General features: G+C 58.5%; 91 protein-coding genes, 2 tRNA genes and 2 pseudogenes (2 of these 95 cut by a window edge). 35 read left to right on the forward strand and 60 right to left on the reverse strand.

What is annotated here, in order from left to right; all coding sequences use genetic code 11:
• Both AC2I9W_RS02325 and AC2I9W_RS02330 read left to right on the forward strand, forming a co-directional pair.
• Positions 1–855, forward strand: the 3' end of a protein-coding gene (locus AC2I9W_RS02325) for an ABC-F family ATP-binding cassette domain-containing protein (RefSeq protein WP_486408433.1). It extends 1230 nt beyond the left edge of the window; only the last 855 of its 2085 coding nucleotides appear in the window; the start codon falls outside the window, past its left edge; its stop codon occupies positions 853–855.
• Positions 856–1066: 211 nt separating this feature from the next.
• Positions 1067–1189, forward strand: a complete 123-nt coding sequence (locus AC2I9W_RS02330) for a hypothetical protein (protein ID WP_486408434.1) — start codon at positions 1067–1069, stop codon at positions 1187–1189.
• A 397-nt stretch (positions 1190–1586) separates the two neighbouring features.
• Here AC2I9W_RS02330 and AC2I9W_RS02335 read toward each other — a convergent pair whose 3' ends face one another.
• From AC2I9W_RS02335 to AC2I9W_RS02350, 4 genes are all read right to left on the reverse strand, one after another.
• Complete coding sequence (locus tag AC2I9W_RS02335) at positions 1587–2705, reverse strand: YbdK family carboxylate-amine ligase (RefSeq protein WP_486408435.1); 1119 nt, start codon at positions 2703–2705, stop codon at positions 1587–1589.
• A complete protein-coding gene (locus tag AC2I9W_RS02340) occupies positions 2695–3963 on the reverse strand; it encodes a cation:proton antiporter domain-containing protein (RefSeq protein ID WP_486408436.1) in 1269 nt (422 codons plus the stop codon). The genes AC2I9W_RS02335 and AC2I9W_RS02340 overlap by 11 nt, the downstream gene beginning before the upstream one ends.
• A gap of 344 nt (positions 3964–4307) precedes the next feature.
• Positions 4308–5279: a TIGR03915 family putative DNA repair protein gene (locus AC2I9W_RS02345; protein WP_486408437.1), complete on the reverse strand. Its 972-nt coding sequence runs from the start codon at positions 5277–5279 to the stop codon at positions 4308–4310.
• A gap of 3 nt (positions 5280–5282) precedes the next feature.
• On the reverse strand, positions 5283–6635 hold the full coding sequence (locus AC2I9W_RS02350) for a putative DNA modification/repair radical SAM protein (protein WP_486408438.1): 1353 nt from the start codon (positions 6633–6635) through the stop codon (positions 5283–5285).
• Positions 6636–6851: 216 nt separating this feature from the next.
• On the opposite strand from AC2I9W_RS02350, the gene AC2I9W_RS02355 reads away from it, so the two are divergent.
• The 4 genes from AC2I9W_RS02355 to AC2I9W_RS02370 all read left to right on the forward strand — a co-directional run bounded on the left by AC2I9W_RS02355 (position 6852) and on the right by AC2I9W_RS02370 (position 11128).
• A complete protein-coding gene (locus AC2I9W_RS02355; protein WP_486408439.1) occupies positions 6852–7493 on the forward strand; it encodes a DUF2621 family protein in 642 nt (213 codons plus the stop codon).
• A 279-nt stretch (positions 7494–7772) separates the two neighbouring features.
• Positions 7773–8129 (forward strand): zinc ribbon domain-containing protein YjdM, encoded by a 357-nt coding sequence (locus AC2I9W_RS02360; RefSeq protein ID WP_486408440.1) that lies wholly within the window; start codon positions 7773–7775, stop codon positions 8127–8129.
• 565 nt (positions 8130–8694) lie between these two features.
• Positions 8695–9423 (forward strand): phospholipase D family protein, encoded by a 729-nt coding sequence (locus AC2I9W_RS02365; protein ID WP_486408441.1) that lies wholly within the window; start codon positions 8695–8697, stop codon positions 9421–9423.
• A 139-nt stretch (positions 9424–9562) separates the two neighbouring features.
• Positions 9563–11128: a TIGR04141 family sporadically distributed protein gene (locus tag AC2I9W_RS02370; RefSeq protein WP_486408702.1), complete on the forward strand. Its 1566-nt coding sequence runs from the start codon at positions 9563–9565 to the stop codon at positions 11126–11128.
• Between the two features lie 137 nt (positions 11129–11265).
• Here AC2I9W_RS02370 and lpdA read toward each other — a convergent pair whose 3' ends face one another.
• From lpdA to aceE, 4 genes are all read right to left on the reverse strand, one after another.
• Entirely contained in the window at positions 11266–13167 is a 1902-nt protein-coding gene (gene lpdA, locus AC2I9W_RS02375; protein WP_486408442.1) for a dihydrolipoyl dehydrogenase, read from the reverse strand.
• Positions 13168–13258: 91 nt separating this feature from the next.
• Positions 13259–14134, reverse strand: coding sequence for a hypothetical protein (locus AC2I9W_RS02380; protein WP_486408443.1), 876 nt, complete (start codon positions 14132–14134; stop codon positions 13259–13261).
• Positions 14135–14267: 133 nt separating this feature from the next.
• The gene (gene aceF / locus AC2I9W_RS02385) at positions 14268–15995 is read right to left on the reverse strand and encodes a dihydrolipoyllysine-residue acetyltransferase (RefSeq protein ID WP_486408444.1); all 1728 of its coding nucleotides are present in this window, start codon (positions 15993–15995) and stop codon (positions 14268–14270) included.
• Between the two features lie 18 nt (positions 15996–16013).
• Positions 16014–18728, reverse strand: a complete 2715-nt coding sequence (aceE, locus tag AC2I9W_RS02390) for a pyruvate dehydrogenase (acetyl-transferring), homodimeric type (protein ID WP_486408445.1) — start codon at positions 18726–18728, stop codon at positions 16014–16016.
• 311 nt (positions 18729–19039) lie between these two features.
• Here aceE and AC2I9W_RS02395 point away from each other — a divergent pair, with 311 nt between their 5' ends.
• From AC2I9W_RS02395 to AC2I9W_RS02420, 6 genes are all read left to right on the forward strand, one after another.
• On the forward strand, positions 19040–21607 hold the full coding sequence (locus AC2I9W_RS02395; RefSeq protein WP_486408446.1) for a PAS domain-containing sensor histidine kinase: 2568 nt from the start codon (positions 19040–19042) through the stop codon (positions 21605–21607).
• A complete protein-coding gene (locus tag AC2I9W_RS02400) occupies positions 21604–22257 on the forward strand; it encodes a response regulator transcription factor (protein ID WP_486408447.1) in 654 nt (217 codons plus the stop codon). Before AC2I9W_RS02395 ends, AC2I9W_RS02400 begins: the two co-directional genes overlap by 4 nt.
• Positions 22258–22402: 145 nt before the next feature.
• Positions 22403–23257, forward strand: coding sequence for a bifunctional methylenetetrahydrofolate dehydrogenase/methenyltetrahydrofolate cyclohydrolase FolD (folD, locus tag AC2I9W_RS02405; RefSeq protein ID WP_486408448.1), 855 nt, complete (start codon positions 22403–22405; stop codon positions 23255–23257).
• A gap of 205 nt (positions 23258–23462) precedes the next feature.
• Positions 23463–25514, forward strand: a complete 2052-nt coding sequence (locus AC2I9W_RS02410) for a M3 family metallopeptidase (protein ID WP_486408449.1) — start codon at positions 23463–23465, stop codon at positions 25512–25514.
• 218 nt (positions 25515–25732) lie between these two features.
• Positions 25733–26332: a glutaredoxin domain-containing protein gene (locus AC2I9W_RS02415; RefSeq protein ID WP_486408450.1), complete on the forward strand. Its 600-nt coding sequence runs from the start codon at positions 25733–25735 to the stop codon at positions 26330–26332.
• Positions 26333–26348: 16 nt separating this feature from the next.
• A complete protein-coding gene (locus tag AC2I9W_RS02420) occupies positions 26349–26654 on the forward strand; it encodes a hypothetical protein (protein WP_486408451.1) in 306 nt (101 codons plus the stop codon).
• A 108-nt stretch (positions 26655–26762) separates the two neighbouring features.
• Here AC2I9W_RS02420 and rpiA read toward each other — a convergent pair whose 3' ends face one another.
• Positions 26763–27461, reverse strand: coding sequence for a ribose-5-phosphate isomerase RpiA (rpiA, locus tag AC2I9W_RS02425; RefSeq protein ID WP_486408452.1), 699 nt, complete (start codon positions 27459–27461; stop codon positions 26763–26765).
• A 34-nt stretch (positions 27462–27495) separates the two neighbouring features.
• Between rpiA and AC2I9W_RS02430 the strand changes: the two genes are divergently transcribed.
• The gene (locus AC2I9W_RS02430; protein WP_486408453.1) at positions 27496–28542 is read left to right on the forward strand and encodes a quinone-dependent dihydroorotate dehydrogenase; all 1047 of its coding nucleotides are present in this window, start codon (positions 27496–27498) and stop codon (positions 28540–28542) included.
• Between the two features lie 96 nt (positions 28543–28638).
• Here the strand turns inward: AC2I9W_RS02430 and AC2I9W_RS02435 are convergent, their stop codons facing one another.
• The 3 genes from AC2I9W_RS02435 to AC2I9W_RS02445 are packed head-to-tail and all read right to left on the reverse strand — an operon-like array spanning position 28639 to position 29754.
• Positions 28639–29013 (reverse strand): hypothetical protein, encoded by a 375-nt coding sequence (locus tag AC2I9W_RS02435; RefSeq protein WP_486408454.1) that lies wholly within the window; start codon positions 29011–29013, stop codon positions 28639–28641.
• A 1-nt stretch (position 29014) separates the two neighbouring features.
• Positions 29015–29416, reverse strand: coding sequence for a phage holin family protein (locus AC2I9W_RS02440; protein ID WP_486408455.1), 402 nt, complete (start codon positions 29414–29416; stop codon positions 29015–29017).
• A 26-nt stretch (positions 29417–29442) separates the two neighbouring features.
• Positions 29443–29754, reverse strand: a complete 312-nt coding sequence (locus AC2I9W_RS02445) for a glycine zipper domain-containing protein (RefSeq protein WP_486408456.1) — start codon at positions 29752–29754, stop codon at positions 29443–29445.
• Positions 29755–30317: 563 nt separating this feature from the next.
• On the opposite strand from AC2I9W_RS02445, the gene dsrO reads away from it, so the two are divergent.
• From dsrO to AC2I9W_RS02465, 4 genes are all read left to right on the forward strand, one after another.
• Positions 30318–31175, forward strand: a complete 858-nt coding sequence (gene dsrO / locus AC2I9W_RS02450) for a sulfate reduction electron transfer complex DsrMKJOP subunit DsrO (protein WP_486408457.1) — start codon at positions 30318–30320, stop codon at positions 31173–31175.
• A 12-nt stretch (positions 31176–31187) separates the two neighbouring features.
• Positions 31188–32228 carry an NrfD/PsrC family molybdoenzyme membrane anchor subunit gene (gene nrfD / locus AC2I9W_RS02455; RefSeq protein WP_486408458.1) on the forward strand — a complete coding sequence of 347 codons (1041 nt, stop codon included), beginning with the start codon at positions 31188–31190 and terminating at the stop codon, positions 32226–32228.
• A gap of 107 nt (positions 32229–32335) precedes the next feature.
• Positions 32336–35515 (forward strand): molybdopterin dinucleotide binding domain-containing protein, encoded by a 3180-nt coding sequence (locus AC2I9W_RS02460; RefSeq protein WP_486408459.1) that lies wholly within the window; start codon positions 32336–32338, stop codon positions 35513–35515.
• 1914 nt (positions 35516–37429) lie between these two features.
• On the forward strand, positions 37430–38503 hold the full coding sequence (locus AC2I9W_RS02465) for a linear amide C-N hydrolase (RefSeq protein ID WP_486408460.1): 1074 nt from the start codon (positions 37430–37432) through the stop codon (positions 38501–38503).
• 76 nt (positions 38504–38579) lie between these two features.
• Here the strand turns inward: AC2I9W_RS02465 and AC2I9W_RS02470 are convergent, their stop codons facing one another.
• Complete coding sequence (locus tag AC2I9W_RS02470; RefSeq protein WP_486408461.1) at positions 38580–38861, reverse strand: YkvA family protein; 282 nt, start codon at positions 38859–38861, stop codon at positions 38580–38582.
• 231 nt (positions 38862–39092) lie between these two features.
• Here AC2I9W_RS02470 and AC2I9W_RS02475 point away from each other — a divergent pair, with 231 nt between their 5' ends.
• Positions 39093–39443: a DsrE family protein gene (locus AC2I9W_RS02475; RefSeq protein ID WP_486408462.1), complete on the forward strand. Its 351-nt coding sequence runs from the start codon at positions 39093–39095 to the stop codon at positions 39441–39443.
• Between the two features lie 57 nt (positions 39444–39500).
• Here AC2I9W_RS02475 and AC2I9W_RS02480 read toward each other — a convergent pair whose 3' ends face one another.
• The 6 genes from AC2I9W_RS02480 to AC2I9W_RS02505 all read right to left on the reverse strand — a co-directional run bounded on the left by AC2I9W_RS02480 (position 39501) and on the right by AC2I9W_RS02505 (position 51713).
• Entirely contained in the window at positions 39501–40550 is a 1050-nt protein-coding gene (locus AC2I9W_RS02480) for a patatin family protein (protein WP_486408463.1), read from the reverse strand.
• A gap of 65 nt (positions 40551–40615) precedes the next feature.
• On the reverse strand, positions 40616–42745 hold the full coding sequence (gene ligA / locus AC2I9W_RS02485) for an NAD-dependent DNA ligase LigA (protein WP_486408464.1): 2130 nt from the start codon (positions 42743–42745) through the stop codon (positions 40616–40618).
• Positions 42746–42937: 192 nt separating this feature from the next.
• Positions 42938–44299 carry a cell division protein FtsZ gene (locus AC2I9W_RS02490; protein ID WP_486408465.1) on the reverse strand — a complete coding sequence of 454 codons (1362 nt, stop codon included), beginning with the start codon at positions 44297–44299 and terminating at the stop codon, positions 42938–42940.
• A 38-nt stretch (positions 44300–44337) separates the two neighbouring features.
• Positions 44338–47865, reverse strand: a complete 3528-nt coding sequence (gene smc / locus AC2I9W_RS02495) for a chromosome segregation protein SMC (RefSeq protein WP_486408466.1) — start codon at positions 47863–47865, stop codon at positions 44338–44340.
• Between the two features lie 248 nt (positions 47866–48113).
• A complete protein-coding gene (locus AC2I9W_RS02500) occupies positions 48114–48449 on the reverse strand; it encodes a YnfA family protein (RefSeq protein ID WP_486408467.1) in 336 nt (111 codons plus the stop codon).
• A gap of 39 nt (positions 48450–48488) precedes the next feature.
• Positions 48489–51713, reverse strand: a complete 3225-nt coding sequence (locus AC2I9W_RS02505) for a bifunctional diguanylate cyclase/phosphodiesterase (protein WP_486408468.1) — start codon at positions 51711–51713, stop codon at positions 48489–48491.
• Between the two features lie 410 nt (positions 51714–52123).
• Between AC2I9W_RS02505 and AC2I9W_RS02510 the strand changes: the two genes are divergently transcribed.
• Complete coding sequence (locus AC2I9W_RS02510) at positions 52124–52624, forward strand: flavodoxin family protein (RefSeq protein WP_486408469.1); 501 nt, start codon at positions 52124–52126, stop codon at positions 52622–52624.
• 239 nt (positions 52625–52863) lie between these two features.
• Positions 52864–53502, forward strand: coding sequence for a TetR/AcrR family transcriptional regulator (locus tag AC2I9W_RS02515; RefSeq protein WP_486408470.1), 639 nt, complete (start codon positions 52864–52866; stop codon positions 53500–53502).
• A gap of 125 nt (positions 53503–53627) precedes the next feature.
• On the opposite strand, the gene AC2I9W_RS02520 is transcribed toward AC2I9W_RS02515, so the two are convergent.
• The 5 genes from AC2I9W_RS02520 to AC2I9W_RS02540 form a co-directional block, all read right to left on the reverse strand.
• The gene (locus tag AC2I9W_RS02520) at positions 53628–55070 is read right to left on the reverse strand and encodes an efflux transporter outer membrane subunit (protein ID WP_486408471.1); all 1443 of its coding nucleotides are present in this window, start codon (positions 55068–55070) and stop codon (positions 53628–53630) included.
• Positions 55067–58252, reverse strand: coding sequence for an efflux RND transporter permease subunit (locus tag AC2I9W_RS02525; protein WP_486408472.1), 3186 nt, complete (start codon positions 58250–58252; stop codon positions 55067–55069). Before AC2I9W_RS02525 ends, AC2I9W_RS02520 begins: the two co-directional genes overlap by 4 nt.
• A 14-nt stretch (positions 58253–58266) precedes the next feature.
• Positions 58267–59577 carry an efflux RND transporter periplasmic adaptor subunit gene (locus AC2I9W_RS02530; RefSeq protein WP_486408473.1) on the reverse strand — a complete coding sequence of 437 codons (1311 nt, stop codon included), beginning with the start codon at positions 59575–59577 and terminating at the stop codon, positions 58267–58269.
• 311 nt (positions 59578–59888) lie between these two features.
• Positions 59889–61319 carry an MFS transporter gene (locus AC2I9W_RS02535; protein ID WP_486408474.1) on the reverse strand — a complete coding sequence of 477 codons (1431 nt, stop codon included), beginning with the start codon at positions 61317–61319 and terminating at the stop codon, positions 59889–59891.
• The gene (locus AC2I9W_RS02540; protein WP_486408475.1) at positions 61312–62520 is read right to left on the reverse strand and encodes a multidrug effflux MFS transporter; all 1209 of its coding nucleotides are present in this window, start codon (positions 62518–62520) and stop codon (positions 61312–61314) included. Before AC2I9W_RS02540 ends, AC2I9W_RS02535 begins: the two co-directional genes overlap by 8 nt.
• A gap of 185 nt (positions 62521–62705) precedes the next feature.
• On the opposite strand from AC2I9W_RS02540, the gene AC2I9W_RS02545 reads away from it, so the two are divergent.
• Positions 62706–63371: an Lcl C-terminal domain-containing protein gene (locus AC2I9W_RS02545; protein WP_486408476.1), complete on the forward strand. Its 666-nt coding sequence runs from the start codon at positions 62706–62708 to the stop codon at positions 63369–63371.
• A gap of 54 nt (positions 63372–63425) precedes the next feature.
• Here AC2I9W_RS02545 and AC2I9W_RS02550 read toward each other — a convergent pair whose 3' ends face one another.
• The 4 genes from AC2I9W_RS02550 to AC2I9W_RS02565 all read right to left on the reverse strand — a co-directional run bounded on the left by AC2I9W_RS02550 (position 63426) and on the right by AC2I9W_RS02565 (position 67004).
• Positions 63426–64331 carry an SDR family oxidoreductase gene (locus tag AC2I9W_RS02550; protein ID WP_486408477.1) on the reverse strand — a complete coding sequence of 302 codons (906 nt, stop codon included), beginning with the start codon at positions 64329–64331 and terminating at the stop codon, positions 63426–63428.
• A 183-nt stretch (positions 64332–64514) separates the two neighbouring features.
• Complete coding sequence (locus AC2I9W_RS02555; protein WP_486408478.1) at positions 64515–65531, reverse strand: NADP-dependent oxidoreductase; 1017 nt, start codon at positions 65529–65531, stop codon at positions 64515–64517.
• Between the two features lie 145 nt (positions 65532–65676).
• A complete protein-coding gene (locus AC2I9W_RS02560; RefSeq protein ID WP_486408479.1) occupies positions 65677–66099 on the reverse strand; it encodes a PaaI family thioesterase in 423 nt (140 codons plus the stop codon).
• Between the two features lie 113 nt (positions 66100–66212).
• The gene (locus AC2I9W_RS02565; RefSeq protein WP_486408703.1) at positions 66213–67004 is read right to left on the reverse strand and encodes an SDR family oxidoreductase; all 792 of its coding nucleotides are present in this window, start codon (positions 67002–67004) and stop codon (positions 66213–66215) included.
• A 361-nt stretch (positions 67005–67365) separates the two neighbouring features.
• Here AC2I9W_RS02565 and AC2I9W_RS02570 point away from each other — a divergent pair, with 361 nt between their 5' ends.
• The 7 genes from AC2I9W_RS02570 to AC2I9W_RS02600 all read left to right on the forward strand — a co-directional run bounded on the left by AC2I9W_RS02570 (position 67366) and on the right by AC2I9W_RS02600 (position 74143).
• On the forward strand, positions 67366–67671 hold the full coding sequence (locus AC2I9W_RS02570; protein WP_486408480.1) for a hypothetical protein: 306 nt from the start codon (positions 67366–67368) through the stop codon (positions 67669–67671).
• Positions 67672–67774: 103 nt separating this feature from the next.
• Positions 67775–68743 (forward strand): class I SAM-dependent methyltransferase, encoded by a 969-nt coding sequence (locus AC2I9W_RS02575; protein ID WP_486408481.1) that lies wholly within the window; start codon positions 67775–67777, stop codon positions 68741–68743.
• Positions 68744–69044: 301 nt separating this feature from the next.
• On the forward strand, positions 69045–69518 hold the full coding sequence (locus AC2I9W_RS02580; protein WP_486408482.1) for a nucleoside deaminase: 474 nt from the start codon (positions 69045–69047) through the stop codon (positions 69516–69518).
• 111 nt (positions 69519–69629) lie between these two features.
• Positions 69630–70850, forward strand: a complete 1221-nt coding sequence (locus AC2I9W_RS02585) for a cyanate transporter (protein ID WP_486408483.1) — start codon at positions 69630–69632, stop codon at positions 70848–70850.
• 559 nt (positions 70851–71409) lie between these two features.
• The gene (gene msuE, locus AC2I9W_RS02590; RefSeq protein WP_486408484.1) at positions 71410–71991 is read left to right on the forward strand and encodes an FMN reductase; all 582 of its coding nucleotides are present in this window, start codon (positions 71410–71412) and stop codon (positions 71989–71991) included.
• Positions 71992–72036: 45 nt separating this feature from the next.
• Positions 72037–73020: a DUF1852 domain-containing protein gene (locus tag AC2I9W_RS02595; protein WP_486408485.1), complete on the forward strand. Its 984-nt coding sequence runs from the start codon at positions 72037–72039 to the stop codon at positions 73018–73020.
• Positions 73021–73117: 97 nt separating this feature from the next.
• Positions 73118–74143: a methionine synthase gene (locus tag AC2I9W_RS02600; protein ID WP_486408486.1), complete on the forward strand. Its 1026-nt coding sequence runs from the start codon at positions 73118–73120 to the stop codon at positions 74141–74143.
• Between the two features lie 181 nt (positions 74144–74324).
• Here AC2I9W_RS02600 and AC2I9W_RS02605 read toward each other — a convergent pair.
• The 10 genes from AC2I9W_RS02605 to uvrB all read right to left on the reverse strand — a co-directional run bounded on the left by AC2I9W_RS02605 (position 74325) and on the right by uvrB (position 83264).
• Positions 74325–74399, reverse strand: a tRNA-Val gene (locus AC2I9W_RS02605).
• Between the two features lie 16 nt (positions 74400–74415).
• On the reverse strand, positions 74416–75147 hold the full coding sequence (gene dnaQ / locus AC2I9W_RS02610; protein ID WP_486408487.1) for a DNA polymerase III subunit epsilon: 732 nt from the start codon (positions 75145–75147) through the stop codon (positions 74416–74418).
• 154 nt (positions 75148–75301) lie between these two features.
• Positions 75302–75640 (reverse strand): ISC system 2Fe-2S type ferredoxin, encoded by a 339-nt coding sequence (gene fdx, locus AC2I9W_RS02615; protein ID WP_486408488.1) that lies wholly within the window; start codon positions 75638–75640, stop codon positions 75302–75304.
• A gap of 17 nt (positions 75641–75657) precedes the next feature.
• Positions 75658–77517, reverse strand: a complete 1860-nt coding sequence (gene hscA / locus AC2I9W_RS02620; protein ID WP_486408489.1) for a Fe-S protein assembly chaperone HscA — start codon at positions 77515–77517, stop codon at positions 75658–75660.
• A 93-nt stretch (positions 77518–77610) separates the two neighbouring features.
• On the reverse strand, positions 77611–78129 hold the full coding sequence (gene hscB, locus AC2I9W_RS02625) for a Fe-S protein assembly co-chaperone HscB (RefSeq protein ID WP_486408490.1): 519 nt from the start codon (positions 78127–78129) through the stop codon (positions 77611–77613).
• Positions 78130–78280: 151 nt separating this feature from the next.
• Positions 78281–78604: an iron-sulfur cluster assembly protein IscA gene (gene iscA, locus AC2I9W_RS02630; protein WP_486408491.1), complete on the reverse strand. Its 324-nt coding sequence runs from the start codon at positions 78602–78604 to the stop codon at positions 78281–78283.
• A gap of 4 nt (positions 78605–78608) precedes the next feature.
• On the reverse strand, positions 78609–79004 hold the full coding sequence (iscU, locus tag AC2I9W_RS02635) for a Fe-S cluster assembly scaffold IscU (RefSeq protein ID WP_158391444.1): 396 nt from the start codon (positions 79002–79004) through the stop codon (positions 78609–78611).
• Positions 79005–79038: 34 nt separating this feature from the next.
• The gene (locus AC2I9W_RS02640; protein WP_486408492.1) at positions 79039–80259 is read right to left on the reverse strand and encodes an IscS subfamily cysteine desulfurase; all 1221 of its coding nucleotides are present in this window, start codon (positions 80257–80259) and stop codon (positions 79039–79041) included.
• A 175-nt stretch (positions 80260–80434) separates the two neighbouring features.
• Positions 80435–80971, reverse strand: coding sequence for a Fe-S cluster assembly transcriptional regulator IscR (gene iscR / locus AC2I9W_RS02645; RefSeq protein ID WP_066481443.1), 537 nt, complete (start codon positions 80969–80971; stop codon positions 80435–80437).
• A 226-nt stretch (positions 80972–81197) separates the two neighbouring features.
• Positions 81198–83264 carry an excinuclease ABC subunit UvrB gene (gene uvrB / locus AC2I9W_RS02650; protein WP_486408493.1) on the reverse strand — a complete coding sequence of 689 codons (2067 nt, stop codon included), beginning with the start codon at positions 83262–83264 and terminating at the stop codon, positions 81198–81200.
• A 176-nt stretch (positions 83265–83440) separates the two neighbouring features.
• Between uvrB and AC2I9W_RS02655 the strand changes: the two genes are divergently transcribed.
• Positions 83441–84637 (forward strand): amino acid aminotransferase, encoded by a 1197-nt coding sequence (locus tag AC2I9W_RS02655; protein ID WP_486408494.1) that lies wholly within the window; start codon positions 83441–83443, stop codon positions 84635–84637.
• Between the two features lie 70 nt (positions 84638–84707).
• Here the strand turns inward: AC2I9W_RS02655 and AC2I9W_RS02660 are convergent.
• The 6 genes and pseudogenes from AC2I9W_RS02660 to AC2I9W_RS02685 form a co-directional block, all read right to left on the reverse strand.
• A pseudogene (locus AC2I9W_RS02660) lies at positions 84708–85683 on the reverse strand (IS5 family transposase).
• 139 nt (positions 85684–85822) lie between these two features.
• Positions 85823–86740, reverse strand: coding sequence for a pseudouridine synthase (locus AC2I9W_RS02665; protein ID WP_486408495.1), 918 nt, complete (start codon positions 86738–86740; stop codon positions 85823–85825).
• Between the two features lie 146 nt (positions 86741–86886).
• Positions 86887–88437, reverse strand: a complete 1551-nt coding sequence (locus tag AC2I9W_RS02670; protein ID WP_486408496.1) for a methyl-accepting chemotaxis protein — start codon at positions 88435–88437, stop codon at positions 86887–86889.
• A 492-nt stretch (positions 88438–88929) separates the two neighbouring features.
• Complete coding sequence (locus AC2I9W_RS02675; protein WP_486408497.1) at positions 88930–90303, reverse strand: HD-GYP domain-containing protein; 1374 nt, start codon at positions 90301–90303, stop codon at positions 88930–88932.
• 192 nt (positions 90304–90495) lie between these two features.
• Entirely contained in the window at positions 90496–91134 is a 639-nt protein-coding gene (locus AC2I9W_RS02680) for a 3-oxoacid CoA-transferase subunit B (protein ID WP_486408498.1), read from the reverse strand.
• A 9-nt stretch (positions 91135–91143) separates the two neighbouring features.
• Positions 91144–91845 (reverse strand): CoA transferase subunit A, encoded by a 702-nt coding sequence (locus AC2I9W_RS02685; protein WP_158391463.1) that lies wholly within the window; start codon positions 91843–91845, stop codon positions 91144–91146.
• Between the two features lie 74 nt (positions 91846–91919).
• On the opposite strand from AC2I9W_RS02685, the gene AC2I9W_RS02690 reads away from it, so the two are divergent.
• Positions 91920–92462 (forward strand): LuxR C-terminal-related transcriptional regulator, encoded by a 543-nt coding sequence (locus tag AC2I9W_RS02690; RefSeq protein ID WP_486408499.1) that lies wholly within the window; start codon positions 91920–91922, stop codon positions 92460–92462.
• 394 nt (positions 92463–92856) lie between these two features.
• Complete coding sequence (katG, locus tag AC2I9W_RS02695) at positions 92857–95058, forward strand: catalase/peroxidase HPI (protein WP_486408500.1); 2202 nt, start codon at positions 92857–92859, stop codon at positions 95056–95058.
• A gap of 87 nt (positions 95059–95145) precedes the next feature.
• On the opposite strand, the gene AC2I9W_RS02700 is transcribed toward katG, so the two are convergent.
• From AC2I9W_RS02700 to AC2I9W_RS02715, 4 genes are all read right to left on the reverse strand, one after another.
• Entirely contained in the window at positions 95146–95601 is a 456-nt protein-coding gene (locus AC2I9W_RS02700) for an Lrp/AsnC family transcriptional regulator (RefSeq protein WP_486408501.1), read from the reverse strand.
• A gap of 366 nt (positions 95602–95967) precedes the next feature.
• Entirely contained in the window at positions 95968–97347 is a 1380-nt protein-coding gene (locus tag AC2I9W_RS02705) for a c-type cytochrome (protein WP_486408502.1), read from the reverse strand.
• A gap of 15 nt (positions 97348–97362) precedes the next feature.
• On the reverse strand, positions 97363–99132 hold the full coding sequence (locus tag AC2I9W_RS02710; RefSeq protein ID WP_486408503.1) for a GMC family oxidoreductase: 1770 nt from the start codon (positions 99130–99132) through the stop codon (positions 97363–97365).
• A 3-nt stretch (positions 99133–99135) separates the two neighbouring features.
• Positions 99136–99834, reverse strand: a complete 699-nt coding sequence (locus AC2I9W_RS02715; protein WP_486408504.1) for a gluconate 2-dehydrogenase subunit 3 family protein — start codon at positions 99832–99834, stop codon at positions 99136–99138.
• A 520-nt stretch (positions 99835–100354) separates the two neighbouring features.
• Between AC2I9W_RS02715 and AC2I9W_RS02720 the strand changes: the two are divergent.
• A pseudogene (locus AC2I9W_RS02720) lies at positions 100355–101224 on the forward strand (IS5 family transposase).
• 92 nt (positions 101225–101316) lie between these two features.
• On the opposite strand, the gene AC2I9W_RS02725 reads toward AC2I9W_RS02720, so the two are convergent.
• Positions 101317–101390: transfer RNA gene (locus AC2I9W_RS02725), tRNA-Gly, on the reverse strand.
• Between the two features lie 490 nt (positions 101391–101880).
• Between AC2I9W_RS02725 and AC2I9W_RS02730 the strand changes: the two genes are divergently transcribed.
• Positions 101881–103059, forward strand: coding sequence for a COX15/CtaA family protein (locus AC2I9W_RS02730; protein WP_486408505.1), 1179 nt, complete (start codon positions 101881–101883; stop codon positions 103057–103059).
• A gap of 25 nt (positions 103060–103084) precedes the next feature.
• Positions 103085–103990, forward strand: coding sequence for a heme o synthase (gene cyoE, locus AC2I9W_RS02735; protein ID WP_486408506.1), 906 nt, complete (start codon positions 103085–103087; stop codon positions 103988–103990).
• Between the two features lie 147 nt (positions 103991–104137).
• On the opposite strand, the gene AC2I9W_RS02740 is transcribed toward cyoE, so the two are convergent.
• The 10 genes from AC2I9W_RS02740 to AC2I9W_RS02785 all read right to left on the reverse strand — a co-directional run bounded on the left by AC2I9W_RS02740 (position 104138) and on the right by AC2I9W_RS02785 (position 113721).
• A complete protein-coding gene (locus AC2I9W_RS02740) occupies positions 104138–105160 on the reverse strand; it encodes an aldo/keto reductase (protein WP_486408507.1) in 1023 nt (340 codons plus the stop codon).
• A 144-nt stretch (positions 105161–105304) separates the two neighbouring features.
• Positions 105305–106264 carry a Gfo/Idh/MocA family oxidoreductase gene (locus tag AC2I9W_RS02745; RefSeq protein ID WP_486408508.1) on the reverse strand — a complete coding sequence of 320 codons (960 nt, stop codon included), beginning with the start codon at positions 106262–106264 and terminating at the stop codon, positions 105305–105307.
• 2 nt (positions 106265–106266) lie between these two features.
• Positions 106267–107136 (reverse strand): class III extradiol dioxygenase subunit beta, encoded by an 870-nt coding sequence (locus AC2I9W_RS02750; protein ID WP_158391487.1) that lies wholly within the window; start codon positions 107134–107136, stop codon positions 106267–106269.
• A 3-nt stretch (positions 107137–107139) separates the two neighbouring features.
• A complete protein-coding gene (ligA, locus tag AC2I9W_RS02755) occupies positions 107140–107598 on the reverse strand; it encodes a protocatechuate 4,5-dioxygenase subunit alpha (RefSeq protein ID WP_486408509.1) in 459 nt (152 codons plus the stop codon).
• 164 nt (positions 107599–107762) lie between these two features.
• Positions 107763–108680 carry an amidohydrolase family protein gene (locus tag AC2I9W_RS02760; protein ID WP_486408510.1) on the reverse strand — a complete coding sequence of 306 codons (918 nt, stop codon included), beginning with the start codon at positions 108678–108680 and terminating at the stop codon, positions 107763–107765.
• A 58-nt stretch (positions 108681–108738) separates the two neighbouring features.
• Positions 108739–109422, reverse strand: coding sequence for a 4-carboxy-4-hydroxy-2-oxoadipate aldolase/oxaloacetate decarboxylase (gene ligK, locus AC2I9W_RS02765; protein ID WP_486408511.1), 684 nt, complete (start codon positions 109420–109422; stop codon positions 108739–108741).
• A gap of 133 nt (positions 109423–109555) precedes the next feature.
• Positions 109556–110584 (reverse strand): amidohydrolase family protein, encoded by a 1029-nt coding sequence (locus AC2I9W_RS02770; protein ID WP_486408512.1) that lies wholly within the window; start codon positions 110582–110584, stop codon positions 109556–109558.
• Positions 110585–110673: 89 nt separating this feature from the next.
• Positions 110674–112029, reverse strand: a complete 1356-nt coding sequence (locus AC2I9W_RS02775; protein WP_486408513.1) for an MFS transporter — start codon at positions 112027–112029, stop codon at positions 110674–110676.
• A 167-nt stretch (positions 112030–112196) separates the two neighbouring features.
• On the reverse strand, positions 112197–112889 hold the full coding sequence (locus AC2I9W_RS02780; protein ID WP_486408514.1) for a substrate-binding domain-containing protein: 693 nt from the start codon (positions 112887–112889) through the stop codon (positions 112197–112199).
• A 322-nt stretch (positions 112890–113211) separates the two neighbouring features.
• On the reverse strand, positions 113212–113721 hold the full coding sequence (locus tag AC2I9W_RS02785; RefSeq protein ID WP_486408515.1) for a hypothetical protein: 510 nt from the start codon (positions 113719–113721) through the stop codon (positions 113212–113214).
• A 369-nt stretch (positions 113722–114090) separates the two neighbouring features.
• Here AC2I9W_RS02785 and selD point away from each other — a divergent pair, with 369 nt between their 5' ends.
• Positions 114091–115167: a selenide, water dikinase SelD gene (selD, locus tag AC2I9W_RS02790; protein WP_486408516.1), complete on the forward strand. Its 1077-nt coding sequence runs from the start codon at positions 114091–114093 to the stop codon at positions 115165–115167.
• 68 nt (positions 115168–115235) lie between these two features.
• Here selD and AC2I9W_RS02795 read toward each other — a convergent pair whose 3' ends face one another.
• On the reverse strand, positions 115236–115343 hold the final stretch of the coding sequence (locus AC2I9W_RS02795) for an Lrp/AsnC family transcriptional regulator (RefSeq protein WP_158391505.1). It continues 369 nt past the right edge of the window; only the last 108 of its 477 coding nucleotides appear in the window; its start codon lies beyond the right edge, outside the window; it ends in the stop codon at positions 115236–115238.

Raw genomic sequence — 115343 nt, forward strand, 5'->3', positions numbered from 1 at the left:
GGGGCAGCCGCCCCTGCCGCCAGCCGCGAGCAGGATCTGCGCAACTGGCTGGGCACCTTCAACTTCAGTGGCGACATGGTCAAGCAGGCCGTGGGAAGCATGAGCGGCGGTGAAAAAGCCCGTCTGGTACTGGCAATGATCGTCTGGCAGCGCCCCAACCTGCTGCTGCTGGACGAGCCAACCAACCACCTGGACCTGGCCACCCGCGAAGCGCTGGCCATGGCGCTCAACGACTTCGACGGAACCGTCATGCTGGTCTCGCACGACCGACATCTGCTGCGCGCCGTCTGTGAAGACTTCTGGATGGTGGGCCGCGGCGTCGTCGGCCCCTTCGATGGCGATCTGGACGACTATCAGCGCTACTTGCTCGAAGAGTCGCGCCGCCTGCGCGAAGAAGCCCGTCAGGCCGATCACCACGCCAATGCAGCTGCAGCAGAGACTTCAGCCGCTGACGTAGCAAAAATCTCTGAAGAGAATCAGCCTCAATCGCCCATTGAGCAAGCAGCTTCAGCTCCTAAAACAGAAGCTACAGCGGTAGTTTCTGCAGCCTCTTCTACAGGCGCAGCCGCCGACCCCAAGGAAGCCCGCCGACTGGCCGCTGCTGCGCGCCAGCAACTGGCTGAAAAGACCAAGCCCTTCAAGAAAGAACTGGAGCAGATCGACAAAAAGCTGCCCAAACTCAATGAGCAGCGCTCGGAGCTGGAACAAAAGCTGGCCACACCCGGACTGGCTGGAACTGACATCGTGGAAGCCGGCAAGCAACTGAGCGCCGTAAACACGGAAATTGACGCCCTGGAAGAGCGCTGGCTTGAGCTTTCCGAGCAAATTGAGGCACTGTCCGCCGAGGCAGCCTGATCTTCAAGCGATTTCCCAATCGCACGCAACCTGCATATGAATAGCGCCGAACCAATGCCAGCCATTGCTTAGGCGCTATTTATTTTGATGTACCCGGCCTAGCAACCACAACATCAGCGCACTCAAGTTGCATTTTCTTGCTGAATTGATTCAGCTTACTGTCAACCTGCAGCCGCACACCGGCGTTGAACACACAAAGGAGTGAACTGCAATGTCCAACACTGTTACCGACACCGCCAAAGCCCAGCCTGCACAGGCCGCCGCAGCCATGTCTCTGATGGCTTGGCCCTGGGACGATCGCGACCGCAAGCGTGCCCCCGGCTTTGCAGCCTGATTCACTGGATAAACGAACAGGTAAAAAATTTTAAAAAGCTGTCAACGAGCTGAATCTATCAGACGTTAAACAGGCATATAGGAGAGATTTCCCCATGCAAACTTTGAACATCATGTCCATCTGGCCCGAAGACGAACGCGATCGCAAGCGCTAAGCGCAAGTCCCGCAATACAGGGACGCGCTTGAGCAGACGCCTTAGTCGTCACGCCTGCTGAGTCAGCCCAGTATTGCCAGCCAGGTGCCCGGGCAGTCGGCACTCCAAGGCCAAAACCTATCTGACCTACTGCCCCGAGCCAAATGCCTCGCCTTACTAGGCACATCGAGGCAGCTCACAAAACCCGCAAGAGTCATTTCTGCGGGTTTTGTCATTTCTCTGGGCCAGCCCTCCCCAGTCTCGTCAGGCCGTTTTTCCTCCAAAGCACAGCGATGCCTGTCGCACCACCTCCGGTAATTGGCGTACCTGCGCATAGCGCTCGCGCAGCCAGCTGGCGTCATTGCCAATCTGGATGACCCTGCCCAAATCGTGCAAGGCACTCTGACCGGATTCGGAGGCATAGCTGCTAATACGCTTGAGCGTCTGCGCAATATGATCGCGCAGCGGCAGTTGCTCCGCAGTTACCGGATCCACATAGCTGCCGTCCAGCCCGAAGCGGCAAGCCTGAAAACGGTTGTAGGTATAGACGAGGTAATCGTCCTCCTGCGGCTCAAAAGGCTGCTCGCTCAGAAACCAGGCGCCCAATGCCTGCACATAGGCCGCCAGCTGCGCAGCGCGCTCTATGGAAATCGGCGTATCGAACACACGCACCTCCACGGTGCCAAACTCGGGCTTGGGGCGAATATCCCAATAAAAGTCCTTCATGCTGCGGATCACGCCCGTGGCCGCCATCTTGTCGAAATAGCGTTCAAAGTCTTCCCAGTGCAGCGCAAACGGAGCACGGCCCGAAAGCGGAAAGGCGAACACGGAGTTCAATCGCGCCGAATCAAATGCCGTGTCCTGCCCCTGCACAAAAGGGCTGGAAGCCGACAGCGCAATGAAATGCGGGATGTAGCGTGACAAGCGATGAAGCATTAGCAGCGCAGCATCGGCGTCGGGGCAGCCGATGTGTACATGCTGGCCAAAGATGGTGAACTGCTTGGTCAGGTAGCCATACAGTGCCGTCAGCTCCTTGAAGCGCGGCTTGTCGTAAATGCGCTGCTGATGCCACTGCTGAAACGGGTGGGTGCCGCCACCGGCTATCGCGATATTGAGCCGGTCTGCGGCCTTGACCAGTGCATCCCGCGTCACCGCCAGTTGCTGCCAGGCGTCTTGCGCATCCTGGCAGATGCCCGTTGAAATCTCGATCATGCTGGCGGTCACCTCGGGCACGATGGAGCCCGGCACTGCAGCGTTCTTCAGCAGCGCGAGCATGTCGGGCGCATAAGGTGTCATGTCATAGTCAGTGGTGCTCAGCAGCTGCAGCTCCAGCTCCACCCCCAATGTCAGCGCCGTCGATGGCTGAAAGGCTTCAAGTGTCATGGCGCTTCTCCCCTGCTTTCAATGCTGCGCGACCTATCCCTCTGTGCGCATCACCACAGCGCCACAGTGCGGTGGATGCCAGCAGCACGCCCAGCAATTCGCACACCACAATCATGGGCAGCGCGATGGCGGAAAGTTTCTCGGCCACTTGCTGGCCACTGGCCACATCAAGGCCTTGCCACTGCACCGCTAGGCCCGACACCATCAGCAACGCCAGACCCGACAGCGGCAGCTGCGAGCAGGCCACCGGCCATTGCCTGCGCCAGCCAATGCCTGTGCCATGACCGAGCATCAAAATCATCGAAAATTTGGCTACAGCCCTTGCCAGTACCGCGCTTGCAACTATCGAAACCAGAGCAACAGAGAACGTCAGCTGCGACACCATGCTGGCGACCAGCACAAACATCAGCAGATTCAGCATAGCGTTGGCTGACTGAAAAGCCGGTGGCCACAGCAAAGGCCGCGGGCTGAGTTGACGCAGCAGCAAACCGGCGGCGATATAAGCCAGAGCAGCTGATCCTCCCCACCTTTCGGCCAGAATCGACAGCGCCGTCAAAGCCGCCAGCAGATAGAGCGCCGCAGAGTCGCTACGTGAAGACTGCCAGCGCAGCACCGGCCATAGCGCAGCCGTCAACACACCACCCCAAACCAGGCTCAGCAGCAAGGAATACGCCCAATCCAACAGGTGGGCTGCTGAAAATACCAGACCGCCCTCGGCGTCGGGCTTCATCATCAAGCTCAGGCTGAGCACTACTAGCAGTGACAACATGGCACTCAGTGTGGCCAGCAGCAGGCTGCGGTCAGTCACCGCGCCGCGTGCCTTCAAATCATGTGCAATGCGCAGCAGCACGGCAGGCGATGCCGCCATGGTCACAGCACCCACCGCCAGAGACACGGCCCAGCCACAGTCCAGCGCCAGCAGCACTGCCGTGGTCAAAGTCATTGCCAGCAGGGACTCACCCAAGCTTTGCAGCAACAGCCACGGCTGGCGTCGTAGCCAGGACATCGATACCTGAGATGCCGCCAGCAGCAAGCTGATACCTACGGCCAGTTCCAGCATCAGCGCAGTGCCGCCCTGCAAAGGCCAGGGCAAATCGTCCCAGCCCATGCTTGTGTTGAGCCAACCGGCGGCCATCCCGACCACGGTATAGCCCAGCACACGCGGAAATCCCGAACTACGGTGAACCCAATGCCCAAGCAGTGCAGCCGCTGTCACCAGCAGACACCAGTTCAGAATGGTTTGCGATCCATGCAGCATCCATGCCCTTTCCTGTCTCAATACCAAGGCGCACTCACGCATGCCTCGAAGTCGATTCAGTCAGCGTTGCAAGTGGCAATCAGGCCATTCAGGATGCTTCTCTCAAGAAGCAGACGGCAGCAATAGCCCGGTCCAGTCCATGCAACACCAGCGAGAGCCGGCCTGAAGTCTGCCAAGAGCAGACGGCCAACTACGGTGTGCTGTGCAATGCCTCTGAGCCACAACCTCAAGCTGAGACTGAGTCGCATCCACACCAACCGCTGAAGCCATGATAGTGGCATGCTGCAAAGCAGCAAATCCTGCTGTCAGCTTTGCGTCTTTTCTGCGCGAGGCAGTCAGGACTGCTACTCAGCGGCCAACATGCGCTGAGTGCGTCCACGTGCACCAGCAATCAGTTCGCTGATCAGCACAGCTTCCGGCAAATTTTTCCAGTATTTGCGCGGCATCTCGCGCTGCATGGCCTGCTCTTTCAGGCGCGCCGGGTTGAAGGTGGCGCGGTAATAGCTGAGCCACAGCTGCTCACCCGCGTCCGGCCCTGGTGCCTGATCGGCCGTGCAGCCCGCAGCCATCTGCAGTTGTTCCAGATCCCAGAACACGCTGCACTGCGGCGTCAGAATAGCCCAGCGCATATTGGGAAAGCGCCGCCGAAAAAAGCCAGAGGCTGCGCGCAGCACATGGTGCTCGGGCTCGAACCAGGCAATTTGCATATCGCCTTGCATATCGACTTGTGTATCGGTTTGCATACCAATTGGGATATCACACGCTTGCCCCGCCTGCCCTGCATCGCCCAGCTGTAGCGGCCTGAAACGCACAAAGGCATGCATTTTGTGAATCTCGCGCCCCACCGCCTTGGCCAAGCGTTCAATTTCGCGCCAATCACTATCCAGCGCATCATGGCGAAGTGACGCTTGAGCCTGCAGTCTGTACAGCCAGCGGTAGCACAGCGCAAATCGCCCTTCCCGCTCATGACAGCAGGCCAGCCGCAAGGTGGACAGCTGCGTGCGACCCAAGCGCAGCGCTGACGCAGGTGGCAGAGGTATCTGATCGAGTTCATCAGGCGTCAGCGCCCTGCCCGCCACGCTGCCAGCACCATCAGAGGCAAACAAATCCTGCGCCTGCATTTGCCGCGACCAGGGTGCACACCAGCGCCAACGCACGGCATGGGGCTGAACCCCCAAAGCCAGCAGCACGCGCGCCGCTTGCCTGAAACCATCGAAATCGTCGGGCTGGGCCAGCTCAATCACCAGGAAGTCGGTGCCGTCAGACTGCGCGCGTGAGTGTGAGTCTGAGTGCGAGTGCGAAGCCAAACCACTCATGACTCACACCCCATCGAACAATGAGAGTTGAGCCGTTTTCGTGCCCAAGCCCCTATCTGGCAAGCGCATACCGCTATGCTTTTTTTGAACCATCCCATCGCTCATGCGTTGCAGCAGTTGCTGACGCAGCAGCGGGCTTTCCAGCTCCCCACGGCGCGGATGGTAGTCAGCCAGCTCCACAAAGGCCAGCACCTTGGCCGTGGCAATGCGCAGTTGCTGCAAATCCGCCAGCCGCAGGCTGCGCACGCGCCGCGCCATCAATAACCGCTGCACGCTGCGCACGCCCAGGCCGGGCACACGCAGCAGCCACTCCTTGGGCGCGCGGTTAAGGTTGACCGGGAAGTGCTGGCGATGCGCCAAAGCCCAGGCCAGCTTGGGGTCCACCTCCAAATCAAGCATGCCCCCGCTGTCCGGCAAGATGATTTCCTGGTGTGCAAAGCCATAAAAACGCATGAGCCAGTCAGCCTGGTACAGCCGGTGCTCGCGCAGCAGCGGCGGAGCCTGCAGGGGCAAGTCGGACGAGGCATCGGGAATGGGGCTGAAGGCCGAGTAGTACACGCGCCGCAAGCGCGGGCCTTGGTAAAGGTCGCTGCTGGTGCTCAAAATAGCCGCATCGCAGGCACCATCGGCCCCCACAATCATCTGCGTGCTCTGTCCACCCGGTGCATAGCGCGGCGGTTTGGCCCGGCGCACGCGTTGCTTGGGCAGGGAAACCACCGCATGCGCTGCCTGCTCCTGGCGCTCTTGGCGGGCTGTCGCTATATGCCGAGCCACATCTCCCATGGCGGACTGAATCTGCACCGCATTTTTCTCGGGTGCCAATTGACTCAGGCCTTGCTGGGTGGGCAGCTCGATATTGATGCTGAGCCGGTCGGCATAGCGGCCCGCCAGCTCCAGCAACTCCGGCGCGGCGTCTGGAATCGTCTTGAGATGGATATAGCCGCGAAAGTCGTGGTCTTCGCGCAGGCTGCGTGCCACTTCCACCAGTTGTTCCATGGTGTAGTCGCTGGACTGAATGATGCCGCTGGACAGAAACAGTCCTTCTATGCAGTTGCGGCGATAGAAGTCCAGCGTCAGCTTCACCACCTCGTCTGCCGTGAAGCGCGCGCGCTGCACGTTCGAGCTTTTGCGGTTGATGCAATAGCGGCAGTCGTAGATGCAGAAGTTGGTCAGCAGTATCTTGAGCAGCGAGATACAGCGTCCGTCCGGAGCATAGCTGTGACAGATGCCCATGCCCTCGGATGAGCCCATGCCTTTGCCGCCGATGGAATTGCGCCCCTTGACGCCACTGGAAGCACAGCTGGCGTCGTACTTGGCGGCATCGGCAAGGATGCTGAGTTTGGCGATAAGTTGCATAGATGCGGCGGATGCTTTGCCCAAGCAAAATCATCAATAGCTGTTTATTTATACAGTATTTTAAACTTTCCACGAAAAACCACACTACGCCGATTCCTCAATCGTCTTGGCGGCACAGATGAGCCAGAACAGAAAAGCCTGCATTGCCAGCGCACCCTCCTCTGACAATCATGGCGATTTATCATTGCAACCCTTCCCCACTGTGCAAAGCCTGCTATGTTTTTTGGAATCAGCCATCTGATCGTTCCCGTGACCGCACTGGACGCAAGTGCCGCCCTGTGGGGAGATGTCATGGGCTTTACCGCAGTGCAGCGCGGTGATGGCTTTGTGGACATCGATACCGGCAGCGCTACATTGCGCCTGCTGCAAGTGCAAAAGGTGGAGTCATCCGTCTCGCTGCGCCTGCAGGTGAACGACGTAACGGCGGCTTATGGCGCACTGCTGGCCGCCGGAGCCGCTTCGCGCTACGCCCCCATGAAAACGCCACAACTGGAAGAAATGGCCTGTGTGAGCGATGCCGACGGCCATGCCATCGTGCTGTGGCGCGCCCTCAGTGAAGATGAGTGGGGCTTTGTGCCCGAGCTGCCCAAGCAAGGCGAATGGCTGCCGGATGCCGAAGACCTGCTCAAGCGCCTGCTGACCCATGTGCCCGCGCTGTTTCGCATGCTGGCGCGGCGCAAGACTACGCGCGTCATCGAGCAACTGGCCGCCGAGGCCCACAGCCCCGTCACACAGGAATGGGTCATCAAAGGCTATATCACCGCCTCCGCCAAGATCACACGTTTTCGCCTGGTAGAGCCGCTGCGTGCGGAAGGCATCAACCCGGACGACTACCGCGCCGAATTTGAGTACGAATAAGAGAGAGGGCAAGATGCAGGCTCTGCCCAAGCATTTCAGAAATGCTTCAGAAATGCGCCTGAGTGCTCTCAAGCCCATGACAAGCACCTACCGCCCTCGCCCTCCTCAAAATAAGTACAAAAACAGCCCTCAGCCCTTATCGGACATGCGCTGAAAGCTATCAAAATATTGAAAAAGGCGCGAGTAGACGCCTCCGCAACGCCAGCCGCAAACCGCACCCCGGCCTGCCACTAATGCGTACAGGCTACCCTTGTCGTTTTTTTGAATGAAAGCGACGCCTTGAGCCATACCACTTTGCCTTCCTGCCCCCAGTGCGGCCTGGACAACACCTACCCCGATGGCGAACTGCTGATCTGCCCCGATTGCGCCCACGAATGGTCTGCCCACGCCAATACCGCTGATGACGAAGACAGCAGCCAGCGCATCATCAAAGATGCCAACGGCACCCCACTGACCGACGGCGACAGCGTGCTGCTGGTCAAGGACCTGAAGGTCAAGGGCTCTTCGACCGTGATCAAGAAAGGCACCAAGATCAAAGGCATACGTCTGCTGTATGACAACGGCGACCACGACGTGGACTGCAAGACCGATCAAGGGCCATTCATTCTCAAATCCGAGTTCTTGAAGAAGGCTTGAGAGCGGCCTCTTCTGCCAGGCCCTACCTCGTCCTGCTTCGGTCGGTGCAAGATCGTGCAGTGGGAGACAAGGCTTTCAATATTTCCCGATCAGGAAATATTCTGCTGTTTCACTGCAGGCACAGAGTGATATTGATCGATCGGGAAATTCATCAAACAGCTCACCCTCTGTCGATGACGACAAAGCGATACTGATTTGATAGCTGTTTGCGCTTATTGCAATTGGGGTTGAGTCGGTTTTGGCTTGTTATATTGTTCTAGCCTCATGCCATGCTTCATGGACAGGAACCGGGTTTTCCCCCGGCGGGGCGAGAACCGGCCTCTGTCACTGGCGACGATATATCGCAGAAAAACGCCCTTGAGGTTTCCCTCATCAAAAAACAGAAAAATCCTGCTCTAATCTTTATGCAGACTACGCTAGCTGCTATTAATTTTGATAAATATTTCATTCTTATCAAAACAACAAATAATTTATCGCACTTGATTTATAGACAAATTGTTTCAGAAAAAAGAGCGTTGCTTTTAGACTCAAGGTCGGAGATATCTTGGAAATCGCTTGAAACAATATGGCCAAATTTTTAAATACGTCAGCGACCAATTACTTTCTTGAAGAACTGATCAAGGGAGCCAAGGAAAGGCTGGTACTCATCAGCCCCTTTCTCAAACTCAAAGATCGCATCAAGGAACTTTTGGAAGACAAAAACCGCTTGAAGATCGATGTGCGCATCGTCTACGGAAAAAGCGAGCTTCAGCCCCAGGAAATTGAATGGCTCAAGGCACAGAGCTATATCCGCACCAGCTTTTGCAAAAACCTGCATGCCAAGTGCTACCTGAACGAAGAAAACGCCATCGTCACCAGCCTGAATCTCTACGAGTTCAGCCAGATCAATAACAACGAGATGGGCATCCTTATCCGCCGCGATGACGATGCAGAGCTCTACAAAGAAACTTATGAAGAGGCACAGCGCATCATCCGTATCAGCGATGAAGTTCGGATCAGCATGGAGCGTGTCAGCTCCGTCGAGCAGGAAGCAAGCTCCACCACTTCAAGCACCGAGAGCAGTGACGATGAAGTCTGCAACAATGGCATTCAAAAACTATCCACCTCCAAGATTGCAGCCAAGCACGGCATGAAAACTGCCGAGTGGCTGACCAAGGCTGTTGACGCGAAATTGCTGACTACTGAAGGTGATCGGCATTACTTCACGCCTGCAGCCAAGCAAGCGGGAATTGAATTTGTGGCTAAGTCGCGGTTTGGGCCTTATTTTTTATGGCCTGAAGATTTTATTTTTTAATATTTTATACATCATGAGCAACTCAAATAACTCGAAGAAACCATACATTTATTTAAATGCTTTTTTAGTCAAAGATGAATTCAAAACAAAATCTTTTGAAAGCTTTCTAAAAGATGTGACATCTGTAATTCCTTACTAAATTAAAAATGTACATGAAGTAGATGGGATTATTTACATAAAAAAACAAGTCACCTCATCCCCAAAATGGAAGTTCTTTGCAGATCAATTAGCTGAAGAAGACATAGTAGATTTAAACAACTTATCTAGCTCTGCAATTATCATAGTTCGCTCTAACGAAGCAACAATGATCTTTTCTTTCGGCTATGGAAGATTTTTAATTGACTCAAAATATTTGGTTCAAGACTTTGGAATAAAAACAGCATTAAACACATTGAACCATAATAGTCTCAGATCCGTAGATTTACTAACATTGGATGAGCAGGCTGTTCAAAAGAAATCACAGGCATCTAGAGAGACTAGTGCGCATATATTTGGAATAGACATCTCAAAAGATGTGCTTAGAGCAGTTACAGGATCTGCCAAAAATGGCGTGACCTACAAAAATATTTCCGGAGGCGATTCAATATATTCTTTTGGAACAGAATTAGAGCCGCATGAAATTCCAGATTTGATACAAAATCTGTACAACCACTACAACAACAATGATTATCAAATAAACTTTGATTGGGTTGATAATATAAGAAGAATTAAAGACAACTCCAGTATTTCAGAATTAGACGAAAAACTGCTAGAAGATATTTCATCCGCAAACCCAAGTTTCACAATAAGCATTCCAGAACTAGTGAAATGGGATGAAGTATTAGGCTTCAGTTTCACAAGAAGCAAAAACGATATCAAACCAATAATTCATACGTCAGATTATATAAAAAATATAGATATATTAAAATTAAATATAGAACTTCTGAAAAGCGACAAACTATTCTTAAATAAAAACGATGGCGAAATACTAGATTTTAAAATATATAATTCAATTTATTACGAAGTTTCAATAAATAGCAAAAATAATATTTTATTTAATGGAATATGGTATGAGGTAGATAATAATTTCAGCACAAGAATTGAGCAAACGCTGTCTCAAATCAAAGAATCCTCAATAAATTTCCCCCCCGTAAATAAAATTGTGGTCAAAAATAATGGAAAAAGCATAACATCAATTGAAAGCGAAGGTGACTACAACGCCCGGGTTGCTCAATCTCTAAAATTACATTTACTTGACAAAAAGCTAATAAAAAGCACAAGAAAAACCACGCCAATTGAATTGTGCGATTTGCTTTCCAATAACAAAGATTTTATACACGTTAAGCATAGAAAAGGCGGATCAGCTGGTCTAAGCCATCTTTTTTCTCAAGGATTTGTTTCCAGTGATCTTTTATTGTCAGACAAAGAGTTTAGAAGTAAGGCGAGAAGAAAGTTAAAAAGCATAAGAAACGGATTAGAAAATAAAATCACACTTAATAAAATAAATAGCAATGACTACAAAATAGTTTACTTAATACTTGGAGATAGCCAGGCAAATGTCATCGCAAATTTGCCATTTTTTAGCAAAATTAACTTAGCGAACTACTATGAAAACCTCACTCAACGTGGATTTCAAGTAAATATAGCCGCCGCAGAAATTGCACCTGCACCTGCACCTGCACCTGCACCTGCACCTGCACCTGCACCTGCTAGTACAGCAACTTAGAAGATCACAAATCTTAGTTTTTGTTGGATTACACCTACCAGACTAGACTCACCCATAGTCAATCCAAGCAGCACCTACTTTCAACAACTAAAAAGGCAGCCCGAAGGCTGCCTTTGATTTAAGCAATCTGCGAGAGCTTACTTGCGCACAGGTGGCACGTCCGTGCAAGAACCGTGCGCCACTTCCGCGGCCATGCCGATGGACTCGCCAAGGGTTGGGTGGGGATGGATGGTCTTGCCGATGTCCACGGTGTCTGCGCCCATTTCGATGGCCAGGGCGATTTCACCGATCATGTCGCCGGCGTGCGTGCCGACCATGCCGCCGCCCAGGATGCGGCCGTGGCCGTGGGCTTCGGGGGAGTCGTCAAACAGCAGCTTGGTGAAGCCTTTGTCGCGGCCGTTGGCGATGGCGCGGCCCGAGGCAGCCCAGGGGAACAGGCCCTTCTTGACCTTGATACCTTGTGCCTTGGCCTGGTCTTCGGTCAGACCCACCCATGCCACTTCTGGGTCGGTATAGGCGACCGAAGGAATCACGCGGGCGTTGAAGGCAGCGGAAGCCAGTTCCTTGTTGCCTTGCAGTTCACCGGCGATGACTTCAGCGGCCACATGCGCTTCGTGCACGGCCTTGTGTGCCAGCATGGGCTGGCCCACGATGTCGCCGATCGCGAAGATGTTGGGCACGTTGGTGCGCATCTGGATGTCAACTTCGATAAAGCCGCGGTCAGTCACGGCCACGCCAGCCTTTTCGGCGCTGATCTTCTTGCCATTGGGCGTGCGGCCCACAGCTTGCAGAACCAGGTCGTAGGTCTGGGGTTCGGGCACGGTGACGCCATCCTTGGCAGGAGCGAACGTGACCTTGATGCCTTCGGGCGTGGCTTCGGCACCCACGGTCTTGGTGTTGACCATGATGTTGTCGAAACGCGGTGCATTCATCTTCTGCCAGACCTTGACCAGATCGCGGTCGGCGCCTTGCATCAGGCCGTCCATCATTTCCACCACATCCAGGCGGGCGCCCAGCGTGCTGTAGACGGTGCCCATTTCCAGGCCGATGATGCCGCCGCCCAGAATCAGCATGCGCTTGGGCACAGCCTTCAGGTCCAGGGCGCCGGTGGAATCCACCACGCGCTCGTCCTTTGGCATGAAAGGCAGGTGCACGGCTTGCGAGCCGGCAGCGATGATGGCGTTCTTGAACTGAACGATCTTCTTGCTGCCGGTCTTCTCTTGACCTTCACCCGTGGTTTCTTCCACTTCGAGGTGGTTGGCAGACACGAAGTTACCGTAGCCGCGCACGACGGTGACCTTGCGCATCTTGGCCATCTGGCCCAGACCGCCGGTCAGCTTGGCTATGACCTTTTCCTTGTGGCCGCGCAGCTGGTCGATGTTGACTTCAGGAGCGGCGAACTTGACGCCGGCCACTTCCAGGTGCTTGACTTCGTCCATCACAGCGGCCACGTGCAGCAGCGCCTTGGAGGGGATGCAGCCCACGTTCAGGCACACGCCGCCCAGCGTGGCGTAGCGCTCGACCAGCACGACCTTCAGGCCCAGGTCGGCAGCGCGGAAAGCTGCGGAGTAGCCGCCAGGGCCACCACCGATGACGACCACGTCGCAGTCCATGTCCACGGTGCCGGCATAGTTGCTGGCCACGGGAGCAGGCGCGGAAGTGGAGATGGGCGCCGCTACAGGAGTAGAAGCTGCTTGCGCTGGTGCAGCAACGTTTCCAGCATTGTTTGATGCTGAATTGCTTGCAGCTGTTGCGGGAGCAGCTTCTTTTTCAGGAGCAGCCGCAGCAGTTGCGGCATCGGCAGCCACTTCCAGCGACAGAACGACAGAGCCTTCGGCAACCTTGTCGCCGACCTTGACCTTGACTTCCTTCACCACGCCAGCGTGGCTGCTAGGAATTTCCATGGAGGCCTTGTCGCTCTCCACGGTGATGAGGGACTGGTCCACGGCCACGGTGTCACCGGGGTTGACCAGCAGTTCGATCACGCCCACTTCGGCGAAGTCGCCAATGTTGGGCACCTTGATATCGATGAGGCTCATATGCGCTCCTATCTTGGTTTTTGTCTCTGTGCGGCCTGATTGCTCAGGCTGCTAAAACGGTTTGTCTCGGTCCAAAGCCTGGGTCTCGCCCTCAGCTCCAGTCAAAAGTCAGCAGTACGGTACGGCTTTCGGGCTCGTAGAACAGCAGGGTTTCGGTGCCGGTGTGCGCAAAGGCATCGGCATTGGCACTGCAGATGAACTCGAAGTGCGCGCCGGTCTCGGGGTGGATGGGGTGAATGCCATCCTCGGTTCCGACATCGCTGAGGAGTTCATTGGTCAGATTGCTCCAGTTGCCCCCCCAGGAGGAGCCCCCCAGCACGCCGAGCAGATAGCGCCCGGAGGTGGTTTCGTAGCAATCCGTTCCCGCTTCATACAGCGGCAGTTTTGCCACTTCGGCTGCGTCATCCCACTCGTTCGCCGCATTCCAGCCATGGGCCAGAAAGTCTTGCCTTGCCTGCGCATAGGCAGCGTGCTGGCTTGCATAGTGCAGCTCCATCACATCGCGCCATGAGTATTGGGACTCGTGGTGCAGTGCAAACGGAGGCTCTGCGCCCAGCTTGACCAGCTCGCGGTGCATGTCGCGTACCTCGCGCCAGTCCAGCGTTTTCACCGCCCAGTCGGCGCGGTCCTGCTCCAGCATGAAGTAGCGCCAGTCGCCCAGCAGCTCGTACTTGCCTTGTTCGTTGAGTTTGAAAGCCAGCCAGTCAGGCTTGAGCAGCGCGTTGCCGAACTCTTCACCGCCCCACTCCCCCACTTGCCCTTCATAGGGCTCGCAAGGAGCGACGAGATGAATCGGCCCGCTCCAGCTCTCGTCGAGCAGCGCCAGATCGATGGTGACCAGCGGCAGAAAATGCCGCGCGTACTTCTCGACCGGCTCGGCAAAGACGTCAGCGGCATCCGGAAAAGGCCGGATGCCGGGGATGACGCCTCGCAGATGCTCGATGGGGTGCTGTCTCAGGTTCTTCATCTCACTCATGTCGCTAGCTGACGGAACAGGCTGGCAAGGTGAAGCGCAATGCATCTAAAAAGATAGCTGCTTGCGCAGTTCAGATAAGCGCTACAGGCCGATTTCACTAAAAACCGGCCTACCCTTCAGCGGCTTAGAGCAGGATGCGGCGGTAGTCAGCCAGCACAGCGCCCAGATAGGCGTTGAAGCGTGCAGCGGCTGCACCGTCGATGACGCGGTGGTCGTACGACAGCGACAGAGGCAACATCAGGCGCGGCTGGAAGGCCTTGCCGTCCCACACGGGCTGCATGCTGGACTTGGACAGACCCAGAATGGCCACTTCAGGCGCATTCACGATAGGCGTGAAGTCGGTGCCACCAATGCCGCCCAGCGACGAGATGGAGAAGCAGCCGCCTTGCATGTCTGCCGCGCCCAGCTTGCCGTCACGGGCCTTCTTGGCCAGCTCGCCCATTTCCTGGCTGATCTGCAGAATGCCCTTCTTGTCGGCGTCCTTGAGCACGGGAACGACCAGGCCGTTCGGTGTGTCAGCGGCAAAGCCGATGTTGAAGTACTGCTTGTAAACCAGAGTGTCGCCGTCCAGAGAGGCATTGAACTCGGGGAACTTCTTGAGCGCAGCGACCACAGCCTTGATGACGAAGGCCAGCATCGTCACCTTGATGTCGCTCTTGGCCTTAGCCTGCTCAGCATTGGTGGACACGCGGAAGGCTTCCAGCTCGGTGATGTCGGCCAGGTCATTGTTGGTGACGTGGGGGATCATCACCCAGTTGCGATGCAGGTTGGCGCCCGAGATCTTCTTGATGCGCGACAGGTCCTTGCGCTCGACGGGGCCGAACTTGGCGAAGTCGACCTTGGGCCATGCCAGCACTTCCAGGCCGCCGACGTTGCCGCCAGCAGACTTGGGAGCGGAGGCTTGCTGCGCCAGCGTCTGCACGGCACCGGACATCACCGACTTGGTGAACGCCTGAATGTCCTCAGCCGTGATGCGGCCCTTGTTGCCCGAGCCCTTAACTTCCGCCAGAGGCACGCCCAGCTCACGCGCAAACTTGCGCACGGAAGGCGATGCGTGGGGCAGCTGACCCGAAGGAGCCACGGTGGGGTTGTGCGCAGCAGGTGCAGCAACCGGAGCAGCAGCCACAGGTGCAGGTGCTGCAGCCACGGAGGCTGCGGCAACGGGAGCAGCTACAGGTGCAGCAGCCTGGGCAGGCGCAGCCACGGGAGCGGCAGCTTGCACAGGAGCGGCTGCGGGCGCAGCGCCCTGCACCGTGATCTGACCGACCACGTCACCGATGTTGACGGTGTCGCCCAGCTTGATGGTCAACGCGGTGATGGTGCCAGCTGTTGGCGATGGAATTTCCATCGATGCCTTGTCGGACTCCACGGTGAACAGCGATTGCTCGACGGTCACGGTGTCACCCACCTTGACCAGCATCTCGATCACAGCCACGTCCTTGAAGTCACCGATATCGGGGATCTTCAGGTCCACGGTGGACGACGCTGCATGCTCTGCAGGTGCCTCGGCCACAGGAGCGGCCGCCACTGGAGCAGCCACCGGTGCAGGTGCAGATACCGGTGCTTCAGCCACGGGAGCAGGAGCAGCCGCCTGAGCCGGTGCGGCAACCGCGTCAGCGGTTTCCAGCACCACGATCACAGAGCCTTCCTTGACCTTGTCGCCCAGCGCAACCTTGACCTCTTTGACCACGCCAGCGTGGCTGGAGGGGATCTCCATGGAGGCCTTGTCGGACTCCACGGTCAGCAGGGACTGCTCGACCTTGATGGTGTCACCCACCTGGACCAGCACTTCGATCACGCCAACTTCGGAGAAGTCGCCAATGTCGGGGACTTTGATGTCTGTCAATGCCATGTTCAATATCTCCCGTTCTTAGGCGTACAGCGGGTTGATCTTGTCGGTGTTGATACCGTACTTCTTGATCGCTTCGGCCACGGTGGTCGCGTTGATCTTGCCTTCATCGGCCAGACCGCGCAGGGCAGCCACCACGATGTAGTGACGGTTCACCTCAAAGTGCTCGCGCAGCTTGGAGCGGAAGTCCGAACGGCCAAAGCCGTCGGTACCCAGCACCTTGTAGGTACGGCCCTTGGGTATGAAGGGGCGGATCTGCTCGGCGTAAGCCTTCATGTAATCGGTCGATGCGACCACGGGACCTGCGTGGGCAGCCAGTTGCTGCGTCACGAAAGGCACCTTGGCAGCTTCCAGGGGGTGCAGCATGTTGAAGCGCTCCACGTTCTGACCTTCGCGGGTCAGTTCGTTGAACGATGGGCAGCTCCAGACGTCGGCAGCAACGCCCCAGTCCTTTTCCAGCAGCTCTTGCGCAGCAAAAGATTCACGCAGGATGGTGCCGGAGCCCAGCAGTTGAACGCGCAGGCCGCTCTCAGGCACCTTCTGGCCGGGCTTGACCATGTACATGCCCTTGAGAATCTGCTCTTCCGTGCCAGGCTGCAGGCCGGGCATGGGGTAGTTCTCGTTCAGCAGGGTGATGTAGTAGAAGATGTTTTCCTGGTTCTGCACCATGCGACGCAGGCCGTCTTGCATGATGACTGCCACTTCGTGAGCGAAGGTGGGGTCATAGGACACGCAGTTGGGAATGGTGTTGGCCAGGATGTGGCTGTGACCGTCTTCGTGCTGCAGACCTTCGCCGTTGAGCGTGGTGCGGCCGGAAGTGCCGCCCAGCAGGAAGCCGCGCGCTTGCAGGTCGCCCGCTGCCCAGGCCAGATCGCCAATGCGCTGGAAGCCGAACATCGAGTAGTACACATAGAACGGGATCATGACCCGGTTGCTATGGCTGTAGCTGGTGGCCGCAGCGATCCAGCTGGACATGCCGCCGGCTTCGTTGATGCCTTCTTGCAGGATCTGACCGGCCTTGTCTTCGCGGTAGTACATCACCTGGTCCTTGTCGACCGGGGTGTATTGCTGTCCAGCGGGGTTGTAGATACCAATCTGACGGAACAGGCCTTCCATACCGAAGGTACGGGCTTCGTCCACCAGGATGGGCACCACGCGAGGGCCGATGTTCTTGTCGCGCAGCAGCTGCGTCAGAAAGCGCACATAAGCCTGGGTCGTGGAGATTTCACGGCCTTCGGGTGTGGGCTCCAGAATGGCCTTGAAAGTGTCCAGCGAAGGAGCGGTGAACTTCTCGTCGGCTTCCTGACGGCGGTGTGGCAGGTAGCCACCCAGCGCCTTGCGGCGCTCGTGCAGGTACTTCATCTCCGGCGTGTCGTCGGCCGGCTTGTAGAAGGGGATGTCCGCGATCTGGCTGTCGGGGATCGGGATGTTGAAACGGTCGCGGAAGGCCTTGATGTCCTCGTCACTCAGCTTCTTGGTCTGGTGAACGTTGTTCTTGCCTTCACCAATCTTGCCCATGCCAAAACCCTTGACGGTCTTGACCAGCAGCACGGTAGGTTGACCCTTGTGGCTGTTGGCGGCGGCGAACGCAGCGTAGACCTTCTGGGAGTCGTGGCCACCACGGCGCAGGTTCCAGATCTCATCGTCGGACATATGCTCGACCATCTTCAGCGCGCGAGGGTCGCGGCCGAAGAAGTGCTTGCGCACGTAGGCGCCATCATTGGCCTTGAAGGCCTGATAGTCGCCGTCGTTGCACTCCATCATGATCTTCTTGAGAACGCCGTCCTTGTCTTTGGCCAGCAGCTCGTCCCAGCCCTTGCCCCAGATCAGCTTGATGACGTTCCAGCCAGCACCGCGGAATTCGCCTTCCAGCTCCTGGATGATCTTGCCGTTGCCGCGCACCGGACCATCAAGGCGCTGCAGATTGCAGTTGATGACAAAGATCAGGTTGTCCAGCTTCTCACGCGAAGCCAAACCGATAGCGCCCAGGGACTCCACTTCGTCCATTTCACCGTCGCCACAGAACACCCAGACCTTGCGGTTTTCGGTGTTGGCAATGCCGCGTGCGTGCAGGTACTTCAGGAAGCGTGCCTGGTAGATGGCCATCAGCGGGCCAAGGCCCATGGACACCGTGGGGAACTGCCAGAAATCGGGCATCAGCTTAGGGTGGGGGTAGCTCGACAAGCCCTTGCCGTCCACTTCCTGACGGAAGTTCAGCAATTGCTCTTCAGAGATACGGCCTTCCAGGTAGGCGCGGGCATAGATACCGGGCGAGACGTGACCCTGGATATACAGGCAGTCACCGCCGTGGTTTTCGTTCTCGGCATGCCAGAAATGATTGAAGCCAGCCGCAAACATATTGGCCAGCGAAGCGAAAGAGCCGATGTGACCACCTAAATCACCGCCGTCAGCGGGGTGCAGGCGGTTGGCCTTGACCACCATGGCCATGGCATTCCAGCGCATGTAGGCGCGCAGGCGGCCTTCCAGCTCCAGATTGCCGGGGCACTTGGCCTCTTGGTCCACCTCAATGGTGTTCACATAACCGGTATTGGCAGAGAACGGCATGTCCACGCTGTTCTGGCGTGCATGCTCCAGCAATTCTTCGATCAGCTTGTGAGCGTAGTCTGCGCCTTCACGATCGATCACCGCCGAGAGGGCATCCATCCACTCGCGCGATTCTTGTTGGTCCAGGCCGGCGGGCAGGCCAGCGCCTTGGGGATCAGTCTGAGCTGTCATTTGAAGTGTCTCCTTCGAGAGAGGGGTAGCTTTTCACCGAAGCAGTGAGTGCTGCATCAGGCTATGGCAGTCAATGCCATCTCCACTGAATGCAGGGCACAGCACCTTCGGGTGCTCCCCGGATTAAACCGATTCACTGTGTCGATCGTTGGCAAGTTTCGCACATTTTTTTTGAATTTCAAATTATGCTTTGTGATTTCACTATATAAAAAAATGTTGCAAATGCACATACAGAGAGGACTCTGAAAACTGTCTTCCAAGCGACAGAAATAGTCGCAGATTCCACTGGGTCTCTCCCCTACACTCTCGGTATGCAAACAAGCAATCAAGAACTGGGACAAGAGGTCACAAAAAGCGTGCAATCTGTTGCATCTCCTGTGCGCTGGTGGCGCAGTTGGTGGCGCAGCCTCTCTCCCACCAGGCAGGACCGTTATGCGGCCCTGGCGCCCCTGGCGGCAGTGCTGATGTTCATGGCTGCAATCATTGCCTCGTTCTGGTATTTGCGCACGGAAGAAGTGGATCGTGAGCAAGAAGCACTGCGCCGCGACGTGGAATATGCGCAGCAACGCGTGCGTCTGCGCCTGCTGGAGCGTCAAGAGCAACTCATGCGCATGGCACGCGACCTGGGTAACCGCGAAGTACGCAAGGCAGATTTCGAGGCTCGAACGGAATCTCTGATCAACCAGTACCCAGAGTTGCAATCTGTTTCCTGGGTCAACGACAAGCGCCAAGTGGTCTACACCCAGGCTGCACCTACCGTAGCCACCGACCAGTTACGCGTCGTTGGAGAAGGCCTGCACCGGGGCCCGACCTTGCAGGCCTACGAGCAAGCCCGAGAGATGCTGCAACCCATCTACGTGCAGGAAACGACTCAGCCCGATGAGTTGCCTCCCTTGCTGCAATTGCACGTCCCCATCAGCAACAACAACCGTTACCTGGGCGAGCTACTGGCCGAGTTTTCAGTAGATAGCCTGCTGCGCTATGGAACGCCCACTGAAGTCATGGCCCGCTACGCCATCACCATGCGTGACACCAACGGTCAAGTGCTGGCAGGGTCCCCACTGACACCTCGCAAAACACCGAGCGACCTGCTGCACTGGCGCGCCATTGCCAACGAATACGAAGTGCCTGTCTCCCCCGTCGGGACGGCACTTGTCATGCGCGCTCAGGCCTATCGCACTTCGCTGGGTGTGGTGGGTAGCGGCCTGTTCTGGCTGGTGGGCACTCTGTCAGCCATGACGTCTTGGTTGCTGCTGGCCACCTGGCGTCACACTCGGCGTCGCCAGCGTGCCCAAGAAGCTCTGGTGGCCGAGACCAACTTCCGTCGCGCAATGGAGAACTCCGTGCTGACCGGCATGCGTGCCCTGGACTTGAATGGCCGCATTACCTATGTAAATGCCGCCTTCTGCCAGATGACAGGCTGGAGTGAAAAAGAGCTGGTAGGTCAACTACCACCCTACTCTTACTGGCCGGACAACGATTACGACAATCTGCACTCACAACTGCGCGAGGAGTTGTCGGGCAAAACCATCGTCGGCGGCTTCCAGGTACGGGTGAAGCGCAAAAACGGCAGCTTGTTCGACGCGCGCCTGTATGTATCGCCGCTGATTGATGCACACGGCCAGCACACCGGCTGGATGTCGTCGATGACCGACATCACAGAGCCCAATCGTATCCGCGAGCAGCTTTCTGCATCCTATGAGCGATTTACCATTGTGCTGGAAGCGCTGGATGCTTCTGTTTCCGTAGCACCTTTGGGCAGTGCAGAGCTGCTGTTTGCCAACAAGCTCTATCGTCAGTGGTTTGGCTCGCATACCGAAGGACATCTGCAACTGGTGGCTCAGGCTGGAAAACTGCCGCTGCGTCGCCAACCAGAGGCTGAGGATGAAGATGGCCTGATGGGGCTGCCGACTGGCTCCATCACCGAGTCGCGTAGCGAAAATGCCGAAATCTTTGTCCCCAGCTTGGGCAAATGGCTGGAAGTACGCTCCCGCTATCTGAGCTGGGTGGACGGACGCCTGGCTCAGATGGTGATTGCCACCGACATCACTCAGCGCCGCCTGGCCGAAGAGCAGGCTGCTGCCCAGGCCGAAAAAGCCCAGACCGCCAGCCGCCTCATCACGATGGGGGAAATGGCCTCCAGCGTTGCCCACGAACTCAACCAGCCTCTGACCGCCATCAGCAACTACAGCTCCGGCATGCTGACTCGTCTGGAGAACGGCACGCTCACACCGGAGCAGATGAAGTTTGCACTGGAAAAAACGGCCCATCAGGCCCAGCGCGCAGGACAGATCATTCAGCGCATTCGCTCCTTTGTGAAAAAGAGCGAGCCCAATCGCATGCTGGCGCAGGTCGATGAGATGGTTAGCGAAGCGCTTGAGCTGGCCGGCATCGAGCTGCGCAGGCGCAATGTCCAGCTGAGCTCACATATTGCCGAACGCATGCCCCCGATAATGGCTGATGCCATTCTCATCGAGCAGGTCCTCATCAATTTGATGAAAAATAGTGCGGAGTCCATTGACATATCGGGTCGTCCGCTGGGCCAGCGAAATGTGGAATTACGCGTGCGCCCTCAAATGTTTGAAGGCCTGCAGGGCGTGGAATTCACGGTGGAAGACACGGGCAAGGGCCTGCCGCCAGAAGTGCTGGAGCACCTGTTTGAAGCCTTTTTTTCCACCAAAAGTGAAGGCATGGGCATTGGCCTGAACCTTTGCAGATCCATTGTTGAGTCTCACCAAGGTCGAATGCGCGCCGAGAACCTCTACAATGGAACCGAGGTCATTGGCTGCCGGTTCTCGTTCTGGCTGCCGTTGGCAACGGGTGTGGAGACAACAACACTCACCACGACAAGCGAACCCATAAAGAGGACGATTGCATGAGTTTGATTCCCAAAAAAGGCACTGTTTACGTAGTTGATGACGACGAAGCAGTTCGCGATTCCCTGCAATGGCTGCTGGAAGGCAAGGACTATCGCGTCCGCTGCTTTGACTCCGCTGAGACCTTTCTGTCACGTTACGACCCCCGCGAAGTGGCCTGCTTGATCGTCGACATCCGCATGGGCGGCATGACAGGTCTGGAACTGCAAGACCGCCTGATCGAGCGAAAGTCACCTCTGCCTATCGTGTTCATCACCGGCCACGGCGACGTGCCCATGGCAGTGAACACCATGAAAAAAGGTGCGCTGGACTTCATCCAGAAGCCTTTCAATGAGGAAGAACTGCTGGGTCTGGTCGAGCGCATGCTGGATCACGCTCGCGAGGCTTTCACCGGTCACCAGCAAGCTGCCAGCCGTGACGCTCTCCTGGCCAAGCTCACCGGCCGTGAAGCCCAGGTGCTCGAGCGCATCGTCGCCGGTCGCCTGAACAAGCAGATCGCTGACGATCTGGGCATCTCAATCAAGACTGTGGAAGCCCACCGCGCCAACATCATGGAAAAGCTCAATGCCAATACCGTGGCCGATCTGCTCAAGATTGCCCTGGGCCAAGGCCAGACCAGCGCAGCAGCCAAAGCTGCGGCTGCCCTCAACTAACGGCTTGCACGAAACTTGAGCTTGCCCCAATCGCGAGATAATTAAAGGAGCACTATTGAGGCCAGCGCCTCAGTAAACTCCTATTTTGATAGCTGCTAGTGCTTGTGTATCAAGGGCTAGCAGCATTTTTATTGGTAAACCAGCAATGACAGCCCAAATCATCGACGGCAAAGCCCTCTCCGAACAACTGCGCAAGGAAGTCGCCGTGCGCGCGACTGCCCTCAAGGCCAAGGGCGTCACACCCGGCCTGGCCGTGATTCTGGTGGGCGACAACCAGGCCTCTCAAGTCTATGTACGCAACAAGGTCAAGGCCTGCGAGGACGTTGGCTTCCATTCGGTGCTGGAAAAGTACGACGCCTCCATGACTGAAGCCGAGCTGCTAGCCCGCGTTGAAGCGCTGAACAACGACCCCAGCATCCACGGCATTCTGGTGCAGTTGCCCCTGCCCAAGCACATTGACGACCACAAGGTCATCGAAACCATCTCGCCCGCCAAGGATGTGGACGGCTTCCACGTGGCCAGTGCCGGCGCACTGATGGTGGGCGAAGTGGGCTTCAAGGCCTGCACACCCTACGGCTGCATGAAGATGCTGGAATCCATTGGCATGAAGGACCTGCGCGGCAAGCACGCCGTGGTCATCGGCCGCTCCAACATCGTGGGCAAGCCCATGGCCATGATGCTGCTGGCTGCCAACGCCACCGTCACCGTCACGCACAGCGGCACGGCCGACCTGGCCGCCATGACCCGCCAAGCCGACGTCATCGTCGCCGCCGTGGGCAAGGTCAATGTGCTGACCGCCGACATGGTCAAGCCTGGCGCCGTGGTCATCGACGTGGGCATGAACCGCAACGCCGAAGGCAAGCTCTGCGGTGACGTGGACTATGCAGGCGTCAAGGAAGTGGCGGGCTACATCACCCCTGTGCCCGGTGGTGTCGGCCCCATGACGATTACCATGCTGCTGGTCAACACCATGGAATCTGCGGAGCGCGCAGCGCCCTGACACCCCCTGAGCCGCTGCGCGGCTTCCCCCTCTCTGCTTCGCGGAGGGGGACGACAGCTTTGCTGCGAGGCGGCTCTTGCTTGCTGTCTCTGGCCTAAAACCAGCTCAGTGCGCTGCTGACCACAGACTGACGCTATCACTGCCATAGCAAAACATTGCGATCGCAGCGCTTGATTTTCTAGACCTTGCCGGCACCTAATACAGCATGAGCAATCCACTTCTCGAATCCTCCTCCCTGCCCTTGTTTGATCGCATTCAGCCTGCGGATGTGGCGCCCGCCATCGACACTTTGCTGTCACGCGCCAGCGAGGCGCTGGAGACCGTGGTGGCATCTGACTTCCCCGCGCAATGGGAAGCCATCTCCGCCGTGCTGGATGTGGCCACTGAAAAGCTGGGCACGGCCTGGTCGGCCATCAATCACCTCAACAGCGTGGCCGACACGCCCGAGCTGCGTGCCGCATACAACGAAGCACTGCCCAAGGTTACCGAGTTCTGGACCAACTTGGGTGCCGACGAGCGGCTGTACGCCAAGTACAAGGCCATTGACCCCGCCAGTCTGAACAATGAGCAGCGCGCCGCCTGGGACCACGCCATGCGCGGTTTTGTACTTTCGGGTGCCGAGCTGCAAGGCGCGGCCAAGGAGCGTTTTGCGCAGATTCAAGCGCGCTCTGCCGAACTGGCGCAGAAGTTCAGCGAAAACGCTCTGGACGCAACCGATGCCTTTGCCTACTACGCCAGCGCAGAAGAGCTCGAAGGTGTCCCTGCCGACGTGATTGCCGCCGCCAAGGCCGCTGCCGAAGCCGATGGCAAAGAGGGCTACAAGCTCACGCTGAAAATGCCCAGCTATCTGCCCGTGATGCAGTTTGCCAAGAGCAGCGCACTGCGCGAGAAGATCTATCACGCCTACGTCACCCGCGCCTCCGACCAAGCCGAAGGCGATGCTGCCAAGTTTGACAACACGGCAGTGATGAAGGAAATCCTGGCCCTGCGCCAGGAAGAGTCTCAGCTGCTGGGCTACAAGAATTTCGGCGAAGTCTCGGTGGTAACCAAGATGGCCGACTCGCCCCAGCAAGTCATAGACTTTCTGCGCGATCTGGGTCAGCGCGCCAAGCCTTACGCCGAAAAGGACGTGGCCGATCTGCGCGCCTTTGCCAAGGCCGAGCTGGGCATTACAGACCCTAAGCCTTGGGACTGGGCCTTTATCGGCGAAAAGCTCAAGGAAGCCCGTTATTCCTTCAGCGAGCAGGAACTCAAGCAATACTTCCCCGCGCCCAAGGTGCTGGCCGGCCTGTTCAAGATTGTCGAAACCCTGTTTGAAGTCTCCATTCGCCGAGACGAAGCACCAGTGTGGAATTCCTGCGTGGAGTTCTATCGCATCGAGCGCGCCACCGCCCAAGGGCCGCAACTGGTCGGCCAGTTCTATCTGGACCCGCAGGCCCGCAAGGGCAAGCGCGGCGGCGCCTGGATGGACGATGTACGTACGCGCTGGCTGCGCCCCGATACGCACCAGCTGCAAACGCCCGTGGCTCATCTGGTCTGCAACTTTGCCTCAGGCGTCGATGGCAAGCCCGCCTTGCTCACCCATGACGATGTGATCACCCTGTTCCACGAAACTGGTCACGGCTTGCATCACATGCTCACCCAGGTCAACGAGCGCGATGTCTCTGGCATCTCCGGCGTGGAGTGGGATGCCGTTGAGCTGCCCAGCCAGTTCATGGAAAACTTCTGCTGGGAATGGGATGTACTCAAGCACATGACCGCCCATGTGGACACGGGCGAAGCCCTGCCCCGCGCGCTTTACGACAAGATGATTGCGGCTAAGAACTTCCAGTCCGGCATGCAGACTCTGCGCCAGATCGAGTTCGCACTGTTTGACATGCTGCTGCACACCGAGCACAACCCCGCCGATGACTTCATGGCGCTGCTGAACAAGGTGCGCACAGAGGTCGCCGTGCTGCCGTCACCCGCTTACAACCGCATGGCCCACACCTTCAGCCATATCTTTGCAGGCGGCTATGCCGCTGGCTACTACAGCTACAAGTGGGCCGAGGTGCTGAGCGCCGACGCCTACGCCGCGTTTGAAGAAACCGCGCTGGCCGATGGCTCGCCCAACCCCGAAACCGGTCGCAAATACCGCGAGTCGATTCTGGAAGCCGGTGGCGCCCGCCCTGCCATGGAATCCTTCAAGGCCTTCCGTGGACGCGAGCCGCAGATTGATGCGCTGCTGCGCCATCAGGGCATGGCCGAAGTCGCCTGATCGCGCGTTTCACCGTCCAAGCCAGACACACGCCCTGCGCTGCAGGGCGTTTTTATGGGCGTGCCAGATCAAACGCACAGGCAAATCCCAAGCCGATAGGCCGCAGATGCCGTTATGCTCAGGCTCCACTCTTGTTTGTCATACCTTCTTCGCATATGCCACGCAGTCATTCACGCCCTGTTCTGTCCACCGCTTTTGTCATAGCCTGTATCAGCCTGATGGCATCTGCCGCGCAGGCTCAGGGCGTCTATCGCATCGTCGGCCCCGATGGCCGCGTGACGTTTTCGGACCGCGCGCCAAATGCAGCACAGGCACAGCCCAGCGCCCCCCCCCTTCCCGCCAATGCCGCCACCACTGGCAGCGCACTGCCTTATGCGCTGCGCCAGGTGGCCGAGCGCTACCCAGTCACGCTGTACAGCGGCAAGGACTGCGAACCCTGCGACGAGGCGCGCGAATATCTGCGTGGGCGGGGCATTCCGTTTGGCGAGCGCACCATCGAAACTTCCGCCGATGTCAGCGCGCTCAAGAAGCTCAGCGGCCAGGAAGGCCTGCCTTTTGCCACCATTGGCAATCAGCACCTGAAAGGCTTTGCCGCCGACAACTGGAGCCAGTACCTCAACGCCGCAGGCTATCCGACGCAATCCAAGCTGCCGCGCGGCTATCAGGCCGCAGCCGCACGCCCACTGACCACGCCAGCTCCGGCTCCTGCCAGTGCATCCCCGGCCCCAGCCGTCCAACGCCCCGCAGCCCCGCAAGCACCTGTAGCACCGCAACCTGGCACACGCACTGCCGACAATCCGGCCGGCCTGCGCTTTTAAAACCTGACACCCTCCTATGACCAAGCTTTGCGAACTGCATAAATCCGCAGCCCTGCTGGTCATACCGGTGCTGATAACCATGTGGTTTGTCTCAGATGGCGGACTGCGTAATGGCTTAAATCGCTTGGTCTTCGAGCTGGTCGTCGGCGTATTCTTTGCCGGCTACGGCCTGCTATGGGCTGGTGCCGAAATGATCAACTACTGGCGCAAGCAGCCCAACCTATTCAACCAGCGCCTGATACTCTGGTGCTTTTCGTTGATGCTGGCATGGACCGTGCTGGCCACGTTGTTTGAGCAGCTTGATCTGGACACCATTTTTTAGCCAAAAAGGCCTCTAGCGCTTACCCATCAAGAGTAAGCAGCCATTAAATACATAACAAAAAAGCCAGCTGCATTGCGCAGCTGGCTTTTTTGTTCAAGAGGCGCAAGCTCAGTAGGCCAGCGTCTTCACACCTTGCGCCGTACCCAGCAAGCACACAGCAGCCTTTTGATGAGCAAACACGCCCACCGTCACCACACCGGGCCACTGGTTGACTTCGGATTCAAAGGCCAGCGGGTCGGCAATCTTCAGGCCGCGCACATCCAGAATATGCTGACCGTTATCGGTCACCAGCGGTGCGCCATCTTTCAGGCGGATCTGAGCGGTCACGCCTTCGCCCATGGCTTCAAAGCGGCGTGCAATCTGCGCAGCCGCCATGGGAATCACTTCCACGGGCAGCGGGAAGTTGCCCAGCACATCCACGCGCTTGGATTCATCGGCAATACAGACAAAGCGGTCGGCCAAAGCCGCCACAATCTTCTCGCGCGTCAGCGCCGCGCCGCCGCCCTTGACCATATAGCCTTGGCCGTCGATCTCGTCTGCGCCGTCGATATACACGGCCAGACGCTTGACTTCATTGGCGTCAAACACGGTGATACCCAGGGCCTTCAGGCGCTCGGTGCTGGCCACGGAGCTGGAGACTGCGCCAAGAATCTGGTCCTTGATGGTGGCCAATGCGTCGATGAACTTGTTGACCGTGGAGCCTGTTCCCACGCCCACAATTTCACCAGCTACCACATATTTCAGGGCAGCTTGTCCGACCAAAGTTTTCAGTTCATCTTGAGTAAGAGGTGCAGCAGTTGTCGTCATGAGGGAAAATCCAGAGAATCCTGCGATTATCTCCATGTCTCTTATTCCTTACTCCCTGACGCGTCCACTTCTTTTCGGTATGGACCCCGAAGCCGCCCACGACTTCACCATGAATCTCATGGCAAAGGGCCAGAACACCTTGCTGCAAAAAGCCTGGGCTCAACCATTGGTCAACGACCCCGTTGAGCTCGCCGGCCTGAAGTTTCCGAACCGCGTAGGCATGGCCGCAGGCCTGGACAAGAACGCGCGTTGCATCGACGCGCTGGCAGCCATGGGCTTTGGCTTTGTGGAAGTGGGCACCGTGACGCCCCGCCCCCAGCCTGGCAACCCCAAGCCCCGCATGTTTCGTATCCCCGAAAAGAATGCGTTGATCAATCGTCTGGGCTTCAACAACGAAGGCCTAGACGCTTTCCTCGCCAATGTGCGTCGCTCGCAAGTGCGCGCCAAGGGTGAGCCCATGCTGCTGGGCCTGAACATCGGCAAGAACGCCACCACCCCCATTGAAGAGGCCACCAACGATTACATCAAGGCGCTCGATGGCGTCTATCCCCACGCCGACTATGTGACGGTGAACATCAGCTCGCCCAACACCAAGAACCTGCGCGCGCTGCAAAGCGATGAGGCGCTGGATGCATTGCTGGGCGCTATCGCCAATCGCCGCGAACAACTGGCGACTGAACACGGCAAGCGTACGCCCGTGTTTGTGAAGATCGCCCCCGATCTGGATGAAGAACAAGTGGGCGTCATCGCGGCCACGCTGCAGCGCCATGGCATGGATGGCGTGATCGCCACCAACACCACCATCAGCCGCGAAGCCGTCAAGGGCCTGCAGCACGCCGAAGAAACTGGCGGACTGTCCGGCGCGCCCGTGCTGGAAGCCAGCAACCAAATCATTCGCCAGTTGCGCTCGGCATTGGGCAGCCGCTACCCCATCATTGGTGTGGGCGGCATCATGAACGGTGCAGATGCGGTCAGCAAGATTCGTGCAGGTGCGGACGTGGTGCAGATCTACAGCGGCCTGATCTATCGCGGCCCGCAATTGGTCACCGAAGCAGCCCAGGCCATCGCTCATATGCATTAAGAGCGGCTCCATCAGAAGCCTTGCTTCGAATCCGGGGCCGGCACAAAACAAAGCCCGTCAGCAACAGCTTGACGGGCTTTTTTTGTATGTTGCGGGTCAGCTTCGCGTACGTTGCTGCAGCTTCAAGATCCATGGTAGGGCAGCACTACCCCAGCGAATGAGCTTGCGCGGCCCCAAGACCATCAGCAAGCCACCTGCTGCTGCAGTTGCCACAGGGTGAAGGCGCACAAAGGCCATCAGCCGCTCAGGCAAGGGAGCATCTGCATCCACCTGCGATGCCGTCGTCTTGCGCAGAGCCAGAGCTTGGGCCTTGGCTGCGGTCCGTGCCTTGATACGCGCGCGTTGCTTGGCAATACGCGCCAGCACCAACTTTTGCTCAGCGGTGGCGGAGCTCCACAGCAGCTCATCCATACCCAAAGGCATGAGAGGCTCGGCCTCGGCAGAACTCAGGTCAGGAGATATGCTGTTCATGCTAGATCTTCTTTCTCAAAGCTTGCCAGTCAGATTGGAGCTCGCGGCGTGTCAGGCGAAACGGGTTGGAGAGCTGCTTGACAGCACAGAGCAGGCGCCAAAGTCCCAGTCCCCAGACCAGTGCCCAAGCTGCGGCTAGCAGCCAGGCCACCAGTTTGCGGTGTTCACTGTCCCAGAACTGCACCAGGACAGCCATCGAGACAATGATCAGCACCACCACCGTCAGTGCTCCCAGCACGACTGCCAGCACCAACAGCGCCTGCATGCTTCGTTTGTGCTGATGCCATTCCAGCTGTGCCAGATCTACCCGATCTTCAGCGGCAATCGCCGCCTCGTTCAGGTTGGCGCGCCAGCTCTCCAGCAGGGAGTCAAGACCTAAAAGTGAAATCCAGTTCACAGGCACTTGTCCTTTTGTCGCTCAGCAAATGCTTAACGACGGCCCAGCATGAAGCCTAGCAACGCGCCCACAGCCAGGGCAGCGCCGGCAACACGCCATGGCTCGTCATGGGCATAACGATCGGCAACGTCTGCCGCATCACGCGCCTGACGGGCCGCATCTTGCGCTGCACGCACGGCGGATTCGCGCACATGGGCCATCCCATCGTCAAGACGCTGGCGCAAGGCGCTGATTTCAGGAACTTTGTCCAATTCACGGGCAGACAGGAGGCCGCGCAGATCGCTGACCAGTTTTTCCAGATCGTCTTGGGCGTGGGAAACAGCGTCGGAAACAGAGCGTGGCATATCGATCCTTTCAGTTTGACTGCTCTTGGGTATTGCCTACACAAGGTAGTGCAAGAAACAGCTGCGAAGCAACCTGCATCTAGGCTGGCCGCTCATAAAAACTGCAGCATGCAAACATCTTACCGAAAAGCACCAGCTGCAAGTGCTGCTGCTGCAGTGCTCGGATGTCAGACAGCGACTCAAACCCGCCGTTTCCGCACAACGCATGGGCTGGGTTGAGCCAATCAAGCATTCCGAGTCACGACTCATGATGGCAACTGCACGCAAAATCTTTCCCCAACCCAGTTGATCCTCTTAATTCACCCCTATACGCATTGCACCTTGCCGTGTATCCAATGGTTAATAAGCCATTAATCTTTTGATTGCATGCTTAGAGAGTAAAGCGGCAGACATACAGGTTCTATAGATGCAACCTGTCATAAAACTGCTTACTTGTCCCAAATCAAGTTGCGCTAGACCTTTTATTCATATAGTCATATCAACATAAAAGACATTTATTAAATGCTCTTTTATGCATAAAGCATCGATGATTCGATGCCCATGCGACGATGAAAGGAAGGGCTATGCCACTTCAATCCCAAGAATCCCCAACTTGCTCAAGCAGCGGCAATGGCTGCGCCTGCAAAGGCCAGGCCTCCCCCGAAACCGCCACTCCATTCCGTCAAGCCGCTGTCGCGTCAAGCAAGCGCGGTTTTTTGCAGGACTTGATTGCTGTCGCTGCCAGCTTCGGCTTGGCCAGCACGGCCCGAGCCGCTCTGCCCGGTGACCCCAGCTTCCAGCCCGAGCGCCGCCCAGGCATGGAAGGCAAGCGCTTTGGCATGCTGGTCGATATGCGCAAGTGCATTGGCTGCCAGGCTTGCACGGTGAGCTGCTCGGTCGAAAATCAGCCCCCTATTGGCCAGTTCCGCACCACCGTGCTGCAGTACGAGGTGGACAAGCCCGATAACTCCATGCCCGCCATGGTCAGCCTGCCGCGCTTGTGCAATCACTGCGACGAGCCTCCCTGCGTGCCCGTGTGCCCAGTGCAGGCCACCTTCCAGCGTACCGACGGCATTGTGCTGGTCGATAACGAGCGCTGCGTGGGCTGCGGCTACTGCGTGCAGGCCTGCCCTTACGACGCCCGCTTCATCAACCACGAGACGCAGACGGCCGACAAGTGCACCTTCTGCGAACACCGCCTGGAAGCCGGCCTGCTGCCCGCCTGTGTGGAAAGCTGCGTGGGAGGAGCCCGCGTGATTGGCGACCTGAACGATGCACACAGCGAGATCAACCAGCGCATCAATGCCCACAAAGACGAGATCAAGGTTCTCAAGCCCGGCATGAAGACCAAGCCCCATGTGTTCTACATCGGCCTGCCCGATGAGTTCGTCGATGGCGTTGACGGCCAGGCCACGGTGCGCCTGGTGGCAGAGCATCTGTAAAGGAGTCACCTCATGCAAATCATTGAACTCCTGACCCCCGCCTATGAAGCCGCATGGCTTCCCTGGGCCGTGCAGTATTTCTTCCTCGTCGGTGTTGCCACCGGCGCGGCGCTGCTCACTTCTGCCTGCGTCTTTGGCCCTGCCAACGGCTTGCGCCAGCGCCTGCTGCCCACGGCCGTGCTGGTGCTGGCCATGAGCGCGATTGCCGCGCCTGTGGCCCTGCTGGCCGACCTGCACCAACCCGCCCGCTTCTGGCACTTTTACGCCCACCTCACCCCCTGGTCGTGGATGAGCATGGGTGCAGTACTCATGCCTGCTTTTGTGGGCCTGTGCGTGCTGATGTGCGCGCTGTGGTGGCTGGGAAAGCACAAGCTGATGCGGGCGCTGGTGCCACTGCTGGTTCTGTCCACGCTTTCGATCGTGGTCTATACCGGCGCTGAAGTCATGGTGGTGCGCTCGCGTCCGCTGTGGAACACGCTGTGGGTGCCCATCAATCTCGCGCTCAGCGGCTGGCTGGCTACCGTGGGTATGGGTTTTGTGCTGTACCGCTTCTTGCCCAAGGCCTTGCAGCCTGATGCCGAAGCGCTGCATGGCCTGCGCAATCTGGGCCTGTGGCTGGCAACCGGCCTGGTGGCCAGTGCACTGACCTGGGGCGTTGCCGGTATTGCGGGCCAGAGCCCGTCCTTCGATATGGCTGTGCGCTTGTTCAAGGACTTCCCCGTGTGGCGTGCCTCCATGGTCGGCTCGGCCATCTTTGGTGCTGCAGTGGTGATTGCCTTGCTGCGTGGCGAGCACCGCCTGGCAGCCAAGGGCTACACCCTGGTGCTGGGCGCAGGTCTGGCGGCCTCGGCCTGGGCCTTCCGCTGGGCGCTGTTCATGGGCGTGCAAGGCGTGCCCAAGTTTGGCGCAGGCCTGTACCTCTACAACATGCCGCTAGGCGGCGATGGCCTGATGGGCATGGTCGGCGTGGCCGGTCTGTGCGTGGCTCTGGTGGCCATGGCGACCTGGGCGCTGGAGCTGTTCCCGGCCCGCAAGCCTGCCATTGCTGCCTGATCAGGAATTAAAGAAATCAGTCTCTATCGCAATACCATCAAGCGCTAGCAGCTATCAAAAGTATAGAAACTGCCAGCGCTTGCACTTCCCTCACAAAGGGCAAGACCATGACAGACAAGAAAAACGCTCCCGAACTCTCCCCTGAAGAGGCCAATATTGCGCGTCGCCGCATGCTGCTGCGCGGCGGTGCCGTGGCCGGTGGCCTGGCCGCCTTTGCCGCAGGCTATGGCGAAACCGTGGCCAAGGGTGCCAAAGGCCTGATCAGCGGCACCTCGGGCAAGACCACCAAGAGCGCCACACGCGGCAACTCGCTCACGCCAGAATTTCGCATCGACCCTGTGACCGGCAAGCTGACCACGCAAGTCGGCCAGGTCGTCAGCCCCTCCAGCTGCCTCGGTTGCTGGACGCAGTGCGGCGTGCGTGTGCGCGTCGATACCGACCACAACCAGATCATCCGCGTCGCCGGCAACCCCTACCACCCGCTGGCCACCACCAACCCCGCGCCCATGGAAACACCGGTGCGCGAGGTCTACGCCATGCTGGGGGGAGACAACGGTCTGGAAGGCCGCGCCACCAGTTGCGCGCGCGGCTCGGCCATGCTTGAGCACCAAAAAGCCCCGCACCGAGTTCTCAAGCCCTTGAAGCGCGTGGGCCCCCGTGGCTCCGGCCAGTGGAAGACCATCACACTCGAAGAGCTGGTCAAAGAGATTTGCGAAGGCGGCGATCTGTTTGGCGAAGGCCATGTGGACGGCTTGCGCGCCATCCGCGACGTGAAGACGCTGATTGACGAAGCCAATCCCGAATACGGACCCAAGTCCAACCAGCTGCTGCTGACCGAGGCCGCCAACGAAGGCCGCACCCCTCTGGTCAACCGTTTTGCCAAGCAGTCGTTTGGCACCATCAACGTGTCCAACCACGGTTCTTACTGCGGTCAGACATACCGCGTGGGTACAGGCGCAGCGCTGGGCGATATCGCAGGCATGCCCCACGGCAAGCCGGACTGGAAGAACTCGCGCTTTGGCCTGTTCATCGGCACCTCGCCCGCTCAATCGGGCAACCCCTTCCAGCGCGTGGGCCGTGAGCTGGCCGAGGCCCGCTCACGGGGCGAGAACACCTACAAATACGTGGTGGTATCGCCCATGCTGCCCACCTCGTCCAGCCATGCTGCGGGCGACAACAACCGCTGGCTGCCCGTCAAACCCGGCAGCGACCTGGCGCTGGCCATGGGTCTGATCCGCTGGATCATCGACAACGAGCGCTACGACAAGCAGTTCCTGACACAGCCCGGCCCCGCCGCCATGGCCGCCGTGGGTGAGGCATCGTGGAGCAACGCCACTCACTTGCTCGTGAGCGACCCCAAGCACCCTCGCTTTGGCCAGTTCCTGCGCGGTGCGGACATTGGCCTACCCATGCCCGAGCCGGTTGATGAAAAGACACCCGCCGAAGATGTGTACGTGGTGCAACTGGCCGACGGTTCGCTGGCCGCCCACACCGTGGCGCAAGCAGCCGAGCTGATCGTGGAGCGCGAGTTCACGCCCCTCAAAGCTGCGGATGCGACTGAAGCACCTACGCCCATCTCCGTTTGCACCGCCTTTATCAAACTGCGCACCGAAGCCCACAAAAAAACACTGGAGGAATACGCCGCCCTGTGCGATGTGCCCGTCAAGGAAATCGAAGACCTGGCGCGCGAATTCACCAGCCATGGCAAGCAGGCCGTGGCCAACTCGCACGGCGGCACCATGAATGGCTCGGGTTTTTACACCGCCTACGCCATTGCCATGCTCAACAACCTGATCGGCAACTTGAACGTGCGCGGCGGCTGGGTGATGGACGCAGGCCCGTTTGGCCCCTTCGGCCCCGGCCCGCGCTACAACTTTGCGCAGTTTGAAGGCGCTGTGAAGCCCCGCGGCGTGGCCCTGTCGCGCACCAAGTTCCCCTACGAAAAGACCAGCGAGTTCAAGCGCAAGAAAGAAGCGGGCCAGAACCCCTACCCCGCCAAGGCGCCCTGGTACCCTGCGCCCGGTGGCCTCAGCAGCGAAATGCTGGCCGCCGGCATGCTGGGCTACCCTTACCCGGTCAAAGCCTGGATCAACCACATGAGCAATCCCATCTACGCCATGTGCGGCTTCGAGAACGCTCTGGCTGATGCGGTGAAAGATGTGAAAAAGTTGCCGCTGTTTGTCTCGGTCGATCCGTTCATCAACGAGACCTCGGCTCTGGCCGACTACATCGTTCCCGACACCGTCACCTATGAAAGCTGGGGCATTGGCGCGCCCTGGGCCGACGTGGTAGCCAAGAGCAGCACCGTGCGCTGGCCCACCGTGGAAGCGGCGACCGACAAGACAGCAGACGGCCAGCCCATCTGCTTCGAGACCTTTATCTTTGCTGTGGCCAAGCAACTGGGCCTGCCCGGTTTTGGCAAGAACGCCATGAGCACCAAAGACGGCGAGCCGCTCGATCTGGAAAACGCCGAAGACTTCTACCTGCGCGGCATGTGCAACATCGCCTACCAGGCCGGCAAGCCCGTGCCCGAAGCCAGCGATGACGATATCGAAATCACAGGCCTCCAAAAGTGGATGCCCTCGGTCGAAAGATGTGTCAAACCCGAAGAAGTGCGCCGCGTCGCCATGGTCATGAGCCGTGGCGGTCGCTTTGACCGCCAGGAAGACGCCTGGAAAGGCGATCAGCTCAAGCTGCAGGCCAAGTTCCCCGTCACCTTCTGGAACGAAGGTCTCTCCAAAATGCGCCACTCCATGACCGGCGAGCGCTACAGCGGCTGCCCCACCTGGTACCCCACCCGCCTGGCCGACGGCTCGGACATGCGCCAAGTGTTTACCGAGCAGGACTGGCCTTTGAGCATGACCAGCTACAAATCCAATCTGATGAGCAGCATATCGATTGCTGCCTCACGCCTGCGCCAGGTGCACCCGCACAACCCCGTGAGCATCAACAGGGGCGATGCCGAAAAGCTGGGCATTGCCAACGGCGACCATATCGAACTCAGCACCCCCGGCGGCCAACTGCAAGGCGTGGCCCTGGTGCGTGCCGGCATTGCCCCAGGTGCCGTCGCCATCGAGCATGGCTATGGGCACAAACAACTGGGCGCGGTGGCGCATGTGGTGGATGGCAAGGCGACACATGCCAATCCACAGCATGGGAATGGCGTCAATTTGAATGCGCTGGGGTTTGCGGACCCTACGCGGCCTGCCAAGGACAATGTTTGGATTGATTGGGTGTCGGGGGCTGTTGTTAGGCAAGGGTTGCCGGTTCGCGTCAAGAAAGTTTGATGGCGGTTTAAGAAATCCACCTGCTTGATACGGGTGATGAAAATGAAAAAAGCCCATCGCGGAAGCAGTGGGCTTTTGTTTGGGGTGAAGGGTCGTGAATGAGCCAAAGCAGACACCTAAAACGTACTAGAAATTAAAGCGGCTTAACGTCCGCTCGATGGAAAGGTTGGGCGTCATCGAGGTGTTAGTGCAGAGGGTCGGATTGTGAAACCGAGCGGTGCTTGATTCGGCTCAGCTTGGTGACAGTGATACATGTCGAGATAGATCAAATGCTTGGTTGTTCCGCACATTAGTTCGTAGCCGTCAATGACGTGATAGTCCTGTTCGCCGGGCTGTAAAGGTGAGCCACGCATGATCCGCTCTACGAGTACCGTTTGCTGCCCAGCGCTCAGATTCTCGGGAAACTTGTTGCGGCCACCGAAGCTACCGATTCGCTTGGATTGAGGCGCGGAGCCATCCGTGCAAAGTAGGCGAGAAAGGTACGCCCTTTCTCCGGCAGGCCCACAAACCTCAATGGCATTAGCCTTACTAGTGCCGAGGCCTGTTGAGTTGCCTAAGCGCTCCGTGGTCGGTGTTTTTGTTGAACAAGCGGCACAGGCAAGTGATAGGGCCACCGCAACCACGACGTGAATATGACATAACAACATCTGTCTCCTGTGATACTCAATGAACAAGCCAAGCTGACCGCAGAAGGCGGGGCGGCTTGGGCACCAGATTAGGCTGCAACCACAAAAATGCGCTGATCCCAAGAGCTTTTTTTTACCTGATGGGTAAGGTCTAGGGCCTGCAAATTTTTGAGCTGAAACTGATAAACCTGTTATTTTTGCTAAAACAAAGCGACGCCACTCAGGAAAAGAGCCCCCGGAGCTGCTAGAGCCACTAACTTGGTAGCCCAAGTTTTGACTAACTCCAAGATTAAGCCGAACCGCGAAGCGGCTTCAGCTTAAATGAATTATTAGGCCCATGCGCATTCGGCGGGACATGAGACTTGGGTAGAGCGATTGCACTTAGCTCTGAGAAGTCCTCATTTGAGCGAGGCTGCTATCTCAGCCCATGCGCGCTCGCATGCGGCGCGTCGGATGCCCGAACAGCTTGCCGCTGGCGCGGCCACACGGGGAATGCGGGAACGGGCGGCCTGGGTGATTGATGACGAAATTGGGTTCTAGCCTAATCACTGATTACGGTTGCAGCTATCAAAAACACAAAGAAGCTATCCCGCATCCGGTATTGCCCCTTGTGCCCACGCCTGCGACGGCAAGTGCTTGGGGCTGGCAGTTGCACCGTAGAGTGCAACTGCATAGGCATCACTTTTACGGCAACGTGTTTGAACGGAGAGCGCAGCTCGAAGTGAGATTTGACGCACAGCCCCAAGCGCTTGACGGCGCAGGTCGCCCCGCAGCATAGCGAAGGGGACGTGGGCAGCAGGGGCTGTGTTCTTTGATTACTTTCTTGCACAAGCAAGAAAGTAAGTCGGCAAGGCGGGCCGAGACTCGCCCTCTGTCCATCAATCAAGCATGTCGCTGACATCACCCCAGTCATCGCAAGTCACTTGTATTTTTAAGCCAAATCAGCCTCTAACCCAATCACAGAAAGCGCAAGCAGCTATCAATATTGAAATTGACTGATAGCAACCGACAAAGGCCGGATCTCAGCCCATGAATCAAGCACGCCGCTGACATCGCGTGCACAGCCCAAACTTGGCCATTGTTTAACTCATAGAGCTCAAGCCCAACCAGCCTCTAACCAAGAGCACTCCTGCGCTTTCAGCTATGAAATTTACCAAGCTCTCACAATCCGCCGTTAGTATCTGGTGCTGAAAAGCAGCCCCGGGTTCCAAGCTTGCAATGGAGAGTGCGCAGGTCATGGTCAAAGCACCCGTGTGCTTTCCCAATGATTGCTATGGAGACCCGTTTGATGAGAACAAGCCTGCCGCGTATTCGCCCCCAACTGGCCGCCCTGCTGCTGGCCGCCTCCGGCATTGCCGCCACCACCAGTGCCTGGGCTTGCACCCGGCTGGTGTTTCACGGTGCCGATGGGCAGGTCATGACGGCCCGCTCCATGGACTGGAAGAGCGATATCGTGAGCAACCTCTGGGTGATGCCCCGTGGCATGGAGCGCAGCGGGCAGACGGGGCCCAACACGCTGCGCTGGAAGTCCAAGTACGGCAGCGTCATCACTTCGGGCTATGACATCTCGACCACGGACGGCGTCAACGAGGCTGGGCTGAACGCCAACCTGCTGTGGCTGGTGGAGTCGCAATATCCGCACTTTGACGACAAGAGCAAGCCGGGGCTGACGATTGCGGCCTGGGCGCAGTATGTGCTGGACAACTTTGCCACCGTGAAAGAGGCCGTGGCCGCGCTGGAGAAAGAGCCTTTCACCATCGTCTCGGACAATGTGCCCGGTGAGAATCGCCTGACCACACTGCACCTGTCCATGTCCGATGCCAGCGGTGACAGCGCCATCGTCGAATACATCGCCGGCCAACAGGTGATTCACCATGGCCGCGAGTATCAGGTGATGACCAATTCACCCACGTTTGACCAGCAACTGGCACTCAACAGCTACTGGCAGCAGATCGGCGGCACGACCATGCTGCCCGGCACCAATCGGGCCGCCGACCGCTTTGCGCGGGCTTCGTTCTATGTGAATGCCATTCCCAAGGAGCCCAACCCCAACAAAGCGCTGGCCAGCGTGTTTAGCGTGATCCGCAATGTCTCTGTGCCCTACGGCATCAGCACGCCGGGTCAGCCCAATATCTCGTCCACCCGTTGGCGCACGGTGTTCGACCACCAGCGCCAGCTGTATTTCTTCGAGTCAGCGCTGACGCCCAATACTTTCTGGGTGGATCTCAAATCACTGGACTTCGGCGCTCAGACCGGCAAGGTGATGAAGCTGGATCTGGGCACAGATCAGAGCCACACCTTCTCTGGCAATGCCACCCAGGATTTCAAGCCTGCCAAGCCTTTCCAGTTTCTGGGTATTTGAAGCGCTTTGAACTGAGCGCAGAAAAAAGCGGCCAGCGCTTGATGCATCATCGCTGGCCGCTATGCTTTTGAGGCGCTCAGGCGACCTTGGCCTCCACACGCTTGCGCAGCGAGGCCCGTAAATCAGCGGGCAAGAACTTGAAGGCCAGTTGCAGCAGCAAGAAGCCGATCATGCCGTCGTCCAGCCAGCCCAGAACGGGAATGGTGTCAGGCACAAAATCGATGGGGCTGACCACATAAAGCGCTGCCAGCACGGTGAACAGCTTGGCCGCCTTGGGTGAGCGCGGGTCGCGCAGCACGGCCCAGGCCAGCATCAGCTCTTTGCGAAAAACAGTCAGCAAACGTCCCAGCTTCCACATGGCGGCAGCTCCCTTCAAGGTGGCAAGAAATCAGACAAGGCGTCTGCCTTGCATATGCAGCCTTCCGGCCCGATGGCAAGGCCCGGCGCACAGCGATGAGGATTTGTTGCGTATTGATACGTCAGCCGCTCTGTTCATGCCCGCTTGCTTTTAAAGGTTCAAACTGCCTTCAAGCCCAATCAAACAAAGCGTAAAAGCTATCATTGCGAGAGCAAACTATTTGGAATGACCATGAGCCAAGCCGACTGGAACACTCTTTTACCTGCCCTGCCCCCCGCCTCCAACGTGGTGCTGCACGCCCCCAGCGCGCAGGCGCTGGCACGCGCACGCGGCAATTTCAAGAACCTGATGGCCGCTCAGCCCGATCTGCAGGTGTGGATTGTGGCCAATGCGCAGGCCGTGCAAGCGGTGCTGGATCAGCCCGAGGACATGGGCCCCGCACTGGAGCGCGTGCTGCTGTGCCCCAATACGCTCAAGAACAACGGCATCACTGCCCCGGCCCATATTCAGGTGCTGCCCATGGGGGCGGTGGAAGCGATTGCACGCATGCAGCATCAAGGCTGGATCTACATCCGCAGCTAAGCGCGGGCTGAGAGCCGCCCTAAGTGTTGAAGCGGCACCAGCGCAGACAGTGGAGCCTTAAAGCCCCCAGTCCTTAAACGATTGCAGCGCCAGCTGGGTCGCTGCATAGCCCTCGTCGATGGACTCCCGCCCTCGCTGAAAGTCCATCAGCCCGATATGCGACAGGCGCGGCGCAATCAGTATCTCGGCGGGGTCTCCCGCCATGCGGCTGCGGGTGATGCGCATCTGCATGATGTTGACACTGGCCATGACCACATTGACCAGAGAAGGCACCGGGGCAGGGGCTTCGCTCTCAGCCTCTTCTTCGTCCTTGCGGCCCATGCGCATGACAGAGGAGGACAAGGTTTTCACGCTGGTCATGCTGCGCTTCCAGGCGTCCGTCCAGCCGGCGGCCGATGCATCCGAAGTCAATGCCTCTGAGATCTGGCCCAGCGGCATGGGCGGCTTATCCTCATCGTGCTCGTGCTGCCGAGCCAAGCTGGAGTCACCTGCATCCGCCCTGAGCTCGTTTTCATTCAAATTCACCGGTCTCATGTGCTTGCGCATGATGTCCGCGTTCAGGTCCACGGCAATCACAATGTCGGCTCCCATGGCTCTTGCCAGGGATACGGGGACGGGATTGACCAGACCACCATCGACCAGCAGCCGCCCCTCATGCATGACGGGCGTGAACAGTCCCGGTAAAGCGATGGAGGCACGTACAGCTTCGGCAATCGATCCTTTGCGCAGCCAGACTTCCGCCCCGGTTTGCAAATCGGTGGCCACGCAGCCAAACGGCGCTCCAAGCTCTTCCATGCTTTCATGCACAAAGTTCTCGCGCCAGAAATCGATGATTTTCTCGCCCTTGAGCAGACCGCCGCTGAAGTTCAGATCCATGAAGCCGAAGACCTTGCGTTTGCCCAGGCCCAGCACCCATTCCTCAAAGCGATCCATCTCACCGGCCGCATAGGTTGCCCCCACCAGTGAACCAATGGAGGTGCCGCAAATGATGTCCGGGCTGACGCCCGCTTCACGCAGCGCATTCAGCACGCCGAAATGCGCCCAGCCGCGTGCCGAACCGCTACCCAGAGCCAGGCCCACTACCGGTTTGCGCCGCAATTTATTCATGCCGTGTTCTCCTGCTTCGCTCGAATGAATTCGCTTCTCGCCTCTTCGCTCCTGGCTGCATGCGCCTAGGCGGCAGGGCTCTCGCCACGCAGCAGCGCCAGCATGCCGGCCTCGTCCAGCACCGTCACGCCCAGCTCTTCAGCCTTGACCAGCTTGCTGCCCGCCTCGGCACCGGCCACAACGTAGCTGGTCTTTTTACTGACCGAGCCAGAGACCTTGGCTCCAGCAGCTTCGAGCATGTCCTTGGCCGCATCGCGCCCCAGGGTAGGCAGCGTACCGGTCAGCACCACGGTCAGCCCCGCCAGAATCTGCGGTGCCTTTTCAGCGGGCTCGCCCTCTTCCCAGTGCACGCCACAGGCACGCAGCTGCTCCACCACCTCACGGTTGTGAGGCTGGGCAAAGAAGGTATGAATGCTGTCAGCCACCACCGGGCCTACATCCTTGACCTGCAGCAGCTCTTCGACACTGGCATCCATGATGGCGTCCAGCTTGCCGAAGTGTTTGGCCAGATCCTTGGCCGTAGATTCCCCCACATTGCGAATCCCCAGGCCAAACAAAAAGCGTTGCAGCGTGGTGCTCTTTGATTTTTCCAGCGCAGCCAGCACGTTGTTGGCCGATTTTTCGGCCATGCGGTCCAGCGCAGACAGCGCCGTCAGGCCCAGTCTGTAGAGATCAGGCAGCACGCGCACCACCTGCCCATCGACCAATTGGTCAACCAGCTTGCCGCCCAGGCCTTCGATGTCCATGGCCCGGCGATGTGCAAAGTGCAAGATCGCCTCTTTGCGCTGAGCCGCGCAGAACAGCCCGCCCGTACAGCGGTGATTGGCTTCGCCCTTCTCACGCACCACCTCGCTGCCACAGATGGGGCAGGTCTTGGGCATGCGGAAATTGGGTACATAAGAAGCCCTCTCTCCGGGAACCTTGCCGACAACCTCTGGAATCACATCACCGGCACGGCGCACGATGACCTGATCACCCACGCGCACGCCTTTCTTGCGGATGTCGAACAGATTGGACAGCGTGGCGTTCGTCACCACCACACCGCCCACCTGCACCGGGGCCAGGCGCGCCACGGGCGTGAGCTTGCCGGTACGGCCGACCTGCACATCAATGGCTTCCATCAGCGTGGGCATCTCCTGCGCTGGGTATTTGTGGGCCACGGCCCAGCGCGGCTCGCGCGACTTGAAGCCCAGCTGGCGCTGCAGGGCCAGGCTGTTGACCTTGTAGACCACACCGTCGATTTCATAGGGAAGCTCGGCACGAGCCGCACCAATGCGCTCGTGAAACGCTACCAATTCAGAAGCACCTGTCGCAATGCAGACCTGCGGTGCGACCGGAAAACCCCAGGACTTCAGCGTCTGCAGCATGGCGTAGTGGGTGCCGAAGTCCGGGCCACCCTGCTCTGGCGGTGTGATCTCGCCCAGGCCGTAGGCGAAGAAAGACAGCGGTCGCTGCGCTGCAATGCTCGAGTCCAGCTGGCGCACCGAGCCCGCTGCCGCATTGCGAGGATTGGCAAAGGCCTTGCCACCGGCAGCCAACTGACGCGCATTGAGCTTGTCCAGATCAGCCTTGGCCATATGCACTTCGCCACGCACCTCCACCACCGGCGGCACATTGCGGTCGGCCGGCAGAGACAGCGGAATCTGGCGGATGGTGCGGATGTTGTGCGTGACATCCTCGCCCACCTCACCATCACCGCGCGTGGTGGCCTGTACCAGTTGGCCATTTTCGTAGCGCAGATTCATTGCCAGACCGTCGAACTTGGGCTCGGCCACATATTCGATGGCGGCAGCGGACTCATCCAGCCCCAGCTCCTTGCGCACGCGAGCATCAAATGCCATGGCGCCCGTGGCCTCGTTGTCGGTTTCTGTCTGAATGCTGAGCATGGGCACAGCATGGCGCACCGGCGTCAAGCCATCCAGCACGGCGCCAATCACGCGCTGCGTGGGGGAGTCCGGCGTGATCAGCGGGGGATAGGCCCCTTCCAGCGCTTCGAGCTGCTGATAGACGCGGTCGTATTCCCCATCGGGCACTGACGGGGCATCGAGCACATAGTATTCATGCGCCCACTGGTTGAGCTGAGCGCGCAAGGCCAAAGCCTTGCTGCACACACTTTCAGGCACCCCGGTTTTGATAGCAGCTGGCGCTTTCTGATCCTGGGGTTCAGCGGAAAAAAGGTCTAAATTTTCGTTCATGCTCTGTCCGCTGAAAAATCACGGTCTGAGATAAAAAAGGCCAACAAAGTTGGCCTGAATGATGACTAAAAATTACCCATGATGCTTGCAACTGGCGCGACCAAAGTGCGGGAAGGCCAGCAAGGGCCGCCCCGCAGCAAAGGCCGCCGTCCCCCTTGGGGGAAGGCGCGAAGCGACTCAGGGGGAGACATATCAGCTGAAAAGCCTTCTGGCAAGAAGCGAGCCAGCCGACAGCTCTGCGCTGTCGAGCTTGTCATACAGCAGCTCCAGATCATGCTGAATCGGGTCCAGCGCCGACACCGGCAGCAGATAGCCGTTCTGGTCGCACAGCACGCCGTCCATTGTCTGGCAAAGCTTCTCGGCCACCTGGCGTAGACGCACGAAGGGCTGCTGGCCCCGTGGCACCTGGGCCACATCTAGGCTGAGCAGGAATTCACGCACTACGGACTGATCCAGGTCTTCGCCCATGGCGGCCTGGGGGTCATAGTTCAGCACCAGTACGGGTGGCAGGCCCTGAATAGGGGAAGACATAACCATACGGCCCGGCATGGGGGTGGTCACAAAGCCCAGACGCTGAGCATTTTGCTGCACATAGCCTGCACTCCAGGAGGCCTGGCGCGCGCGAAGCATAAAGCTCAGCTGGGCATCGTGCTCGCTGGCGAACTGATCGAGCTCGCGGGCGCGGGCAACCTCGCCCAGCATGTTGGGCACATCGGCCATGGCGCCCAGCGCATCAGCAAAACGCTGCGTCTTGGTGACGAACTCAGAAAACTCGATTTCGTTGAGCGAGCCTGTGCGGTTGGCCAGTTGCACACCGGCCTGAAAGCCCAGATAGCGCTGACCGGCCTGCAGCGGCTCCCACTGCTTGCTGTCCTGGTTCAGGCCTTCAATCGCAAAGGGCTTGTTGCCCGCACGGCGGGTGCTGGGCTGGGCCTGCAGCGCCACTTCACCCGGCACGGGCTGTGCCACAGTGATAGGCGCAATCGCATCAATGAGCGTGTCCAGATGACCACGACGCTCCACAGACGGCGCGGGAGGAATGGCGACTGCCAGAGGTGCATCGGTCAGCACGGGCTCCACAGGTTCAGCAGCAGGCTGAGCGATCGCCGCCTGCTCGGTCACCGCAGCAATGGCGGCATCCGTACGCTGGGCCGTGTTGCCCTCCTGTGCCGACTCCACAGCGGCGTCAGGCATCTGCTGCTCGGCCAGAGCCTGCTGACGCAGGGCTTCCTCATGGGCTTCACGGGCCACCAGGCGGGCCAGTTCTGCATCCGCCTCGGCAAAGCGACCTGTGGCTTCGGGCAGTTGTACGGGCTCGGTGCCGGGAATGGCCTTGCCGAAATCACCCAGCACAGGCTCGTGCTGGTATTTGGTCAAATCGGCACCATGACCCACGGTGTTCATGCCGGGCTCGTGACGTTGAGGATCCGTGCTCTCTTCTTCAGGCTCGGAGCGCTTGGGTGCATTGCGACGCGCAGTCCAGGAGTTATAGGCAACGATCAGCGCCAACAGCACCACTCCCAGGACGGCCAGACTGATTTGCAAGTTACTCATGTGAGAAAACGGTTCTTCAATAATAGGGATGGCAAGGTTCAGGAGAACTCTGCCATGGACAAGGCGGACTCCATGTCCACCGCAACAATTCGTGACACACCTTGCTCCTGCATGGTCACACCAATCAGCTGCTCGGCCATTTCCATGGCGATCTTGTTGTGACTGATGAACAGGAACTGGGTTCCCTTGCTCATGCTATGCACCAACTTGGCATAGCGCTCGGTATTGGCGTCATCGAGCGGCGCATCCACCTCATCGAGCAAACAGAATGGCGCAGGGTTGAGCTGGAAGATGGCAAACACCAGCGCAATCGCGGTCAGTGCCTTCTCGCCCCCCGAGAGCAGGTGAATGGTCTGGTTCTTCTTGCCAGGCGGCTGTGCAATTACCTGCACGCCAGCATCCAGAATTTCATCGCCGGTGATCACCAGCTTGGCCTGTCCGCCGCCAAACAACTCGGGGAACATGCGGCCAAAGTGACGATTGACGATATCGAAGGTGCCGGTGAGCAGATCGCGCGTTTCGGCGTCGATCTTGCGAATGGCCTCCTCCAGGGTGTTCATGGCCTTGGTGAGGTCGTTCATCTGCGCATCGAGGAAGGTCTTGCGCTCGCGTGCAAGCGTCAACTCGTCGAGCGCTGCCAGATTCACGGCTCCCAGCGCCTGAATTTCCCGGTGCAGACGATCGATCTCGCCTTGCAGACCATGCAGGCGCACATTGCCCTCGGTAATGGACTGGGCAACGGCGGCCAGATCGGCATCCGCTTCAGTCAACAAGTTGCTGTACTGCTCAAGCCCCAGGCGCGCGGCCTGTTCCTTGAGCTGGAATTCGGTGATGCGCTGGCGCAGCGGGTCCAGCGCCTTTTCAAGGCTCTGACGGCGTTCATCGCTGGCACGCAGCTTGTTGGTCAGGTCTTCGTATTCGCTGCGGCGCTCGGCAACATCTTTTTCGCGCTGCATCTTCAAGTCCAGCGCATCCTGCAGACCACCCTGCGCCGCCGCGTCGGACAAGCGGGCCAGTTCATCCTGAGCGCGCTGCTGCTCTTCGGCCAGCGACTTGGCCTGCTGGCTCGCAGTCTCAATGGTGCGCGAGAGCTCGGCACGGCGAGCGTGCAACGTGCGCTGAGAGAAAGTGGCTTCCTGGGCCTGACGCTCCAGCGCGCGCAGTTGCTCACGGGATTCGTTGAGGCGGCGCTCAGCATCCAGCACGCGGTCACCCAGCTGGGCATGGCGCTCCTGGCTGTCGGCCAGCTGCATGTCCAGCTCTTCAAAGCGGGCCTCGGCAGAGACCTTGCGCTCTTCAATATCGGAGAGCTGGGCTTCGACCTCGGACAGGTCGGCCGAAATCTGGGCATTGCGGGCGCGCGCCTGCTCGGCCAGCTGCGACAGTCGCAAGGTTTCGACCTGCAGTTCATGGGCACGGCCTTGTGACTCGGTGGCCTCACGGCGCGCAGACACCAAACGCTGCGAAGCATCGGCATAGGCGCTTTCGGCCCGTACCAGTGCAGAGCGTGACTCCTCGGCAATCAGCGCCTGGGCACGCACTTCTTTTTCAAGGTGCTCGATTTCCTGCGCGCGGGCCAACAGGCCAGACTGCTCGGAGTCCTGCGCATAAAACGTCACGCTGTGCGCGGTGACGGCGTGGCCAGTGGGGACATAAATGGTCTCGCCAGCCTGCAACTCGGCACGCTTGGTCAGGGCCTCGTCTAATGTTGGAGCGGTGTAGCAACCGGTCAGCCAGTCCACTAACACGGCGCGCAGACCTGCGTCATTGACCTTAAGCAGATCGCTCAGGCGCGAAAAGCGGCTCGCTGCCGCTGCACATGCGGCCTGGGCCTGACTGAAAAATGCCAGACGCGCTGGCGGCGCATCCTGCCCGCCCGAGCCCAAAAATCCGCGCACCATATCGAGGCGGCCTACTTCCAGCGCGCCCAGTCGCTCGCGCAGCGCGGCTTCGAGTGCGTTTTCCCAACCGCCTTCAATGGCAATACGGCTCCACAGCCCTTGCAAGCCATCCAAACCATGTTTGGCCAGCCAGGGCTGGAGCTTGCCATCTGTCTTGACCTTTTCTTGCAAGGCCTTGAGGGCCTCGAGGCGCGCGGACAAATCAGCGTGGCGACTGTTTTCGGCGTTCACCGCCTGCTGCTGGGTACGGCGATCTTCATCCAGCTGCGGTACGGACTCCTGCAGCTCTTCAAGCACGGCATCGGCCATCTCGGCCAGCTCCTGCGCCTCGGCCAGCTGGGCCTGCAGATTGTTCAGTCGCGCCTCATCCGGCGTTTCCAGCGCATTGCGATCGGCGCGCAGGCGCTCGAATCGGGTCTCGTACTGGCGGCGCTGCTCATCCAAGCTGCGCTGCTCGGCGGCCAGCACCTGAATCTGCTGCTGCACCTGCACAACGGAGTTGCGCTGGTCGGCATCCGCCTTCTGCGCCTTGTGCAGCGCCTCTTCCAAATCGGGCAGACGGGCACTTTGCTCTTCGAGCTGAGCGGCCAGCATTTCAGCCTGCTCCTCGGCGTCCATGCCTGCGCCTTCAATGTCTTCAAGTTCGGCTTGCGCCTCCTGGCTGCGGCTGCTCCACAGCAGAATTTGCTCGGCCAGTTGCTGCAGGCGCTGCTGCACGCGCTGGCGGCCTTCCACCACGTAACGGATTTCAGCTTCGAGTTTTCCGACCTCGGCCGTGGCCTCGTACAGCTTGCTTTGCGCCTGGTTCACATGATCGCTGGCGTCATAATGCGCCTGGCGCAGGGTCTCGAGCCCGCTTTCGTTGTTGCGGATATCGGCCATGCGCTCTTCAAGCTCGTTGACGACCTTGAGGCCTTCCACGCGCACACGGTCCTGCTCGGCCTCGGCTTCGGCACGCTTCATGAACCACAGCTGGTGCTGCTTGAGCGTGACTTGTGCGTTCAGGCCGTTGTACTTGGCCGCAACTTCGGCCTGCTTTTCCAGCTTGTCCAGATTGGCGTTGAGCTCGCGCAGAATGTCTTCCACACGGGTGAGGTTCTCGGTCGTGGCCGAGAGGCGGTTTTCCGTCTCACGACGACGCTCCTTGTACTTGGAAACCCCCGCCGCTTCTTCGAGGAACAGGCGCAGTTCCTCGGGGCGCGACTCGATAATGCGGCTGATCGTGCCCTGGCCGATGATGGCGTAGGCACGCGGACCCAGGCCCGTGCCCAGGAACACGTCCTGCACGTCGCGACGACGCACGGCCTGGTTGTTGATGAAGTAGCTGCTATTGCCCTCGCGCGTGAGCACGCGCTTGACGGCGATTTCGCCAAACTGGCCCCACTGGCCGCCCGCGCGGTGATCGCTGTTGTCAAAGGTCAGCTCCACGCTGGCGCGGCTCGATGGCTTGCGATGCGTGGTGCCGTTGAAGATCACGTCCTGCATGGACTCGCCACGCAGCTCGCTGGCCTTGCTCTCGCCCAGTACCCAGCGCACCGCGTCCATGATGTTGGACTTGCCGCAACCATTGGGCCCGACCACGCCGACCATCTGCCCCGGCAGAATGAAATTGGTGGGCTCGGCAAAGGATTTGAAGCCGGAGAGCTTGATGGAATTCAGGCGCACGGTGTCAGTGTCGGTCTAGTAGCGGGCCTGCAAAGGCTTTGAATACGGGGAACGGCAAAAGCGGTTGCGCAGGTGCAAAGCTTGAGAAAACCCAATCCTTGCTCGCAACCGTTAACAGACAGGAATCATAACGCGGCCTTCAGCCTTCTCTGCCAAGATTGACCACATACACAAACCATAGCTGCTCGCGCTTGCCTGGTAAGGGCTGAAGGCCAATTTTGCTCAAAATTCAGGCAATAGACTGCACCTCAGGCACGTGGCTGGAAGGCGATCAGGGCCACCCCCATAAGACAGACTGCCACCCCCCCCATATCCCAGGCGCTGGGCTTGACGCCATCGACCAGCCACAGCCAGATCAAGGCCACGCTGACGTAAACCCCACCATAGGCCGCATAAATGCGCCCCGAGGCCGAGGGATGCAAGGTCAGCAGCCAGACAAACAAGACCAGACTGGCCGCAGCCGGCAGCAGCAGCCAGGCACTGCCACCCTGCTTGAGCCATAACCAGGGCAGATAGCAGCCCACGATCTCCGCCACGGCAGTCAGGGCAAATAGCAGCATGGTCTTGATTTCAGGCACTGGCATCTCTGGCTCGGTCAAAAGCCGGCATTCTAAAGAGCAACTTCAGCGCATGGACACCGGGCTGAGTGAAGGAGCGGCCGTACCCGGCACATTGCCGTTGATGACCAGCGCCTCGAACTCATGCACGGGCACGGGCGGGCTCATCAGATAGCCCTGCCATGCATGACAGCGAATACCTTCCAGAAAACGGCTTTGCGCCTGTGTCTCCACACCTTCGGCGATGACGTGCAGACCCAGGCTCTTGGCCAAGGCCACAATGGTGCGCGCAATGGCGGCATCGTTGGGATCGGTTAGCACATCGCGCACAAAGCTGCGATCGATCTTGAGTTGATCCAGAGGCAGGCGCTTGAGATAGGACAACGAGGAATAGCCCGTACCAAAGTCATCGAGTGAAAAGCCGATGCCATAGGCTTTCAAGCGCGCCATCTTGGCAATGGTGTCGTCCACATCGGAGATAAGCATGCTCTCGGTCAGCTCCAGCTTCAGACGGCTAGCATCGGCTCCATGCTCGGCCAGGGCTTTCAGCACCTGCTCCACAAAGCCCGCTTGGTGAAACTGCCTGGGACTGACATTGACAGACAGCACCAGCTGCGCATAACGCGGATGATGTGCCCACTTAGCAAGCTGCCTGCAAGCCGCCTGCAGCACCCAGTCACCGAGCGGCAGGATGACGCCGGTTTCTTCGGCCAGAGGAATGAACTGCCCCGGCGGCACAAAGCCTTTCTGCGGGTGCTTCCAGCGCAGCAAGCCCTCGGCCCCGATCACGCTGCCGGACTCCACCTGTGGCTGGTAAAAAAGCTCGAACTCCCCCGCATCCAGACCGGCGCGCATGTCCTGCTCCAGTGAGCGGCGCTCCTGCAGCGCGGACTGCAGCTGGGGGTCAAAAAAGCAGCACACATTGCGCCCCAGACTCTTGGCCTGATACATGGCCATTTCGGCGCGGCGCAAAACCTCCTTGGCTCCAAGCTCTGGCTCCCCCACCAGGCCCAGACCCATGCTAACCGTGATGGTGTGCGAAGTCTCACCAATGGCAATCGGCTCGCTCAGGCGAGCAAGCCAGTGTGCCGCGTCCTGCTCCAGCCGGGTTGCCGCTGTCACGGCATCTCCTCCCAGATCGCTGAGCAGCAGCACAAAGTCATCTCCCCCCTGACGACCGATGGTGGCACCGGCGGGCAGCAGATCGGTAATGCGGTGACTCACTGCCTGGAGCAGTAAATCGCCCTGCTCCAGGCCATAGGCCTCGTTAAAGGCCTTGAAGTTATCAATATCCACCAACACCACGCCGCCTAGGCGTGCTCTGCGCTGCGCCACAATGAGGGCCTGTTGAAGCCGGTCAGCTAGCAAGCGACGATTGGGCAGGCCTGTGAGGGCAACATGAAAAGCCAGTCTGCGCACTTCCTGCTCGGCTGCCATGCGCTGGCTTTGATCCTCCAGCACGATAAGACAAGCGTTGGCCTGCATCACGGCACTGACTGCGACGGGTCTGCGCGCGCCGTCCTTGCCCTTGAACTCAAAGCTATAGCTTGCCACGCCACAGCCGGAAATATCCGGCAAAGAGCCCTCGCACAGACCTCCTTCAGCCAACGGCTGCTGGAGGCGCAAGGCCTGTGCACTGTGCCGCGCTTGGGCCTTGACCATTTCCCAGCGCTGCATGCAGCGTTCGCGCTCAGCCTGGTCAGGATACATCAGCCCCCACCATTGCTCGATGCTCAAAGGCTGCTGACACCCGTGTCCGGCAAGGCGCACAAACTCTTCGTTCCAGTACACCAGGTGACCACCTTCTTCCATCACCAGCCCCAACGGCAGCCTTTGCATGAGGTCCCGCATCTGCAGATAGCCCACGCGCTCTGCCTGCTGCAGCTGCTTGCGGGCACTGATGTCCTGCACCAGGACTTGCAGTCGATTCGCCTGGGGTGCCCCGCTCAGAAAGGCATTGAGCTCCACCCAGACCGGCTGGCCGCTCCTTGCGCGCAGGCAAAGCTCCGCCGTGCCATGCTGAAACTGCTGCGCGTCAAGCCCGGAGAATAGTTGCGCACAATGAAGCTGGTCGTCAGGCATGACCAGCTCTAGCGCATTGCGCTTGCGAACCTCATTCACCTCGTAGCCCAGCATCTGGCAAAAATGGGTGTTGACCTTGAGCACGCAGCGTGTTGTGACATCCAGCTCCAGAATGCCCATGGCAGCCTGCTCGCACATGGCGTGAAAGCGGGCATCACTGCCCCGGCGTCTTGGCCTCCGTGCTGCGCTGCGCTCCTGCCACCAGCCGCCCACCCATGCGGCACCCGCCAAGCCAAGCAGCAACCCTAAGACTCGAATCAACCAGGGCAGGCTTCGCTCCAGCGCCGTCAGGCTTTCAAGCCCAGGCTTGAACTGCAGTGCCCAGATACGGTCATGCACTTGCAGTTGCCGCTCCACAAGGGGCTGGGTTTCAAAACCAGGACTGCGTTCCCCTTTTCGCCACCCTGCATTGGAGAACAGCGTCTGCACAGATTGCGCCGGACTGACTGCACCGGTTCCGGCGTCACTGAACAGCGGCTTTTTCTGCGACTGAACGGCCCCCAGGTCCAACATGCGCATCGCCACCTGAGGATAGCCCTCACGAGGCTGCAGCCTGAATGCCAGCTCGCTGACGCGAATCCGGGCATTGACCGTACCCAGCAAGCGACCGCCCGAGCCTCTGCGACTTTCCGCACGGAACAAAGGCATGCGCAGAATGACACCTTCGGGGCTGCCTGGAAGCTGCAAAAAGCGAAATGGGCCCGACATTGACATCTGTCTGGAGTTCCAGGTCGCCATCAGTGAGTGAAAGGCTGGCAACGGCTGGCGGGCGTTCGTACCCACAATGGCTTCATTGCCGACTAGCGGCCAGACATAAGCGACCTCGAAAGCCTGGGCATGAGCCTCCAAGTCGGCCTGCTGATCCTCCGCTACGGCGCGGGTCAGGCTCAGCAGTTGCAGGCCTTCAAGATGCAACTGGCTGAGCAGGCTATGAGCGTGCTCGGAGAACACCTGCTGACTGAGCGGCTCCACACCCCCCAACTGCTCGGCCAGAGTGACCAGCAGTTGCCCATAGGTTTCCAGGCGCTGCTCCAGCAGTCGAGTGGCCGAGTCCGCATTCGCGTGCAAGAGACTTTGAATGCGAGTCTCCTGCTGGCTTTGAATGGCATCCGCCGCCGACAGGCCTGCGCCAACTCCCAAGGCAAGAGCCAGCAATGCGAGAGAGCTTCTTCGCTTGCTTAAGGTTGGTGGAAGTGCAGATTGCGACATACCAAAAACACAAGAGTCCGCATCAATGAGATAGCTGGCGTCAATCGTTACAAGTTGGAAAGTGGCGTCTCGTTACTGACAACAGATAGCGCCATAGTTTGTAAGACCATTCCTACAAACCCAAGAAAATTCGTGCTCAGTGCTTACCCTGAGGTTTGTTCAACTGGCGCCTCAATTACCTCGCAAATCATATGCACATGCTTATCTAATATTGCATTAACGCTTCTAAATTGAGAGCAGCAGCAACCCCATAAGATTGACAAATGTCAATCTTTGTCAGCACTTAGCTCTATCGAAGCATCAGAATCTTTTTGCCGCCATGTATGTTTTTGACAACATCGATATGATGAAGTAACGTCCATGAGCACTTTTTTCCTCTACTTGCGGGATTGACACCCTCTGTATCGGTCATGTCCGAACACCCTGTTTTGTTGATCATTTATCACTCCATGACTGGTGGCAGCTTGCAGATGGCACAGGCTGCCGCCTTGGCCGCCCAGCAAGAGAAAAACGTCAAGGTGAGCCTTCTTCATGCCAGCAACGCCAGCGCTGATGACTTGCTCAAAGCACAGGCCTATGTGTTTGCTACACCTGAAAACCTGGCCTGCATCAGCGGCCTGATGAAAGACTTCTTTGACCGCAGTTATTACGGCGCACTTGACCGGATAGAGGGCCGCCCCTATGCAAGCCTTATCTGTGCAGGCAGCGATGGGCACAATGCGGCCCGCCAGATAGAACGCATTGCCGCTGGCTGGCGACTGAAGGCCGTGGCCGAGCCAATCATCGTCTGCACCCACGCCCAAACGCCTGAAGCCATCCAGGCGCCCAAACAGATTTCAGCCTCCGAATTGCAACGCTGCGCGGAACTGGGTCAGGCACTGGCTGCAGGGCTCAGCATGGGGATTTTTTAATCTCAAGGGTTTACCCCATATTGTTTTCATCAAGTCAGGCCAGCCCAGCAGCCAGAATGCAACGAACGAATACTGTTTTAAGAAAGTGCTGCATCGCACCGCTTGAATCTTCACTTTTCAACCTTGCACCGCTGCAGCTCAGAGCGCCTGCGACGATCGTGAATCTGCAATCGAAGCAATTCAAGATTCCACGTCTTTTCAGCGAGCCTGAGTCTGTGCCCTCTTGAGCTTTCGTGCCCATGACCGAACCAGACACCCCACGCCCTAAGCGCAAGACACGCGGGCCCAGCCCACAAAAGACCCAGGCCACGCGTCGCACCATCGTCGAGGCAGCCTTCCAAGAGTTTCTCGAGCATGGTTACGCGCGTGGCACCACAGCCTCGGTGGCGCAGCGTGCCGGCCTGTCCAAAGTCACACTGTTTCGCTATTTCGACAGCAAGGAGGCCTTGTTCGAGGCCGTCATACAGACTCACATCGCATCGGCTGCTGTGGCCTTGCAATCGAGCCCCATGCAAGAGCACGAGGCCGTTGGCGAATATCTGCTGCGCACAGTCGGCGCGGCAGCCGATGTGATCGACAGCAGCGGGCGCTCTGCCACAGCGCGCCTAGTTGCTGCCGAAGGTCTGGAGTTTCCGCTTCTCGCTCAGGTGTATCGCCGCTACGTCAACGATGCCTTGATCGAGCACTTTGGACGGCTCGCAAGACTCGCGCACGAGCGCGGAGAGTTGAAAGCTCCCGAGCTTTTGCAGCACCCCGAGTTGCTGCTCGCCCCTTTTTGGCTGGTCATGATGAATAACGCCGTTATCCACCCCGAGCTGCCTATGGATGCCAGCGCCTTGTTCCGGCTGCAAGTGAGTCTGTTGTTCAAGATGCCCTGACTGGGACATCGTCAGAAATTCACATAAAAATCAGCCTCAATCGCTTTCCAGGCAAGTGAACTCAGCTATCAAAAAAAGAAAAGCCGCAGCCTTTCGAGCTGCGGCTTGAGTTCAGGGCATGGGCATCAACCCTGCGGATCACCCTCTTCTTCCCCACCCAGCGCCTTCCATAGAGTCACTCGATTGAGCTGCTCCGACAGGCGCAAGGCAATCAAGGTCTGCTGGGCCGCATAAAGGCTGCGCTGCGCATCCAGCACCGCCAGATAGTTGTCAACGCCAGCCTTGAAGCGGGCATTCGACAAATCAAACGCCTTTTGTGTATTGGCCACCATGCTGGTCTGGGCTGAAAGGCGCTCGCCCCACTGAGCACGATCGGCCAGCACGTCAGCCACCTCCTTGAAGGCCGTCTGCACGGACTTTTCATACTGGCTCACGGCAATGCGCTGGTTGCTCTCGGCCACCTGCACCGCCGCGCGGTTGCGGCCTCCGTCAAAGATCGGCAGCTTGACCAGGGGGATAAAGCTCCAGGTCTGGTTGTTGTTGCCAAACAGGCGATCGAGCTCATTACTGCCCGTTCCCACACTGGCTGTCAGGCTGATACTGGGGAACATCGCGGCACGGGCCGCGCCGATATTGGCATTCATGGCGCGCAGATTGCGCTCGGCCGCCTGCACATCGGGGCGCTTGAGCAGCACGGCCGACGGCAAGGGAACAGACACCGCCTTCAGGGCCGCCACCTCTTGTGGACCCAGCAGGGTCTGGGCATCTGGCAGCAGCTGAGTTGGGACTGCCCCCCCCACCAGCAATTGCAAGGCGTTTCGAGCCTTATCGACCTGAGAGGTATAGCTGGCTACATCGCCGCGTGCGGTATCCACTGTCGTCTGGTTCTGTGCCAGCACCAGCCCCGAGATAGCCCCCAGTTCATGCATCTTGCGCGTGAGCTCGAAAGCCTTGATGCGGCTGTCCAGCGTGTCTTTGGCCAATTGCAGGCGTGCCTGATCGGCGGCCAGCGTCAGCCAGGCCGTGGTCACATCGGCGACCAGGCCGATCTGCACATTGCGCTGGTTGTCTTGGCTTTGCAGAAACTGATGCAGCGATGCCTCACTGAGGTTGCGAATGCGACCCCACAGGTCCAGCTCATAGCTGACAAAGCCCAGTTGGGCCGAATACTGCTCAGTGATGCTGGAGCGGCCTGCCGTCGTCAAATCACCGGCCGTGCGCGTACGGCTGCCCTGCGCCTGAGCGGTGATGCCCGGCAACAGATCGGCTCTGGTGATTCCGTACTGGGCTCGCGCTTTTTCGATGTTCTCCAGTGCAATGCGCAGGTCACGGTTGTTGCTCAGCGCCAGCGCCACTACCTCACGCAACTGTGGCGACTGCAGCCATTGCAAAGCCTGCGCCTGCTGCAAGGCCGCATCGCTGGCCTGCACAGCAGGGCCATTGGCAGAAACCGTTTCGGGCACAGGCAGCACTGGCGTCTTGTGGGCAGGAGCCAGATTGCATCCGCCCAGCAAAGCGGCCATTGAAATGGCCGTGGCCACGGATAGATTCTTGTTCAGGCGCCTCATGCTGCGCTCTCCTTGTTGACTGCGGGCACTTCGTCATTGCGCGAGCGGCTCTTGAACCAGCTGCGAATCAGCAAAAAGAACACGGGCACCAGGAAAATGCCCAGCACCGTGGACGCCATCATTCCGCCCAGCACAGCCGTTCCAATGGCATTGCGCCCGCCCGCACCCGCGCCGGTACCGATGGCCAGCGGAATCACGCCAAAACCAAAGGCCAGCGAAGTCATCAAAATCGGGCGCAGACGCAGGCGCACGGCCTCGACCGTGGCGTCAAACACCTTCTTGCCCTGCTCCTGCAACTGCACGGCGAACTCCACGATCAGAATCGCGTTCTTGGAGGCCAGCCCCACCGTGGTCAGCAGACCCACCTGGAAGTACACGTCATTGCTCAGGCCTCGCGTATAGGTGGCCAGCAGTGCGCCCACCACCCCCAGCGGAACGGCCAGCATTACGGACAAAGGCACGGTCCAGCTCTCGTACAGCGCTGCCAGGCACAGGAACACAAACAGGATCGAGATGGCGTACAGCATGGGAGCTTGGTCGCCGGACTGGCGCTCCTGCAACGATGCACCGGTCCACTCATAGCCAATACCCTGTGGCAGTTGCTTGAGGATTTCTTCGACCTTCTTCATCGCGACGCCCGAACTCACACCCGGTGCTGCGCTGCCAATGAACTCATAGGCGGGCGCGCCGTTGTAGCGCATCAGCTGCGGAGAGCCATAGGCCCAGTAGCTGCGCGAGAACGCCCCGAAAGGCACCATCTCGCCACTCTTGTTGCGCACCGTCCATTTGGCAATGTCCTGGGGCAGCATGCGGTGTGGTGCATCGCCCTGAATATAGACACGCTTGACGCGGCCATTGTTCAAGAAGTCGTTCACATAGGTGCCGCCCATGGCGCTGGAAAGCACGCTGTTGATGTCGGTGTACGAAAGCCCCAGTGCAGCGGCCTTGCGATCGTCAATATCGAGTCGCAGTTCGCTGGCATCTTCCAGGTTGGTCACACGCACCGAACTCAGCTCGGGACTCTTGCGCGCCGCGTCTTCCACCTGCTTGCTGGCCGCTAACAAGGCATCGTGGCCCATGCCATTGATGTCCTTGAGCATGAAATTGAATCCGGCATTGGCACCTAGCCCCCGCACGGCAGGCGGGTTCATGACAAACACACGTGCATCGGCAATCGCGGCCCCCAGCTCCTTGGTTGCCCGGTGCGCCACCGCAATCGAGGCTTGCGAGGGCAAGGGCCGCTCAGACCAGGGCTTGAGGCGCACAAAGCCGCGTGCCGAACTCTGGTCGCCATTGAGGCCCGAGACCTGATTGAAGCTGATCACTTCGGGCTGCTTGAGCAGGTAGCTGCGCACGTCATCCAGCACCTGCTGCAGGCGGGCATCCGAAGCGCCCGATGGCAGATTCACACTGACATAGACAAAGCCCTGGTCCTCATCGGGCAAAAACGATGTGGGCAAGCGAGCCATCAGCAGCCATACCGCGGCGCAGATCGCCAAAAACACCAGCATCATGCGCTTGGAGCGGCGCAGCATATAAGCCACGCTTCCCTGATAACGCGAGGCCGTCAGCTCAAAATTGCGATTGAACCAGTTGAAGAAACGGTCATTGAGTCCCAGCAGCCCGGAACGAACCTTGCGCACCTGCGCTTCATGACCTTCCGAGCCATGACCACCATGCTCAGGAGCCTTGAGCAAGGTGGCGCACAAAGCAGGAGTCAGCGTCAGCGCAACAAACACCGAAAACGCCATGGCTGCCACAATCGTGATGGAGAACTGGCGATAAATCACGCCCGTCGAGCCGCCAAAAAAGGCCATGGGAATGAACACGGCCGACAGCGTCACGCCGATGCCCACCAGCGCAGGGGTAATTTCCCGCATGGACTGGCGCGTGGCTTCCTTGGGGGATTTGCCCGTCTCGTGCATCACACGCTCTACGTTCTCCACCACCACGATGGCATCGTCCACCAGCAAGCCAATGGCCAGCACCATGCCGAACATCGTCAGCGTGTTGATCGAATAACCGGCCACCGAGAGCACGCCAAACGTGCCCAGCAGCACCACAGGCACGGCAATGGCCGGTATCAGGGTGGCGCGGAAGTTCTGCAAGAAGATGAACATCACGATCACCACCAGCACCATGGCCTCGCCCAGGGCACTGACCACTTCCTGAATCGACGCCCGCACAAAAGGCGTGGAGTCCGAGCTCACAAAGTAGTCAATTTGATTGGGAAAGTAGGGCTTGAGCTCGGCCAGCTTGGCGGCCACTTCATCGGCAACCTGCATGGCGTTGGCACCGTCCGCCAAAATCACGCCCATACCGGCGCCAGGCATGCCGTTGAGCTTGGCCTGGACATTCAGGTTGTCAGCGGCCAGCTCCACGCGGGCCACATCGCCCATGGTCACCACCGACCCGTCGGTAGCCGACTTGAGCACAATGGCGCGGAACTGCTCGGGCGTCTGCAGCTTGGTGCGCGCTGTGATGGTGGCATTGAGCTGCTGGTTCTGCACGGCGGGCAAGGCACCCAGCTGGCCGGCAGAAACCTGCGCGTTCTGGGAGTTCAGCGCAGACACCAGATCGGAGGGCATCAGGCCGTATTTCTCCATCTTGGCTGGATCCATCCAGATACGCATGGCGTATGGTGAGCCAAAGACGTTGATGTCACCCACGCCTTCAAGACGGCCAATCACATCAACCAGATTGCTATTCAGATAGTCGCCGATATCCACCGCAGTAATAGCAGGGTCCAGCGAATAAAAGCTGTAGGTGACCAGAAAGTCCTGACCGCCCTTGTTGACGAACACGCCACGGCTTTTGACGGCATCGGGCAATCGGTTCAGGGCCGACTGCAGCTTGTTTTGCACCTGCACCTGGGCCACATCGATATTGGTGCCGGGAGCAAAGGTCAGTGTCGTGCGCGAGCGGCCCGAGGCGTCACTGGTCGAGCTCATGTAGAGCATGTTGTCGATGCCCTTGATCTGCTGCTCGATGATCTGTGTCACCGAGTTCTCCACGGTCTCGGCAGAAGCGCCGGTGTACTGCGAGGAAATCGTCACACGTGGTGGTGCGATGTCAGGGTATTGCTCCAAAGGCAGTGTCGATACCGACAACGCCCCGGCCAGCATGATGATGATGGAGATGACCCAGGCAAAAATGGGCCGATTGATAAAAAACTGAGCCATGTGCGCGCCCTGTCTTATTGCTTGGCAGCTGCCGCAGCCGGCTCACCCGCTGTGGCCTGAGCCGGTGGCTCGCCACGCACGCTCTTGCGTTCGGCCCTGGCCTTCAGGTCCACCTCTGCAGGCTTGACCTTGTCGCCACTCTTGGCACGCTGAAAGCCGTCCACCATGACGCGTTCTCCCGCCTGCAGACCGGACTTGAGCAGCCAGAAGGCACCAACAGCCCGGTCCACCTCAATCTGGCGCCTCTCTACAACATCCTCGGCGTTGACCACCATCACATTGGGCTTGCCCGCCAGATCACGGGTCACACTTTGCTGGGGTACCAACAAGGCATCCGCAGCCAGTGCCGTGGGCAGCAGCGCCTTCACATACATGCCAGGCATCAGCAGACCCTCCGGGTTGGGCACTTCGGCGCGCAGCGTCAATGTGCCCGTGGTGTCGTTGACGATCACGCCCGCGAAAGCCAGCTTGCCCGGGTGCGGATAGTCACTGCCATCGTCGAGTTGAATGCGCACGGGAATTTTGTCGCCCTCGACCTTCTGATAGCGCCCCGACTCCAGATCGCGCTTGAGCTGCATCAGCTCGGTGCTGGACTGGGTGAAGTCCACATACATGGGATCCAACTGCACGATAGTGGTGAGCGCTGCAGCCTGATTGGCCGTGACCAGCGCACCCGGCGTCACGGCAGACAGTGCAATGCGCCCGGCAATCGGCGCTTCAATGCGGCTGTACTTGAGGTTGATGCGTGCCGTCTCCAGATTGGCCATAGCTACAGCCACGTCCGACGCCGCCTGAGCAGCTGCAGCCTGGCTTTCATCGAAAGCCTGTTTGCTGATGGCATCAATCTTGACCAGCTCGGCATTGCGCCGTGCGGTGGCCGCGAGCGTACGCTGACTGGCTTGCGCCTTGGCGACAGCAGCCTTGGCACTGGCCTCAGCCGCGCGCAGCGATGCCGCATCAATCTGGTAGAGCTGCTGGCCTCGCTTGACCATCGCGCCTTCCGTAAACAGGCGCTGCTCAATGATGCCCGAGACCTGAGGCCGCACCTCCGCAGTCATGAAAGCACGCGTGCGTCCCGGCAAGCTGGCATCCAGCTGCTGATTCTGAGGCTGGAGTGTCACGACTCCGACCTGGGGCTCGGACTTGGGCGGCCCCTTGGGCTCTACCTCAGGCTTGGAGCAGCCTCCCAGCGCCGCTGCAATCAGCATGGCCCCCATGGCCAGCGTCCAGCGCTGTTGGCGATGACTTGGCCGGCTTGAACTGGATGGGCAAGAAAAATGCGCCTCTCGGCGCGGGCTCAGCGAAGCGGGCTGGTCAATCTTCATACGTGGGGCAGTCTGAACTAAAGAACTTGTCAACATTGTGCGCTGACAATATTAATCAAATGTAAAGCAGTGACCGGCGCGTCGTAATGCCAGTCTCTTGATGGCTTCGCGGCTCTTTGACAGGGAGGACTTCCGCCTGCAATGAACTTGCACCATCACACGAGATGAGCCATACAGCCCAAACGGCCACAGATGACTGCTGACACTCTGGCCCCCAGGCGTCTTGCTTTGGAAGATCCACTGCCGCCCCATCAAAATAGATAGCTTCGATCCATTGCTGTGCAATGGATCGAAGCCAATTCCACATCTATTCAGTTCACTGAGGCAGTGCGTACTCTGAGCACGCTGAAAATGCCGGCCATTGCTGCGAATCCACCAGCGACAGCCAGTGCCAGCACTTCGGCATCGCCACCATGCCCGCCCGAGATGGCAAAGATCGTCGCCAGCACTACGGCCCCCAACGTCTGCCCCGTCATGCGCGCAGAGCTGAGCATGCCGCCCGCCGCTCCGCTGCGCGACATGGGAGCCGACGTAACGATGGTGTGATTGTTGGGAGACTGGTACAGCGCAAAGCCGCTACCGGCCAGCAACATGCGCCAGACCATATCCCAGTGCGCCACATCGGCGGGCATGGCCGCCAGAAGCCACAGGCCGCAAGCAAACATGGCCATGCCAATGCCACCCAGCAGTCCATCGGGATATTTGCCAATCAGGCGGCCCGCCACGGGGGCCGTCAGCATGGTGGCCAGAGGCCAGGCCGTAATCAGCATGCCGGCCTCCATCGGCGATAGCCCTCTGACTTCCAGCAGCAAAAACGGCAAGGCCAGAAAGGAAAGCATTTGCGCGCAAAAGGCCGAGACCGAGCCGCACATCGACAGACGGAAGACGGGAATGCGCAGCAGATCCACAGGGAACAGGGGCGTCGCCTGATGCCACTGACGGCGCAGGTAGACGATGCCCACCAGCACTCCGGTGCCCAGCAGCCACCAACCCGACGGCATCAGGCTCTCTCCCACGTCCTGCGCTGGCTGGCCAAGACGCACGCCCAGTTGCTCCCCGCCCAGAAACAGCAGGCTGAACATCAGAATATTGAGCAGCACATCCAGTGCCGCGATCGGCTCGCCTGCCTTTCTCATCACAGGGTTGACGGGCAAGGCCTTGCGCCCTATCCACAAAGTCGCCAGGCCCAGGGGCACATTGATGGCGAACAGCCATGGCCAACTGGCCACTGACAAGATCGCGGCGGCCACCGAAGGCCCTGCCATGGACGAAGTCGCCACGACCAGCGAGTTGATGGCCATGCCTTGGCCCAGCTTGGCACGCGGATAGGTCAGGCGCACCAGCGCCGCATTCACACTCATGATGCCGGCAGCACCCATGCCCTGAAACACGCGCGCCGCAATCAAGGTGCCCAAAGAACTGGCCAGTGTGGCCGCTACCGAAGCCATGACAAACACCGCCATGCCCAGCAGGTAAATACGCCGGTAGCCCAGGCGCTCGCCCAGTGCAGCCAGCGGCAGCAACAGCACAAGGCCCGCAAGCTGATAGGCGTTGACCACCCACAAGGTCACGGATGAGCTGGCCTGCAGCTCTCGCGCAATGGTGGGCAAGGCCAGATTGACGATGCTGCTGTCCAGCACCGACAAGGTCAGCCCCAAAATGATGACCAGCATGGCGCTGCCTCGTGCGCCCTCCGGCAGGCCGTCATAAACCTGGGACGTCTGCGCTGCCTGCTCAGTCATGAGCGGCTCTCGCCTTGCTCGCAGATTTGCCTAGCGTGATCCAGGTCAGCGCCACGCCCACCAGCGCACCCAGCGCCATGCCGACCACCATGGGCAGGGGCTTGCCATTGGAGAAGTGACCCACGATCTGCATGGCGGCAGCGCCCGTCAGCATCTGCAGCGTGCCCAGCAAAGCCGAGGCCGTGCCGGCAATCTCGCCATGCTCCTCCAGCGCCAGCACCGATGTGGTGGGAATCACCAGCCCCATGAAAGCACTGGCAATGAAGTACAGCACAATGAGCACCATCAACTGCTCGCCACCCATGAGGTAGTAGAGCAGCAAAGCCGTCATAGTCACCCCAGAGGCAGAGGCTGCCGCCTTGACCACCTTGACCAGACCAAAGCGCTGGCCCAGTCGCCCCGTCAGCTGCGCTGCGCCGATAAAGGCAATGGAGTTGAGCGCAAACGCCATGCTGTACTGGGTGGACGAGAGACCGTAGTAATTGATCAGCACAAAGGGCGAGCCCGCCAGATAGACAAAAAAGCCGGCCATGGCACAGCCGCCAATGAACACCAGGCCCAGGTAATGCCAATCCCGCAGCAGGCTCAAATAGGCTTTGAGTGCTCCGCCCAGGCTGCTGTCCAGTCGCGCCTGAGGTGTGCGGGTTTCCTCCACGCCGCGCCAAGTGGCGATCAGACCCAGAACGGCAGCAGCGGCCACCAGCCAGAACACGGCGCGCCAGCCCGCAACGGCAATCACGCCACTGCCCGCCAGCGGCGCCAGAATGGGCGAGACGCTGAATACCAGCATCAGCAGCGACATCATGCGTGCGGCCTCATGACCTGTATGCAGATCACGCACCACCGCCCGCGGCACAGCCATGCAGGCTGCCGCCCCCAGACCCTGGGCAAAGCGAAAGGCCACCAGTGCCTCGATACTGGGTGCCAGTGCACAGCCCACACTGGCCGCAGCAAATACGGCCAATCCAAAGTACAACGGCGGCTTGCGCCCCACCATGTCGGAGACCGGGCCATAAAGCAGCTGCCCCACGCCAATCGAGAGAAAGAAGGCGGTCAGGCTGGCTTGCACCGCCCCCACTTGAGCACCCAGGCTGCTGCCGATTTGTGGCAGCGCGGGCAGGTACATATCAATAGCAAAAGGGCCAATGGCCGATAGCAGGCCCAAAATCAGAACCAGGCGCAGAGAAACAGAAGCGTGCATAGGAGCGTGATTCTCGCGGTAACTGCATTTGTTTGCTCTGCGCACGGCGGTTGCGAGCTCCGACAGAGTGAGCAACGCATCCGGTGGCCGTTTCAACTGCATGGCTTTTGCAGCTGTCTTCCAAGCAACAGGCCCGTCATCTGCTCCCACAATCTAGGCCACCTTGCTTTTTTGAAGATGCCGTGATGAATGCCTGCCATTTCTTTCGCCATTCGACCTGCTGGCTGCGCTTGCCGCCCTTTGCCAGCTTGCTGATGACTGCATGCCTGATTGCCCCCTCGGCCCATGCGCAGCCTACTGCGTCAGCACCTGCCTCCTATGCGGCGGCCTTTCAGTTGTCTGCCGACGCCAGCATGGTCATAGACCTGCGCGGCAAGCTGGCATGGCCTCGCTGCGTCGAAGGCATGGTCTGGAGCGGCAAGGCCTGTACAGGAATGGCCGAGGTCTTCAACTACAAGCAGGCCAGCGCCCATGCAGCACAGCGCAGCAAGACAGAAAGCCTGCGCTGGCGTCTGCCGCGAGTTGCCGAACTCAAGCGCCTGCTGGACCGCAGCAGCAAGCCCCAAGGCCTGAGCCCCGAGCTGTTTCCCAATGCGCCACGCGACTGGCACTGGACGGGCACGGCTGCCGTCAACGCCCAGCGGCTGAACAGCTACAGCTACGATCAGGTCAACAAATCGGGCAGCATCGCCAGCCTCTCGGCCCAGCAGGCCTGGGCCGTCAATACCGAGACCCTGCAGGCCGTGCCCGACATGGGCAAGGGCAATGCCTTACTGCTGCGTCTGGTGCGCCCTGCCACCGAGGCCGAGCTCGCTGCAGCCGCAACTCCTACTGCCACCGTCACACCATGAAAAAAGCCTTGCCGGCTGGGCAAGGCTTGATGAGCACATCCAGCGCCCTAGAGCTCAAGCGGCGCGCAGCGCTGCCTTGAGGTTTTCGCCCAACTCGGGCTTGTGTGCGAATGGGTCCGTCGGGTTGCGCCCCTGCACCACATCTTCCATGCGCACCTGCACCGAGCCCAGCGCCTGGGGGTGGCTGTAGATATAGAACTGCCCCGAGGCCATGGCATCAAACACCTTCTGCGCCACTTCAGCCGCCGTGACTTTGCCCGATCCGACCGCCTTGTCAGTCATGGCCTGGCCGATTTTCTGGCTGGGCGTCAGCGGCTGAGCCTCCAGTCCCTGAGGGCGGTTGCGCTCACTGTGGCCTATGCCTGTAGGCACAAAGTAGGGGCACAGCAAACTGGCGCTGACCTGATCGGACACCAGGGCCAGATCCTGGTACAGCGTCTCGGTCAGGGACACCACCGCATGCTTGCTAACGTTGTAGATGCCCATGTTCGGCGGTGCCAGCAGACCCGCCATGCTGGCGGTGTTGACGATATGGCCTTCATACGCCGGGTCTGCCTTGGCGGCCTCCAGCATCATGGGCGTGAACAGGCGCACACCGTGAATCACTCCCCAGACATTGACGCCCATCACCCACTGCCAGTCGGCCACGCTGTTTTCCCATACCAGCCCGCCCGCACCCACGCCCGCGTTGTTGAACACAAAATGCGGCGCGCCAAAAGTGGCTTTGACTTCGGCTGCCAGCTTCTCCATCTGCGCCGCCTCTGACACATCCACCTTGCGCGCCAGCACCTTGGCGCCTGCGGCGGTCAGCTCTGCCGCAGCTTTGTCCAAGGCTTCCTGCTGCACATCGACCAGCACCAGATTCATGCCCCGTGCCGCCCCAATGCGCGCGCACTCCAGGCCAAAGCCCGAGCCCGCCCCCGTCAAAACCGCCGTCTTTCCCGCGAAATTCGTGATCATTCTTGTCTCCGGATATTTTTTATAGGGGGATAGCGCCTGCAACTGGCGCACTCCAGATCAGAGATGCCAAGCAAGAGCCGCCTCGCTGCGAAGGCATCGTCCCCCTCCCGCATTGCGAAGCAAAGCGAGAGAGGGGGAAGGCGCAAAGCGCCTCAGGGGGTGATTCGTTTCAGCCTCAGGGGGTTAGATCAATTTCACCAGTTGCTTACCGAAGTTCTTGCCTTTGAGCAGCCCCAGAAACGCCGCGGGTGCAGAGGCCAGGCCTTGCGCAATCGTCTCGCGCGGCTTGAGCTGTCCGGCTGCCACCAGGCCACCCAGTTCGGTCAGGGCTTCGCCCCAGACCTCCATGTGCTCGCTGACGATAAAGCCTTCGAGCTTGATGCGGTTGACCAGCAACAGCGCCGGATTGGCCAGCGGCAGGGGCTGGCCGTCGTAGCCTGCAATCATTCCGCACAGCGCAATGCGCGCAAAGGCATTGGTGCGCAGCAGTACGGCGTCGAAGATATAGCCGCCTACGTTCTCGAAATAGCCGTCGATACCGTTGGGGCAGGCTTCCTTCAGGGCCTTGGCCATGCTCTTGATATCGGGGTTCTCGCGGTAGTCGATGCAGGCATCAAAGCCCAGCTCATTGACGGCATAGCTGCACTTTTCGGCCCCACCTGCAATGCCCACCACGCGGCAGCCTCGCGCCTTGGCCAGTGCCGCAAACGCGCTGCCCACCGCCCCCGTCGCTGCGCTCACGACCATGGTTTCACCAGCCTTGGGCTGGATGATCTTGACCAGGCCATACCAGGCGGTCACGCCCGGCATGCCCACCGCGCCCAGGTAGTAAGACAGCGGCACATACGTGGTGTCCACCCTTCGCAGCGCGCCGGGCTCGCTGGGATTGACCAGCGAATACTCCTGCCAGCCGCCCATCCCCACGACCGAATCACCAGCCTTGAACTTGGGGTGGCGGCTCTCGACCACCTCGCCCACTGTGCCGCCCTGCATGACTTCACCCAGCGGCTGGGGCTGGGCATAGCTCTTGGCATTATTCATGCGGCCGCGCATATAGGGATCCAGACTCAGATAGTGGTGGCGCACCAGCACCTGCCCCTCGCCCACCGTGGGCAGCGGCGACTGCACCAGCTTGAAGTTGCTCTCCTCCGCCTCCCCCTGGGGTCGGTTGTCCAGAAGGATTTGCTGATTGGTCGTCATCTCTTGTCTCCTGTATGAACTGTGAACTGAATCTCAACTTTCATAGCTGCCAGCGCATGCCAGGCATGTAACTGACAGCTATTTCACTGCAAAACCAAGGTACACCAAGCGCCATCAGCTCCTGAAACAGGAGTCAACAGCCTGTTCAATCCGTGGCCACTGGCCTGGCCTGCCCGCTCTCGCCGGGCTTGCGCTTCATGTACTTGAAGGTGCCCGTGGCGTGTACGCAAAGACGCCCTTGTTCATCGTAGATACGGCCTTCCGTGAACGCCATGGTGCCGGTGCGGTGCAGCAGCACGCCCTTGCCCACCAGGGGCCCGTTGGCCGCCTGCATGAACGAGGTCTTCATCTCAATGGTGACCGCACCCTGCTCGAAATCCACACTGCGCGCAGCCACGGCCATGGTCACATCCAGCAGCGTCATGGACGCGCCGCCGTGGGTGACGCCAAAGGAGTTCAAATGCTCGGGCCGCGGTGTGTAGTGCAGCTGTGACTGGCCGCCCTCTGCCTTGATGAGGACAAAACCGAGTTCATGCACAAAGGGAATATCTGGACCGAATGACAACACCGCAAAACCTTTCAAAAGCGTGAAGCGCCGCACTGTGCGAACGCCCAGCCGTGAATGTAAGCGCAGCCGCCCCTATCCAGGGTAAGCGTCTGTGCCAGCATGGCTCGCCCGCCTCAGCCTCCCACGAGGGCGCTCACGCCGCCATCCACGGCCATCCACTGGCCGGTGATGTGCTTGCCGGCATCGCTGGCGTACAGCAGGGTCAGGCCCTTCAAGTCTTCATCGTCACCCAGACGGCGCAGCGGCGCATGGGACTTCATTTCATCCTCGCCCAGCGTCTCGATCAGCACCGCCGCCATCTTGGTCTTGAAAAAGCCGGGGCAGATGGCGTTGACGGTGATGCCGTGCTCACCCCACTCGCCCGCCAGCGCGCGCGTGAAATTGATCACCGCGCCCTTGGAGGTGTTGTAGGCAATGGTCTTCATGCCTGTGGGGTTGCCGCCCAGACCGGCAATCGATGCCAGATTGATGATGCGCCCGCTCTTGCGCTCCAGCATGGACAGGCGCGCGATCTGCTGGCTCAGCAAAAAGTAGCCGCGCACATTGAGGTTCATCACCTTGTCCCAGGCCGATGTAGGATGGTCTTCGGCCGGAGCTCCCCAGCTGGCGCCTGCGTTGTTGATCAGGATGTCCACATGGCCCAGGCGCTGCACGGCCTCTTTGGCTAGGCGCGCTATATCGGCCTCGTCTGCGCAGTCGGCTGCAATCCAGTCGGCTTCAATACCAGCCGCCTTGAGTTCGGCCGCAGCTTCTTCCAGATCCTTGGCCTTGCGCGAGGTCAGCAAGACCCTGGCACCCGCCTCCCCCAGTGCATGCGCCATCTGCAGACCCAGCCCGCGTGAGCCCCCCGTGACCAATGCGGTCTTGCCCGAGAGATCGAAAAGTTGCTGCACCGTACGTGTCATTGCCATGTCTCCTGTTTTGCTATCAAGGGCCAAGCCCACCTTTGTCACCATTTGCCAGGCGGGCGTATCTAAAGTTGCGTGCCAAGCTCCATGAATTGTGGGGTGGGCTAGACAGCTGTGTTGTCACCTGCGTGTCGGCGCTGTCCCGCAAGTGGCAGTCCTGCCCACGCCCCAAGCTTCAGTCTGCAAACAGCGATTGCGTTGCGCCCCATTCCCTGGCTTCAATATCCAACAAGGTTCATGTCGCCATGTCTATAAAGAGCGTTCATGGAAATGGCACAAAAAATTTTCAACAACACTGGATACAAAAACAGATTCATACTGTATATTTTCACAGTCAAAACACTGTGGATATATGGACATGCAAGAAGCCCATTTCACCGTCTCTCTTTGCGACTACCCTGAGCTGCCTGAGGACAAGCGCCAGCAAGCCGAGGCCCGGTACGCCCGTGTACTAACCCGTCAACTTGGCGGGGAAGAGCAGGTGGGAGAAGCCCTGTCTCTGGTACAAGGCCTGGAAGACACCCCGCCAGAGGAAATTACCGAGGAAGCCAAGCTCACCTTTCAGCGGTGGATGAAAGCAGCCCGCGCAGCTGCCGAAGCCGCCCTGCAAGGCATTGGCGGCACGGAAAGCTGCTTTTTCGATGTGCGGCGAATTTATCACTGAGTGATCACGCCGATACAGCCGGCGAAAATGCCAAAAAACAGGGGGCCGGCCGGCGCCGCAAGCCTACACTTGCGGCTTGTTTGATCGCGTGACTGTTTCTCCTATGCAAGCCCTGCTAGCCGCCATTGCCCAGATGCCCTATTGCACCGATGCCCAGCGCATCTTTCACGGCCGCGGCGGCCGCTATCCGGGCTGCGAGCAAATATCGCTGGACGCCTTTCCACCTGTCATCGTGCTGACCAGCTTTGCGCCTTTGGATGAGGCGCAGCTCGCTCAGATCAGCCAAGCACTGGAGCAGCGCTGGCAGCAGATTGCCCCGGCAGACCAGCCTCTTGCCTGGGCCTTTCAGACCCGTGAGGCCGGTGGCAAGGTCGAAACCCGCGTCATGAGCGGCGCCCTGCCCGAGCCGCATGTAGTCACCGAAAACGGGGCCCAGTACCTCGTTCACATTGCACGCGGCCAGAACCATGGCCTGTTTCTGGACATGGCCGCCGGCCGCAGCTGGGTGCGCCAGCAGGTACTGGGCCATGAGCGCCCCACTCGCATGAAGGTGCTCAACCTGTTTGCCTATACCTGCGCCTTCTCCGTCGTCGCCAAGCTGGCCGGGGCTGGGCAAGTGCTCAATATGGACATGAGCAAGGGAGCGCTGGCCACGGGCCAGCACAACCACCAGCTCAACGGCGTCAAGGCCGGTGCCAGCTTTGCCGCGCATGACATCTTCAGCAGCTGGGGCAAGATCAACCGTTCGGGCCCTTACGACCTCATCATCGTGGACCCGCCCAGCTACCAGAAGGGCAGCTTTATCGCCACCAAGGACTACGCCCGCCTGATGCGCCGCCTGCCCGATCTGCTGGCGCCCGGCGGTCAGGTGCTGCTGTGCCTGAACGCACCCGAGCTGGGAACAGCATTCTTGCGCGAGCAGATGAACGAGATTGCCCCCGAGCTGCAGTTTGTCGAGCGCCTGGCCAATCCGCCCGTGTTTGCCGATGTGGATGAAGAGCGCAGCCTCAAGGTACTGGTCTATCGCGCCCCCACACTGGCTGAAGCCGAAGCCCTGGCCGAAAAAGCGTAAGTCACAACTCATCGCAGCGCCTCTCACAACCGCCATCAGGTCATCGGCCCAGCGCTGCCAAGGCAGCCCTGCAACCATCAAGGCAATAAAGCTTTGCGTCGCAGTTCAGACCGCCACGCTACAACAGGTGTACTCTGCCTTGCCGCCGCAGCCAGCTCCCCTCGCACTTTGTGACAGGAAGGCGCGTCTGCCGCTCAAACCTTTGCTACGGCAAGGTGCATGCTCCCCCGCCTTCAAACTCAAGCCTTTTTAGCCTCTATCGCTTATATATCAAGCGCTGGCAGCTATATTTTTCATAGTCATGCAAGAGATCTCCAACATCCACCAGAAACTGATGCGTCAGGCAGTTGACCTGGCCCATGCCAACCGCCTTCAGGGCGGCCGCCCGTTTGGCGCCGTGCTCGCCCAAGGCAATGAAGTCATTGCCACCGGCGTCAACAACATCATCGCCAGCCATGACCCCAGTGCTCACGCCGAGATGGAGGCCATTCGCGCCGGCACGCACAAGCGCGCCAATCCCAGTCTGGCCGGCCTGTCCATCTACGCCAGTGGCCACCCCTGCCCCATGTGCCTGGCTGCGCTGGTCATGAACGGCGCCGAGCAGGTCTTCTTCGCCTTTGACAACAACGATGCTGCGCCCTATGGGCTCTCCAGCGAAGGCACCTACCAGCGCCTGCGTCTGTCACTGACACCGCCGCCTCTGCCCATCATCCGCATAGACACCGGCATCAGCGCCGCTCAGCTCTATGGCGATGCGCCCTGGCCCGCTGCCTGAGTCGCGCCCCCAAAACCATAACAACAGACAGGGCTGCAGGCCGATGCGAAGAGCCAATCCGCAAGCGCAATTTCGCGAGCGTCTTCAGTTACTCGGCTGCCGCAGTGCTTCATGACACCCACAACCTCCGCAACGCAACGCATCTCACCCCTCCTGTGGCTGACCGTGGTGGTGCTCATCACCATCAATCTGCGCCCGTTTCTTTCCGCGCCCGGCCCGCTGGGCCCGCTGATCCAGCAAGCCACGGGCATGGATCTGCGCAGCTTCTCCTGGCTCACACTGCTGCCTATGGTGCTCATGGGGCTGGGCGGCTGGCTGGCCCCATCAGTCCTGCAGCGACTAGGCGCACGTCAGCTCATCGTCGGCTCTCTGGCACTGATCGGACTGGGCTGCGCCTTGCGCATCGCCGGCGCCAGCACGCCCGTGCTCATCGCCACCGCTGGCCTGTGTGGCGTGGGCGTGGCCATGGTGCAAAGCGTCCTGCCGGGGCTGCTCAAGCGCCAGTCTCCCCACAACGTGGCCTTCATGATGGGTCTGTACTCCGCAGCCCTCATGGGAGGCGGCGCCTTTGGCGCGCAGCTCTCACCGCTGGTCCTTCAGTGGGGCCTGAGCTGGCAGGCCTCTTTGGCCATGTGGGCCGTGCCCGTGGTCATTGCCCTGCCGCTGGCCTGGTATGTGCTAAGCCATATCGGCCTGTCCGGCCCATCCGCCGCTCAGAGCAGCCAGAACGTTCCCAGCGACACCGGCTGGCTGATGCGCCGCCGCCGCACCTGGCTGCTGGTGCTGAGCTTTGGTCTGATGAACGGCGGCTATGCCTCCACCGTGGCCTGGCTGGCTCCCTTCTATCAGATCCACGGCTGGACAGCGACACAAAGCGGCACCCTGGTCGCCATTCTCTCGGTAGCCCAGGCAGCATCGGCCCTGACCATGCCTGCACTCGCGGCACGCAGCGCAGACCGGCGCCCCTGGATCATTCTGGCCCTGCTGCTGCAAGCAACGGGCTTTGCACTGATGGCGCTATGGCCCACGGCCGCGCCTACGCTCAGCATCGTGATTCTGGGTCTGGGTCTTGGCGGCTGCTTCTCGCTTTATATGCTGGTGGCGCTGGATCATCTGCCCTCGCCCACACAGGCTGGCGCGCTCAACGCGCTGATGCAGGGCGGCGGCTTCATTCTGGCCGCGCTGGCCCCGTGGATCGTGGCGCAGTTGCAGCTGCTCAGCGGCAGCTGGGCAATGGGTTGGCTCTATCAGGCCGGCATTGCCCTTGTGGTGTGCCTGATGGTGGCTCAATTCAACCCCAAGAAATACGCACAGGCCATGCGACAGCCTTGACAGAGACCAGCTTCCGGTCTTTCCGGAGGCTGGCTCCGATGAGTTTTTAATGCGCTTAGAGAGCGCTTTCCACCTCACATACAAGTCACAGAGATCCCACGACATTCCCTGCCGGGGATGATCTCGGTCATTGCGAAACAAACAAACCGTAGCTCGGCCAGCGCCAGCCGAGTACGCAGCCCTCCCTCATTTCTGCCTGAGAAGCACTCAGCAGAGCAGACCGCCGCGCCCTTGCTGACGCCAGATATGCAGCCGCCTCTTGCTTTTCCAAGCTGGGCCTGACACGGGTTACCTCACCCAAACTCGGCGGTTGCAGCGATGAGATCTCCTTGCTTGCCCTGCGCACCGGCTGTTGCAAGTCATACACCACCATCAATGAATCAATCAATGATCCATTTTCATGATTCCATGAAATAAGACCATTTTACTTCATGTAAAAGCATCCATAACATTCGCTTTCAATACGACTCACCAGCAGTTCCTCTTGCTGTCAAAGCCTTGCTTCCATAGGGGAAGCGGCAGCCAAAGGGATTGCTTAGCCAGACTTGTGAAAGCATCCATGACCCATCCACTCAAGGTAGTAGCGCTTTGCGGCGGACTGCAGCGCCCCTCCAAATCGGCTGCTCTGGCAGAGCACATGCTCGATCTGATCTCCGACAAAGTGCCATGCCAACAGCAGTTGATCGAAATGGGACTCGTCGCCCCTCAGCTGGCCGGTTCGGTCTGGCGATCCCAGTTGCCGGGCGCTGTGGAGCAGCAATTGGCAGCAGTCGAGCAAGCCGATGTACTGGTCGTGGCCAGCCCCGTGTTTCGGGGCTCTTACCCCGGTCTTTTCAAGCATTTTTTCGACTTGATTCATCAGGACGCTCTGATCGACAAGCCTGTCTTATTGACCGCCACCGGAGGCAGTGAACGCCATTCCCTGGTCATTGACCACCAGTTACGCCCCTTGTTCAGCTTCTTTCAGGCGCGCACCTTGCCGCTGGGCGTCTATGCCACCGACAAGGATTTTGTGGACTACCAGCTCCACAGCGAAGCCCTGAGAGAGCGCGCTGAGCTGGCAGTTCTACGCGCCCTGCCCTTGCTGCAATTGGCACGCCGCACAAAGCCCGCCAAAGCCAAAGAGTTGCTTGCGGCCTGAGCCAAGCAGCACCTTCCTCCATAACCACCCATTCTCTGGATCGTCATGAACACCGAACTTCGCTTTGCGCTCAAGAGCATTTGCTTTGATGAAAACTACCAGCCCGCCAGCACCACGCGCCTGACCACCAACTTTGCCAATCTGGCCCGTGGTGCAAGCCGCCAGCAGAATCTGCGCAACACACTGCGGATGATCAACGATCGCTTCAATGACTTGGCGCATTGGGACAATCCGGCAGGAGATCGATACGCTGTCGAGCTTGAAATCATCTCGGTCGAGATGTCTTTGGATGGCCAAAGCAATAAGGCGCCCTTTCCTCTGATTGAGATCCTGAAGCCCAGCATTCTCGACAAGAAGACCCACAAGCGCATTGACGGCATTGCGGGAAACAGTTTCTCGTCCTATGTGCGCGATTACGACTTCAGCGTGCTGCTTCCCGAACACAACGCCCATCGAAACGAGTTCAGCACGCCAGACAACTTTGGCGAGCTGCATGGCAAGCTGTTCCAGCAATTTGCCAATTCAAGCGCCTACAAACAGCGCTTTGCCAAGCCGCCAGTCATCTGCATCAGCGCTTCCAGCAGCAAGACGTATCAGCAGACGGGCAACCAGCACCCGGTGCTCGGCGTGGAGTATCAGCAAAACGAGCTGTCCTCCACCGACCACTACTTCGCCAAGATGGGAATGAAGGTGCGCTTTTTCATGCCACCCAATAGCGTTGCCCCTTTCGCCTTCTACTTCCATGGCGACTTGCTCAACGACTACACCAATCTGGAGCTGATTGGCACGATCAGCACCATGGAGACCTTCCAGAAGATTTACCGCCCCGAGATTTACAACGCCAATTCAGTCGCTGGCCAGCGCTACCAGCCCAGTCTGAAAAATCAGAATTACTCGCTGACGCAGATCGTCTATGACCGGGAAGAGCGCAGCCAGCTGGCCATCAAGCAGGGCAAGTTCACGGAAGAACATTTCATCAAGCCCTACAAGCACCTGCTGGAACAGTGGACTGCCAGCGTCGCGCTCTAAAGCAGCCAAACAAGCAAGTGCAGCCCTCGCACAGACGGCACCGTCTTGACCGGCCAGCACTTGCAACTCTCATGTTGATTGAAAAGGAATCTCTCTGATGTTCGAAACCTCCATTGCCGGCAGCCTCCCCAAACCCGCCTGGCTGGCTGAAACCAACAAACTCTGGCCTCAGTGGAAGGCCGAAGGAGATGCACTCCTTCAAGCCAAGGCCGATGCCACCTTGTTGTGGATCAAGGCGCAGGAAGACGCAGGGCTGGACATCATCTGTGACGGTGAGCAATCGCGTCAGCACTTTGTTCACGGCTTTCTCGAACAAGTCGAAGGCATCGACTTCGACAACAAAGTGAAGATGGGCATCCGCGACAACCGCTACGACGCCATGGTGCCGCAAGTGACTTCGTCCCTGCGCCTGAAGGGCCGCGTGCACGCTTTCGAAGCCCAGCTGGCTCGCGCCCACACCCAAAAGAAGTTGAAGTTCACCTTGCCCGGCCCCATGACCATCGTCGATACCGTGGCTGACCGCTTTTATGGCGACAAGGTCAAGATGGCTTTCGCCTTTGCCGAGCTACTTAACCAGGAAGCACTGGCCCTGCAGGCCGATGGCGTGGACATCATCCAGTTTGACGAACCTGCTTTCAACGTCTACATGAAGGACGCTGCCGACTGGGGTGTGCAAGCACTGGAGCGTGCAACCCAGGGCCTTAGCTGCACCACGGCTGTTCATATCTGCTACGGCTACGGCATCAAGGCCAATACCGACTGGAAAGACACCCTGGGCGACGAATGGCGCCAGTACGAAACCGTGTTTCCAGCGCTGGCCCGCAGCAGCATCGATCAGGTAAGCTTGGAATGCATTCACTCGCATGTGCCGCCCGACCTCATGAAGCTGCTGGAAGGCAAGGATGTGATGGTTGGCGTCATCGATGTGGCCAGCGATGTGATCGAGACCGCCGAGGAAGTGGCCGACACCATTGAGCGAGCACTGGAGTTCGTGCCCAAGGAAAGACTGTTTCCTTGCACCAATTGCGGCCTGGCCCCCATGGCGCGCAATGTTGCCTGGGCCAAATTGAAGGCGCTCGCAGAAGGCAGCAAACTTGCCAAGGAGCGCCTGACCAAGGCCTGACATCATTCGCTGTACACCTGCGCAGCCATACCATGACGAAATAAAGCAAGCATGGTCGACGCAGCCCGAGGGACACTGAGTAAGAGAGGGCAAACTCTCTTATTCCTCGCCCATGCTCGGTCTCCAAAACAAAAACGGCTTAGAGAATTTCTCTAAGCCGTTGCTTGTATTGCAATAAATTTGGTGGGTGATACATGGATCGAACATGTGACCCCTGCCGTGTGAAGGCAGTGCTCTACCGCTGAGCTAATCACCCGATGGGGCTTATTGTATCAAGGATTGGCGCTCTCATTTTCAAAGCTTCGCCAGACGGTTTTACCACCGCTGGATTTGTCCATCTGCGTGAGCACATCATTATGCGCTTGCAACTCTTGCTCGTTGGCACGCAGCACAGGCAGCTTGAAGCTTCTCAGATCGATCGAGGGAATCACCAGGGATCCCGTCGTCGGTGCGTCGCCAGAGTCCTCGCTCATGAGCAAGGCGTCTTGCCCGCGCGTGAGATTGATGTAAACGTCCGCCAGCAACTCTGCGTCCAGCAAAGCGCCGTGCAGCGTACGACTGGTGTTGTCCACGCCCAGGCGATCGCACAGCGAGTCCAGCGAGTTGCGCTTGCCGGGGTACATCTCCTTGGCCATGACCAAGGTATCAATCACCCCGCCAATGCATTGCTTCAGTGGCGGGCGCTTGGCCAGCTTGAGCTCATTGTTCAAAAAGCCCAGGTCAAACGGCGCGTTGTGAATGATGAGTTCTGCGCCCTTCAGATACTCCCAGATCTCATCGATCTTTTCCTCAAAGCGCGGCTTGTCTTTCAGGAACTCCGTAGTGATGCCGTGCACACGCAGCGCATCAGGGTGGCTATCGCGGCCGGCATTGAAATACAGATGAAGATTGTTGCCAGTGAGCTTGCGGTTGACCAGCTCGACACAACCCAGTTCGATCAGTCGGTCGCCATCAATGGCCGACAGACCCGTCGTTTCCGTATCCAGAACAATTTGGCGCGACATTCAATTTCTCTCCGTTAAGGCAACAACACGCCAAAACTGACACAACTCAACTCAGGACACCGAGCAAGAGCCGCCTCGCGGCGAAGGTGTCGTCCCCCATACCTAGCGCGCAGCGCGCAGAGAAAAGGGGAAGGCGCGTAGCGCCTCAGGGGGTTCAGTGATTTTCCTTAGCGTGATTAATGGAGTACTTGGGAATCTCCACCGTCACATTTTCACGCGACAGAATAGCCTGGCAGGACAGGCGAGATTGCGGCTGCAAGCCCCAGGCTCGGTCCAGCAAATCTTCCTCTTCTTCTTCCGCCTCGTTCAAGGAGTTGAAGCCTTGCTTGATGATGACGTGGCAGGTCGTGCAGGCGCAGCTCATGTCGCAGGCGTGCTCGATGTTGACACCGTTATCCAGCATGGCTTCGCAGATCGAGGTGCCAACCGGCGCTTCGATTTCCTTGCCTTCGGGGCAGTATTCGGCATGAGGAAGAATTTTGATGATGGGCATATTGTTCTGCTTATGAATTAAATGGAGTTCAAGTCTTTACCGGCCAGCGCCTTTTGAATGCTGCGATTCATGCGTTCGGCGGCAAACGCCTCTGTTCCCTTGGCCAGTGCCTGGGTTGCATTTTCCACCACGGCAGGATCATCGCTACCCACTGCAGCACGCAGCGCAGCCATAAGGCCATCAATGCTGTCACGCTGCTCGGCACTGAGCACATCGCCATCCGCATCCAGCGCACTTTGCGTGGCCAGCAGCATGCGATCGGCATCGACACGTGCCTCAACCAGCGCGCGGGCCTTCATGTCTTCCTGCGCGGTCGCAAATCCGTCCTGCAGCATAGCTGCCACCTGATCGTCGGACAGACCGTACGACGGCTTGACGTTGATATGCGCCTCCACACCACTGAGCTGCTCCTTTGCGCTGACGGACAGCAATCCATCAGCATCGACCGTGAAGGTCACGCGAATGCGCGCCGCACCGGCTGCCATGGGAGGAATGCCACGCAGCTCAAAGCGTGCCAGCGAGCGGCAGTCCGCCACCAAGTCGCGCTCGCCCTGCACCACATGAATGGCCAAGGCGGTCTGACCATCCTTGTAGGTGGTGAAGTCCTGTGCACGCGCTGTAGGAATGGTCTCGTTGCGCGTAATAATGCGCTCGGACAGGCCTCCCATGGTCTCCACACCCAGCGACAGTGGAATTACATCCAGCAGCAGCAGATCACCTGCGGTGTTGTTGCCGGCGAGCTGATTGGCTTGAATGGAAGCACCCAGCGCCACCACCTCATCGGGATTGAGATTGGTCAGGGGCTCGCGATCAAAAAATTCGGCCACGGCCTGGCGAATCTGCGGCATGCGGGTGGAGCCACCGACCATGACCACGCCCTGCACCTCATCACGGCTCAGGTCTGCATCCTTGAGTGCACGGCGCACGGCGGACAGGCTCTTATTGGTTAAGTGAGCAGTCAGCGCACTGAATTCCTCACGTTTGACATCAAAAGACACTGAACCAGAGGACAGGTCAGCGGTAAACGCTACGATTTCTGAATCCGTCAGCGCCTGCTTGCACTGGCGGGCAGCCAGTCGCCACAGCGTTTTGTCTGCCGCGCTTTGCAGTTGCACGCCCGTTTTCTCTGCCACAAAGGCCGCCAGCGCATCGTCGTAATCGTCGCCGCCCAGCGCGGAATCGCCACCGGTGGCGATCACCTCAAATACACCCTGAGACAGGCGCAGCACGGAGATATCAAAAGTACCACCGCCCAGGTCATAGACGGCATAGACGCCTTCTGCCGCGTTATCAAGGCCATAGGCAATGGCAGCCGCTGTAGGCTCGTTGATCAGGCGCAGCAGATTGATGCCAGCCAGCTTGGCCGCATCCTTGGTCGCCTGACGCTGGGCATCGTCAAAATACGCGGGCACGGTGATGACGGCGCCATACAGGTCATCATCAAACGTGTCTTCGGCACGAAAGCGCAGCGTAGCCAGAATTTCAGCGCTGACCTCCACCGGCGTCTTAGCTCCATCCACGGTTTCGATGGAAATGACGCTGCTGTCATCGCGCTTGAAGTGATAGGGCAGATTTTCTGGCGCCTCGATATCACCCAGGCTGCGGCCCATGAAGCGCTTAACAGAGCTGATGGTGTTGGCAGCATCCTGCGCCTGCGCGGCCTTGGCATCAAAGCCAATCTGGCGGCGCCCCATCTCCATATAGCGCACCACCGAAGGCAGAAGCACTCTGCCCTGATCGTCAGGCAGGCACTCGGCCACGCCATTGCGAACAGCTGCGACCAGAGAGTGCGTAGTACCCAGATCGATACCGACTGCAATACGTCTTTGATGAGGATCGGGGGATTGGCCGGGCTCGGAAATCTGCAAAAGCGCCATGGAGTTCTTCTTTTGAAATATCAGAGGCCAGTGCGACTGGCCTGCTCAAAATGGATGTGGTCTCGACGCATTGTCGAGAACCTTGCTCGGGTTCTATTGTCCCAGTTGATCGCGGCGGCGATCGACATCCTGCGCAAATCGCGCAACAAACATGAGGGCTCTAACCTTCTGTACGGCCGCAAGAGCATCGCCTGCCTCGTCGAGTAACTGCCCGCAGGCTGCCAGCATCTGCTTTTTGGCCTGCAGCACCTCGTCGTCCAGGGCATCCAGCTCTTGCGCGCTGCTTGCGTCCTCCAGCGCTTCGCGCCACTCCATCTGCTGCATCAAAAAAGCTGTCGGCATGGCCGTGTTGTCTTCGGCGCGCACGGGGGCGCCTGCCAACTCGCACAGGTAGGCTGCGCGCTTGAGCGGATCCTTGAGCCTTTGATACGCCTCGTTGATGCGTACCGACCATTGCATGGCCACGCGCTGCGCCGCCGCACCTTGCGCCGCAAAGCGGTCGGGATGGGCTTCTCGCTGCAGCTCTTTCCAGCGTGCGTCGATCTGGCTGCGCTCCTGCGCAAACTTGCGCGGCAGGCCAAACAATTCAAAATCGTCAGATTGCAGATTCATGACATTAAAAAACCGCCTGCAGCAAAGCTGAGGCGGCTTCCTTCACTCAAAACCAAGGAGCTGACTAAAAGGCCAGAGACACCGAGCAAAAGCCGCCTTACGGCGAAGGTGTCGTCCCCTCAGGGGAAACCGCAAAGCGGCTCAGGGGGAGTCAGACTCTAAAGCTCTCACCACACCCGCAACGATCACGCTCATTGGGGTTGTGGAACTTGAAGCCTTCGTTCAGGCCTTCGCGCACAAAGTCTAGCTCGGTACCATCGATATAAGCCAGGCTCTTGGGATCGATCAGCACCTTGACGCCGTGACTCTCGAACACGATGTCTTCTGGCTCAGCGTCATCCACGTATTCCAGCTTGTAGGCCAAACCGGAGCAGCCCGTGGTCTTGACCCCCAGGCGGACACCAATCCCCTTGCCGCGACGCGAGAGATAGCGATTCACATGACGGGCAGCCGCCTCAGTCATAGAAATAGCCATGGCTTCAGGCTTCCGTGGTGGTGCGCTTTGCGCGGTAGTCGCTCACAGCCGCCTTGATGGCGTCTTCAGCCAAGATGGAGCAGTGAACCTTAACGGGAGGCAAAGCCAGCTCTTCAGCAATCTGGCTGTTTTTCAGCGCAGCAGCCTCGTCTAGTGTCTTGCCCTTGACCCACTCTGTTACCAGAGAAGAGGAGGCAATTGCCGATCCACAACCGTAGGTCTTGAAACGTGCATCTTCAATCACGCCAGTGGCGGGGTTGACCTTGATCTGCAGCTTCATCACGTCGCCACAAGCGGGCGCACCAACCATGCCGGTGCCCACGGAGTCGTCACCCTTGTCGAACGAGCCCACATTGCGGGGGTTTTCATAGTGGTCAACTACTTTGTCAGAATAAGCCATGGTGTCTACCTCTTGAACTCTTTGTAATCTGTGCTTAGTGTGCAGCCCATTGAATGGAACTGATGTCGATGCCGTCTTTGTACATCTCCCACAAAGGGCTCAGCTCGCGCAGCTTCAGCACGTTCTCGCGAATCGTCTTGATCGCGTAATCAATTTCTTCTTCAGTCGTGAAGCGACCAAAGGTCATGCGCAGCGAGCTGTGTGCCAACTCGTCGCTACGGCCCAGGGCACGCAACACATAGCTGGGTTCCAGGCTTGCGGAAGTGCAGGCAGAGCCCGAAGACACAGCCAGCCCCTTGATACCCATGATCAAGGACTCGCCTTCCACATAGTTGAAGCTCATGTTCAGGTAATGGGGCACGCCGTGCTCCATGTCACCGTTCACAAATACCTGTTCCAGGTCCTTGAGGCCATTGAGCAAACGATCACGCAGTGCCTTGGCGTGTGCCAGATCCTTGCCCATTTCGTCCTTGGCGATGCGGAAAGCTTCGCCCATGCCAACGATCTGGTGAGTTGCCAGCGTGCCAGAGCGCATGCCGCGCTCATGACCGCCGCCATGCATCTGAGCCTCCAGTCGCACGCGGGGCTTGCGACGCACATACAGAGCGCCAATACCCTTGGGGCCATAGGTCTTGTGTGAAGCCAGGCTCATGAGGTCTATGGGCATGCTCTGCATGTCCAGCTCAATCTTGCCAGTAGCCTGTGCAGCATCCACGTGGAAGATGATGCCCTTCTCACGGCAAATGGCGCCGATAGCGTTCAGGTCCTGAACCACACCGATTTCATTATTCACCGCCATCACGCTGGCCAGAATGGTGTCGGGGCGAATCGCGGCCTTGAACATTTCCAAGTCCAGCAAACCGTTTTCCTGCACATCCAGGTAAGTGACTTCAAAGCCCTGACGCTCCAGCTCACGCATGGTGTCCAGCACAGCCTTGTGCTCGGTCTTCACAGTGATCAGATGCTTGCCCTTGCCCTGGTAGAAGTTGGCTGCGCCCTTAATCGCAAGGTTGTCAGACTCGGTCGCACCACTGGTCCAGACGATCTCGCGAGGATCCGCGCCAATCAGATCAGCCACCTGCTTGCGTGCCTTCTCGACAGCTTCTTCAGCTTCCCAGCCCCAGGCGTGGCTACGCGATGCGGCATTGCCAAAATGCTCACGCAGCCAGGGGATCATGGCGTCAGCCACGCGGGGATCCACAGGAGTGGTTGCACCGTAGTCGAGATAAATGGGAAAGTGCGGGGTCATGTCCATGACTGGCTCGTCTAGTTTTTGGCTGTCAGATCGTGAGGGAATCGATGCGCGCTCAAGGCGCTATCCGAGCAAAGGCACATGCCGCACAGCCATGCATGGCGCTCTGCTCTGAAAATCGGAAATGGTTCATTCCACCTGAGGAGGTCGCTCCAGCGCGGCTAAAGCGACGTTTCCATCAGGATTTGGCAAATGCATTGCCCAAAGCAAATACCGAATTGGGGGCATTCACACGGATAGGCTTGACCACAGGGGCTGTGGAGATGGCACGACGTACCACAGGCTTGTCTTCAATCTGAATGCCCTTGGCCAGTTGCTCATCCACCAGCTTTTGCAGAGTGACAGAATCCAGAAACTCCACCATGCGCTGATTCAGTGCAGCCCACAGCTCATGGGTCATGCAGCGACCGGCTTCGCCCAAGCAATTTTCTTTGCCACCGCACTGGGTTGCATCGATAGGCTCGTCGACCGACACAATGATGTCGGCCACAGTAATATCTGCAGCCTTGCGTGCAAGGGTGTAGCCGCCACCAGGGCCACGAGTGGATTCCACCAGTTCATGGCGACGCAGCTTGCCAAACAGCTGCTCCAAATAGGACAGCGAAATCTGCTGACGCTGGCTGATTGCAGCCAACGTCACAGGGCCATTGTTTTGGCGCAGGGCCAAGTCGATCATCGCGGTGACCGCAAAGCGGCCTTTGGTCGTAAGACGCATACGAGCTCCTTCAGTCAGGATTGTTCGTTACAGAAACGCACGTCTGGCACAGCACCTAGACGAGCAAAGTCTCCGCCCTTACTCCGTCCTGTGATTAGGCTCAGAGCCCTTCTGTGAGGGAATTTTTTGTTGAGTGTTTGACACGAGTATATCACATTCCCCATCAATTTTGTCGGGTAACAGCATGCAAACATGTAATAACCCCGATGCCACCACAGGAGATGCCCTACGTAGCCGCACCGAACAATTGCTGCTTCAGCAAAGAGAGCTGATCTCGTACACGCGCAGCCTGTTCAAACTCCAAGCTCTTGGCGTGCTCCAGCATTTGCTTCTCAAGCCTCTTGATTTCCCTGGCAATATCCTTCTCGGACATATCCTCAACACGCGCCTGCTGTAGGGCCTGCTCCTGCAGGCGCTCTGCCTCTTTGCCGCTCTTTTCGCTGTACACCCCATCAATCAGGTCTTTCACCCTCTTGACAATCTGCTTAGGCTCAATTCCATTGGCTTCGTTAAAAGCCATCTGCTTGGCGCGACGCCTTTCCGTCTCTCCAATGGCTTTTTTCATGGATTCCGTGATGCGGTCCGCGTACAGAATCGCCTTACCGTGCACATTTCGAGCAGCACGGCCAATGGTCTGAATCAAGCTGCGCTCGGCACGCAAAAAGCCTTCCTTGTCAGCATCCAAAATCGCCACCAATGAGACCTCAGGAATATCAAGACCTTCGCGCAGCAGGTTGATACCCACCAGCACATCAAATACACCCAAGCGCAGGTCACGGATGATTTCCACACGCTCCACCGTGTCCACATCGGAGTGCAGATAGCGCACCTTCACGCCGTTGTCGGTCAGATATTCCGTGAGCTGCTCGGCCATGCGCTTGGTCAGCGTGGTGATGAGCACGCGCTCTTCCAGCTCAACGCGCAGGCGGATTTCCTGCAGCACATCATCGACCTGATGAATGGCTGGCCGCACTTCGATCTCTGGATCCAACAGACCTGTGGGTCGTACCACCTGCTCCACCACCTGCCCGGCATGGGTCTTCTCGTATTCAGCGGGCGTGGCCGAAACAAAAACGACTTGACGCATACGTTGCTCGAACTCTTCGAATTTGAGCGGGCGGTTGTCCAGCGCCGACGGCAGGCGAAAACCATATTCCACCAATGTGGTCTTGCGCGCCCGGTCGCCGTTGTACATGGCGTTGAGCTGACCGATCATCTGATGGCTTTCATCCAGAAACATCACCGCATCACGTGGCATATAGTCCGTCAAAGTGCTGGGCGGATCACCAGGCTTGGAAGCCGACAGATGGCGCGTGTAGTTCTCAATACCCTTGCAGTGCCCTACTTCGCTAAGCATTTCCAGATCAAAGCGCGTGCGCTGCTCTAGGCGCTGGGCCTCGACCAGCTTGCCCATACCCACCAGTTGCTTGAGGCGCTCAGCCAGCTCTTCCTTGATGGTTTCCACCGCCGCCAGCACCTTGTCACGCGGCGTCACATAGTGGCTGCTGGGGTAGACAGTAAAGCGCGGAATGCTTTGCTTGACGCGGCCTGTGAGCGGGTCGAACAGCTGCAGAGTCTCCACCTCGTCATCAAACAGCTCGATGCGCACGGCCAGCTCTGAATGCTCGGCAGGGAACACATCAATCGTGTCGCCGCGCACCCGAAAAGTGCCGCGCGAAAAATCCTGATCGTTGCGCTGGTACTGCATGCGAATCAGCTGCGCAATCGCATCGCGCTGATTCAGCGTGTCGCCGGCGCGCAGCGTCATGATCATGCGGTGATAGCTCTCGGGCTCGCCAATACCGTAGATGGCCGAAACTGTGGCCACGATCACCACATCGCGCCTCTCCATGATGGATTTGGTGCAGGACAGACGCATCTGCTCGATGTGCTCGTTGATGGCGCTATCCTTTTCGATGAACAGGTCGCGCTGAGGCACATAGGCTTCGGGCTGGTAGTAGTCGTAGTAGCTAACGAAGTATTCAACCGCATTTTTTGGAAAGAACTCTCTGAACTCCGAGTACAGCTGCGCCGCCAAGGTCTTGTTGGGCGCAAACACGATGGCCGGACGCCCCAAGCGCGCAATCACATTGGCCATGGTGAAGGTCTTCCCCGAGCCCGTCACGCCCAGCAATGTCTGAAAGGACTCGCCGTCATTGACGCCTTCGACCAGTTTTTCGATGGCCGCAGGCTGATCCCCCGCCGGCGGGTACGGCTGGAACAACTCAAATGGCGAATCTGGATAGTTCACAAATTGGCCTTGCGGCTGGAGAGCAATATTTTGTTCCTGCATGACTTCATACCTATTACGCATAGGCTTGACTCAGAGTAGAATGTCAGACCAACCCTCAAGCCTAACCTAGGCCGACGCATTTTTTTGGTCACTCTGTACAAACTGCATCGTCAATACGTGTTCAGAGCAATAGCTGGGGGTGACCTGACTTATTTCCATCCCTCAAGGATATTTTCATGTCTCTGTTTACCGCCGTCGAAATGGCCCCCCGCGACCCCATCCTGGGTCTGAACGAGCAATTTGCTGCTGACTCCAACCCCAACAAAGTGAACCTGGGCGTGGGCGTGTACTTCGACGACAACGGCAAGCTGCCTCTGCTGGAGTGCGTGCAAGCCGCCGAGAAGGCCATGATGGAAAAGCCCACCGCACGTGGCTACTTGCCTATCGACGGTATTGCCGCCTATGACAACGGCGTCAAGGCCCTGGTGTTCGGCGCCGAGTCCGACGTAGTCAAGTCCGGCCGCGTGGCTACTGTGCAGGCCATCGGCGGCACGGGCGGTCTGAAGATTGGCGCCGACTTCCTCAAGAAGCTCAACCCCAACGCCAAGGTCCTGATCTCCAACCCCAGCTGGGAAAACCACAAGGCCATCTTCACCAACGCTGGTTTCGAAGTCGGCACCTACGCTTACTACGATGCAGCCACCCGCTCCATCGACTTCGCCGCCATGCTGGCCGACCTGAACGCGGCCGCTGCCGGCACCGTGGTCGTGCTGCACGCCTGCTGCCACAACCCCACCGGCTACGACATCACCGCCGCTCAGTGGGATGAAGTGATCGCCGTCGTCAAGGCCAAGGGCTTGGTCGCCTTCCTGGACATGGCCTACCAGGGCTTTGGCCACGGCATCGCCGAAGACGGCGCCGTCATCGGCAAGTTCGTTGCTGCCGGCCTGAACATCTTTGTCTCGACTTCCTTCTCCAAGAGCTTCAGCCTGTACGGCGAGCGCGTGGGTGCCCTGTCCGTGGTGGCTTCCGACAAGGACGAAGCCGCTCGCGTGCTTTCGCAGCTGAAGATCGTCATCCGCACCAACTACTCCAACCCACCTACACACGGTGGTGCTGTGGTCGCCGCTGTGCTGAACACCCCCGAGCTGCGCGCTCTGTGGGAAAAGGAACTGGGCGAGATGCGTGTGCGCATCAAGGCCATGCGCCAGAAGCTGGTGGACGGTCTGAAGGCTGCCGGCGTACAGCAAGACATGTCCTTCATCACCACCCAGATCGGCATGTTCTCGTACTCTGGCCTGTCCAAGGACCAGATGGTGCGCCTGCGCTCCGAGTTCGGCGTGTACGGCACCGACACCGGCCGTATGTGCGTGGCTGCGCTGAACAGCAAGAACATTGACTATGTCTGCAAGGCTATCGCCGCTGTGATCTAAGTTCACGATTCAGGGCTCGGCCCTGAAAGCAAAAAGAGCAACGGACTTTTAATCCGTTGCTCTTTTTTCTTCAAATGGCGTTGTTGCATAAATCCAGTTTGAGACGAGCTAACCCAAACCCCGTCCGTGGCCATGCCACGGCTGCCGTCTGAGGGCGGCCCAGCTCAGTAAACCGATTCAATATGGCTGCTCGAATATGCAGCTCGTTGACTTGCCGCTCAAAGGTACGGGACATCACCCGTTCGCCCAGCCGCTTGATGCAATTCATCTTGGTTTCCACCAAACTTCGCCGGTGGTAACCAATCCTGCGTTTCCAGATAGTGCGCCCCAAGCTCCTGCACGCAGCAATCGCTGCATTGCGGTGCTCAAAAACAGCTCCCTTGCGCACTCGTGAATTCTTACGGGGTGGAATGATGGGTATAGCGCCGTGCCTGCTGACCGCTTCGTAGGCAGGCTGTGTGTCGTAGGCACCATCACCCGTTAGGCTTTTGAGTACTTCATCTGACGGTAACTGCCCCAGCAGGTCTCCGAGCACAGAAGCATCACTGACGTTATTGCTCGTCACGCAGATGGCCCGAATTTGCAAGGTGTCGGCATCAATGCCTATGTGCCGCTTACGCCTATTCAGCACCGTGCTTTTTGCATTTCCACTCGCCTTCGCCAAGGAATTTGATACCTGTTGAGTCCACCAGAAGGTGCAAGCCTGCTTTGCTGCGGGAGTAAGGAATCTGGACATTCAAATCTCGTTGCCGCCTGCACAGGGTGCTGAAGTCTGGAACTGGCCATGCAAGGCCACACAGTTGCAGCACCGACTCCACCAAGCCTGTGGTCTGCCTCAGTGCCAAGCCAAACAAGTTCTTGAGAGTTAAGCAAAACTGGATGGCTGCATCAGAGAACTTCGGGCTTCGCCCGCGTTTGCCGCTGACAGCTGCAAACCACGTCATGCGCTTGTCCAGCCAGATGGACAAGGAGCCCCGGGACTTGAGGGCTGCGTTGTATTGCTTCCAGTTGGTGGTGCGGTAGCGAGGTTTGTGGGGCTGACTCATGCCCCAAGCCTACCGCTGGCTGGACATCGATTTATGCAACAGCACCGCGCTGAACATGAAAACTCCCGCTGAGGCATTTGCATTAGCGGCCTGACCTGTGCAGAAACTGCTGGGTCGATACATTAGCAGCCGGGCTTTCTCAGTCCGCCAGCAAAGGCTGCAGTCTGCGCTTGCTGGCAAATTCGCGAGGCAGCCCGCTCAATGGGTCGTTAAAGCGCAGTGATCTTGCCAGCAGCTGTAAAGGATTGGCATAGTCACCGGGTTCCGGATCGCTGACTACGGGATAGAACGTGTCTCCCTTGAGCGGCAGCCCTAGAGAAGCCATGTGCACTCTCAGCTGATGACGCTTGCCTGAGACAGGACTGAGCCTATAGCGTGCCCAAATGCTGTTGTGCTCAATGATTTCCATATGCGTGAAGCTATTAGGCTCACCCGTCACCTCATGCATGCGAAAGAAATGGCCACTCTCCTCCATCCGACTTGCATGCTCACGAGGAAAACAAAGCTCAGCCCGGTAAGGCGCTACCGCCTCGTAAGTCTTGTGGATGGCCCGGTCACGAAACAACGCCTGATAAATGCCTCGCGTGGCTCGCTGTACAGAAAATACCACCAGCCCTGCCGTATCACGGTCAATCCGGTGAATGGGTGACAGCTCCGGCAGATCAAACTCGCGCTTGAGTCTCACCAATAATGTGTTCTGCAGATACTGGCCTGCAGGCACCACGGGCAAGAAATGCGGCTTGTCGGCAACCAGCAGGTGCTCGTCCTGGTAAAGCACCTGGGCCGCAAATGGAATGTCGGGCTCTGCTGCCAGTTCGCGGTAATAGTAGTAGCGCAAGCCCTGTTCGCAGGCCGTATCAGCCGCCGCGGCCTCCCCTCTTTCATTGACGACTTCTCCCTGCTCTATCCTGCGCAGCCAATCTTGGCGACTGACAGCAGGAAGACGCTCAGACAGAAAGTCGATCAGCAGACCTTGCATCTGACTTGGAAGCACCACACAGCTGGGGCTGACACCATCGCGCACCGGCAGCACCTTGGGATCATGGGAGTTATGCATGGGCCGAAATTCTAGAGCCTGCCAACCACCCAAAGATCCAGCAGACACCTCCCCCACACAGCATCGTCAATGACAAAGACTCTGCAGAGAACAAGTTGCCCTCTCTTGCAGAGCCTTTCAAGCAAGCGCACTCTCAGCGCAATGACTCAACCTCTTTTGAGCCGAAACACGCTGACCATGCGTGAAAGCTCACTGGTTTGTTGCTGCATGGACTGAGCGGCTGCTGTGGACTCCTCCACCAACGCCGCATTTTGCTGGGTCACCAAATCCATCTCGGAGACTGCACGGTTGATCTGCTCAATCCCCATGGTCTGCTCCTGACTGGCGGCAGTGATCTCACCCATGATGTCTGTCACACGCTGCACACTGCTGACAATCTCGTCCATCGTTCTGCCTGCCTGGCTCACCTGCTGACTGCCCTCATCCACCTTAGTGACAGACGCCTGAATCAGCTGTTTGATCTCCTTGGCCGCCTCGGCGCTACGCCCTGCCAGAGAGCGCACTTCAGAGGCCACCACGGCAAAGCCCCGGCCCTGCTCACCGGCACGGGCCGCTTCCACTGCGGCATTGAGCGCCAAGATATTGGTCTGGAACGCAATTCCATCAATCACGCCAATGATGTCTGCTATCTTTTTGGAAGACTGACTGATGGCCCCCATGGTTTCCACCACCTGAGAAACCACCTGACCACCCTTGACTGCAACGCCGGAGGCCGACAGCGCCAGTTGATTGGCCTGCTGAGCGTTGTCAGCGTTTTGCTTGACGGTAGAAGTCAGCTGTTCCATGGATGCCGCCGTCTGCTGCAGCGAGCTGGCCTGCTCTTCGGTGCGCGCAGACAGGTCATGGTTACCCGAAGCAATCTGGCTCGACGCAGTGGCAATACTGTCTGTGCCTTGGCGAACCTGGCCCACCAACTGATCCAAGCTGGCATTCATGTCATGCAGCGCCTGCATGAGCTGGCCTGTCTCATCGCTGCCGCTGACCTGAATACTGCCACTCAGGTCCCCATCAGCCACGCGCCTTGCAGCACTCACCGCATGCTTGAGAGGCACGGTAATTCCCACCGTCAAGCGCCAGGCACTCACAGCACCAATCAGCACAGCCAACACCGCCAGAATCAGGAAATAGGTCTTGCTGCTGTTTTCGATCTGCTCCACCTCGGCGGCTTTCGCATCCAGGCTGGAGCGCTGCAGACTCAGCAACTCACCGAGCAGCTTCAGATAGCCCTGGGCGGCAGGCACAAACCCCTGAGTCAGCATGGCCTCGGCTTCCTCAGCCAACCCTTGTGCCTTGAGCTCACTCACCTTGTCTCGGCTGGCCACATAGGCTTTTCGCACCTCCATGATCTTGGCCATGATCTCGCGCTCCGCGGGCTGAGAGATCAGCGGCTCAATCTTCTTGAGCACATCAGCAGTTCCCTTGGAGGTTGCCGCAGCATCTGCTGCCAGAAAAGGCACTAGACTGGCATCACTGCTTTTTGCAATCGCCGTGGTTCGCGCCACAGCCACGCTGACATTGCTGTTCCAGTCGCTGATCAGGCGCTCTTTACTCAGCGGCTCCTCCATCATCTGCTGGGTCGCCTGCCCCACAGCGTGCAGCTGCCACATACCTATTACCGTGATCAGCACGGCAAACGACAGCACTATGGCGAACCCCAGTCCTAGGCGGGCGCCAATGTTCAGCTTGCTCAATCTCATCGCCTTCATCCACTCCAAAGAAAGTTTCACGACCGCCAAAGCGGCCATCCCTGATGGATGAAATGGGAGCTATGAAAGGCGATATCGTCTGATTTGCAGCGCAATGCCTCTATCGCAAAACGCAACATAATGTAATAGGAATTATCCAGCCATTACGTCGTTGAATTTACGTACTTTGACAATCGATAGCCTGTATTCCAGACCACCTAGGCCCGAAAGGCTTTGCCTGACCATGAATTCCTCCGCCTCTCAGGCTCATCGTGCTCGGCGAATCGGCCCACTTTTCCCGGCCGAGAGCAAGCTGGCCTATACCCCCTGACGCATTGCACCCACGTTTATTTACGCGACATCTACTAAGAGAGCACATGAAAAAAAGCCACCATGTCTTCATGGTGGCTTTTTAAGAAGGCCACTCTTTGCCCTCATCAAACAATAGAAGCCAGCTATCAAATATGGGGACTTGGCAGCAGCTTCATCGCCTTTGCTGTGCCATCAGTTCAGGGTCCGAGAGTCGGGTATCTGGGAACCCCTTGCCTCTGCCGTCACAGTGCCCGGCTCTGCTTGCGGAATCAATTGCATACAAGCTTCAACCCATTCAGCAACGGCAGTCTCCAGCGTCGATCCGCCCTGCCCCAGCGTGGGCCAGCGACGCTGGCAATCATTCATGATGGCCCGCAACTGCCACAGAGCCTCTCGATTCACCAGCGTCAGCTCACTCATACCCTGCGCATCGTCCTTGATATAGCTGAGCACATTCATCTGCTGACTCGGGTGAGAGCCTGCCTCCGCCAGCTGCTTTTGCAGTTGAGCCAAGCTGGCCTCCACCATCACCGCTGCCTGAGCATCAGGCATCTGCTGCCAATGCTCCGGAAAGTCTGCCTTGAGTTCCTTCCACTTGCGCAACACAGCCTCCAGCGCCGTGATGTTTTGGGAAAACTCGGCCTGTAATGGCGCCAAAGGCTTACCTGGGCTGATCTCGTCGTAGAGCAGAGGCAGGATCTGGTGCACCAGGTCAGCGGGGTAGGTCTTGTGGTTCATGCGCAGCATCAGTGACAGGCGCTGTCCCGGCATGTCCGTGAATTTTTCAAAGAAGGCCGACACCACTTCCGCAAGCAGCAACACTTGTCCCATGGGTGAGATGGCGCTGCCTTTGATCCCCCGCGGATAACCGGAGCCATCCATGCGCTCATGGTGCTCAAGCACGGCAATTTCCACTGCACGCGAATAGAGTTCGGTGCTGCGCACAACCAGCATGGCAGTCACAGAGTGCGCCACCAAATGCTTGCGCTCCTCGCCACTGAGGCGGTGATCCGGATCGGTCCAGGCTGGCTCCATATAAAGCATGCCCACATCGTGCAGCAAAGCCGCAGTGGCCAGCGGCACGCATTCACGCTCCGTCCAGCCATTTTTGAGGGCCAGGAACACTGACACCAACGTCATCTGCAAACTGTGATGAAAGAGATCCGCTCGCTGCTCTCTCATCACCGTGAGCTTGAAGGCAATGGCCTGGGGGAGCAACAAACTCTTGATCGGTGCCAGCAAACGCTCCACATCCCCCACAGCAGTGACCATGCGGCGCAGCAACTCTACCTGCACACATTGCTGTCGAGCGAGAGTCAACAGCGACGCTGTATCCACCAGGTTGTCTGCGACTAGGCTGCTATCGATCGGGTCTCGCAGTTTGTGCATGACCAGACGATCGTAGAGACGGCTATCGACGCGTGTACCTTTGTCCACCAGCTTCATGCCCTTCTCGGTATAGATTGCATCGCCGGTCACCACATTGGTGCGTTCGGCCATATCGGTAACGGCGCGCAAAAAATGCACATCATTCGCTCGCCCTACCGCTCCTGCGTTCTCACTCATCAAAGCGCTCTGTTTCTGTCGACTCAATCAAGCCCGATTGTTGCAGATTGAAATAATTCGTGACTCAATATTTAAGCAAAACAGCTCGCATCGCTTGCCCTATCTACCGGCCAGCTATCAAATCTGCTAGCGAGAAGCAAGCATAAAAAAGAACCGCCTAAGCGGTTCTTAGTATCTATAAGGGAAAGCAGCTTATTTCAACAGCGTCACACCAGTCTTTGACTGGATCTCTTCAAAGCTCACGCCATCGGCCAGTTCCACCAGTTTCAGTCCGTCAGGCGTCACATCCATCACCCCTAGGTCGGTAATGATGCGATTGACCACACCAACGCCAGTCAATGGCAAAGTGCAGTTGGGCAGAATCTTCAGATCGGTCGTGCCATCCTTCTTGCGTGCCACATGCTCCATGAGCACGATGACGCGCTTGACACCGGCCACCAGATCCATGGCTCCGCCCATGCCCTTGACCATCTTGCCGGGAATCATCCAGTTGGCCAGATCGCCCTTTTCGGACACTTGCATGGCGCCCAGAATAGACAGATTGATCTTGCCGCCGCGAATCATGGCAAACGACTGGTCAGAGCCAAAAATGGCAGAGCCAGGAATCGTGGTGACGGTCTGCTTGCCCGCATTGATCAGGTCGGCATCAACTTGATCTTCAGTTGGGAAGGGACCAATGCCCAGCATGCCATTTTCGGATTGCAGCCAAACTTCCTTATCACCCGTGTGGTTGGCCACCAAGGTAGGAATGCCGATGCCAAGGTTGACGTAGAAGCCGTCTTCGAGTTCTTTGGCCGCGCGCGCGGCCATCTGGTCTTGGGTCCAAGGCATGACAGCTCCTTATTTCTTTTCTGTAATGGTGCGCTTTTCGATGCGCTTTTCGGGGTTGGCGTTATGCACGATGCGATGCACATAAATGCCAGGCAAGTGGATGTCGTCAGGCGCGATGTCACCCACTTCCACCAACTCTTCAACTTCCACCACGCAAACCTTGCCGCAGGTTGCAGCAGCAGGATTGAAGTTACGCGCCGTCAGACGAAACTGCAAATTGCCGCTCTTGTCGGCGCGCCAGGCCTTGACCAGGGACACGTCAGCGACGATGGAGCGCTCCATCACATAGGTCTCACCATCGAACTCGCGCAGTTCCTTACCCTCAGCCACCAGCGTGCCTACACCAGTCTTGGTGAAGAAAGCAGGAATGCCCGCCCCACCGGCGCGCATCTTCTCGGCAAGCGTGCCCTGGGGTGTGAATTCCAGCTCCAGCTCACCAGCCAGATACTGACGCTCGAACTCTTTGTTCTCGCCCACATAGCTGGAGATCATCTTCTTGACCTGACGGGTATCGAGCAGCTTGCCCAGGCCGAATCCGTCTACGCCGGCATTGTTGGAAGCAACCGTAAGGTTCTTGACGCCACTGGCGCAGACCGCATCGATTAGGGCCTCGGGAATGCCGCACAGACCAAAGCCGCCAACGGCCAGCAATTGCCCGTCAGCAACAACGCCCTGTAGCGCCGCTTCTGCAGATGGGTAGAGCTTTTTCACACATGTCTCCTTGAATTGGAATACGCTACGATACTACGTACCAAAGTAGGTAGTTTTTCGTAAAGAGCAGTCCCATGGTTGTCGATTACCAGCTAGCGTTTGACGCGGCCCCTGTAGGCCTTGTCATCTCGCGCAACCGCATCATGCTCGACTGTAATCGGCAACTGTGCGAAATGTTCCATGCCTCTCGCGAGGTACTCATAGGTCAGTCGTTCCAGGTGCTTTACCCCAGCGCAGATGAGTACGAACGACTAGGCGCACGCATCACCCCCATTCTGAACACCACAGGCGTCTATTCCGACAATCGCATCATGAAACGAGCCAACGGCGAAGTATTCTGGTGCCATGTCAGTGGACGCACTCTGGATCGCAACGACCCCCATGCGTCGGGCATCTGGAGCTTTGAAGACCTTTCAGCCCACCGCCCTGTCAAAGCCGAACTCACGGGCCGCGAACGCGAAGTTGCAGCACGCCTGCTCGAAGGCATGACCAGCAAGGAAATCGGCAAGGCTCTTGCCATTAGTCACCGCACGGTGGAGATCTATCGTGCACGCCTCATGCGCAAGTACGGTGCATCTACCGCCGCCGACTTGGTGCACAAGCTCGTCGTCAGCTAATCCATCGACTGCCACCAAGAGCCATGAAAAGCCGTGCTTTGACATGGTCTTGCCTGTCAACTCCACTCTTACTCCTAGGTCAAACACTTAATTTGACCCAGCGCACTTGTGCAAAGCCAGTGCCTCGCATAGGCTCAAAAGTGTTGCTCAGACTCCTATTCTGAGCACACAAAACAGCACTATCCCCGGACCATATTTCCGCTCACATTTTTTTCTTCTATTGCGAAGCTAAGTTATTTCAATAGCAAAAAATGCCCGCAATACCTGCATCACACTGATAATTCACATCAATCAATCGCAATAAGCTATTGATAAAAACAATTCGATATCGATTTTGCATTGATATCTCATCCAGAACCAGCCGCCCTGTCGGATCGTTGCAACGGAGAGCTTCATGACTACTGAATCCAAGTGCCCATTCCACCAAAGCCAAAACAGCGAAACTGCTGCCAAAGGCAATGGCACCACCAATAAAGACTGGTGGCCTAACCAGCTGCGCGTGGACTTGCTAAGCCAGCACTCCGAAAAAAGCAATCCACTTGGTGAGAGCTTCAACTACGCACAAGAGTTTCAGAAGCTGGACTATGAGGCGGTCAAACGCGATCTGCGCGCCTTGATGACTGACTCTCAAGACTGGTGGCCCGCCGACTTTGGCCACTACGGCCCTCAATTCATCCGCATGGCCTGGCACGCTGCGGGCACCTACCGTGTGCAAGACGGCCGCGGCGGCGCAGGTCGCGGTCAGCAGCGATTCGCTCCTCTCAACAGCTGGCCTGACAACGTCAACATCGACAAATCACGCCGCCTCCTCTGGCCCATCAAGCAAAAGTATGGCAACAAAATCTCCTGGGGCGACCTGATGGTTCTGTGTGGCAACGTTGCGCTGGAAACCATGGGCTTTCGTACCTTTGGTTTTGCAGGTGGTCGCACCGACACCTGGGAGCCCGATCAGGATGTGTACTGGGGAGCTGAAAAGGAATGGTTGGCTACCAGCGACAAGCCCGACAGCCGCTACAGTGGTCAGCGCGACTTGGAAAACCCGCTGGCTGCTGTGCAGATGGGGCTGATCTACGTGAACCCGGAAGGCCCAGACGGCAATGGCGACCCTATCTCTGCTGCCCACGACATCCGCGATACCTTCGCACGCATGGGCATGGATGATGAAGAAACCGTTGCCCTGATTGCGGGTGGTCATACCTTTGGCAAGACCCACGGCGCCGGCCCAGCCAGCCATGTAGGCCCCGAACCCGAAGCCGCTCCTCTGGAGGCCCAGGGCCTGGGCTGGGCCAGCAGCTACCGCTCCGGCAAGGCTGGCGATGCCATCACCTCCGGCTTGGAAGTAACCTGGACTCAAACCCCGGCACAGTGGAGCAACTTCTTCTTTGAGAATCTGTTCAAGTTTGAATGGGTGCAGGAAAAAAGCCCCGCTGGTGCGATCCAGTGGGTGGCCAAGGATGCAGGCGATGTAATTCCCGATGCCCATGGTGGCCCCAACAAAAAGCCCACCATGCTGACGACCGATATCTCCCTGATCAAGGACCCGGCTTATGAAAAGATCTCTCGCCGCTTCCTTGAAAACCCACAGGCTTTTGCAGAAGCCTTTGCGCGGGCATGGTTCAAGCTGACTCACCGCGACATGGGTCCTCGCAGCCGCTACCTGGGCCCTGAAGTACCCAAGGAAGAGCTGATCTGGCAAGACCCCATTCCCGCAGTCAAGCATGAACTGGTGAGTGACGCCGACGTAACTGCTCTTAAGGCGAAGCTGCTGGCATCGGGCCTGTCGGTTCAGGAACTGGTGGGCACAGCCTGGGCATCAGCATCTACCTTCCGTGGCTCTGACAAGCGTGGCGGTGCGAATGGCGCACGCATTCGCCTAGCCCCGCAAAAGGACTGGGCTGCCAACAACCCTGCACAGCTGGCCAAAGTTCTTGCCAAGCTTGAAGAAATTCAGCGTGAGTTCAACAAGGGGGCTGATGGTGACAAGCGAATCTCGATGGCCGACTTGATCGTGTTGGCTGGCAGCGCAGGTGTGGAAAAGGCCGCAGCTGACGCTGGTGTACAAATTACCGTTCCTTTCACCCCGGGCCGTGGCGATGCAAGCGCCGAACAGACTGATGCTGAGTCCTTTGCTCCGCTGGAGCCCAAGGCAGATGGCTTCCGTAATCATCTGCACGGACAGTTTCCCGCCGCGGCTGAAGCGTTGCTGATCGACAAGGCCCAGCTGCTGACATTGACAGCACCCGAAATGACCGTGCTAATCGGCGGCCTACGTACTATCAACATCAATACGGCAGGCAATCATGGGGTTCTGACCCAAACGCCTGGCCAGCTGAGCAACGACTTCTTCGTCAATCTGCTGGATATGGGCACGCAATGGAAAGCCCTGGAAGACGGCAGCTATGAAGGCGTCGACCGCACAAGCGGAGCACGAAAGTGGACTGGAACGCGCGTAGATCTGGTATTTGGCAGCAATGCCATCTTGAGGGCACTTGCAGAGGTCTATGCAGAAGCAGGCAATGAGCAAAAGTTCTACAAGGACTTTGTTGCTGCATGGGTCAAGGTCATGGAGCTTGACCGCTTTGATCTCAAAAAATGAAATCACTAACTGAAGTCTAAGCTTCGCTCCAGCGAGGCTGACTTCCTTCACACAAAAGGCTGCCCATGGGCAGCCTTTTGTTTTCGATTAGCCACCCAGCGGTAAATCTGATCGCTTCAGCGTGCGTAATACAAAACTGGACTGGCTGTGCCGGATGCCTTTGATCTTGTAGAGCTTCTCTCGCAACAAGCGCTCATAGTCACGTGTGTCCTTGACGACAACTCGCAGCAGATAGTCATACTCACCAGAGACCAGATGCGCCTCCACCACTTCAGGAATGGTCGCCAGTACTTCGCCAAACTTCTCCAAGGTGTTATCGGAATGGCTATCCAAGGTCACCATCACCAATACTGAATCAGCCAACCCCAGTGCCTGAGGGTTCAGACGCACGGTATAGCCTTCGATCACACCGGCCTCCTCCATCTTTTTGATGCGCGCCCAACATGGCGATGCACTTAGTCCCACAGCCGCGCCTATTTCCTGCAGACTGGCTCGAGCGTTGACCTGCAAAGCAGAAAGAATCTTTTTATCCAAGGTGTCCATATCTGAGAATTTACCGCCAATTCAATAAATACAGAATATTTTTCTGTAGCAAGCCATTAACAACAGAAATTGAAGCAACATTTTCTGCACTGCAACATGCACACTTGAGTCCATGGAAGCACGTTTACCGACGCAGCAAAACCATTCAACATACCGCGCCGTTTATCGTCAGCTCCCGGTTGGTTGATCTGCAGCCCGCATACGCAACAGGCCGCACCACTTAAGCACAGTGGTGCGGCCTGTTGATTTTTGGGCGGAGCATCACCTCGCTTGGAGCCATAAAAAAGCCCAGTCTGAAAAGATCAGACTGGGCTTCGGGGCTCTATTAGCTGTGCTCAAGGCACAACTCTGATGTCATCCATGCGCTTACTGTGCGCGCTCGGGAGCTGCAGCAGCTTGGGTGTGCTTGCGCACCTTGCTAACTTGGCTTTCGCTCACGTCAGAAGCTTGGTTACCCCAGCCCTTGCGCACAAAAGTAGTCAGTGCTGCCACTTCCTTGTCGGTCAAACGGTCGGCATAACCTTGCATCACCAGATGCATGGGGCGACGATCTGTTGCGGGCGAGGAAGCGCCATTCAGAATCACCGACACCAGCGGGCCGGCATCCTTGCCCAGCACCATTGCATTGCCTTGCAGCTCAGGGAAGATCTCGGCAGCACCCTTGCCGCTGACAAAGTGGCAGGCAGCGCAGTTGTCGAGATAAAGACGAGCACCCAGAGGCATGTCAGGGCTTGCAGACTTCAGCAGTTCAGCAGTGGCCTTACCTGCTTCATCAGCCTGAGGCACAGGAGTGCTGAGTGGGCCAGGTGCGGCAACCTTTTCAGGCGCGGCATCTGCAGCCTGGCCGTCCATGGTCTTGAGGAACTTGGCCATGGCGTTCAGATCGGCATCGGTCATGTACTGCATGGAGTGCTCGACCACCATCGCCATTTCACCGTTAGCCACTGCATGGGCATTGCGGCCCGTTGCCAAGTAGGCAGCAATTTGCTCGGTCGTCCAGCTTTGAACGCGTGAGTCCTTGCCGCGCAGCGCAGGTGCAGACCAGTCTTCAACCATGCCACCGGTCAGGAAGCTGGAGTCGGACAGGCGTGTGCCGTTTTGCGCCATGAAGGCAGTGCGTGGGCTGTGGCAGGCAGCGCAGTGACCTGCGCCTTCCACCAGATACTGACCACGGATCTGCTGATCATCACCAGCCATGGGCGTGAAGTCGGCTTCACCCGACAGCGCAAGCCAGTTCCAGGCACGGATACCAAAGCGCAGGTTGAAAGGGAAGCTCAGGCTGGTGGCCTGCACTTCGTTCTTCACAGGCTTGACTTCCGTTTGCAGGTAGTCGTACAGCGCACGGATATCGCTTTCTTTCATGTAGCGATAGTTCTCGTAGGGCATGGCAGGGTACAGCTGCTGGCCGTGGCCACCAATACCATCCACCATGGCTGCACGGAACTGATCCAGCGTCCAGTTACCGATACCGGTTTCCTTGTCAGGCGTGATGTTGGACGCCCAGATCTTGCCCATGGGGCTTCCAATGGCGTTACCACCAGCCAGAGGCTCACCGCCCTTGGCGGTGTGGCAGGCCATGCAGTCACCTGCACGCATCACGTACTCGCCGCGACCCGGCTCTGCCTTCCAGTCGGCGGGCAGAACTTCATTCGCGGGCGAAGGCTTGGAAGGCACGAAGATCAGTGCCAGCGCTGCAACAACGCCCAAGACAACGAGCGCAATCAGAATATTGAGAGCTTTTTTCATGATGTGCTCTTCTCCTTAAACCAGCGGACGTGGATTTTTCAGGTACATGGTACGAATGGCGTGCAAAGTCCAGTAAGCCAGACCGCCAACCATGCCAGTGGGGTTGTACTGAGTGTTCTGCACAAAGTTACCGGCACCAAAGACGAACACGTTGTGCTTGTCCCAGGCCTGGCAATAACGGTTCACCACACCTTCGGTGGGACGCTCAGACATGATGTGACCACCAGTGTTGTGCGTAGTCTGGTAAGGACGCACGTCATACTGTGCACCCATGTTCTTGAAGCCTGACTGGATCAGATCTGGCTTCATGGCGTTACCCACTTCCTCGGCCTTGAGCTTTTGGTACTGGGTCATCTTCAGGTCGTTTTCCTGCCAGTTGAATGTCATGCGCATCAACGGACGGCCGTGCTGGTCCTTGTAGGTGGGGTCCAAGTCCAGGTAGTTGTTGCGGTACGACATGTGCGAGCCGTGCGTGCCGATCGACATGGCGTGGCCATACCACTCCTTGATACCCTGCTTCCAGCCTGCGCCCCAGCCCGGTGTGCCCTTGGGCAGCGGCATGGAGCGGATAGGCTGACCATTCATGGCACCTACGCGCCAGTAAGCGCCACCAATAAAGCCAAGCTTGCCAAAGTCGTTTTGGTTGATACCAAAGTCGTCAATGCACATGCCGTTGGAGCCGTGAGCGATAAAGGGGTTGAAGTGCTCCCCCTTGAAGAACATCGTCACGCCACCATTCATCTGGTAGGCGTAGTTCTTGCCCGTCACACCCGTGTTGGTCTTGGGGTCATAAGGCTTGCCGATACCGGACACCAGCATCAGGTGCACGTTGTTGAGCTGATAAGACGACAGAATCACCAAGTCTGCAGGCTGGAACACTTCTTCTTGCTTGATCGCATCGAAGTAAGTCACACCTGTGGCTGTTTTGCCGTCTTCCGAGCTTTCCACGCGCAGCACTTCGCAGTGGGTGCGGTAGGAGAAGTTCTTCTTGCGCTTGAGGGCGTCCAGCACAGCCGTCTGAGGGGATGACTTGGAGTACTGATAGCAACCGTAGCGCTCGCAGAAGCCGCAGAAGTTGCAAGGCGCCATCTGCATGCCGTAGGGGTTCACATACGACGTGGAAGCAATACCGGCAGGCGCGGGGAATGGGTGGTAGCCCATTTGCTTGGCCACTGCCGCGAACTTGGTCGAGTCATAGGTCGAAGGCAATGGGGGCATGGGATACTCTTTGGAGCGCCAAGCCTCGAAGGGGTTACCACCTTCGATAATCTGACCCTTCAAATTACCGGCCTTGCCAGAGATACCGGCCACCTCATCAAACTGCGTGAAGAATGGCTCCAGCTCGTCATAGCTAACGGGGTAGTCCATCAGATTCATGCCATCGGGGATGATGGCCTCACCCCAGCGCTCCTTCACATAGGTGCGCAGCTTGATTTCTTCAGCCTGCGGACGCCATGTCAAGCCGTTCCAGTGCGTACCTGCACCACCCACGCCATTGGCAGGGAGGAAGGAGCCCATGGAGCGATAAGGCAATGCGATCTCGCCATCATGGCGGCGCACGGTCACCGTGGCCTGCTTGGGGTGCTGCATGTTCTTCAAGCGCACGCCATAGGTCAGCTCGTCTATCTGATTGGGGTACTTGAACTCAGGCACCGTGTTCTGGTCACCGCCGCGCTCCAGCGCCACGATTTCCAAACCTTCGGCAGCCAGTTCCATACCTGCAATGGAGCCAGTCCAGCCCAAGCCGACGATGACTACGTCTTTTTTCTTTTCAATGCGTGCCATGACTTAAGCCCTTTCGCCCTTGATCGATACCGGACCCAGTGGGTACTTCTTGTTGTGCTGATCCACCCACTCCATGTAGCTGGCGCGAGCACCAGGGAAGCCGATGTACTTCCACGACTGCATGCCGTGGTTGCCGCCGTGTACGGGGTCAGCGAAATAGCCTTCCTTGGTATTGGCCAGCAAGGTGGTGAAGAAGAAGCTCAGCTCTGGCTCCAGCTTGATCTCGCCCTTTTGCAAGGCGGTCAAAGCTTCATCTTGTTGCTCAGTGCTCAGGCTCTTGAACTCTTTGCCGAAGCGCTCCTGGCATGCTGCGTTGAAGGCAGGAATGGCCTTGCGGTACAGCTGAGCAGGAGTTAGAGGAGACTGCCAGCCGCGATCAGGAGTCGCAGCAGGGTCATGAGGGCCTTCCATGTACCAGATTTCGGCATTGCCGTAGTAATTGGTCATCTGGCGGTCAATAAAGACGGGCACATGGGCCTCGATGGCACCAGGGCCATCACCATCAGAAGGAATCAGGCGTGCTGTCGCCGCCAAAATGAAAGCCCACTCCTCGGCATTGAAGTACTCAGGCTTGTAAGCGTCCAGCTTGACCTCAGGCTCCTTGGAGTTGGCCTTGAGAGTAACGGCGGTACCGGCTATAGCGACACCGGCACCAGAAGCCAGCAGAAACGATCTGCGGCTTGGAGGGGAGGAGTTGGTCATTTTTATTCCCTACATCGTGTGAACACACTTCATCGCACAGACAAATGCGCGCCGAAAAATGCTTGAGTTTCGAATCAGCGGCCACTTTTCAGTGGAACTTAAGAAAGCAGAAGAGCCATGCCAGCAGGCGCTCACACGCACCAAAAGCCTTCCCAATCAATACATGGACCGCCTTAACAATCAAATAATAGTTACACCCGCAACTATTGGTGCAGCCTAGGCTGCTTGCCAGCAGGTAGGCGATGGTCTTTCACTGGAGTAAGAGGCTAGGGTTTTCCATTAGATATAAGACCTAAGACTCTATTGCACCAGCATCTGGAATCAAAAGTCGTACATCACGCTCCCGATGGACGAATATCGACCCACTACTTTCAGAGCAAAGCTAGCAGCACCGCAAAGAGTCCAACACCTTCAGAGGGCGCTGTTGCAGCAGTCGGCGTGTCGTAAGCGCTAGGCTTAACGCATAAGCCAGGCCAGCAAGCGCTGCTGATGCCCCACCAACTGGACATAACACGACGCCTTGCTTAAATCACGAGGTTCATTGACGGTATGGCTGGACATACGCATGTGTTGGTTTGCCGCTGCCTGCGGCAAACGCGGGCGTAGCCCGAGGTTCTCGGATGCTGCCATCCAGTTTTGCTTGACGCTCAAGAATCTGTTTGGCTTAGCCCTGCGCCAAACAACAGGACTGCTGCAGTCCGTGCTGCAATTGTCGAGGCTTGCTTGGCCGGCCCCTGACTTCAGCACTTTGTGCAGACGCCAATTAGGGCTGAACGTTCAGGTGCCGTACACACGCAGCCAAGGTGGGTTGCACCTGCTGGTGGATTCGACAGGCATCAAATTTCTAGGTGAAGGCGAGTGAAAGTGCAAAAAGCACGGACCTAAACGTCGTCGCCAGTGGCGCAAGCTGCACATTGTCATTGATGCCAAGACATTGCAGATTCGAGCCATCTGCGTGACTTCCAACAATGTCAGCGATGCTGCCGTATTGCCTGACTTGCTGCAGCAGTTACCGAAAGATGAAGTGTTCGAGAGCCTGACAGGTGATGGCGCTTCCGACACACAGCCAGTCCATGAAGCGGTGATAAGGTGCGCAGCGACTCCAGTCATTGCACCTCGAAAGAATGCACGCATCCGCAAAGGCAGCGTCTTTGAACATCGCAATGCAACGACTGCCACATGCAAGCGGTTGGGGCGAAGCATCTGCAAGCGCTGGAGTGGCTATCACCGGTGAAGCTTGGTGGAAACCAAGATGAACTGCATCAAGCGGCTGGGTGAGCGAGTAATGTCTCGCACCTTTGAGCGCCAAGTGAATGAGTTGTACATCCGGGCAGCTATCTTGAATCGATTTACTGAACTGGGCCGTCCTCAGACGGCAGCCGTGGCATAGCCACGGCTAGGGTTGTGGGTAATTGGGAAACTTACCAAGAACTCGCCTGAAAACAAAGATCGGCCTAGATCTTTATCTCAATGCAGAAAATTTGGAGCGGGCGATGGGAATCGAACCCACGTTATTTGCTTGGGAAGCAAGAGTCCTACCATTGAACGACGCCCGCAGTAGTTGGGAAGCTGCATCTGCTTACCCGGCACTGCCACAGCCAATGCTGCGTGGTAGGCAGCAATGGTACTCCAATCACAAAGCGCTTATTTGAAAAAATGAACAAGCGCTGCCTTTTTCCTCGGACCCTCATTAACTTCTCCTTTCGTCGCTTTGCTAGGGGCACTCCACCCCCCTCCTACTAGCTGCAAATCTCATGGGTAAAATTGTGCGGGATCAAAGAGCCTTCATTCAGCCGTTGTATCGATGTTCTACACAGGTACATCGGTAGCGTCCTAGCTTTTGTCTCTTGGCCAGCTTGTCCTTGCTTCTAGCCTGAGTGCTCGCACGATCTTCAAAAACTTCTGTAAACACTGGCCCATAACGCCCCCTCATCACTGAACCATGCTGCTTCGTTTTTGCGTTTTTGTCTCGTCTGCCTCATGCGCAGCCTTGCTTGATGCACAGCCAGTCAAGTCAGGCACGACGGCAGCGGCAGGAGGGAGCAGATGACAGAGCAACAACTTTATGACCTGGCTCCTGCTCTGGAGCTGATGGTGTTTGGCCTGCTTCTGGCGCTAGGCCCCCTGTGCTGGGTCTGGTGGCGCAATCGTGGCACAGGCTCTGGCAAGCGCCTGCACGCACTTTGTGTGCTCACCCTTTTCCTGACCTTTGACTTGGTTCTGTTTGGCGCTTTCACGCGCTTGACAGACTCTGGCTTGGGCTGCCCCGACTGGCCTGGCTGCTACGGCACGGCCAGCCCCCTTTCAGCGCACGCGCAGATTTCCGAAGCTCAGGCAGCCATGCCGACCGGGCCTGTGACACATGGCAAAGCCTGGGTGGAGATGATTCACCGCTATCTGGCTACGACTGTTGGCGTACTCATCATCGCCATGACGGTCATGAGCTGGAGACAGGCGCGCGCTGCCAAACGCCCCGACCAAACCAGTCCATTCACCGGCTCTATTAGTCCTTGGTGGCCAACCCTGGCCTTGGTGTGGGTCTGTATTCAAGGGGCCTTTGGTGCGCTGACCGTCACGATGAAGCTCTTTCCAGCCATCGTGACCTTGCACCTGCTTGGCGGTACAGGGCTGCTCGCGCTGCTGGCCATTCCCGCTTCAGGCCTTGGGCTCAAGCAGATCGGCCAGTCCCCTTCTGCGATTTCCAAGAATCTGCGCCTTGCCCTGTGGCTATGTCTTGCTTTGCTGATTGCCCAGGTCAGCCTGGGAGGCTGGGTCAGCACCAATTACGCGGTACTGGCATGCACGACCTTCCCCACTTGCCAGGGCAGCTGGTGGCCCGCCATGAATTTTTCCGAAGCGCTGCAGATCTGGCGTCCTCTGGGTTTTCTCAAAGACGGCAGCCACATCAGCTTTGAAGCTTTGACCGCCATCCATTACATGCACCGCCTGGCCGCCTATCTGGTAATTACAGCGCTTGCCGCTCTGTGGTGGTCTATGCGCCAGGCCCCTGCTCTTTCCAAGCCCCGCCGCCTGTTGGCATTTTTTGCAGTGCTGCAAGTTTTAACAGGCCTGTCCAACGTGGTGTTGGACTGGCCTCTGGTCGCTGCCGTTCTCCATACAGGCGGAGCCGCAGCCCTGGTAACAATTGTGGTCTGGAGTCTGGCTGTAACGCGCACCGATGCCGCCACCGCCCCCAACCCTGAAATGGCGCGCCGCCCTGCCTGAGGCACAGCGCACAAAGAGTGATTGCATGAGTCAAAGTGAAGCCTTGTTAGACAACACCTCGCGAATCAGCCAGTTCTACGCGCTGACCAAGCCGCGCGTGGTGCAGCTCATTGTTTTTTGCGCCCTGATTGGCATGGTGCTGGCCGTTCCCGGCTGGCCTACGCTCAATCAGTGGGTTCACATGGGCGTGGCCTGCGTCGGCATCTGGCTCGTCGCTGCTGCTGCTGCTGCTTTTAACTGTCTGGTCGAGCGTCATATCGATGCCAAGATGAAGCGCACCGCCTGGCGCCCCACGGCGCGCGGCGAGCTGTCCAGCCAGCAGGCGCTGGCGTTCTCGGCCATTCTTTGCATGATTGGCGCCACAATTTTGTGGGTCTGGACCAATGCGCTGACCATGTGGCTGACGCTGGCCACCTTTGTGGGCTATGCGGTGATCTATACCGTGGTTCTCAAGCCCGCCACGCCGCAGAACATTGTGATTGGCGGCGCCTCCGGTGCCATGCCCCCCGTGCTGGGCTGGGCGGCCATGACCGGCAATGTGGGCCCCGAAGCACTGATTCTGTTTCTCATCATCTTCCTCTGGACGCCCCCCCACTTCTGGGCCCTGGCCCTGTACCGCGTGGAAGACTACCGCGAGTCCGGCCTGCCCATGCTGCCCGTCACCCATGGCAGCCAGTACACGCGCCTGCAGATTCTGCTCTACACCATCGTGCTGTTTGCGGCGGGCCTGCTGCCTTTCATGTACGGCATGAGCAGCTGGCTCTACCTGGTGGCTGCCGTTGTGCTGGGTGCTGGCTTCATTGGCTATGCCATCGCGCTGTACCGCAATTATTCCGACGAGCTGTCGCGCCGCACCTTTCGCTTCTCACTGTGGCATCTGAGCCTGCTGTTCCTGGCTCTGCTGGTCGACCACTACCTGTTCATGGCCTGAAAGCGCACTCAATCCTCATCAAAAAGCCCGGTTTTCCGGGCTTTTTGCTTTTTCCAAAATATGAGCAGCTCGCCCTGCCACATAAAGTCAAACGGTCAAAACCTTATAAAAAAACCGCCCCACGGGGCGGTTGTCAGCCAAGCTGAATCAGGCTGGTCGCTTTTCAAACGCGTATTTTTCGGTATCGACCTCACCTTGCGCCTGCAGCGCATAGCGGTCACCGGCAATTGCGTCGGGCTTGAAGATCTCGTTCAACTCGGCCAGCAACTCGGCGCTGAGCTGAACGCTACCGCCGCGCACGTTCTCTTGCAGATGCTCCACCTTGGTCGTGCCAGGTAAAGCAATGACATGCTCGCCCTGGTGCAGCACCCAGGCAATCGCCAGCTCGGCCAACGAGCAGCCAGCCTTCTCAGCCACAACCTGCATGGGGGACAGCAAACGCAGATTCTGCGCATAAGCCTCGCCCGCAAAGCGCGGCATGCTGGCGCGAATGTCGCCCTTGACGAAGTTGTCCACCTGCTGGAGCTTGCCGCTCAAGAACGCCCGGCCCATGGGGCTGAAAGCCACATAGGCAATACCCAGCTCCTTGCAGGCCTGCAAGGTACCCAGCTCGGCATTGCGCGACCACAGAGAATATTCGCTTTGCAAAGCCGCAATGGGATGCTCTTTATGCGCACGGCGCAGTGCCTCGACACCAATTTCGGACAGCCCCAGGGCGCGAATCTTGCCCTCTTCCTTGAGGCGCGCCATCTCACCCACGGACTCTTCGATGGGCACATTCTTGTCCCAGCGGTGCAGGTAGTAGAGATCGATCACATCGGTGCCCAGGCGCTGCAAGCTGTCTTCACAGTTCTGGCGCAGGGTCTTGGGTCGGCCATCGATGACGCGGCGCATCACGCCATCGTCACCACGCACACCCGCCATGCCACCCTTGCTGGCCAGAGTGATGCGGTCACGATGCGGCTTGAGCACGGGGCCCACCAGCTTTTCGCTGGCACCAAAGCCGTACAGTGCAGCGGTGTCGAAATGCGTTACGCCTGCATCGAGTGCGGCGTGCAGCACGACGTGCGACTGCTCGGTCGTCACAGGGGTGCTGTAGGCATGACAGAAATTCATGCAGCCTAAAGCGACGTTTGCCACGCTGAAGGGGCCTAGTGGTCGGTTTTGCACGGATGCTCCTTGAAGAGGAAAATTAAAGCATTTATAGCCGATAGCCCATACAGATAAAGCGCTAGCAGCTATTAATTTCAAAGCAAAAACAGCAAAAGCCGGAGCAAGCCCCGGCCTTTGCAGATCTCAATAAATCCCCAGGACTTATTCAGCGTTCAGTTGCTGCTCCAGGTCATGCAGAACCTTGTAGCAGTTGAACACTTGCTGCACGCTGGAGTTGGGCTCGCGGCCTTCGCGGATGGCGGCGAAGAATTCGCGGTCCTGCAGCTCGATGCCGTTCATCGACACATCGACGTTGGACACGTCAATCTTCTCTTCCTTGCCCGTGTACAGATCGTCGTAGCGGGCCAGATAGGTGCCGGTGTCGCCGATGTAGCGGAAGAAAGTGCCCAGAGGGCCATCGTTGTTGAACGACAGGGAGAGCGTGCAGATCGCACCGTTGGCGGCCTTGAGCTGAATGCTCATATCCATGGCAATGCCCAAATCCTTGTGGATGGGGCCTTGCACGGCGTTAGCCTTCACGATGGGGCTGCCAGCCTGGTAGGCAAACAGGTCCACGGTGTGGGCAGCGTGGTGCCACAGCAGGTGGTCGGTCCAGCTACGGGCCTGGCCCAGCGCGTTCATATTGGTGCGGCGGAAGAAGTAGGTTTGCACATCCATTTGCTGGATGTTGAACTCGCCGGCTTGAATCTTCTTGTGCACCCACTGATGGCTGGGGTTGAAGCGGCGGGTATGGCCCACCATGGCCACCAGGCCGGTCTTCTTTTGCAGCTCGGCGACTTCCTGCGCGTCCTTCAGGGCATCGGCCAGAGGAATTTCCACCTGCACATGCTTGCCGGCCTTCAGGCACTGAATGCTCTGGGCGGCGTGCATTTGCGTGGGCGTGCACAGAATCACGGCATCGACTTCGGGCAGAGCCAGTGCTTCGGCCAGGTCGGTGGTGACATGTTTGATGCCGTACTTGTCGGCTACTTCCTGGGTTTGCTCCAGGCGACGACCGATCAGCGAGACAACTTCCACGCCGTCGATGTTCTTGATGCCGTCCAGGTGCTTGATGCCAAAGGCACCAGCGCCAGCCAAAGCGACTTTGATAGTTTTAGACATGATTATTGGTTCTCCAGAATGAGGTGGCCAACGGCCGTGTTCGATGCAGGCACATGGTAGAAGCGATGTGCCACTTTAGGCAGAGGTGCGGGGCCATCCACGTCGGACATGGCGCCACGTGCAATCATCCACATCACCAGCTCGATACCTTCGGATCCGGCTTCACGCACATAGTCGATATGGGGCATCTTGGCCAGGCCGTGCGGGTTCTCGATCAGCAGGTCGAGGAACTTGTTGTCCCATTCCTGATTGATCAAGCCGGCGCGCGCGCCTTGCAACTGGTGGCTCATGCCGCCTGTGCCCCAGATGTGGACGTTGATGTCTTCGTCGTAGCTCTCAATGGCCTTGCGGATGGCGCGACCGATGTTGAAGCAGCGCTGGCCCGACGGAACGGGGTACTGCACCACGTTCACGGCAAAAGGAATCACCGGGCAGGGCCAGGAGCCGGTCTTGGGGTCCTGCTCGCCGCACATCAGCGACAGCGGCACCGTGAGGCCATGGTCCACATCCATCTTGTTGACGATGGTCAGGTCAAAGTCCTGCTGGATGACGGACTGCGCAATGTGCGAAGCCAGATCGGGGTGACCTTGCACCTTGGGCACGGGACGGGGGCCCCAGCCCTCGTCAGCGGGCTGAAACTCAGCGCCGGTGCCAATGGCAAAGGTTGGAATCAGGTCCAGGCTGAAGGCCGTGGCATGGTCGTTGTAGACCAGAAAGATTACGTCGGGCTTGTTGTCCTTCATCCACTGGCGGGAGAAGTCATAGCCCTTGAACAGGGGGGCCCAATAAGCTTCCTGGGTCTTGCCCATGTCCATGGCCGCGCCGATGGCTGGCACGTGCGAGGTGAAAACGGATGCGGTGATGCGTGCCATGTCTTAGTTGCCTTCCTTGTTCTCGTTACCAGCGCTTCGAGCACTTCCTTGTGGCTGACGGTGCGCCTGTGCATCACCATCTTCGCCCACGTAGCGGTTGCCTTCGGCAGAGCGACCACCGCTCATCATCATGGCGCGGTACTCATCTTCTGTCATGCCGGTCATGGAGCCAGCCATCTGCTGAAAGCTCTTGCCGTCGGTCGCACCGATCTTGGCCAGAAAGTAAATATTGCCGCCGGTGCGCATGCACCAGTTCAGGTCGCGGGCCAGCACGGCCTGCTTTTGCTCTTCCGTCATCGCCCATTCATCCAGATAGGCGCGCTCGTTGGCACGGAAGCGGTCGCGGTTCTCGGCCTTCATCAAGGACATACAGAACTGGTTGAGCCAGTAACCCTTGCGGGACTGCTCAGCATCAAAAATGATGGTTCCGGGTACATCCAGATATGGTTTTTCCAATGCCATAAGTTTCTCCTCTCAAAGCTTTGTCAGCAGCAGGTCGCCCTGCCCTTCAAACGGGTCACGCACCAACGCCAGAGACACCGAGGAAGCGCCGCCGCGCACCGAGGGTGTCGTCCCCCTCCCGCGAAGCGAGAGAGGGGCAAGGCGCGCAGCGCCTCAGGGGGGTGTTAAGCCTGCTCAGGCCAATACAGGCGCATCGGGTTGTCCACCAGCAGCTTTTGCTGCAGCTCAGCCGTAGGCGCGATGTGGGGAATGAAGTCCACCAACAGGCCGTCATCGGGCATGTGGTTCTTCAGGTTGGGGTGCGGCCAGTCGGTGCCCCACAGCACGCGATCGGGGAACTCCTCCACCACGCGGCGCGCAAACGGCACCACATCCTGGTAGGCATTCTGCTCGCCATCCAGGGCCTTGGGGCCGGTCACGGACAGGCGCTCGGGGCAGGACACCTTGCTCCACACGTTCTTGTGCTCGCGCATGAACTTCAGGAACAGAGCGAACTCCTCGCTGTCCACGCCCTTGCTCACGTCGGGGCGGCCCATGTGGTCCACCACCACCGTGGTGGGCAGTGCGGTGAAGAAGTCCCACAGCTCGGGCAGGTCCACGGCTTCAAAGTAGATCACCACGTGCCAGCCCAGCTTGGCGATGCGGCCGGCGATTTCCATCAGCTCGTCCTTGGGCGTGAAGTCCACCAGACGCTTGACGAAGTTAAAGCGCACGCCGCGCACGCCGGCGTCATGCAGCTCTTGCAGTTCTGCATCACTGATGGAGCGCTTGACGGTAGCCACACCACGGGCCATGCCGCCCGAAGCCTTGCAGGCATCGACCATGGCGCGGTTGTCCGCACCGTGGCAGGTGGCCTGCACGATCACATTGCGTGCAAAACCCAGGTGGTCGCGCAGCGCAAACAGCTGGGCCTTGCTGGCGTCGCAGGGGGTGTACTTGCGCTCGGGCGCAAAGGGGAACTCGTTGCCGGGGCCGAACACGTGGCAGTGCGCATCCACAGCGCCAGCGGGCAGCTTGAACTGGGGCTTGGAGGGGTTGGCGTACCAATCCATCCAGCCGGGGGTCTTTTCAAATTGGCTCATGTTTGAATCCTTTTGGCTGGATGCCCGCGTTCAGCAATGGCACCCCGCTCCTGATTTATTAGTCGATGTACTTGAGACCAGCGGCGGCCAAAGGCTCGCGCATCTTGTACATATCGAGGCCCAGAATGCCGCTGGCCAGCTTGGCGCGCTTTTCGCCTTCGAAGCTTTCACGCTTCTGGGCGGCGGCCAGCACTTCCACGGCACGGGCGGCGGGCACGCAGACCACGCCGTCGTCGTCGGCCACGATCACATCGCCGGGCGTGACCAGCATGCCAGCGCAGACGATAGGAATATTGACCGAGCCCAAGGTTGCCTTGATCGTGCCCTTGGAGGAAATCGCCTTGCTCCAGACAGGGAAGTCCATTTCCTGCAGCGTCTTCACGTCGCGCACACCGGCGTCGATCACCAGCGCACGGGCGCCACGAGCCTGGAAGCTGGTGGCCAGCAGGTCGCCAAAGTAGCCGTCGGTGCACTCGGCGGTCACCGCGGCGACCACGATGTCGCCGGGCTGAATCTGCTCAGCGGCGACGTGCATCATCCAGTTGTCGCCGGGCTGCAGCAGCACGGTGACGGCAGTGCCCGAGACTTGCTTGCCCGGGAAAATGGGGCGCATATAGGGCTTGAGCAGACCCACACGGCCCATGGCTTCGTGCACGGTGGCAGAGCCCAGAGCGGCCAGGCCGTCAGCAGCAGCGCGGTCGGCGCGCTGGATATTGCGGTAAACAACTCCCAATTCGTACATGGAAATACCTCTTTGCAATAACGTGATTGAATCAAAAAAGTGAGCTACTAGCGCTTGTTATTCATCAATATCAGATCGTTTTCAATCTGAAATCAAGACTAGTCAAGCGCCATTAGCTCCTTTTTTATTGAATTTACAGACCCTTGGCCTTCAAAGCCTTGTCCAGACGCGTGAACACGCGGCGGGCATTGCCTTCGTAGACGGCGTGCTTTTCTTCAGCCGTCAGGTTCTGCGTGGCTTCGATATAGCGCTTGGTGTCGTCGTAGTAGTGGCCAGTCTGTGGGTCGATACCGCGCACGGCGCCAATCATTTCGCTGGCGAACAGAATGTTCTTGGTGGGGATCACTTCCGTCAGCAGGTTGATGCCGGGCTGGTGGTACACGCAGGTGTCAAAGTAGATGTTGTTGAGCAGGTGCTCTTCCAGCAGCGGCTTCTTCATCTCTTGCGCCAGACCGCGGAAACGGCCCCAGTGGTAAGGCACAGCGCCACCGCCATGGGGAATCAGGAACTTCAGTGTGGGGAAGTCCTTGAAGATATCGCTGGTCAGGCACTGCATGAAGGCGGTGGTGTCCGCATTCAGATAGTGCGCGCCGGTGGTGTGAAAGCATGAATTGCAGCTGGTGGAGACGTGGATCATCGCAGGGATGTCGTACTCCACCATCTTTTCGTAGATGGGGTACCAGCTCTTGTCGGACAGCGGAGGCGCAGTCCAGTGGCCGCCCGAAGGATCGGGGTTCAGGTTGATACCCACGTTGCCGTACTGCTCCACGCACTTGACCAGCTCGGGGATGCAGGTCGCAGGGTCCACGCCGGGCGACTGGGGCAGCATGGCGGCGGGGATGAAGTGGTCGGGGAACAGCTGGCTAACGCGGTAGCACAGCTCGTTGCAGATGGCCGCCCAGGTGCTCGATGTCTCGAAGTCACCGATGTGGTGGGCCATGAACGAGGCGCGGGGGCTGAAGATGGTCAGATCCGAGCCGCGTTCCTTCATCAGGCGCAGCTGGTTGGTTTCAATGGTCTCGCGGATCTCGTCATCGCTGATCTTCAGCGAAGCAGCCGATGGCTTCTGGCTGGGGTCCTTGAGAGCTGCAATCTGCAGATCGCGCCATGCGCCCAAAGCGGCGGGTGCCGTGGTGTAGTGACCGTGTACGTCAATAATCATGTAAGAACCCCTTGAAGGTTGGAAATCAACGGTTGACCGTAAAAGCCGGCTCTTTCGAGCCGGCGGCTATTCAAAAACTCAGCGCAAGCTCAACGCTCGCCCTTGGGGGAAGCCATCTGCTTGATGATCAGGGCGGCTGCCGCGATCAGGCCGGGAATGGCTACCACCGTAAAAATCTGGCTGAAGCCCAGGTTGCGCACTGTCAGCTCGGCCACCAGGAAGGAGCCGGCAATGCCGCCAAAGCGGCCAATGCCCAGCATCCAGGCCACGCCGGTGGCGCGGCCACTGGTGGGGTAGTAAGCAGCGGCCAGTGCCGGCATGGAGGACTGCGCGGTGTTCATGATGGTGCCGGCCACAAAGACGGAAACCACCAGCCAGCCCAGATTGCCCGCCTCCTGGCCGATCCACCAGATCGACACTGCCGTCAGTGCATAGCCCACGGCAATGATGCGGTTGGCGTTGAAACGGTCCATTAGCCAGCCAAAGAACACAGCGCCCACGCCGCCCAGCGGGAACAGAGCTGCCACCAGGGTCGCGGTCTTGGGATCCAGGCCGCCTTCCTTGAACAGCACAGGCATCCAGTTCATCAGTGCATAGAAGATGACCAGACCCATGAAGTAGGCAATCCACAGCATGACCGTGCCCACGGCGTACTGCTTGGACAGCACCACGCCCATGCCGCTCTTGCCTTCCACAGCAGCCTTGTTCTCGGTCATCACAAACTTCTGCACATTCGCCACAGCGTTACCGGCAATGCGCGCCAGAGGCTTGCGAATGCGGTCTGCCGAGTAACCCTTGGCCACCATGTAGCGCACAGACTCGGGCAGCAGCAAAACCAGCAGCACCAGCAGCAGCAAGGGTGCCATACCACCCAGGTACAGCACGCTGCGCCAGCCAAAGTGGGGAATCATCCAAGCCGCCAGAAAGCCACCGAAGGCCGCCCCCAGCGGGAAGCCGCAGAACATGGCGTTGGTGATGGTGGCACGGCGGCTTTCCGGGCAGTACTCGCTCATCAGCGTCACGGCATTGGGCATGGCAGCGCCAAGGCCCAGACCGGTGACAAAGCGCCAGGCTGTCATGCTGCTCAGGTCATGCGTGTAGCCCGAAGCCAGGCAGGCCACGGCAAACACCAGCACCGAGCCCACCAGCACGGCCTTGCGGCCGAACTTGTCGGCCAGAGGACCGGAGCACATGGCACCACCGGCCAGACCGAACAGCGCCGCGCTGAGCACGGGGGCCAGATCGCCCTTGGCCACGCCCCACTCCGCAATCAGCGAAGGAGCAATATAGCCAATGGCAGCGGTATCAAAGCCATCAAGCAAAACGATAAGGAAACACAGGGCGAAGATCACCCACTGGTAACCAGAGAAGGGATGCTCGTTCAGAATGGTCTGCACATTGGCGACCGTCTCGTCGGTTGTCGGACTGCTAGCTTGCGAAGTCATATTTAGTCTCTCAGTTGCCTCTCTTTGTCGCCTCTAACTCCTGTTTCGCGGCTGGCGCCAAAGCCTTATGGCATCTGGTACATCCGTCACGAAAGGGCTATGACTGCCCTTTTGCTGGCTGGAGTCTCGCCCCCGGGCCCCCGCCCGAGTGCGATGTCATGAAATCTTCAGGCGGGCTGCATGCCCTGGCGGCGCTTGGCCTCGGCCGCTTCAGGCGCGGCCATGAATGCCAGCAGACGCTGAGCCTCTTCGGCATGGGTCGATCCCGTCACCACACCCGCTGAAAAAACGGTATCGATGGCGATGGCCGCTGGCAGGTTGCCAACGATCTGAATGCCTTCGACGTGAATCAGCTCGCTCAATTGTTGAAAACCCAGGGCCGCTTCGCCCGATGCCACCATGGAGCCCACAGGCACGCCTGGCCGGGCTTGCACCAAACGGGGCTTGATCTCCTCGGCAATGCCCCAGCGCTCAAACAGCTTTTGCAGGGCTACACCGCTGGGGCCGGTCGAAAATCCAATGCTGGGCGCTGCCAGCACTGCAGCACGCACCGCCTCTTCAGAAGCGATATCTGGCAATGCCGCGCCTGCAGGCACGGCGACTGCGGTGCTGGAGAGCACCAGGTCAACCTTGCTGCCTTCGATCACGCGACCTGCGGCCTGCAGCTTGTTGATGGCGTTGGACGCCAGAAACACCAGATCAAAAGCCTCGTCACCTGCCTGCACTCGCTGAGCAGCATCCACACCTCCGACAGATTCAATCTGAACGGCCTGACCGCCCTGCGCCTGCCATGCCTGCGCCAGCTCTGTCAGAACTTGGCGGGTTGCCATGGATGAAATGCCTTTGAGAGCAGTGCTCATGCCGGGAGACTCCTGAAAATGATGGAGTGGCTGCCAGCAATTCTCACGCCGCGCAAGCTTCAATCGAGACAACGCACGGGCAACCACCTAGTCAAAACGAATGATCCTATTGTCGGCAGGGTTCACCTTCTGGACTAGACAAGCCCTCGGCTAGCAGCTATGCCAAAATCACATAGCAGAGCGCTTACTCATATCAACAAAAAATATCAATAAAAACCAATCACAAACCATAAAGAAAAAAGGCTTTATGCTATTTATTCAATAGCACAAAGCCTTATCGAGTGTGTAATAGCAACACAAAAATTAGTGGTTAACCCCTAATTCAATCATCATCGCGTTCACGCCAGCGTCGGTGACCGTGGCCTCGACGCTCATCCCTATCATCGCGATCCCAGTCTCTGCGGTGGCTGTAGCGCTCGCGGCGATCGTCCCGATCCCAATGTCTATGCCGGGGGCGATCATCGTCCCAGTCATGGCGCTCATGCCGATGCGAAGGTCTGGCATGCCAGTGAGGGGGCGGATTGCGCAAGAAGTAGACCGGCTGCCCGCAAGCATGGTAGCGACCACAGTAGCGGCGCCAGTTGCGAGAGTGACCCGGCGGCACCCACATGTACAGCGGCTGCGCCTGCGGTATGACAGGCCCACCCCACATGGGCTGCGCATAGACCAGCGCAGGCGGCGGAGCGTTGCCAATATTGACCTGACCATAGACACCCGGTGCCAGCTGCCCGGTGATGGAGCCACTGAGATAGGTCTGCGCCTGCACTGCCGTAGCGACGGCCAGCCAACCTAGCACCATCAGAGAGCGCGTAAAAGAAGTGCGATGAAACATGAGTCTCCCTATTCATTAGAAATCGCCATGCTGTGGCGATACCGCGCCTTTGTCTTAAAGCGCTTGTTGACTCAACGTCTGGCACAGGACTTTGGCTGACTGCAGATCAGCACCTCGATGGTAATGAAGCGTAATAGCCAGCAGCTCAATGCGCAGTCTGCCTCCTTTTTGCGCACACTCGCCACCATTCAGCGTCCCGCAAGGCAATGCCTGCATCAAGCCGTTTTGCGCCCTCAAGATCAAACATCCTGGCCCAGGCCGATAATCTCAAGCCGATAATAGGCAGCTCGCACGCTCTGCCTGGGGACACGCTCCAGCTGCATGCGCCATGCAAATAACCGAAATTTGCAGGATATAGACGGAACCGACATGAACGCCTCTACCTCTACCGGCACGGCTGTGCCTACAACGCCCCGCTTGACGTCTCTCTCGCACGGCGGCGGCTGTGGCTGCAAGATCGCTCCCGGCGTGCTGTCCGAGTTGCTAGCCAAAAGCAATCTGCCCAAGCAGTTCTTTCCCGACCTTCTGGTCGGCACGGAAACTGCAGATGACGCAGCGGTCTACAAGATCAATGACGAGCAGGCCATCGTCGCGACCACAGACTTTTTCATGCCCATCGTCGATGATCCGTACGACTTTGGCCGCATTGCTGCAACCAACGCACTGTCCGACATCTACGCCATGGGCGGCACGCCTTTGATGGCGCTGGCGATTGTTGGCATGCCCATCAACGTGCTGCCTCACGATGTGATCGCCAAGATTCTCGAAGGCGGTGAGTCCGTGTGCCGCGACGCCGGCATTCCTCTGGCTGGCGGCCACTCCATTGACTCGGTCGAGCCCATCTATGGCCTGGTCGGCATCGGCATCGTCAACCCCAAGCAGATGAAGCGCAATGCCGATGCCAAGGCCGGCGATGTACTGATTCTGGGCAAGCCGCTGGGCGTGGGCATTCTCTCCGCAGCCCTGAAAAAGAACCTGCTCGATGAGGCCGGCTACGCCGCGATGATCTCAGCGACAACACAGCTCAACCGCCCTGGTGCCGATCTCTCCAAGCTCGATGGCGTCCACGCCTTGACCGATGTCACCGGCTTTGGCCTTCTGGGTCATGCGCTGGAGCTGGCCCGCGGAGCGCAGCTCAGCGCCCATATCGACAGTGCTCGTCTTCCGGTTCTGCCTGATGTTCAAAGCCTGGCCGAGCAAGGCATCTTTACCGGCGCTTCAGGACGCAACTGGGCCTCGTACGGCGAGCACATCCAGATCGATTCTTCGGTCTCCGATGCCCATAAGGCCTTGCTGACCGACCCGCAAACCTCGGGCGGCCTGCTGGTTTCCTGCGCAGCGGATGCTGCCGAGCAAGTCCTCAAGGTCTTCGCTGACAGCGGTTTTGGAGAAGCAGCGGTCATTGGGCACATGAAGTCCGGCGAAGCCAAGGTCTTCGTCCGCTAATCATTCACGCCCATAAAAAAGGGAGCAAGAAGCTCCCTTTTTTATGGGCAACAAGTGCGACAGGCTTTTTATTGAGAAGAAGACGAACCCACGGCTTCGGCTGTCGTGCGGCGGTCAATTTTGCGGCTCAGCACCACCGAGGTATAGGTCTGCTGGATACCGTCGATCAAGCCAAT

Source organism: Comamonas sp. FUJ_7, assembly GCF_057369555.1.

Bases quoted from the DNA above. Each gene is read 5' to 3' on its own strand.
- AC2I9W_RS02545 (WP_486408476.1), top strand. From the start codon at position 62,706: ATGAATGCCTGCCATTTCTTTCGCCATTCGACCTGCTGGCTGCGCTTG.
- ligA (WP_486408509.1), bottom strand. From the start codon at position 107,598: ATGGCATTGGAAAAACCATATCTGGATGTACCCGGAACCATCATTTTT.
- AC2I9W_RS02330 (WP_486408434.1), top strand. From the start codon at position 1,067: ATGTCCAACACTGTTACCGACACCGCCAAAGCCCAGCCTGCACAGGCC.
- AC2I9W_RS02730 (WP_486408505.1), top strand. From the start codon at position 101,881: ATGACAGAGCAACAACTTTATGACCTGGCTCCTGCTCTGGAGCTGATG.
- AC2I9W_RS02550 (WP_486408477.1), bottom strand. From the start codon at position 64,331: ATGATCACGAATTTCGCGGGAAAGACGGCGGTTTTGACGGGGGCGGGC.
- fdx (WP_486408488.1), bottom strand. From the start codon at position 75,640: ATGCCCATCATCAAAATTCTTCCTCATGCCGAATACTGCCCCGAAGGC.
- uvrB (WP_486408493.1), bottom strand. From the start codon at position 83,264: ATGCAGGAACAAAATATTGCTCTCCAGCCGCAAGGCCAATTTGTGAAC.
- dsrO (WP_486408457.1), top strand. From the start codon at position 30,318: ATGCCACTTCAATCCCAAGAATCCCCAACTTGCTCAAGCAGCGGCAAT.
- rpiA (WP_486408452.1), bottom strand. From the start codon at position 27,461: ATGACGACAACTGCTGCACCTCTTACTCAAGATGAACTGAAAACTTTG.
- aceF (WP_486408444.1), bottom strand. From the start codon at position 15,995: ATGGCATTGACAGACATCAAAGTCCCCGACATTGGCGACTTCTCCGAA.
- AC2I9W_RS02400 (WP_486408447.1), top strand. From the start codon at position 21,604: ATGAGTTTGATTCCCAAAAAAGGCACTGTTTACGTAGTTGATGACGAC.
- katG (WP_486408500.1), top strand. From the start codon at position 92,857: ATGACTACTGAATCCAAGTGCCCATTCCACCAAAGCCAAAACAGCGAA.
- AC2I9W_RS02540 (WP_486408475.1), bottom strand. From the start codon at position 62,520: ATGCACGCTTCTGTTTCTCTGCGCCTGGTTCTGATTTTGGGCCTGCTA.
- lpdA (WP_486408442.1), bottom strand. From the start codon at position 13,167: ATGAGCCTCATCGATATCAAGGTGCCCAACATTGGCGACTTCGCCGAA.
- dnaQ (WP_486408487.1), bottom strand. From the start codon at position 75,147: ATGTCGCGCCAAATTGTTCTGGATACGGAAACGACGGGTCTGTCGGCC.
- AC2I9W_RS02775 (WP_486408513.1), bottom strand. From the start codon at position 112,029: ATGACTTCGCAAGCTAGCAGTCCGACAACCGACGAGACGGTCGCCAAT.
- AC2I9W_RS02750 (WP_158391487.1), bottom strand. From the start codon at position 107,136: ATGGCACGCATCACCGCATCCGTTTTCACCTCGCACGTGCCAGCCATC.
- AC2I9W_RS02520 (WP_486408471.1), bottom strand. From the start codon at position 55,070: ATGAGGCGCCTGAACAAGAATCTATCCGTGGCCACGGCCATTTCAATG.
- AC2I9W_RS02770 (WP_486408512.1), bottom strand. From the start codon at position 110,584: ATGATTATTGACGTACACGGTCACTACACCACGGCACCCGCCGCTTTG.
- AC2I9W_RS02355 (WP_486408439.1), top strand. From the start codon at position 6,852: ATGTTTTTTGGAATCAGCCATCTGATCGTTCCCGTGACCGCACTGGAC.
- AC2I9W_RS02365 (WP_486408441.1), top strand. From the start codon at position 8,695: ATGGCCAAATTTTTAAATACGTCAGCGACCAATTACTTTCTTGAAGAA.
- AC2I9W_RS02555 (WP_486408478.1), bottom strand. From the start codon at position 65,531: ATGACGACCAATCAGCAAATCCTTCTGGACAACCGACCCCAGGGGGAG.
- AC2I9W_RS02435 (WP_486408454.1), bottom strand. From the start codon at position 29,013: ATGAACAGCATATCTCCTGACCTGAGTTCTGCCGAGGCCGAGCCTCTC.
- AC2I9W_RS02675 (WP_486408497.1), bottom strand. From the start codon at position 90,303: ATGAGTGAGAACGCAGGAGCGGTAGGGCGAGCGAATGATGTGCATTTT.
- AC2I9W_RS02700 (WP_486408501.1), bottom strand. From the start codon at position 95,601: ATGGACACCTTGGATAAAAAGATTCTTTCTGCTTTGCAGGTCAACGCT.
- ligK (WP_486408511.1), bottom strand. From the start codon at position 109,422: ATGTACGAATTGGGAGTTGTTTACCGCAATATCCAGCGCGCCGACCGC.
- AC2I9W_RS02510 (WP_486408469.1), top strand. From the start codon at position 52,124: ATGTCCGAACACCCTGTTTTGTTGATCATTTATCACTCCATGACTGGT.
- AC2I9W_RS02785 (WP_486408515.1), bottom strand. From the start codon at position 113,721: ATGTTTCATCGCACTTCTTTTACGCGCTCTCTGATGGTGCTAGGTTGG.
- AC2I9W_RS02745 (WP_486408508.1), bottom strand. From the start codon at position 106,264: ATGTCTAAAACTATCAAAGTCGCTTTGGCTGGCGCTGGTGCCTTTGGC.
- AC2I9W_RS02580 (WP_486408482.1), top strand. From the start codon at position 69,045: ATGCAAGAGATCTCCAACATCCACCAGAAACTGATGCGTCAGGCAGTT.
- AC2I9W_RS02595 (WP_486408485.1), top strand. From the start codon at position 72,037: ATGAACACCGAACTTCGCTTTGCGCTCAAGAGCATTTGCTTTGATGAA.
- aceE (WP_486408445.1), bottom strand. From the start codon at position 18,728: ATGACAGCTCAGACTGATCCCCAAGGCGCTGGCCTGCCCGCCGGCCTG.
- AC2I9W_RS02470 (WP_486408461.1), bottom strand. From the start codon at position 38,861: ATGTGGAAGCTGGGACGTTTGCTGACTGTTTTTCGCAAAGAGCTGATG.
- cyoE (WP_486408506.1), top strand. From the start codon at position 103,085: ATGAGTCAAAGTGAAGCCTTGTTAGACAACACCTCGCGAATCAGCCAG.
- AC2I9W_RS02410 (WP_486408449.1), top strand. From the start codon at position 23,463: ATGAGCAATCCACTTCTCGAATCCTCCTCCCTGCCCTTGTTTGATCGC.
- iscR (WP_066481443.1), bottom strand. From the start codon at position 80,971: ATGCGTCTTACGACCAAAGGCCGCTTTGCGGTCACCGCGATGATCGAC.
- AC2I9W_RS02710 (WP_486408503.1), bottom strand. From the start codon at position 99,132: ATGGCACGCATTGAAAAGAAAAAAGACGTAGTCATCGTCGGCTTGGGC.
- AC2I9W_RS02500 (WP_486408467.1), bottom strand. From the start codon at position 48,449: ATGCCAGTGCCTGAAATCAAGACCATGCTGCTATTTGCCCTGACTGCC.
- AC2I9W_RS02575 (WP_486408481.1), top strand. From the start codon at position 67,775: ATGCAAGCCCTGCTAGCCGCCATTGCCCAGATGCCCTATTGCACCGAT.
- selD (WP_486408516.1), top strand. From the start codon at position 114,091: ATGAACGCCTCTACCTCTACCGGCACGGCTGTGCCTACAACGCCCCGC.
- AC2I9W_RS02345 (WP_486408437.1), bottom strand. From the start codon at position 5,279: ATGAGTGGTTTGGCTTCGCACTCGCACTCAGACTCACACTCACGCGCG.
- AC2I9W_RS02600 (WP_486408486.1), top strand. From the start codon at position 73,118: ATGTTCGAAACCTCCATTGCCGGCAGCCTCCCCAAACCCGCCTGGCTG.
- AC2I9W_RS02670 (WP_486408496.1), bottom strand. From the start codon at position 88,437: ATGAGATTGAGCAAGCTGAACATTGGCGCCCGCCTAGGACTGGGGTTC.
- AC2I9W_RS02565 (WP_486408703.1), bottom strand. From the start codon at position 67,004: ATGACACGTACGGTGCAGCAACTTTTCGATCTCTCGGGCAAGACCGCA.
- folD (WP_486408448.1), top strand. From the start codon at position 22,403: ATGACAGCCCAAATCATCGACGGCAAAGCCCTCTCCGAACAACTGCGC.
- AC2I9W_RS02655 (WP_486408494.1), top strand. From the start codon at position 83,441: ATGTCTCTGTTTACCGCCGTCGAAATGGCCCCCCGCGACCCCATCCTG.
- AC2I9W_RS02715 (WP_486408504.1), bottom strand. From the start codon at position 99,834: ATGACCAACTCCTCCCCTCCAAGCCGCAGATCGTTTCTGCTGGCTTCT.
- AC2I9W_RS02705 (WP_486408502.1), bottom strand. From the start codon at position 97,347: ATGAAAAAAGCTCTCAATATTCTGATTGCGCTCGTTGTCTTGGGCGTT.
- nrfD (WP_486408458.1), top strand. From the start codon at position 31,188: ATGCAAATCATTGAACTCCTGACCCCCGCCTATGAAGCCGCATGGCTT.
- hscA (WP_486408489.1), bottom strand. From the start codon at position 77,517: ATGGCGCTTTTGCAGATTTCCGAGCCCGGCCAATCCCCCGATCCTCAT.
- AC2I9W_RS02515 (WP_486408470.1), top strand. From the start codon at position 52,864: ATGACCGAACCAGACACCCCACGCCCTAAGCGCAAGACACGCGGGCCC.
- AC2I9W_RS02395 (WP_486408446.1), top strand. From the start codon at position 19,040: ATGCAAACAAGCAATCAAGAACTGGGACAAGAGGTCACAAAAAGCGTG.
- msuE (WP_486408484.1), top strand. From the start codon at position 71,410: ATGACCCATCCACTCAAGGTAGTAGCGCTTTGCGGCGGACTGCAGCGC.
- AC2I9W_RS02335 (WP_486408435.1), bottom strand. From the start codon at position 2,705: ATGACACTTGAAGCCTTTCAGCCATCGACGGCGCTGACATTGGGGGTG.
- AC2I9W_RS02760 (WP_486408510.1), bottom strand. From the start codon at position 108,680: ATGAGCCAATTTGAAAAGACCCCCGGCTGGATGGATTGGTACGCCAAC.
- AC2I9W_RS02525 (WP_486408472.1), bottom strand. From the start codon at position 58,252: ATGGCTCAGTTTTTTATCAATCGGCCCATTTTTGCCTGGGTCATCTCC.
- AC2I9W_RS02640 (WP_486408492.1), bottom strand. From the start codon at position 80,259: ATGGACATGACCCCGCACTTTCCCATTTATCTCGACTACGGTGCAACC.
- AC2I9W_RS02570 (WP_486408480.1), top strand. From the start codon at position 67,366: ATGCAAGAAGCCCATTTCACCGTCTCTCTTTGCGACTACCCTGAGCTG.
- AC2I9W_RS02585 (WP_486408483.1), top strand. From the start codon at position 69,630: ATGACACCCACAACCTCCGCAACGCAACGCATCTCACCCCTCCTGTGG.
- hscB (WP_486408490.1), bottom strand. From the start codon at position 78,129: ATGAATCTGCAATCTGACGATTTTGAATTGTTTGGCCTGCCGCGCAAG.
- AC2I9W_RS02690 (WP_486408499.1), top strand. From the start codon at position 91,920: ATGGTTGTCGATTACCAGCTAGCGTTTGACGCGGCCCCTGTAGGCCTT.
- AC2I9W_RS02680 (WP_486408498.1), bottom strand. From the start codon at position 91,134: ATGCCTTGGACCCAAGACCAGATGGCCGCGCGCGCGGCCAAAGAACTC.
- AC2I9W_RS02465 (WP_486408460.1), top strand. From the start codon at position 37,430: ATGAGAACAAGCCTGCCGCGTATTCGCCCCCAACTGGCCGCCCTGCTG.
- AC2I9W_RS02475 (WP_486408462.1), top strand. From the start codon at position 39,093: ATGAGCCAAGCCGACTGGAACACTCTTTTACCTGCCCTGCCCCCCGCC.
- AC2I9W_RS02480 (WP_486408463.1), bottom strand. From the start codon at position 40,550: ATGAATAAATTGCGGCGCAAACCGGTAGTGGGCCTGGCTCTGGGTAGC.
- AC2I9W_RS02490 (WP_486408465.1), bottom strand. From the start codon at position 44,299: ATGAGTAACTTGCAAATCAGTCTGGCCGTCCTGGGAGTGGTGCTGTTG.
- AC2I9W_RS02535 (WP_486408474.1), bottom strand. From the start codon at position 61,319: ATGACTGAGCAGGCAGCGCAGACGTCCCAGGTTTATGACGGCCTGCCG.
- AC2I9W_RS02530 (WP_486408473.1), bottom strand. From the start codon at position 59,577: ATGAAGATTGACCAGCCCGCTTCGCTGAGCCCGCGCCGAGAGGCGCAT.
- iscA (WP_486408491.1), bottom strand. From the start codon at position 78,604: ATGGCTATTTCTATGACTGAGGCGGCTGCCCGTCATGTGAATCGCTAT.
- AC2I9W_RS02420 (WP_486408451.1), top strand. From the start codon at position 26,349: ATGACCAAGCTTTGCGAACTGCATAAATCCGCAGCCCTGCTGGTCATA.
- AC2I9W_RS02505 (WP_486408468.1), bottom strand. From the start codon at position 51,713: ATGTCGCAATCTGCACTTCCACCAACCTTAAGCAAGCGAAGAAGCTCT.
- AC2I9W_RS02780 (WP_486408514.1), bottom strand. From the start codon at position 112,889: ATGAGCACTGCTCTCAAAGGCATTTCATCCATGGCAACCCGCCAAGTT.
- AC2I9W_RS02430 (WP_486408453.1), top strand. From the start codon at position 27,496: ATGTCTCTTATTCCTTACTCCCTGACGCGTCCACTTCTTTTCGGTATG.
- AC2I9W_RS02350 (WP_486408438.1), bottom strand. From the start codon at position 6,635: ATGCAACTTATCGCCAAACTCAGCATCCTTGCCGATGCCGCCAAGTAC.
- AC2I9W_RS02380 (WP_486408443.1), bottom strand. From the start codon at position 14,134: ATGAAGAACCTGAGACAGCACCCCATCGAGCATCTGCGAGGCGTCATC.
- AC2I9W_RS02415 (WP_486408450.1), top strand. From the start codon at position 25,733: ATGGCATCTGCCGCGCAGGCTCAGGGCGTCTATCGCATCGTCGGCCCC.
- AC2I9W_RS02665 (WP_486408495.1), bottom strand. From the start codon at position 86,740: ATGCATAACTCCCATGATCCCAAGGTGCTGCCGGTGCGCGATGGTGTC.
- AC2I9W_RS02460 (WP_486408459.1), top strand. From the start codon at position 32,336: ATGACAGACAAGAAAAACGCTCCCGAACTCTCCCCTGAAGAGGCCAAT.
- iscU (WP_158391444.1), bottom strand. From the start codon at position 79,004: ATGGCTTATTCTGACAAAGTAGTTGACCACTATGAAAACCCCCGCAAT.
- AC2I9W_RS02340 (WP_486408436.1), bottom strand. From the start codon at position 3,963: ATGCTGCATGGATCGCAAACCATTCTGAACTGGTGTCTGCTGGTGACA.
- AC2I9W_RS02445 (WP_486408456.1), bottom strand. From the start codon at position 29,754: ATGCCACGCTCTGTTTCCGACGCTGTTTCCCACGCCCAAGACGATCTG.
- ligA (WP_486408464.1), bottom strand. From the start codon at position 42,745: ATGAACGAAAATTTAGACCTTTTTTCCGCTGAACCCCAGGATCAGAAA.